Annotated in this window: 117 protein-coding genes, 1 tRNA gene and 2 pseudogenes (1 of these 120 running past the window's edge); 45 read left to right on the forward strand and 75 right to left on the reverse strand. The window is 50.9% G+C overall.

Translation table 11 applies throughout. The features are described 5' to 3' along the window. The 11 genes and pseudogenes from BWM17_RS05640 to BWM17_RS05690 form a co-directional block, all read left to right on the forward strand. Window positions 1-430, forward strand: a pseudogene (locus BWM17_RS05640) (hypothetical protein); the annotation flags it as partial. A gap of 114 nt (window positions 431-544) precedes the next feature. Then, window positions 545-1,798 (forward strand): Ig-like domain-containing protein, encoded by a 1,254-nt coding sequence (locus BWM17_RS05645; RefSeq protein ID WP_309492970.1) that lies wholly within the window; start codon window positions 545-547, stop codon window positions 1,796-1,798. A gap of 124 nt (window positions 1,799-1,922) precedes the next feature. Next, window positions 1,923-2,498 carry a hypothetical protein gene (locus BWM17_RS05650; RefSeq protein WP_309492971.1) on the forward strand — a complete coding sequence of 192 codons (576 nt, stop codon included), beginning with the start codon at window positions 1,923-1,925 and terminating at the stop codon, window positions 2,496-2,498. Window positions 2,499-2,538: 40 nt separating this feature from the next. Beyond that, the gene (locus BWM17_RS05655) at window positions 2,539-3,120 is read left to right on the forward strand and encodes a hypothetical protein (RefSeq protein WP_309492972.1); all 582 of its coding nucleotides are present in this window, start codon (window positions 2,539-2,541) and stop codon (window positions 3,118-3,120) included. Window positions 3,121-3,312: 192 nt separating this feature from the next. Next, window positions 3,313-4,026, forward strand: coding sequence for a Snf7 family protein (locus tag BWM17_RS05660; RefSeq protein ID WP_309492973.1), 714 nt, complete (start codon window positions 3,313-3,315; stop codon window positions 4,024-4,026). Between the two features lie 68 nt (window positions 4,027-4,094). Then, window positions 4,095-4,979, forward strand: a complete 885-nt coding sequence (locus BWM17_RS05665) for a hypothetical protein (RefSeq protein ID WP_309492974.1) — start codon at window positions 4,095-4,097, stop codon at window positions 4,977-4,979. A gap of 29 nt (window positions 4,980-5,008) precedes the next feature. Beyond that, window positions 5,009-6,145: an AAA family ATPase gene (locus tag BWM17_RS05670; RefSeq protein ID WP_309492975.1), complete on the forward strand. Its 1,137-nt coding sequence runs from the start codon at window positions 5,009-5,011 to the stop codon at window positions 6,143-6,145. Between the two features lie 156 nt (window positions 6,146-6,301). Continuing rightward, window positions 6,302-7,891 (forward strand): NAD(P)/FAD-dependent oxidoreductase, encoded by a 1,590-nt coding sequence (locus BWM17_RS05675; RefSeq protein WP_309492976.1) that lies wholly within the window; start codon window positions 6,302-6,304, stop codon window positions 7,889-7,891. 30 nt (window positions 7,892-7,921) lie between these two features. Then, the gene (locus BWM17_RS05680; protein WP_309492977.1) at window positions 7,922-8,350 is read left to right on the forward strand and encodes a CoxG family protein; all 429 of its coding nucleotides are present in this window, start codon (window positions 7,922-7,924) and stop codon (window positions 8,348-8,350) included. 158 nt (window positions 8,351-8,508) lie between these two features. Continuing rightward, window positions 8,509-10,257, forward strand: a complete 1,749-nt coding sequence (locus BWM17_RS05685; protein ID WP_309492978.1) for a chloride channel protein — start codon at window positions 8,509-8,511, stop codon at window positions 10,255-10,257. A 156-nt stretch (window positions 10,258-10,413) separates the two neighbouring features. Further along, the gene (locus BWM17_RS05690; RefSeq protein ID WP_309492979.1) at window positions 10,414-11,538 is read left to right on the forward strand and encodes a M20 family metallopeptidase; all 1,125 of its coding nucleotides are present in this window, start codon (window positions 10,414-10,416) and stop codon (window positions 11,536-11,538) included. On the opposite strand, the gene BWM17_RS05695 is transcribed toward BWM17_RS05690, so the two are convergent. Beyond that, window positions 11,528-12,121: a phosphatase PAP2 family protein gene (locus BWM17_RS05695; RefSeq protein WP_309493733.1), complete on the reverse strand. Its 594-nt coding sequence runs from the start codon at window positions 12,119-12,121 to the stop codon at window positions 11,528-11,530. The two genes, BWM17_RS05690 and BWM17_RS05695, sit on opposite strands and share 11 nt — an antisense overlap. Window positions 12,122-12,173: 52 nt before the next feature. On the opposite strand from BWM17_RS05695, the gene cofD reads away from it, so the two are divergent. Next, window positions 12,174-13,139 (forward strand): 2-phospho-L-lactate transferase, encoded by a 966-nt coding sequence (gene cofD, locus BWM17_RS05700; RefSeq protein WP_309492980.1) that lies wholly within the window; start codon window positions 12,174-12,176, stop codon window positions 13,137-13,139. Here the strand turns inward: cofD and BWM17_RS05705 are convergent. From BWM17_RS05705 to BWM17_RS05715, 3 genes are read right to left on the reverse strand one after another with little or no spacing between them, the layout of a single operon-like run. Further along, window positions 13,136-14,014: a RimK family alpha-L-glutamate ligase gene (locus BWM17_RS05705; protein WP_309492981.1), complete on the reverse strand. Its 879-nt coding sequence runs from the start codon at window positions 14,012-14,014 to the stop codon at window positions 13,136-13,138. The genes cofD and BWM17_RS05705 overlap by 4 nt on opposite strands. Window positions 14,015-14,041: 27 nt before the next feature. Beyond that, window positions 14,042-14,752, reverse strand: coding sequence for a 2-phospho-L-lactate guanylyltransferase (gene cofC, locus BWM17_RS05710; RefSeq protein WP_309493734.1), 711 nt, complete (start codon window positions 14,750-14,752; stop codon window positions 14,042-14,044). Further along, entirely contained in the window at window positions 14,701-16,200 is a 1,500-nt protein-coding gene (locus tag BWM17_RS05715; RefSeq protein ID WP_309492982.1) for a DUF7411 family protein, read from the reverse strand. Before BWM17_RS05715 ends, cofC begins: the two co-directional genes overlap by 52 nt. 114 nt (window positions 16,201-16,314) lie before the next feature. Between BWM17_RS05715 and BWM17_RS05720 the strand changes: the two genes are divergently transcribed. Next, window positions 16,315-17,244 (forward strand): branched-chain amino acid transaminase, encoded by a 930-nt coding sequence (locus BWM17_RS05720; protein ID WP_309492983.1) that lies wholly within the window; start codon window positions 16,315-16,317, stop codon window positions 17,242-17,244. Between the two features lie 30 nt (window positions 17,245-17,274). Here the strand turns inward: BWM17_RS05720 and BWM17_RS05725 are convergent, their stop codons facing one another. The 6 genes from BWM17_RS05725 to BWM17_RS05750 form a co-directional block, all read right to left on the reverse strand. Then, window positions 17,275-19,110 (reverse strand): threonine--tRNA ligase, encoded by a 1,836-nt coding sequence (locus tag BWM17_RS05725; protein ID WP_309492984.1) that lies wholly within the window; start codon window positions 19,108-19,110, stop codon window positions 17,275-17,277. A gap of 122 nt (window positions 19,111-19,232) precedes the next feature. Next, the gene (locus BWM17_RS05730; protein WP_309492985.1) at window positions 19,233-19,448 is read right to left on the reverse strand and encodes a hypothetical protein; all 216 of its coding nucleotides are present in this window, start codon (window positions 19,446-19,448) and stop codon (window positions 19,233-19,235) included. 100 nt (window positions 19,449-19,548) lie between these two features. Continuing rightward, window positions 19,549-20,895: a signal recognition particle protein Srp54 gene (locus BWM17_RS05735; protein WP_309492986.1), complete on the reverse strand. Its 1,347-nt coding sequence runs from the start codon at window positions 20,893-20,895 to the stop codon at window positions 19,549-19,551. A gap of 82 nt (window positions 20,896-20,977) precedes the next feature. Then, window positions 20,978-21,907 (reverse strand): deoxyhypusine synthase, encoded by a 930-nt coding sequence (locus BWM17_RS05740; RefSeq protein ID WP_309492987.1) that lies wholly within the window; start codon window positions 21,905-21,907, stop codon window positions 20,978-20,980. 42 nt (window positions 21,908-21,949) lie between these two features. Then, window positions 21,950-22,345, reverse strand: a complete 396-nt coding sequence (locus BWM17_RS05745) for a translation initiation factor IF-5A (protein WP_309492988.1) — start codon at window positions 22,343-22,345, stop codon at window positions 21,950-21,952. Window positions 22,346-22,403: 58 nt separating this feature from the next. Then, a complete protein-coding gene (locus BWM17_RS05750; RefSeq protein WP_309492989.1) occupies window positions 22,404-23,252 on the reverse strand; it encodes an NAD(+)/NADH kinase in 849 nt (282 codons plus the stop codon). Between the two features lie 84 nt (window positions 23,253-23,336). On the opposite strand from BWM17_RS05750, the gene BWM17_RS05755 reads away from it, so the two are divergent. Further along, the gene (locus BWM17_RS05755) at window positions 23,337-23,882 is read left to right on the forward strand and encodes a hypothetical protein (protein WP_309492990.1); all 546 of its coding nucleotides are present in this window, start codon (window positions 23,337-23,339) and stop codon (window positions 23,880-23,882) included. Window positions 23,883-24,024: 142 nt separating this feature from the next. Here BWM17_RS05755 and BWM17_RS05760 read toward each other — a convergent pair whose 3' ends face one another. Continuing rightward, window positions 24,025-24,615, reverse strand: coding sequence for an archaemetzincin family Zn-dependent metalloprotease (locus BWM17_RS05760; protein WP_309492991.1), 591 nt, complete (start codon window positions 24,613-24,615; stop codon window positions 24,025-24,027). A 233-nt stretch (window positions 24,616-24,848) separates the two neighbouring features. Between BWM17_RS05760 and BWM17_RS05765 the strand changes: the two are divergent. Beyond that, window positions 24,849-25,417, forward strand: a pseudogene (locus BWM17_RS05765) (phosphatidylserine decarboxylase). Here BWM17_RS05765 and BWM17_RS05770 read toward each other — a convergent pair. Then, window positions 25,407-26,063, reverse strand: coding sequence for an HAD family phosphatase (locus tag BWM17_RS05770; protein WP_309492993.1), 657 nt, complete (start codon window positions 26,061-26,063; stop codon window positions 25,407-25,409). The pseudogene BWM17_RS05765 and the gene BWM17_RS05770 sit on opposite strands and share 11 nt — an antisense overlap. Window positions 26,064-26,280: 217 nt before the next feature. Here BWM17_RS05770 and BWM17_RS05775 point away from each other — a divergent pair, with 217 nt between their 5' ends. Beyond that, window positions 26,281-27,648 carry a V4R domain-containing protein gene (locus tag BWM17_RS05775; RefSeq protein WP_309492994.1) on the forward strand — a complete coding sequence of 456 codons (1,368 nt, stop codon included), beginning with the start codon at window positions 26,281-26,283 and terminating at the stop codon, window positions 27,646-27,648. A gap of 16 nt (window positions 27,649-27,664) precedes the next feature. Here the strand turns inward: BWM17_RS05775 and BWM17_RS05780 are convergent, their stop codons facing one another. From BWM17_RS05780 to BWM17_RS05825, 10 genes are all read right to left on the reverse strand, one after another. Further along, window positions 27,665-28,903, reverse strand: coding sequence for a hypothetical protein (locus BWM17_RS05780; RefSeq protein WP_309492995.1), 1,239 nt, complete (start codon window positions 28,901-28,903; stop codon window positions 27,665-27,667). Between the two features lie 249 nt (window positions 28,904-29,152). Continuing rightward, window positions 29,153-29,668, reverse strand: a complete 516-nt coding sequence (locus BWM17_RS05785; protein WP_309492996.1) for a hypothetical protein — start codon at window positions 29,666-29,668, stop codon at window positions 29,153-29,155. 192 nt (window positions 29,669-29,860) lie between these two features. Further along, window positions 29,861-30,622, reverse strand: coding sequence for an RAD55 family ATPase (locus BWM17_RS05790; RefSeq protein WP_309492997.1), 762 nt, complete (start codon window positions 30,620-30,622; stop codon window positions 29,861-29,863). Between the two features lie 102 nt (window positions 30,623-30,724). After that, window positions 30,725-31,639: an NAD-dependent epimerase/dehydratase family protein gene (locus tag BWM17_RS05795; RefSeq protein WP_309492998.1), complete on the reverse strand. Its 915-nt coding sequence runs from the start codon at window positions 31,637-31,639 to the stop codon at window positions 30,725-30,727. After that, on the reverse strand, window positions 31,626-32,654 hold the full coding sequence (locus BWM17_RS05800; protein WP_309492999.1) for a DUF354 domain-containing protein: 1,029 nt from the start codon (window positions 32,652-32,654) through the stop codon (window positions 31,626-31,628). The genes BWM17_RS05795 and BWM17_RS05800 overlap by 14 nt, the downstream gene beginning before the upstream one ends. A 42-nt stretch (window positions 32,655-32,696) precedes the next feature. Further along, complete coding sequence (locus BWM17_RS05805) at window positions 32,697-33,590, reverse strand: NAD-dependent epimerase/dehydratase family protein (protein ID WP_309493000.1); 894 nt, start codon at window positions 33,588-33,590, stop codon at window positions 32,697-32,699. A gap of 318 nt (window positions 33,591-33,908) precedes the next feature. Then, a complete protein-coding gene (locus BWM17_RS05810) occupies window positions 33,909-34,181 on the reverse strand; it encodes a glycosyltransferase (protein WP_309493001.1) in 273 nt (90 codons plus the stop codon). A gap of 162 nt (window positions 34,182-34,343) precedes the next feature. Then, window positions 34,344-34,589: a hypothetical protein gene (locus BWM17_RS05815; RefSeq protein ID WP_309493002.1), complete on the reverse strand. Its 246-nt coding sequence runs from the start codon at window positions 34,587-34,589 to the stop codon at window positions 34,344-34,346. An 18-nt stretch (window positions 34,590-34,607) separates the two neighbouring features. Beyond that, window positions 34,608-34,742 (reverse strand): hypothetical protein, encoded by a 135-nt coding sequence (locus BWM17_RS05820; protein ID WP_309493003.1) that lies wholly within the window; start codon window positions 34,740-34,742, stop codon window positions 34,608-34,610. Window positions 34,743-34,984: 242 nt separating this feature from the next. Then, window positions 34,985-35,326 (reverse strand): methyltransferase domain-containing protein, encoded by a 342-nt coding sequence (locus BWM17_RS05825; protein WP_309493004.1) that lies wholly within the window; start codon window positions 35,324-35,326, stop codon window positions 34,985-34,987. Window positions 35,327-35,558: 232 nt separating this feature from the next. Here BWM17_RS05825 and BWM17_RS05830 point away from each other — a divergent pair, with 232 nt between their 5' ends. Continuing rightward, entirely contained in the window at window positions 35,559-36,677 is a 1,119-nt protein-coding gene (locus BWM17_RS05830) for a glycosyltransferase family 4 protein (protein ID WP_309493005.1), read from the forward strand. Between the two features lie 19 nt (window positions 36,678-36,696). Next, window positions 36,697-37,539 carry a glycosyltransferase family 2 protein gene (locus BWM17_RS05835; RefSeq protein WP_309493006.1) on the forward strand — a complete coding sequence of 281 codons (843 nt, stop codon included), beginning with the start codon at window positions 36,697-36,699 and terminating at the stop codon, window positions 37,537-37,539. A 28-nt stretch (window positions 37,540-37,567) separates the two neighbouring features. Here the strand turns inward: BWM17_RS05835 and BWM17_RS05840 are convergent, their stop codons facing one another. Further along, entirely contained in the window at window positions 37,568-38,287 is a 720-nt protein-coding gene (locus BWM17_RS05840; RefSeq protein WP_309493007.1) for a class I SAM-dependent methyltransferase, read from the reverse strand. Window positions 38,288-38,535: 248 nt separating this feature from the next. On the opposite strand from BWM17_RS05840, the gene BWM17_RS05845 reads away from it, so the two are divergent. After that, window positions 38,536-39,630, forward strand: coding sequence for a glycosyltransferase family 4 protein (locus BWM17_RS05845; protein WP_309493008.1), 1,095 nt, complete (start codon window positions 38,536-38,538; stop codon window positions 39,628-39,630). A 16-nt stretch (window positions 39,631-39,646) separates the two neighbouring features. Here BWM17_RS05845 and BWM17_RS05850 read toward each other — a convergent pair whose 3' ends face one another. After that, the gene (locus tag BWM17_RS05850; protein ID WP_309493009.1) at window positions 39,647-40,015 is read right to left on the reverse strand and encodes a hypothetical protein; all 369 of its coding nucleotides are present in this window, start codon (window positions 40,013-40,015) and stop codon (window positions 39,647-39,649) included. A gap of 415 nt (window positions 40,016-40,430) precedes the next feature. On the opposite strand from BWM17_RS05850, the gene BWM17_RS05855 reads away from it, so the two are divergent. Genes BWM17_RS05855 through BWM17_RS05875 form a run of 5 tightly spaced genes read left to right on the forward strand, consistent with a single transcriptional unit; the run spans window position 40,431 to window position 44,940 of the window. Beyond that, window positions 40,431-41,159, forward strand: coding sequence for an RAD55 family ATPase (locus BWM17_RS05855; protein WP_309493010.1), 729 nt, complete (start codon window positions 40,431-40,433; stop codon window positions 41,157-41,159). A gap of 48 nt (window positions 41,160-41,207) precedes the next feature. Next, on the forward strand, window positions 41,208-41,504 hold the full coding sequence (locus tag BWM17_RS05860; RefSeq protein ID WP_309493011.1) for a hypothetical protein: 297 nt from the start codon (window positions 41,208-41,210) through the stop codon (window positions 41,502-41,504). Next, window positions 41,501-43,060, forward strand: a complete 1,560-nt coding sequence (locus tag BWM17_RS05865) for a type II/IV secretion system ATPase subunit (RefSeq protein WP_309493735.1) — start codon at window positions 41,501-41,503, stop codon at window positions 43,058-43,060. Before BWM17_RS05860 ends, BWM17_RS05865 begins: the two co-directional genes overlap by 4 nt. Then, window positions 43,057-44,025: a type II secretion system F family protein gene (locus tag BWM17_RS05870; protein ID WP_309493012.1), complete on the forward strand. Its 969-nt coding sequence runs from the start codon at window positions 43,057-43,059 to the stop codon at window positions 44,023-44,025. Before BWM17_RS05865 ends, BWM17_RS05870 begins: the two co-directional genes overlap by 4 nt. A 6-nt stretch (window positions 44,026-44,031) precedes the next feature. Next, on the forward strand, window positions 44,032-44,940 hold the full coding sequence (locus BWM17_RS05875) for a type II secretion system F family protein (RefSeq protein WP_309493013.1): 909 nt from the start codon (window positions 44,032-44,034) through the stop codon (window positions 44,938-44,940). A gap of 148 nt (window positions 44,941-45,088) precedes the next feature. On the opposite strand, the gene BWM17_RS05880 is transcribed toward BWM17_RS05875, so the two are convergent. From BWM17_RS05880 to BWM17_RS05900, 5 genes are all read right to left on the reverse strand, one after another. Further along, window positions 45,089-46,714, reverse strand: coding sequence for a hypothetical protein (locus tag BWM17_RS05880; protein ID WP_309493014.1), 1,626 nt, complete (start codon window positions 46,712-46,714; stop codon window positions 45,089-45,091). 58 nt (window positions 46,715-46,772) lie between these two features. Beyond that, the gene (locus BWM17_RS05885; protein WP_309493015.1) at window positions 46,773-47,225 is read right to left on the reverse strand and encodes a hypothetical protein; all 453 of its coding nucleotides are present in this window, start codon (window positions 47,223-47,225) and stop codon (window positions 46,773-46,775) included. A 27-nt stretch (window positions 47,226-47,252) separates the two neighbouring features. After that, the gene (locus BWM17_RS05890) at window positions 47,253-47,729 is read right to left on the reverse strand and encodes a hypothetical protein (protein ID WP_309493016.1); all 477 of its coding nucleotides are present in this window, start codon (window positions 47,727-47,729) and stop codon (window positions 47,253-47,255) included. 43 nt (window positions 47,730-47,772) lie between these two features. Then, entirely contained in the window at window positions 47,773-49,443 is a 1,671-nt protein-coding gene (locus BWM17_RS05895) for a vWA domain-containing protein (RefSeq protein ID WP_309493017.1), read from the reverse strand. A 65-nt stretch (window positions 49,444-49,508) separates the two neighbouring features. Further along, on the reverse strand, window positions 49,509-50,648 hold the full coding sequence (locus BWM17_RS05900) for a MoxR family ATPase (protein ID WP_309493018.1): 1,140 nt from the start codon (window positions 50,646-50,648) through the stop codon (window positions 49,509-49,511). A 460-nt stretch (window positions 50,649-51,108) separates the two neighbouring features. Between BWM17_RS05900 and BWM17_RS05905 the strand changes: the two genes are divergently transcribed. From BWM17_RS05905 to BWM17_RS05920, 4 genes are all read left to right on the forward strand, one after another. After that, window positions 51,109-51,747 carry an archaellin/type IV pilin N-terminal domain-containing protein gene (locus BWM17_RS05905; protein WP_309493019.1) on the forward strand — a complete coding sequence of 213 codons (639 nt, stop codon included), beginning with the start codon at window positions 51,109-51,111 and terminating at the stop codon, window positions 51,745-51,747. A 42-nt stretch (window positions 51,748-51,789) separates the two neighbouring features. Beyond that, a complete protein-coding gene (locus BWM17_RS05910) occupies window positions 51,790-52,407 on the forward strand; it encodes an archaellin/type IV pilin N-terminal domain-containing protein (protein WP_309493020.1) in 618 nt (205 codons plus the stop codon). 259 nt (window positions 52,408-52,666) lie between these two features. After that, window positions 52,667-52,879 (forward strand): AbrB/MazE/SpoVT family DNA-binding domain-containing protein, encoded by a 213-nt coding sequence (locus tag BWM17_RS05915; RefSeq protein WP_309493736.1) that lies wholly within the window; start codon window positions 52,667-52,669, stop codon window positions 52,877-52,879. Further along, on the forward strand, window positions 52,876-53,286 hold the full coding sequence (locus BWM17_RS05920) for a type II toxin-antitoxin system VapC family toxin (RefSeq protein WP_309493021.1): 411 nt from the start codon (window positions 52,876-52,878) through the stop codon (window positions 53,284-53,286). Before BWM17_RS05915 ends, BWM17_RS05920 begins: the two co-directional genes overlap by 4 nt. Before the next feature lie 17 nt (window positions 53,287-53,303). Here BWM17_RS05920 and BWM17_RS05925 read toward each other — a convergent pair whose 3' ends face one another. Next, on the reverse strand, window positions 53,304-54,275 hold the full coding sequence (locus tag BWM17_RS05925; protein WP_309493022.1) for a hypothetical protein: 972 nt from the start codon (window positions 54,273-54,275) through the stop codon (window positions 53,304-53,306). Window positions 54,276-54,475: 200 nt separating this feature from the next. On the opposite strand from BWM17_RS05925, the gene BWM17_RS05930 reads away from it, so the two are divergent. Beyond that, window positions 54,476-55,255 carry an A24 family peptidase gene (locus tag BWM17_RS05930; protein WP_309493023.1) on the forward strand — a complete coding sequence of 260 codons (780 nt, stop codon included), beginning with the start codon at window positions 54,476-54,478 and terminating at the stop codon, window positions 55,253-55,255. Window positions 55,256-55,421: 166 nt separating this feature from the next. After that, window positions 55,422-55,623, forward strand: a tRNA-OTHER gene (locus tag BWM17_RS05935). 16 nt (window positions 55,624-55,639) lie between these two features. On the opposite strand, the gene BWM17_RS05940 is transcribed toward BWM17_RS05935, so the two are convergent. From BWM17_RS05940 to BWM17_RS05950, 3 genes are all read right to left on the reverse strand, one after another. Beyond that, window positions 55,640-56,062, reverse strand: a complete 423-nt coding sequence (locus BWM17_RS05940) for a hypothetical protein (protein WP_309493024.1) — start codon at window positions 56,060-56,062, stop codon at window positions 55,640-55,642. A 175-nt stretch (window positions 56,063-56,237) separates the two neighbouring features. Continuing rightward, entirely contained in the window at window positions 56,238-56,795 is a 558-nt protein-coding gene (locus tag BWM17_RS05945) for a hypothetical protein (RefSeq protein ID WP_309493025.1), read from the reverse strand. Window positions 56,796-56,798: 3 nt separating this feature from the next. Next, window positions 56,799-57,251 (reverse strand): hypothetical protein, encoded by a 453-nt coding sequence (locus BWM17_RS05950; protein WP_309493026.1) that lies wholly within the window; start codon window positions 57,249-57,251, stop codon window positions 56,799-56,801. Window positions 57,252-57,410: 159 nt separating this feature from the next. Here BWM17_RS05950 and BWM17_RS05955 point away from each other — a divergent pair, with 159 nt between their 5' ends. Then, entirely contained in the window at window positions 57,411-57,809 is a 399-nt protein-coding gene (locus BWM17_RS05955) for a ferritin family protein (protein ID WP_309493737.1), read from the forward strand. Window positions 57,810-57,887: 78 nt separating this feature from the next. Next, window positions 57,888-58,103, forward strand: coding sequence for a hypothetical protein (locus BWM17_RS05960; protein WP_309493027.1), 216 nt, complete (start codon window positions 57,888-57,890; stop codon window positions 58,101-58,103). Window positions 58,104-58,180: 77 nt separating this feature from the next. Here the strand turns inward: BWM17_RS05960 and BWM17_RS05965 are convergent, their stop codons facing one another. After that, entirely contained in the window at window positions 58,181-58,531 is a 351-nt protein-coding gene (locus BWM17_RS05965; RefSeq protein WP_309493028.1) for an OB-fold nucleic acid binding domain-containing protein, read from the reverse strand. Between the two features lie 64 nt (window positions 58,532-58,595). On the opposite strand from BWM17_RS05965, the gene BWM17_RS05970 reads away from it, so the two are divergent. Both BWM17_RS05970 and BWM17_RS05975 read left to right on the forward strand, forming a co-directional pair. Beyond that, window positions 58,596-59,150, forward strand: coding sequence for a TIGR00725 family protein (locus BWM17_RS05970; protein WP_309493029.1), 555 nt, complete (start codon window positions 58,596-58,598; stop codon window positions 59,148-59,150). A gap of 71 nt (window positions 59,151-59,221) precedes the next feature. Beyond that, window positions 59,222-60,106 (forward strand): hypothetical protein, encoded by an 885-nt coding sequence (locus BWM17_RS05975; RefSeq protein ID WP_309493030.1) that lies wholly within the window; start codon window positions 59,222-59,224, stop codon window positions 60,104-60,106. On the opposite strand, the gene BWM17_RS05980 is transcribed toward BWM17_RS05975, so the two are convergent. From BWM17_RS05980 to BWM17_RS06050, 15 genes are all read right to left on the reverse strand, one after another. Beyond that, window positions 60,103-61,596 (reverse strand): NADH-quinone oxidoreductase subunit M, encoded by a 1,494-nt coding sequence (locus BWM17_RS05980; protein ID WP_309493031.1) that lies wholly within the window; start codon window positions 61,594-61,596, stop codon window positions 60,103-60,105. The two genes, BWM17_RS05975 and BWM17_RS05980, sit on opposite strands and share 4 nt — an antisense overlap. Before the next feature lie 6 nt (window positions 61,597-61,602). Beyond that, window positions 61,603-63,669 carry an NADH-quinone oxidoreductase subunit L gene (locus BWM17_RS05985; protein WP_309493032.1) on the reverse strand — a complete coding sequence of 689 codons (2,067 nt, stop codon included), beginning with the start codon at window positions 63,667-63,669 and terminating at the stop codon, window positions 61,603-61,605. A 9-nt stretch (window positions 63,670-63,678) separates the two neighbouring features. Continuing rightward, the gene (locus BWM17_RS05990) at window positions 63,679-65,211 is read right to left on the reverse strand and encodes a complex I subunit 5 family protein (protein WP_309493738.1); all 1,533 of its coding nucleotides are present in this window, start codon (window positions 65,209-65,211) and stop codon (window positions 63,679-63,681) included. A 2-nt stretch (window positions 65,212-65,213) separates the two neighbouring features. Continuing rightward, window positions 65,214-65,573, reverse strand: coding sequence for a cation:proton antiporter subunit C (locus tag BWM17_RS05995; RefSeq protein WP_309493033.1), 360 nt, complete (start codon window positions 65,571-65,573; stop codon window positions 65,214-65,216). Window positions 65,574-65,577: 4 nt separating this feature from the next. Continuing rightward, window positions 65,578-66,003: an MnhB domain-containing protein gene (locus BWM17_RS06000; RefSeq protein WP_309493739.1), complete on the reverse strand. Its 426-nt coding sequence runs from the start codon at window positions 66,001-66,003 to the stop codon at window positions 65,578-65,580. After that, window positions 65,987-66,277: a hydrogen gas-evolving membrane-bound hydrogenase subunit E gene (gene mbhE, locus BWM17_RS06005; RefSeq protein ID WP_309493034.1), complete on the reverse strand. Its 291-nt coding sequence runs from the start codon at window positions 66,275-66,277 to the stop codon at window positions 65,987-65,989. Before mbhE ends, BWM17_RS06000 begins: the two co-directional genes overlap by 17 nt. Window positions 66,278-66,279: 2 nt before the next feature. Beyond that, entirely contained in the window at window positions 66,280-66,534 is a 255-nt protein-coding gene (locus BWM17_RS06010) for a hydrogenase subunit MbhD domain-containing protein (RefSeq protein WP_309493035.1), read from the reverse strand. Then, window positions 66,527-66,832, reverse strand: a complete 306-nt coding sequence (mnhG, locus tag BWM17_RS06015) for a monovalent cation/H(+) antiporter subunit G (protein WP_309493036.1) — start codon at window positions 66,830-66,832, stop codon at window positions 66,527-66,529. The genes BWM17_RS06010 and mnhG overlap by 8 nt, the downstream gene beginning before the upstream one ends. A gap of 35 nt (window positions 66,833-66,867) precedes the next feature. Then, window positions 66,868-67,143: a cation:proton antiporter gene (locus BWM17_RS06020; RefSeq protein ID WP_309493740.1), complete on the reverse strand. Its 276-nt coding sequence runs from the start codon at window positions 67,141-67,143 to the stop codon at window positions 66,868-66,870. Next, window positions 67,143-67,679 carry a Na+/H+ antiporter subunit E gene (locus BWM17_RS06025; RefSeq protein WP_309493037.1) on the reverse strand — a complete coding sequence of 179 codons (537 nt, stop codon included), beginning with the start codon at window positions 67,677-67,679 and terminating at the stop codon, window positions 67,143-67,145. Before BWM17_RS06025 ends, BWM17_RS06020 begins: the two co-directional genes overlap by 1 nt. 206 nt (window positions 67,680-67,885) lie before the next feature. After that, on the reverse strand, window positions 67,886-69,688 hold the full coding sequence (gene mch, locus BWM17_RS06030; RefSeq protein ID WP_309493741.1) for a methenyltetrahydromethanopterin cyclohydrolase: 1,803 nt from the start codon (window positions 69,686-69,688) through the stop codon (window positions 67,886-67,888). Window positions 69,689-69,697: 9 nt separating this feature from the next. Then, window positions 69,698-71,380 carry a formylmethanofuran dehydrogenase subunit A gene (locus tag BWM17_RS06035; protein WP_309493038.1) on the reverse strand — a complete coding sequence of 561 codons (1,683 nt, stop codon included), beginning with the start codon at window positions 71,378-71,380 and terminating at the stop codon, window positions 69,698-69,700. Beyond that, on the reverse strand, window positions 71,381-72,682 hold the full coding sequence (locus tag BWM17_RS06040) for a formylmethanofuran dehydrogenase subunit B (RefSeq protein ID WP_309493039.1): 1,302 nt from the start codon (window positions 72,680-72,682) through the stop codon (window positions 71,381-71,383). Next, on the reverse strand, window positions 72,676-73,071 hold the full coding sequence (locus BWM17_RS06045; protein ID WP_309493040.1) for a molybdopterin dinucleotide binding domain-containing protein: 396 nt from the start codon (window positions 73,069-73,071) through the stop codon (window positions 72,676-72,678). The genes BWM17_RS06040 and BWM17_RS06045 overlap by 7 nt, the downstream gene beginning before the upstream one ends. A gap of 62 nt (window positions 73,072-73,133) precedes the next feature. Then, a complete protein-coding gene (locus tag BWM17_RS06050; RefSeq protein WP_309493041.1) occupies window positions 73,134-73,970 on the reverse strand; it encodes a F420-dependent methylenetetrahydromethanopterin dehydrogenase in 837 nt (278 codons plus the stop codon). 196 nt (window positions 73,971-74,166) lie between these two features. Here BWM17_RS06050 and fhcD point away from each other — a divergent pair, with 196 nt between their 5' ends. Then, on the forward strand, window positions 74,167-75,072 hold the full coding sequence (fhcD, locus tag BWM17_RS06055) for a formylmethanofuran--tetrahydromethanopterin N-formyltransferase (protein WP_309493042.1): 906 nt from the start codon (window positions 74,167-74,169) through the stop codon (window positions 75,070-75,072). Between the two features lie 112 nt (window positions 75,073-75,184). Here fhcD and BWM17_RS06060 read toward each other — a convergent pair whose 3' ends face one another. The 10 genes from BWM17_RS06060 to BWM17_RS06105 all read right to left on the reverse strand — a co-directional run bounded on the left by BWM17_RS06060 (window position 75,185) and on the right by BWM17_RS06105 (window position 84,718). Continuing rightward, window positions 75,185-75,919 (reverse strand): hypothetical protein, encoded by a 735-nt coding sequence (locus tag BWM17_RS06060; RefSeq protein ID WP_309493043.1) that lies wholly within the window; start codon window positions 75,917-75,919, stop codon window positions 75,185-75,187. 186 nt (window positions 75,920-76,105) lie between these two features. Next, window positions 76,106-76,891: an AAA family ATPase gene (locus tag BWM17_RS06065; protein WP_309493044.1), complete on the reverse strand. Its 786-nt coding sequence runs from the start codon at window positions 76,889-76,891 to the stop codon at window positions 76,106-76,108. Between the two features lie 2 nt (window positions 76,892-76,893). Further along, the gene (locus BWM17_RS06070) at window positions 76,894-77,676 is read right to left on the reverse strand and encodes an AAA family ATPase (protein WP_309493045.1); all 783 of its coding nucleotides are present in this window, start codon (window positions 77,674-77,676) and stop codon (window positions 76,894-76,896) included. Continuing rightward, entirely contained in the window at window positions 77,673-78,017 is a 345-nt protein-coding gene (locus tag BWM17_RS06075) for a CooT family nickel-binding protein (RefSeq protein WP_309493046.1), read from the reverse strand. Before BWM17_RS06075 ends, BWM17_RS06070 begins: the two co-directional genes overlap by 4 nt. A gap of 2 nt (window positions 78,018-78,019) precedes the next feature. Beyond that, window positions 78,020-79,846, reverse strand: a complete 1,827-nt coding sequence (locus BWM17_RS06080; RefSeq protein WP_309493742.1) for an aldehyde ferredoxin oxidoreductase family protein — start codon at window positions 79,844-79,846, stop codon at window positions 78,020-78,022. A gap of 12 nt (window positions 79,847-79,858) precedes the next feature. Continuing rightward, on the reverse strand, window positions 79,859-80,281 hold the full coding sequence (locus BWM17_RS06085) for a 4Fe-4S dicluster domain-containing protein (RefSeq protein ID WP_309493047.1): 423 nt from the start codon (window positions 80,279-80,281) through the stop codon (window positions 79,859-79,861). 23 nt (window positions 80,282-80,304) lie between these two features. Further along, entirely contained in the window at window positions 80,305-81,759 is a 1,455-nt protein-coding gene (gene acsC / locus BWM17_RS06090; protein ID WP_309493048.1) for an acetyl-CoA decarbonylase/synthase complex subunit gamma, read from the reverse strand. A gap of 7 nt (window positions 81,760-81,766) precedes the next feature. Then, window positions 81,767-82,966, reverse strand: coding sequence for a CO dehydrogenase/acetyl-CoA synthase subunit delta (gene cdhD / locus BWM17_RS06095; RefSeq protein ID WP_309493049.1), 1,200 nt, complete (start codon window positions 82,964-82,966; stop codon window positions 81,767-81,769). Between the two features lies 1 nt (window position 82,967). Further along, on the reverse strand, window positions 82,968-84,365 hold the full coding sequence (gene cdhC, locus BWM17_RS06100; RefSeq protein WP_309493050.1) for a CO dehydrogenase/CO-methylating acetyl-CoA synthase complex subunit beta: 1,398 nt from the start codon (window positions 84,363-84,365) through the stop codon (window positions 82,968-82,970). A gap of 11 nt (window positions 84,366-84,376) precedes the next feature. Next, complete coding sequence (locus BWM17_RS06105) at window positions 84,377-84,718, reverse strand: winged helix-turn-helix domain-containing protein (protein WP_309493051.1); 342 nt, start codon at window positions 84,716-84,718, stop codon at window positions 84,377-84,379. Between the two features lie 222 nt (window positions 84,719-84,940). On the opposite strand from BWM17_RS06105, the gene BWM17_RS06110 reads away from it, so the two are divergent. Next, on the forward strand, window positions 84,941-86,143 hold the full coding sequence (locus BWM17_RS06110; protein WP_309493052.1) for a homocitrate synthase family protein: 1,203 nt from the start codon (window positions 84,941-84,943) through the stop codon (window positions 86,141-86,143). Window positions 86,144-86,147: 4 nt separating this feature from the next. Here BWM17_RS06110 and BWM17_RS06115 read toward each other — a convergent pair whose 3' ends face one another. The 5 genes from BWM17_RS06115 to BWM17_RS06135 form a co-directional block, all read right to left on the reverse strand. Then, on the reverse strand, window positions 86,148-86,630 hold the full coding sequence (locus BWM17_RS06115; RefSeq protein ID WP_309493053.1) for a molybdenum cofactor biosynthesis protein MoaE: 483 nt from the start codon (window positions 86,628-86,630) through the stop codon (window positions 86,148-86,150). 170 nt (window positions 86,631-86,800) lie between these two features. Continuing rightward, the gene (locus tag BWM17_RS06120; RefSeq protein ID WP_309493054.1) at window positions 86,801-87,130 is read right to left on the reverse strand and encodes an MTH1187 family thiamine-binding protein; all 330 of its coding nucleotides are present in this window, start codon (window positions 87,128-87,130) and stop codon (window positions 86,801-86,803) included. 110 nt (window positions 87,131-87,240) lie between these two features. Next, complete coding sequence (locus BWM17_RS06125) at window positions 87,241-88,437, reverse strand: RsmB/NOP family class I SAM-dependent RNA methyltransferase (protein WP_309493055.1); 1,197 nt, start codon at window positions 88,435-88,437, stop codon at window positions 87,241-87,243. A 59-nt stretch (window positions 88,438-88,496) separates the two neighbouring features. After that, complete coding sequence (locus tag BWM17_RS06130; protein ID WP_309493056.1) at window positions 88,497-89,129, reverse strand: orotate phosphoribosyltransferase-like protein; 633 nt, start codon at window positions 89,127-89,129, stop codon at window positions 88,497-88,499. 134 nt (window positions 89,130-89,263) lie between these two features. After that, complete coding sequence (locus BWM17_RS06135) at window positions 89,264-89,683, reverse strand: hypothetical protein (protein ID WP_309493057.1); 420 nt, start codon at window positions 89,681-89,683, stop codon at window positions 89,264-89,266. Window positions 89,684-89,817: 134 nt separating this feature from the next. Between BWM17_RS06135 and dinB the strand changes: the two genes are divergently transcribed. Further along, window positions 89,818-90,906: a DNA polymerase IV gene (gene dinB, locus BWM17_RS06140; protein ID WP_309493058.1), complete on the forward strand. Its 1,089-nt coding sequence runs from the start codon at window positions 89,818-89,820 to the stop codon at window positions 90,904-90,906. Between the two features lie 61 nt (window positions 90,907-90,967). Here the strand turns inward: dinB and BWM17_RS06145 are convergent, their stop codons facing one another. The 3 genes from BWM17_RS06145 to BWM17_RS06155 all read right to left on the reverse strand — a co-directional run bounded on the left by BWM17_RS06145 (window position 90,968) and on the right by BWM17_RS06155 (window position 94,708). Beyond that, window positions 90,968-92,017, reverse strand: coding sequence for a zinc-dependent alcohol dehydrogenase (locus BWM17_RS06145; RefSeq protein ID WP_309493059.1), 1,050 nt, complete (start codon window positions 92,015-92,017; stop codon window positions 90,968-90,970). Between the two features lie 27 nt (window positions 92,018-92,044). Further along, entirely contained in the window at window positions 92,045-93,283 is a 1,239-nt protein-coding gene (locus BWM17_RS06150; protein ID WP_309493060.1) for a threonine synthase, read from the reverse strand. A 159-nt stretch (window positions 93,284-93,442) separates the two neighbouring features. Continuing rightward, complete coding sequence (locus BWM17_RS06155) at window positions 93,443-94,708, reverse strand: aspartate aminotransferase family protein (RefSeq protein WP_309493061.1); 1,266 nt, start codon at window positions 94,706-94,708, stop codon at window positions 93,443-93,445. 134 nt (window positions 94,709-94,842) lie between these two features. On the opposite strand from BWM17_RS06155, the gene BWM17_RS06160 reads away from it, so the two are divergent. The 5 genes from BWM17_RS06160 to BWM17_RS06180 all read left to right on the forward strand — a co-directional run bounded on the left by BWM17_RS06160 (window position 94,843) and on the right by BWM17_RS06180 (window position 101,636). Continuing rightward, complete coding sequence (locus tag BWM17_RS06160; RefSeq protein WP_309493062.1) at window positions 94,843-96,099, forward strand: ArgE/DapE family deacylase; 1,257 nt, start codon at window positions 94,843-94,845, stop codon at window positions 96,097-96,099. 175 nt (window positions 96,100-96,274) lie between these two features. After that, window positions 96,275-97,594 (forward strand): DUF362 domain-containing protein, encoded by a 1,320-nt coding sequence (locus BWM17_RS06165; protein WP_309493063.1) that lies wholly within the window; start codon window positions 96,275-96,277, stop codon window positions 97,592-97,594. Window positions 97,595-98,000: 406 nt separating this feature from the next. Further along, complete coding sequence (locus BWM17_RS06170; protein ID WP_309493064.1) at window positions 98,001-98,870, forward strand: xanthine dehydrogenase family protein subunit M; 870 nt, start codon at window positions 98,001-98,003, stop codon at window positions 98,868-98,870. A 19-nt stretch (window positions 98,871-98,889) separates the two neighbouring features. Next, window positions 98,890-99,363, forward strand: coding sequence for a (2Fe-2S)-binding protein (locus tag BWM17_RS06175; RefSeq protein ID WP_309493065.1), 474 nt, complete (start codon window positions 98,890-98,892; stop codon window positions 99,361-99,363). Then, window positions 99,360-101,636: a xanthine dehydrogenase family protein molybdopterin-binding subunit gene (locus BWM17_RS06180; protein WP_309493066.1), complete on the forward strand. Its 2,277-nt coding sequence runs from the start codon at window positions 99,360-99,362 to the stop codon at window positions 101,634-101,636. Before BWM17_RS06175 ends, BWM17_RS06180 begins: the two co-directional genes overlap by 4 nt. Before the next feature lie 120 nt (window positions 101,637-101,756). Here BWM17_RS06180 and BWM17_RS06185 read toward each other — a convergent pair whose 3' ends face one another. The 4 genes from BWM17_RS06185 to BWM17_RS06200 all read right to left on the reverse strand — a co-directional run bounded on the left by BWM17_RS06185 (window position 101,757) and on the right by BWM17_RS06200 (window position 105,912). After that, window positions 101,757-102,488 (reverse strand): ABC transporter permease, encoded by a 732-nt coding sequence (locus BWM17_RS06185; protein ID WP_309493067.1) that lies wholly within the window; start codon window positions 102,486-102,488, stop codon window positions 101,757-101,759. An 87-nt stretch (window positions 102,489-102,575) separates the two neighbouring features. After that, window positions 102,576-103,247, reverse strand: a complete 672-nt coding sequence (locus tag BWM17_RS06190; RefSeq protein WP_309493068.1) for an ABC transporter permease — start codon at window positions 103,245-103,247, stop codon at window positions 102,576-102,578. Between the two features lie 197 nt (window positions 103,248-103,444). Next, a complete protein-coding gene (locus BWM17_RS06195) occupies window positions 103,445-104,506 on the reverse strand; it encodes an ABC transporter ATP-binding protein (RefSeq protein ID WP_309493743.1) in 1,062 nt (353 codons plus the stop codon). 263 nt (window positions 104,507-104,769) lie between these two features. Beyond that, window positions 104,770-105,912: an ABC transporter substrate-binding protein gene (locus BWM17_RS06200; protein WP_309493069.1), complete on the reverse strand. Its 1,143-nt coding sequence runs from the start codon at window positions 105,910-105,912 to the stop codon at window positions 104,770-104,772. 152 nt (window positions 105,913-106,064) lie between these two features. On the opposite strand from BWM17_RS06200, the gene BWM17_RS06205 reads away from it, so the two are divergent. From BWM17_RS06205 to BWM17_RS06215, 3 genes are read left to right on the forward strand one after another with little or no spacing between them, the layout of a single operon-like run. Further along, on the forward strand, window positions 106,065-106,712 hold the full coding sequence (locus BWM17_RS06205; protein ID WP_309493070.1) for a corrinoid protein: 648 nt from the start codon (window positions 106,065-106,067) through the stop codon (window positions 106,710-106,712). 14 nt (window positions 106,713-106,726) lie between these two features. Continuing rightward, complete coding sequence (locus tag BWM17_RS06210) at window positions 106,727-108,115, forward strand: monomethylamine:corrinoid methyltransferase (protein WP_309493071.1); 1,389 nt, start codon at window positions 106,727-106,729, stop codon at window positions 108,113-108,115. Continuing rightward, window positions 108,063-109,538 carry a monomethylamine:corrinoid methyltransferase gene (locus tag BWM17_RS06215; protein ID WP_309493072.1) on the forward strand — a complete coding sequence of 492 codons (1,476 nt, stop codon included), beginning with the start codon at window positions 108,063-108,065 and terminating at the stop codon, window positions 109,536-109,538. The genes BWM17_RS06210 and BWM17_RS06215 overlap by 53 nt, the downstream gene beginning before the upstream one ends. Window positions 109,539-109,743: 205 nt before the next feature. Here the strand turns inward: BWM17_RS06215 and BWM17_RS06220 are convergent, their stop codons facing one another. The 4 genes from BWM17_RS06220 to BWM17_RS06235 all read right to left on the reverse strand — a co-directional run. Beyond that, window positions 109,744-110,241, reverse strand: a complete 498-nt coding sequence (locus BWM17_RS06220; protein ID WP_309493073.1) for a 4Fe-4S dicluster domain-containing protein — start codon at window positions 110,239-110,241, stop codon at window positions 109,744-109,746. Beyond that, on the reverse strand, window positions 110,242-112,080 hold the full coding sequence (locus BWM17_RS06225; protein WP_309493074.1) for an aldehyde ferredoxin oxidoreductase family protein: 1,839 nt from the start codon (window positions 112,078-112,080) through the stop codon (window positions 110,242-110,244). A gap of 297 nt (window positions 112,081-112,377) precedes the next feature. Further along, a complete protein-coding gene (locus tag BWM17_RS06230) occupies window positions 112,378-115,248 on the reverse strand; it encodes a DEAD/DEAH box helicase (protein ID WP_309493075.1) in 2,871 nt (956 codons plus the stop codon). 32 nt (window positions 115,249-115,280) lie between these two features. Next, window positions 115,281-115,343: the end of a nitroreductase/quinone reductase family protein gene (locus BWM17_RS06235; protein ID WP_309493076.1), read on the reverse strand. It continues 315 nt past the right edge of the window; 63 of the gene's 378 nt are visible here — the last part of the coding sequence; its start codon lies off the right edge, out of view — the gene reads right to left on this strand; its stop codon occupies window positions 115,281-115,283.

Raw genomic sequence — 115,343 nt, forward strand, 5'->3', positions numbered from 1 at the left:
TTTCTCCGCCCAAGACCCCACAGGCACCTGGACGGTGAAAGCCTACGAAGGCGGCATAACCGCGGAGACTACCTTCCAACTGGTCTCCGAGATAACGCCCCCGGTAGAAGATAGAGTCGCCGAACTCGAAGCCCAAATCGCCGACCTCACCAGCCAACTGGAAGCCCTCCAAGCCGAACTCGCCGCCATCGAACTCCAACCAGGCCCTGAAGGTCCCCAAGGCCCTCCAGGCCCTGAAGGTCCCCAAGGCCCTCCAGGCCCAGCCGGCCCAGCCGGTCCAGCCGGCCCTGAAGGCCCACCGGGCCCACCGGGTCCTGCCGGCCCAGCCGGTCCAGCAGCACCCATGGGGCTGACCTACGGAGCCATCATCATCGCCATCATAGCCATAGCCCTCAGCGCCGCCAGCCTAGCCAGAAAACCCAAAGCCTAAACCCAAACCCAAAACCCCCCTTTTTATTTTTTTCAACACTTCCTCGGTTAAGGTAATATAACCTAGCAGATAGTATAGTGGATCACATACAAGCTCACCTAGGTGAAATGATTGTTGAATAAAACCCTAGAAAAAACCCCCTCCCTTCACACCCTCTTGGCCGCCGGTATCCTAGCGGTTGTGCTCATCGTCGCCGCAGCAGTTTTGCCTTTGGCTTTCGCCGCCCCCACGGTTGCCACGGATAAGGACACCTACGAGCCGGGGGACAGCCTTTCGGTGAGCGGTACAGCTGCGGCCAACGCTTTGGTGTCTCTTCAGCTGTTCGACCCCGACGGGGTTCGGGTGGCCATAGCCCAAGCGGAGGCCGACGCCGCCGGCGCCTACTCCGCCGCCAACATCTACACTTTCTCCGCCCAAGACCCCACAGGCACCTGGACGGTGAAAGCCTACGAAGGCGGCGCCTTCGCCACCGCCACCTTTACCCTCCGAGGAGTGGTGGACACCACGCCTCCAAGCCTAACCCTCAACTTCACGCCCCTCAAGGCCGTCTACGGCAAAGCTGACACCTTCACCATCACCCTCACCGCCGACGAACCCCTCCAATCCGCCGTCATCCACGTCAACCAGCAGGGAGCTCCCCTAGTCATCGACGGAAAATGGGCTGCCTCCGTGGAAGCCGCGGCCTCCCCAGAAGACCCCGCCCGCTGGAGCGGAAGCTACACCATCATGGAAGGCTACGACGGCCCGGCTCAAGTCCACGCCGTAGGCATAGACCTAGCCGGAAACAAGGGTGAAGCCACCGCCACCTTCCAAGTCGACACCGTCGCCCCCCAGCTGACCGTCACCGCGCCCTCCGCCACCACCGAGGCCACCGTCACCGTCACCGGAACCGTCGACGACCCGGATATCACCGAGATAACCCTAACCTACGACGCTGCGGTTAAAACAGTCAGCGTGAGCGAGGGCTCCTGGAGCGCCACCATCACCCTCCCAGCCGCGGGAAGCTACACCGTCCAAGCCACAGCCGTTGACGCTGCGGGCAACGTGGGCTCATCCCCCGCTGTCTCCATTGTCTACACTCCGCCCCCACCCCTAGAAGCCGAGGACATCATCGGCCCCATCCGCGCCGACATCTCCGATGTGAAAGGCGGCATCTCGGATGTGAAAGGCGGCATCTCAGAGGTTAAGGGCAGCATCTCCGAAGTCAGAGGCAGCATCTCCGAGCTGAGGGATGAAACCCGAGCCCTCAGCACAGCTGTCTCCAGTCTCACCGTCTACGTCATGGTCGCCGTTGTGCTCTCCCTCGTCGCCGCAGTCGCCGCCATCATCTCCGTGGTAACCATCGCCCGCAAGGTCGTGCTCAAATAAGGAGGAAAGACATTCCCAGCCCTAAATTCCTACATCAAGACTGTGAACAACCCTTTTTTTCAGACCACCGCTTCCAGCGGAAACCTTTTAGCCTTCCCCTTCAGATAACTAAACTCAGATAGGTTTGAACAGGAAACTTCTAGCAGCCCGCGAAGACTTGGTTAAAAAGATAGCTCAGATAGCCAAAAGAAAAAACCTAACTCTCTTCGCCTTCATCAACGAAACCTTGGAGCAGCTGCTGAAATCCGAAGAGAAAGGCGTCCCCCTGCCGCAGATAGTGGAAGAATACTTCATCCTCAAGACGGCGAAGGAAGCCGGCTTCAACCTAACGCCGGAAAGTCTTTTCCATGGGCTTCTGGAAAAAGTCTTCCAGAAGGACGATCGAGCCCTCCGCGAGGCTTGGAGGGACATGGGAGGTTGGTTTGGGAAATACTTCAAAACCCTTTACTCCAATCAAGACTCTCTAAAGCTCATCGAGAAAGTCATGAGGACCATTCTGTGGGAGGCCTCGGATTTCTCCCTCACGAAGGACGGTGAGGAAGTTTACCTCCGATGCATAGGCTCCCGGTGTCCCGCCTCCCACACTCTGCTCCTCTCCGCTCTCCTATCCGGCTTCATGGAAGCCTTCGACTACACGCCAGTTCGGAAGGACTTGGCCCGGGGGATAATATCCTTGACCTTCGTGAAAAGGAGGGAGTAAAACCACGACTGCGCCTAAAAAAGACAAAAAATTCATAGCTGTGAGAAGCGACCTCCTTCACAAGGTTATCGAAATATCCAACCGTCGAGGCACAACTGTCTACGGCTTCGTTAACGAAATCTTCGAACAGGCTATCAAGGCTGATGAGCTTAACGCCACTCCAACCCAAGTGGTGGAATACTACAGCCTCATGGAGACCATGAAAAAGGCCGGCGCGGTGATCATCACCCTCGACATCCTAAACCATTGTATTGAGAAGCTTTCCCGCATAGACAAAGACCTGAGCAAGAAATGGTACACATCGGGTTTATGGTATGGAAAATACCTCTCAGCCAAATTTCAAGACCCCTTGGAAACCTTGAAAAAAATATTGACCACCTGCTTCTGGGAGATCACGGAGGTGGAGCTGATCCAGAAAGACGAGGAAAACCTCACCCTGCGAGTGTTAGCTCCCAACCACACGGAGGTTCACACAGAGCTACTCCTGAGATTCGTCGAAGGAATTGTGAACTCCCTAGACTACAAGGTTCAAAGGGAAGAACACTGGAAAGGCATCATCCTCTTAGACCTTCAGAAAAGAATCATGCCCGCGGACATGGAATTAGAGATCGAAACCATATAACCCCTGCCGACGCCGGGGAATCCGCCCTTCAAAGGCCAACTTTATATATTCAGAGTCACGGAAAACGCTGATCGAAATGTACTTAAACTTCAAACCTCGCCGCAAAATAGACAGGAGTTGAGTTTTTCTTGTAAAAGCCCCTCTTCAACACGGCTTTTTTTAAGCATTTCATTTCTACAAGGTTAATACTTTTTGGAGTTACCCTATTTAAGGTACTACGCTGGATTGAGTGCTCTATCTAAAGGTGAGCCGGGAAAAATGTTCAAAAATTGGAGTAAACCAGAAGGCGGGTCGGTGTTCCGGCGGTTTGAAGAAAAGATTCACAAGGGTCCACCGCTCAAGGAAAAAATAGCGCAAACCATTTTCAGGCTTAAACTTCAGCAAAGAAAACTGGAAGAAGCCGCATCCAAGCTTCAGCGCCATGACCGTGAATTGTTCGAAAAATGCGTTGCCGCCGAGCTGGCCAAGGATGATGCCAGAGCCGCCATCTACGCCAACGAATGCGCCGAAGTGAGAAAAATGGCGAAGATAATCCTCCTCAGCCAGTTAGCCTTAGAGCAGGTAAGCCTGAGGCTGGAAACTGTCGAGGAATTTGGAGACGTCCTAACCCAGATGGCCCCGGTGAGCGATGTGGTCCACAGCCTCAAAGGACGTTTAGCTGGAGTGATCCCCGAGGTCTCCTACGAACTCGGCTCCATCGGCGAGATGCTCAACGGGATGATGGTTGAGGCTGGAGCTGCCTCCAACGTTTCATGGACACCTGAAGCAGCTGGAGAAGAGTCAAAAGCCATCCTCAACCAAGCGTCTCTTGTGGCTGAAGAGAGGATGAAGGAGAAATTCCCCGACCTCCCCGCCGTCGCTACTGCTCAACGTGAAGCCACAGAAGGAGAAAAGCCCCTCCGTTAAGGTGTTCGACTTCCCGCAAGCAGAAATGGGTGAACCGTAGAAGAGTGAAGATGAGGGATTCTCTCTAAATGTCCTTCCTTCGAAAGGTCCTCCCTTCCCTAAAGGCGGCGAAAGAAATGCACTTCACTAGAACACCTCTTAAAGAGAAGATCGCCCAAGCAGTCTACAGGCTGGAAACTCAGCTGAGCCGCTTAGAGCAGACCTCGGCGAAGCTTCAGCAAAGAGACCGGGAAATGTTCGAGAGATGCATAGGCGCCAAGGCCAACAACGACACAGCCCACGCGGTGATCTACGCCAATGAATGTGTGGAAATCAGAAACATGGCTAAAATCGTTCTAAGCAGCCAGCTGGCCCTCGAGAAGGTTATCCTCAGACTTCAAACCATCGAGGAAGTAGGCGACGTCATGGTTCACATGGCCCCGGTGCTGAGCATCGTAAAGGAAACCCGGGGAAACCTGAAGGGAGTGATCCCCGAGGTCTCCCAAGAGCTTGATGAAATCAACATCTTCCTCAACAACACCTTCTTAGAGGTGGGGACCACCCCGGAGCACATGGCCAATTTAGAGGCTTCCTCCTCCGAAGCCAAGAAAGTCCTTGAAGAAGCAGCAACCATAGCCGAGCGGAAGGTGAAAGAAGAATACCCCAAGCTCCCCGAACCTCCCCTCACAGCCCCAGAACCCCCAAGCCCTGAAGCTGAAGCCCTAACCGTCGGAGGTTCTCCGGAGCCAGCACCCTTCGAGGAAGAGAAACCGGTGGAGGCAGCTGAGCCTCCTACCCCCATCCAGGAAGTTCCCTTCGAACAGTTGAAAGAGCAAGTGTACGACTTCATAAGAGAATGCGGTGGAGAATTGAATCTAAGCCAGTGCGCTCAGGCTCTCAACGCTGACATGGAATCTGTTCAGAAAGCCCTGGCTAAACTTGAGGAAGAGGGCCGAATTCGAGTTCAAACCTAGGCTGAAGCCTAGCGGGGGAACTGTTAGCGATGAGCGCCCTCGAAGAACTGGAGCGCTACGCGGTTAAACATGCGTCTGAAGCCGTGCGGATGGACAGCCAAGGCGCCCGGGGAATGGCTGCCTCCGAGTATCAGCATGCCGTAGAAATTCTCCTTAAACTCTGCTCCCTCTACCCTAACGTTCCCCAGAACAGAATTTACATGAGCCGCATAGAAGCCTACAGGAAGAGGATCAAGGAGCTTCAAAAAGAGGGAGGGCAAGAGGAAAAAGCTGCGGAAGCCACAGCGGCAACCGGCCGCGTCGACTGTAAACTGAAGGAGAAACCTCGAGTTAAATGGGAGGACATTGCAAACCTAGAAAACGCCAAAAGAGCAATCCTCGAGGCTGTGGTCTACCCTGTTAAGAGGCCGGATTTGTTTCCCCTAGGCTGGCCTAAAGGCATCCTGCTCTTCGGGCCTCCTGGCTGCGGTAAAACCCTCATAGCCGCTGCCACGGCCAACGAAATCGACGCCAACTTTTACTGTGTGGACGCAGCGGCGATAATGTCCAAGTGGCTGGGGGAGTCGGAGAGAAACGTGGCTAAAATTTTTGAGGAAGCCAGAAGTTCATCCGCAAAGGGGAAGCCTTCTATCATTTTCGTCGACGAGATAGACTCCCTCATGGCCTACCGTTCAGAGGAAGTAGGCGGAGAGGCTAGGGCGCGAAACCAGTTCCTCAAAGAAATGGACGGAATCCTCGACAAAAACCGAAACCTCTACGTCTACGTTTTCGGAGCCACCAACAAGCCTTGGGCTTTAGACGAGCCTTTTGTGAGGCGTTTCCAGAAGAGGATTTTCGTCCCCCTCCCAGACCATCATGCCCGCTTGGAAATGATCAAAATCTACGCTAGGGAGCTAAACCTAGCCCCGGAAGTTGACGTGGAGGACTTGGCTAAAAGAATGGATGGCTTCAGCGGAAGCGACATCCGAGATCTCCTCCAATCAGCTCAGATAAAAGTGGTCAGAGAGTTCTTCGAAAACAACGGCTCCGCCTCCAACCCCCAAGCCAAGCCCAGAGCCATAACTTGGCATGATCTCCAAGAGGTTCTCTCAGAGCGAAAAACCAGCGTATCCCAAAACCTCCTCAAAGCCTACAGAGAATGGGACTCCGCTTTCAAAGCCCTCTAGCCGGTTTTGCCGAGCCTTTCTTTCTAACTTTTTCAGCCGGAAAGCTTAAGTCACACGTTTCAGGTAGAGGGCTATTTGCATGAAGATAAGCGGAAAAACTAAATACGTATTGCCCCTCTTTTGAATAATCAAATAAAGGAGGAGTGTAGCTAAAAAATGTCTGAAGGGCATGCGGACATCATCGTCATCGGAGCTGGACACAACGGGCTGATAGTGGCAGGTTATCTTCTGAAGGCCGGTTTCAGCGTCCTTGTAGTTGAGAAAAATCCTTGGATCGGCGGCGCGACCAGCTGCCGGGAGGTCAACGGGTTCAAACTAGACTGGGCTTCCACCAACCACATCGACATTCAACCCAACCCTCTGCTGGTGGACGATGAGTTGCAGCTGAAGGCCAAATACGGGTTGAAGTACATCATCCCCGAAGTTCAGATGGCTGGGCCCTATCCAGATGGGACAAGCATGATCATCTACAGGGATGTGGAGAAAACCGTCAAACAGGTGGCGAAGCTCTCCAAAAAGGACGCTCAAGCCTACCGCAGGTTCGCCCAGTGGGGTATCCAGTGTTTAGAAACCATCCTGCCCGGCATGTACAATCCTCCCCCCACCTTGGGAGCTATCGTTTCAGAGCTGGAGCAAAGCCCTGACGGGCAAGAGCTGCTGAGGGCTATGATGATGAGCTTCGGAGACATCGTTGACGAATGGTTTGAAGACGACCGGGTGAAGGCTTTGCTTCTCCACTACGCTTCCGAGCTGCTGCTTCCCCCGTGGGAAAACGGAACAGGCTCAGTTCTCTTCATCATGATCCCTATCATGCACGTGTACGGGATGGGCTGCCCTGTAGGCGGCTCAGGCGCCCTGGCTGAAGCCTTGGGCAGATGCGTGGAGGCTTATGGAGGGAAAATCCTGACCAACAGCCCTGTTGAAAAAGTGATCGTGGAAAACGGGGAAGCCCGAGGTGTAATCTTGGAAAACGGCCGGCGGCTTCGAGCCGAGAAAGCGGTGGTGGCATGTCTTCACCCTAAGCCCCTGTTCCTCAACATGGTGGGTGAGGAGCATCTCGAACCCGGCTTCGTCCGGAGGGTTAAACGGGTTAAGCAGTCTGCCTTCTCAGGCATCAACACCACCTACATGCTGAACGAGGCTCCCCGCTTCAAGGTTGAAGAAGTCAACGAAGGAGCCAACTGGGAAATATCCTGGTCCCTAGAAGATATGATGGAACTCTTCCAAGACGTAGTCTTCCGGAGGGTGCCCCCCGAGAAACCATGCCCCAACGTGGTCTGCTGGTCGAAGCTGGACCCCTCCCGGGCTCCTCCAGGGAAGCATTCCCTCTACGCCATCAGCTACGCGCCCTACAACCTCAGAGACGGAGGGCCCTCCCAGTGGAAGGAAATAAAGGAGGAAGTAGCGGACAGCGTACTGGAATCCATAAGGGAGCATACCACCAACATGGGCTCCGGAAACATCCTCGGAAGACTCATAACAACTCCTGTGGACGTGGAGGAAGTCATCTCCAGCAACAACCTTCTCCACGGAGACCTCACAGGCGTGCGGGCGACGCTAGAACAGACCTTCATGTTCCGACCTCTCATCAGCCTAGGGAACTACCGGACGCCTGTGGGGAAACTCTACCTAACTGGTGAGTGCACCCATCCCGGCGCTGGTGTGGCCGGCGGAGGCAGAGCTACCGCTCAAGTTATCCTGCAGGATTTCGGAATAAAATTTGACGATGTCCTGCGAAAGTCTTAGCCTCGTAACCTAGAAGGTGCACTGTGCCCTATGCCGGAGGCTGAAGCGACCTTCACCATCAAGGCGCCGCTGGACCGGGTTTGGAGTTTTCTAGTGGACCCTAGGAGGTTAGGGTCCTGTTTCCCAGATGTTCAGGAGGTCAGGGTTTTGGATGAAAAGACGGCTGAATGGGTGCTGAAGGTGAAGCTTGGGTTCATCCGAAAGACCATCAAAATGAAGTCTACAGTCACGGACTTTGTCCCCCAGAAACGTGTGACGTTTCAGGGCGTTGCTGAGGAAGCGGAGCTCTCTGGGACTATGAACCTCGAGTCCGGCCCCGGGGAGGTAAAGATACATTATAAAATACTCATGGAAGGCAGAGGGCCTCTCGCCCCTCTGATGAACGACTTGATAAGGAGGAGGATAAGCAAACAAAGCCAAGAATTCATAGAAATTCTCCAAAAAAAGCTGGAAGTCTAGTTTTCTTCAAGTTTAAAGCAGGAAATAAGGCTGGGACCAAAAAAATTTTAACCTTAAAATCCTTTTTTAGAACGACTTCTGAAAAGTGCACATTAGAGGCTCAGAAGATAGGCGTAAAGATCTAAAAAGGTAGTTGCCAGCAGAGGGCGACGGGGAACATGATCGGCCGGTTGAGAGAGAGGTTCCATATACCCGCCCACGTAGAAAGGCTTGGAGTCCTAGACGTCCTCGGCATCGTAGCCGGCTTGGCAGGCGGATTGGGAGCGGTTTTTTTCCGATACATGATAGGGTTCACCCACTGGGCGTTCTTCGACCTTCTGCTTCCTCTCATCTCCTTCAGGGTGAACGGCTTTAACCTTGGAATAATTCTTCTTCCCGCCATCGGAGGCCTGATAGTCGGGCCGATTGTTTTCACGTTCGCATCCGAAACTAAAGGCCACGGAGTGCCAGAGGTGATGGAGGCCATCCACCTCAGAGGTGGGAGAATAAGAAAGAGGGTGGCCGCTGTGAAGATAATCGCCTCCTCCATCACCATCGGCTCCGGGGGCAGCGCAGGCAGAGAAGGCCCCATAGCCCAGATTGGCGCCGCCCTCGGCTCCTTTCTGGGGCACTTCTTCCATCTGAAGGAGAGCGATGTTAAGCTCCTCGTCATCTGCGGCCTTTCAGCGGGCATCGCAGGCACTTTTAACGCACCCTTAGGCGGGGCGTTATTCGGTATGGAGGTTCTCTACCGTGAATTCCGCCCTTTGGACGCTGTGCCCATAATTCTAGCCTCGGTTGTTGGAGCGGCTGTCGCAAGCATATTCTTTGGCTTAAACCCGGCTTTCCAAATTCCGCCTCTCCCCTTCACGAATCCGGCGGAGTTATTCTTCTACTTTCTGCTGGGACTGTTCTTCGGGCTGATGGCGGTGCTTTGGGTTAAGATTTTCTACGCCGTGGAAGACCTTTTCAACAGCCTTAAGCTTCAGCCAAGGCTTAAACTCGCCGTCGGCGGGCTTCTAACCGGAGGCATTGGAATGTTGTTCCCCACCTACGGAATAATGGGCGTGGGATATGAAGGCATAGACTTGGCGCTTGTAGGGACTTTCCCCTTGGTCTTACTGCTGGTGCTGGGGTTCTTGAAACTTTTCGCAACCTCCTTCACCATCGGCTCAGGGGGCAGCGGAGGCATCTTCGCTCCGTCGCTGTTTATTGGCGCCATGTTAGGCGGCTTCCTAGGCCTTGTGTTTCACGGCATCTCCCCGGAGATCATCCAATACCCTTACGCTTTCTCCCTCGCAGGAATGGGCGCTCTTTTCGCCGGCGCAGCCCGAGCGCCTTTAACCTGCATGATCATGATTCCTGAAATGACGAACGACTGGAGTTTACTTCCCCCACTCATGCTTTCCACCGTCACCAGCTTCCTCATCTCCTCCTTCCTTCTCCGAGGCTCCTCCATCTACACTCTCAAACTGGAGAGAAGAGGAGTGCGGCTGAGGGAAAGAAGGAGGATAGACACTTTGGACCTGATAAAGGTAGGGGAAGTCATGGAAACCAAACTAGTCACTGTTCCCCCTGACATTACAGTTTCCCAGTTTATGGAGGTCCTCAGAAAACACCGCCACATGGGCTACCCAGTGGTGGACAAAGGCCGGCTGATCGGAATGATGACCTTCGACGACGTCTTGAAGATACCCCGCGACATGAGGGACAAAGTAACTGTGCTGCAGGCGGCAAACCAGAAGCTGGCGGTTACATACCCGGATGAAACCGTGCACAGAGCTCTGGACAAAATGTATGAGCGAGGGGTCGATAGGCTGGCTGTTGTGGACAGAGAGCATCCGGAAAAACTGCTGGGCATTATAACTGACCGCGACGTCATCCACGCCCATCACATCGTAACCGAGAGAAGTTCTGAACTCGAGTAAGCCTCCAGCTCAAGCATAACCAGCTTATTTAGGACGGATAGGTCTAAACCAGCAAACAACAGGCTAAAAAAGAAGGATATATCCTACCCTTTACTGGGCAATCAGCTTATTAAGTCTCTTTCTTCACTATCTTTTGAATTTTCTCCAGGTGAAAGCATGGCTAAGTTTCTGTGCAGCAGAAAACACTTAATCGAAAACCTGTTAAACCTAGTCCGCATACCCAGCCTCTCCGGCTCAGAGGAGGCAATAGCCTCCGAGGTTTCAAGACAGTTGGAAGCCTTGGGGCTCACCCCCAAAACAGACTCCCACTTCAACGTCCAAGCCGAGATGGGCTCAGGGAAGACCTTGCTGCTCAACGCCCACCTGGACACAGTTCCCCCCGGGAAGGGATGGAGCTTCAACCCCTACAAAGGGAAGCTGGTGGGTGGAAGGATCTACGGTTTGGGCGCATCCGACAACAAGTCAGGCGCAGCCGCCATGCTAGAGATCGCTCGAGTTCTATCTCGGAAAGACTTGGAAGGGAAAGTTGTTTTCCTCTTCACATCACAGGAAGAGTCAGGAGATACTCGCGCAAGAAAGGAGGTCATGAAGAGGCTGAAAGCTGATGCAGGCGTATGCCTTGACACCTGCCTTCGGCAGCCCCAGGGAGCCGCGGAAATCGTGGTAGGGTGCAGAAGCATCCAGAACTTCACCCTCCAAGTCTTGGGTAAGGCCTACCATTCCTCAGAGCCGTCGTTGGGGGTCAACGCCATCTACAGGGCGGTGGACTTTATCGAAGCCTTCCAGAAGCTACGGTATCCCTCCATCAAAAAGCCCGCGGAGGCCTCCTCGGTGGCCAGTGTCACCACCATGAACACCGACGGCTGGCCTACTCGAATTCCGGACCTATGTGAGCTCACCGTCAACTACCGAGGCCTACCCGGGGAGGAGATGGAGAAAATACAGGCTAAAATCCGCCGCCTAGCCGAAAAAACCTTGGAAAAAGACTTCCGTCTAAAGCTCAGACACCGGAGGAAAGGCTACTTGCTCTCCCTCCGAGAACCCATCTACAAGGCTGCGGAAAAAGCCTTGGCCGAAATGGGCCTTAGAAGCACACCTGTCGTTTCCAAAGGCTGGATTGACGCCGCGGACTTCTACAACAGGGCCGCAGTCCCCATCATAGGCTTAGGCACCACCACCCACGGACAAGCCCACGTGAAGGATGAATATGAAGAAGTAGAAAACCTCCACCAAGGCGCTGAGGCAGTCCTGAGGACGGTTCTAACCTACTTTAAAACCTGACACCCCTTCCACGGAAAAAGCCCTCGAGGCGGAGGGCTGCAAGCCCTGAAAGCCACCCTAAAAAGGCTCCAGCCACCACGTCAGTGGGCCAGTGGTAGCCTAGATACACCCGGCTGAAGCCGGCGATGAAGGCGGCAGACCATAGGAGAATCTTCCCCCGGAGAAATCTTCTGCCAAGGACGGTGGCGGCTGAGAAAGCCCTGGCTGTGTGGCCGCTGGGGAAGCTGGAGGCAGCCTCCCCCACCAACTCTCCGGAGGCGGTGGCGCTTGGGGCGAAAGGCCTCGGCCGGAAGAAGGCCAGCTTGAAGGCGGCTACCGTGGCGATGGAGATGGCTAGGCCTAGAGCTAGGAGGTAGGCTTCCCTTCTCCTCCCGGCGGCGAAAAGAGCGGTGGCCACCGAAGCCCAGAGGATGATGGAGCCCAGAATGGTCAGCTCCCTAAATATCTCGTAGGCCAGAGGGGAGGACAGGTAAAGGCTGATAGCCAGAAAAACCCAGCGGTCAACGGAAGAAACAACACCGGCCAGCGGAAGCGCCTCCTGAAGGTTGGAATAGTTTAAGGGCCTTAAAGTCCTTAAAGCTATAAGCTATAATAAAACTTCCAGCCGCCTCGGTGGAAAAGGAGTTGAACCTGAATTGCGCCGGAAACCCGGAAGCCTGACGGTTCTGGCCGGTGGAACAGGCTCAGCTAAGCTGATCCGAGGCTTGGCGGAGGTCATTCCCCAAGAAAACCTCACCGTCATAGTCAACGTGGGAGACAACATCCGCCTCTACGGCCTCATCGTCTGCCCAGACCTCGACACGGTGATGTACAACCTGGCAGGTGTCGCCGACGAGAAGAGAGGCTGGGGCATCGCCGGGGACAGCTTCAACGCCCAAAAAATGCTAGCCTGTTACGGTTTGGAGACATGGTTCAACTTGGGAGACAGAGACCTAGCCACCCACATTCACCGCACAGCCCTCTTAGCCGGAGGCCTGAAGCTTTCTGAGGCCACTCGGCTTCTGGCCGAGGCCTTAGGGGTTAAAGCCCGCATTCTCCCCGCCTCCGACGACTGGATTGAGACCGTGGTCCACACCTCAGAAGGATGGATGCATTTTCAGGAATTCTGGGTTAAGCGGAAGGCGGAGCCCAAAGTTTTGAAGGTGGAATACCAAGGCGTGGAGGACTCTAAGCCAGCGGATGGGGTGGTGGAAGCTATCTCGGAGGCGGAAGCCGTCATCCTCAGCCCGGCTAACCCCATCACCAGCATCCAACCCATCTTGGATATTCCCGGCGTCAGAAAAGCCTTAGGGGAGACAGAAGCCTCGGTCCTAGCTGTGTCGCCCATCGTGGGGGGAAGCCCTGTCAGCGGCCCCGCTGGGAGGCTGATGGCCGGGTTAGGTCTTAAGGTTTCCGCCTATACGGTGGCTGAACGGTATAGGGACTTCTTAGATGTCTTCCTCATCGACCGCCGGGATGAGGCGTTGAAGAACGCCATAGAAAGCTTGAAGATAAAATGCATCCCCACCGACATCATCATGGCCAGCCGGCGGGATGAGAGGACGCTGGCTGAATTCATCATAAAAACCCTGCGCGCAGAAGGCGCCTCTACATCTGCTTAACGCTTGGCCTTGGCCAAAACCAAGTCCGCTATCTCCCCGGCAATGTCCACCCCGCTGGAAGTCTGCAGCCCCCGGAAGCCGGGTTGACTGTTAACTTCGTGGACGACCAGGCCTTCATTTTCTTTCTCCATGAGGTCCACTCCCGCTACTTCGCAGCCCACAGCCTTAGCTGCCCTCACAGCCAAGTCTTCCACTTCCCCCTCAGGCTTGAAGGGAACCGGCTGCCCTCCGCGGCTGACGTTGGTCTTCCATTCCGAGGAAACCCGGTACATGGCTGCGGGAACCCTGTCCCCCACCACCAGGCAACGGATGTCCCGGCTGCCGTGCTCCACGAACTCCTGCTGGTAGAGGACGAAGTGGTTGTAGGCCAGATGCCTGAAGATTCTCCCCGCCACCTCCCCATCGGATGTTCTGGTGATCCCCAGCCCCCTGGAGCCGAAGATGGGCTTCACAACCACCTGGCTGCCCAGTTGGGGGAAAGTCTTGAAGGCTTCCCGGGGGCTCTCGGTCACCACCGTTCGAGGAACTCGAAGCCCTGCGTCTTCCAGCAGGGTTAGGGTGTAATACTTGTCCGCCGCCCTTTCGATGGCGAGGGCGGGGTTGACGACGGGGACCCCCAGCCTCTCCAGCCTGTGAAGCATGTCCACCCTGAAGATGACCTCATCCAAGGACCCAGGCCCTATGGGCCTGACCAGCAAGGCTCCCAGCTGTGAAAGGTCGCAGCCTCCGGCTTCTAAGAAGGGTTTAAACCCAACCCTCGCCACCACCTCGGAGAGGTTGAAGGCCAAGGTTTCCACATTCCTAGCTTGGAAGGCTTCCAGTATTTTACGGGAGCACCATGATTCCCTGTTCTTGGTCGCGACGCCTATGCGCATGAGGTTTACCTCTCCCAGATTTTTAGTTTAACCCAGACTTAAGGATATACCGCTCTTACCTCGCTGGGCTAAGAAGCGGTGGGTCTGCGTGCTGCCGGCTGTTTGGAGAAAGAAGCCCAAATCCTGAGGCTCATCCAAGTCCAACATGATGCGCCATGAAAGGTAGACCCCCACCTTGATTCCTTTCCCCAAAGCCTCTCGGAGATGAGCGCGGAAGCTGTCATGCTCGTAGAAGGTTGGTATGATGCCGGGGGGATTCAGTAAAAGGGCGTTGGTGCCGTCCAGCCGAAGGGACGGTGAAAGAACAACCGACGGCTGTCTTATCCCCATGTTCACGATTCTTTCCAAGTCCTCAGAAGATAGGAGGGGAATGTCCGAAGGCAAGATCAGCATGGCTGAGGTTCCCCCCTCCGAGCAGAACTTCCGCGCCTTGGAAACAGCTCGGTTGACACCGCCCTCCGCCCTCTCTTTCAGAACAGCGGCGCCCAGTCTCCGGGAAAATTTCAAGATTTTTTCGTCAGGGCTGACTACGAGAACCTTCTGGATGGTTGGGGTCCCTTCCGCAGCCTCCACCACGTCAGCCAGCATGTGCAGGCTCAACTGTCTTCGCTCCTCCGAGCTAAGCGTAGGGCTAAGCCTGCTTTTGATGTTGGCCATTTTCTTAACAGGGATTACGGCGACGACCTTCAGTTGCTCCCGCCTCTGTCTTCTTCCGCTTTTCCAAAGGCCCGGCTGTATACTCTCTGGAAGACTTCCGCCAAATACGACTTAACCGTTTCCCCCTTCTCTCGGGCCAGAAGCTTCAGAATCCTCTGGCTGCCTGAACCATACTGCACAGCTTTCTTGGGCATCTTAACGATGAAGGACGGCGCTCCCATCTTCTCAGCCACCCTTCGGAGAACCTGCTTCCTCAGCCTGTCCTCTCCACTGGAAACCTTCAATCGGGGGTGAATCCTCCCAGCTTCCCCGACCACCCGCAGGTCCGCCGCGGGAAAATGGATTCTTACACCTCCCGCCGCGGTTGCCATGTTATCCCGCTCTAGGCTTCCGGCCAAGCCTTGAACATCCTGCCACAAAGCCTTCTCCAACCCTTCAAATCCCTTCTCCTGAAGAATTTTCAGGTACCGGTGGTATCCTCCGAAGAGTTCGTCGCAGCCTTGACCTGAAAAGACGTTTTTCAATTCCTCCTCCTCTGCAGCTTGAGATGAGAAATAGAGGGGAAGAGTCACTGCCACATCCATCGGCCCGCAGCGTTCGATGGAGTAGACCAGTCTCTCCAGCTGGGCTTCAACATCCTTCCGGTCGAAGGGTGTAATCTTGAGCTTCAGACCCAGTCTCCCCGCGGCCTCCTCTGCGCTTTCCACGTCTCTGCTTCCCTCCAAGCCTGAGACGAGGAGGGTGACCTCCAACCCCAGCCTCCTCAGGGCTAGGGCGATGAGGGAGCTGTCCAAGCCTCCGGAGTAAAACACCCCCACCTTCCTTAAGCCTTCAGCCCTCAGCCTGCAGGCTTCGAGAAGCCGACGGTGAACCCTCTCCGCTGCTTCCTCCATCTCCGTCACCTCCGCTCTCTTTTCCGGAAGCTTGCAGGCTTCGAATACTCTTAACCCCGAGGAGGAGGCTTCGCCTACAAAGCCGGAGGGAAGGGCCTTGGTTTCCCCTATTCCAACTTTCCAAAGGGCTTTTCCCTCAGAGGCGAAGCCTACCAGATGCCGGTTGACTCCGAAGTAAAGGGGCTCCGCCCCCACGGGGTCTCTGCCGAAGGCTATCCTCCCCTCCGAGGCCACGGCTAGGATGTAGCTACCGTAAAGTCGCCTCATCACCCTCCCCAAAGCTTCTCCCAAGCTGCCATCCCATCCCCTCTGAAAGGCTTCCGAAACCTCGCTCCATGAATGCCCCTTTGGGGAAGGTGGAGGGGGGAACCCTTCGACGGCGAAGAGGCTGCCAGCCCCAGCCAGAAGAAGCCTCCTACCCGGCTTGGAGAAGCGAGGCTCTAAGCCGTCTACACCGTCGGTTTCCATGAGGTTTCCGCCTATCGCCCAAGAGGTTTCATGGGCTTCGACGCCGTCCAGCCGTTTCGAAAGGTGGATCACTCTCCCCCCAAAGGACAGCCAAACTCGGCTGGGTCCTCGGTGGGCCAAGGTTTTCAGCATCTCCACTATTAGGCTGTAAACATTTTCACCCTTCAAGCTTAAGAGACCTACCAAAGACCCCAAGGGACGGCCTCCCAGCGTCTTTCTGGAGTTGAAGCTTTAAATCTCTACCTAAAATATTGGTATAAAGCCCGCAGGCGGTGTCCCCGATTGCCCTTGGAGAAGACACGGTACATCTGGATGAACGGGAAGCTGGTCCCCTGGGATGAAGCCAAAATCCACATCCTCACCCACGCCCTCCACTACGGCAGCGGCGTTTTCGAAGGGGTGAGATGCTACCTTACACCTCAAGGCCCGGCGGTCTTCCGGCTGGAGGAGCATCTGCAGCGGCTTTTCAACTCAGCGGAAACCTACCACATGAAGATACCCTACACCCTCCAGGAGCTGGCCGGGGCGGTGAAGGAGCTGATAAAAGCCAACGGCCTCCGGGAATGCTACATCAGGCCCATAGCCTACCGAGGATACGGGGAAATGGGCCTAAGCCCCCTGACCAGCCCCGTGGAAGTAGCCATAGCCGCCTGGCCATGGGGAGTCTACCTTGGCGAGGAAGGCTTGAAAAACGGAGTTAGAGCCACCGTTTCCTCCTACAGGAGAATCGCCTCCGACGCCCTCCCCTTGAAAGCTAAGGCCACAGGCCAATATCTGAACTCTATCCTAGCGAAGGTGGAGGCCCTGAACCGAGGCTACCATGAAGCCATCATGCTGGACTCCCGGGGCTTCGTCGCCGAAGGCCCAGGTGAGAACATTTTCATCGTCAAGCACGGCCGCCTGCAGACTCCTCCCGAGGAGGCAGGCATCCTCCTCGGCATAACCCGGGACAGCGTGATGAGGATAGCGGAAAACCTCCACTACACAGTGGAGGAGAAGGACATCACCCAGCAGATGCTGCGGGAGGCGGATGAGGCCTTCTTCACAGGAACCGCCGCGGAGGTTACTCCCATCAGGGAGGTGGACAGGCAGCCCATAGGAACAGGGAAACCCGGCCCCATCACCGTGAGGCTTCAGAGGGAATTCAAGGAAATCGTCCAAGGGAAAAACCCTGAGTACCGCTGTTGGCTGAGCTTCGTAGAAGAAACCTAAACCCATAAAGCTTGCGTAGAGCCGAAAAGGCTAATAGACCGGTCTCACACTCAGCCTTTTCGGCACTGGTAAGGGCCGCCAAGGGTAGCCCTTTACCTTCTCCTTAATTTCAGCCGCCAGCTCTTCTAGGCTCATTTTCTTCAGCGGCTTTTCTCCCCTGGCTCTGACGCTGAAGATCCTGCTTGCAGCCTCTTCTTCCCCCACCACCAGCGTGTAGGGAACCCACGCCGTTTCAGCTTTCCTCACCTTCCTAGGCAAGGTTTCATCTCCATCGTCCAAATCCGCTCTGATGTTTTCTCTCTCCAGCCACTCCACAACCTCCATGGAGAGGTCGAGGTACGTTCTAGACACTGGTATGACCCTCACCTGGGTTGGAGACAACCACAAGGGCAGCTGCGGAGGCTTCCCCGCGGTCTGAGCCTTGACGGCGGAGTCGAAGACGGCGTAAAGGTATCTTTCCACACTGCCGAGAAGTGCGGAGTGAATGATGACGGGGTAAACCTTCGCCCCCTCCTCGTTTACGTAGGTTATTCCGAATCTCTGAGCGTTCCCCACGTCAATCTGGAAGGTGGCGATCTCCCGGGGCCTTCCCAGCTCGTCTATTATATTGTATTCCACGTTCAGAACCCAGTAGTATTTTCCGGGGACAAAACAGAGGAGTACGGGTTTTCCTTCCACGGACAGCAGTTCTCTGAAAAAATCTCTGTTTCCCTCAAAAAACTCCTCCGTTACATTATATAATGATACGTAATCCAGCCCCAGCTTCTCCACCTCTTCGTAGATTCTACGGTGAATCTTCAAGGCGTATTCTTGAGCCTCTCTCATATCCCGGCAGAAGACATGGAGGTCCGGCATGTGGAGTTTCCTAAGCCTAAAACAGAGGAGCAGTTCCCCCTCCTGCTCCAGCCTGTAGCTGTCCGCCAGCTCATAGGCGCCCATGGGCAGGTCCTTGTAGCTGATGGTCCAGTTGCGGATCATGGCAAACTGCTGATGGCAGGCAGCATACCTCAACAAGAGGTCTCTTCCCCCGGACTTCAGCTGGTAGAGCCTCCCACCGAAGAGCTGAGCGTGCTCCCTCACCGGGGGCACCGAAAGGTCGAACATGTTGGTGCCCCTTACCTTATAGACGGGGATGCCTAGGGAGCATGAAACCCGGTCCGCGTAGTCGGAGACCATCTCGAAGAGAAAAGTAGCCTCAGGGCCGAAGCGCATGTGGCCTAGGTCAGAGAAGGACTCCCAGTCCAGCCCAAATTTTTTGCAGTAGCTCAGATAGCGGGGTTCACCTCCTCCGGCAAGCTCCTTTTTCAACGCCTCCTTCTCCACCAAGGCCTTGAAGTTTTCCTCTCCGGGCTTGAAGCCGTAGTCTTCTGGGGCGTAGAGTTCCATGCTGGGTGTCAGCACTTTGTAAATGTACTCAGCCTCAGGCCTTTCCTCCTCAGCTTCTTCGGGCGAGATGGTCCTTGAAAGCTCGGAGAGGGGATGGCCTTTGCATTTCAATTCAAAGCTTTTGTACCATCCGAAGGGAGCTCGTTTTACCGGGTAGCCGGCTTCCTGCAGCTTGGACTCCAGCCTTCTCAGAAGCTCAGCAGCGGCCTTCGGTGAAGCTAGGTCTTGGGCCAGATGGGCATAAGGGTAAACCACAACTAGGTTTACCTTCAGCCTTCGAGCCTGTTCTCGGATGGATTCAGCTGTCTTATCTACAACTTGCTCAGGATTTTTTTCGTCTCCCTTCTCCACCGAGCAGAAAGCTATCAGCGCCTCCCCCACGGAGAGAGCCTCTCGGCCTTCCGCCTTTTCAGGCTCTTTAAGAGCCTTGCCTCTCACTTCATACTGGAAACGGTCCGCGTGGATGAGCAGAACTCTCACAGCTTTGACGCTCCTCAGGCAGACGCCTTCAAGGTTTTCTCGGAGTTTAAAACAACACTCCAGTCTCTGATTCTCAGAGAACGGCCCCTATATAGGATTTGTGGTAGGATAGCCCTCCAGCCCTATGCTTTATACCTCCATCTTTCTATTCTTTTATTCTCCCTTCTCCTTTTCTTCAGCTCCTTGTAGTGGTCCCTGCAAAGGTACGCCCTCCTAGTCTCCCGGGTGCTCAAACCTGCAGCTTGAACCTCTGCCTGAGAAACAGACCTGACAGCCTGATTTCCACACCCCGGCACACTGCACTTAACACCTGAAGCTGTCTTTCCCACTTCCTTCATCTCCGAAGATTCTATGTCATCACGGCAGGGGTTTATATTTTTCACGGGAAACGCCAGATAAGCGCCTTCCCGAAGAATCGAAGGGAGTCCTCCCAGTTCTTTAAGATTGGAGGTTCCTAAACATTCTTTTTTGAAACATCTTGAGAGGCCCGTATCTCCTTCTCAAGGTCTTGGCCATTTTCCTCATCAGCTCAAACTGCTGAACCAGCTCCTTAACCTCTTTTTCACTCCTCCCAGACCCCCGAGCCACCCGCCTAATCCTAGAGGCGCTGAGGATTCTCGGATTCTCTCTCTCCTCGGGGGTCATGGACTGGATTGCAGCCTTCCATGCTTTCATCTTCTCTTCGCTGAGTTCAGCCATGGAGTCTGTTATCTCCAAGCCTAAACCCGGCAGCATTTTGAGGAGTTTCCCCAAAGGCCCCAGCTTCCTAAGGCTTTCAATCTGCCCGTAGATCTCCGTCAGGGTGAACTTCCCCGATAGAAAAGCCTTGGCCTTTTCATCCGGAATGGCTATCTGGGCTTCCTTAACCTTCTCGAGGAGGCCTCGGATGTCTCCCATCCCCAGAAGGCGGCCCACAAACCTAGCTGGCTCAAAGAGTTCGATGTCCTCCGTTTTCTCCCCTGTGCCCAAGAAGACTATGGGGGCGCCGGTAGCCGCTACGGCTGAAAGGGCGCCTCCTCCTCGCGCGGAACCGTCCAGTTTGACCACCATGATGGAGCCTACCTTTGTGGCCTCATGAAAGGCTTGAGCCTGAACCCTCGCCTGTTGGCCTATGGTTCCGTCGATGACCAACATGATCTGGTCAGGTTTTACGGCTTCAGCTATGCTCTTCATCTCCTCGATGAGGCTTTTCTCATCCTTATGTCTCCCAGCCGTATCCACGAGAATAGCCTCGTAGCCTTCCCGGCGGAAATTTTCCACTCCCCGGAGGGCGATGCTGACAGGGTCTCTTCCATCCTCCTCTCCGTAGACGGGAATACCGGCGGCAGCGGCCAGCTGCTTAAGCTGAGCTAAAGCCCCCGGCCTGTAGGTGTCAGCGCAGACGAGGGCGGACTTTATTCCTCTCTTCTTCAGGAAACGGGCGATTTTGACGGCGCTGGTAGTCTTGCCGGAGCCTTGGATTCCCACCAGCATGAGCACGTTGGTTTTTCCCGCTTCTACTGGAATGCGAGAAGGTTTCTCCCCCAGAAACCGGGTTAGCTCATCGTAGAGCACCTTGACCACATGTTCCTTTCTGGAAATTCCTGGAGGGAGCTCCTCTTGGAGGGCGCGGTCTTCAATCCGGCGGGATATTTCGAAAACCAGTTCCACGTTCACATCGGACTGGAGGAGGGCTCTCTGAAGGTCTCGAACCAGCTCCTTAACCGCCTTCTCATCCACTATGGAAAGTCTGAGAAGCTTCTTCACAGAATCTTGCAGAGTAGCGCTCAGCCGCTCTAAGACCATAGCTCAGCTCAACCAGCACCGTAGAGAAGGATGCGTCTAAGATGAAATTGAGCATTCTTCTGTATTATTCTTTCCCTCCTACCTAGGGAAGCTTAGACAGAGCGTAGGCGACCAGCAGAGGAAAGACGATAGTGAAATCCGCGGTTACCGTGACTAGGCTGCCCTCAGGTTTAGCCTTCCTCCATGATATGGCCTCCTCCAAGGTGGCTCCTGAAAGGCTTCCCGTTTCAGGCCTGTCCATGGTGATCTGCAAAGCCGCATCAACTCCCCCCTTTAACATGCTGGCTCCTAGGACGTAGTGCTTGGGCATGCCTCCTCCTAAGATCACGGCTCCAATTTTCTTGGAGTTGAAGACAAGCTCCGCCATCCGGTCCATGTCCTTCGCCAAATCCACCGTCAAGCCCTTAGACCGCCCGTAGGTCCAAAGATGTAAACCCAGCATGGAGTCGTAAATACCCGGGGAAAAAACCGGGACCCCGGTTTGGGAGGCAGCGGCGAGGAGTGAATCCCCGTCAACCAACAGCCGGCCTAAGCCCTCCAAGATTTCGTAGACCCCTAACTTTCTCTCAGTCTTTTCCTGCAACAGACGGTCTAGAAGCCGGTAGGATTCCTTCTCCAAGGCTTGAAAGGCTTGCTGCTCCACGTACACGTCACCGATCCTTCCTATTCCCTCCTCCCCCAGCTTCACATCGTCGGCTGCAAGATTTCCTTTGACATGTCTGAACCCTAAGGCCTCCACGAGGTCGTGGGTGATGTTGGCGCCGTTGCTAACCACGGCGTCCACCGCCCTCCTCTTGATGAGCTCGGCCACCACGCTTCTCAAGCCGCCGGGAACCACAGGCCCGGCGAGGCTTAGGAAAACCGTATAATCAGGGTCCTTCAGCAGGTCTGCCAGCACCTCAGCCGCCTTAGCAACTCTCCCAGCCCCCAAAACTCCGCTGGAGCGCATGGCCTCCACCAGCTGGGAGACTTGAATGTTGGCAACTATCTTCATCTGCTGAACAAAGTCCATGGAGCGGCTGTCCTCCCAGCTTGGGTTTTCCCTCGGGGAAGCCTAACTTTTCACTCTGGTGATTTTAATCCTGTTCATGATCTTCCAATATTCAACTTCTGCTCCCACAGTCAGGCTGCTTCGAAGCTCCTCTTCCGCTGGTAGAGCGGTTTCGAAAACCTCGTAGGTTTCAAGGTCCATGAGCTGAAAACTTTCAGAGCCAACGGAGATAACCTGGCCGCTTCTCTTGTCGATGAGGGGCACCTCCGCCCTAGCGTCCACCGGGCTTACGATGCTTCTTTTAACGTTGTCGAAGAGTCCCACGGCCACGATTCTTGCTTTGGCTGAACCGTGTTTGCCGGGTTTTGATTTTTCGAAGCTTATAACTCTGCAGGGTTCATTGTCTATGATCATATACTGCCCAGGCTTGATAGAGCCTACATCCACAGGCTTGCTCATCGCTCATCTACCCTAGTTCATTTAAGGTTAATAGGCGGGGAGTAATTAAGCTTAAGCTTTAATCCACAGAAGAAATTCTCAGCCTCCGCTTCAACCTTTCATAGAAATTCTGACTTGTCCTAAGGAAGACTATGCTCTCCTCAGCCTTCCTAACTTTAACTTCCCCAACCCGGCCTATTTTCTTCCTTATCTGGCCGTCGATGAGGACAATGAGCTCAGCCGGAGACTCCGGCTTCACCGTAACCTCCACATCAGAAGGCACTACGTGGGGTATGAAGTTCCTTGATAAGGGGCATATGGGGGCGACGACAAAGGCATCAAGCCTAGGGTCTACCACGTTAGCTCCAGCGCTCAATGCGTAAGCGGATGACCCCCGAGATGTCGCCACCAAGATGGCGTCCACCCTATCGTGGGCGATGAGCACTCCGTCGATGAAGACAGCTACATCCACCATCTGCTGAGAAGCCTCTGTTCCGATGTGAACCTCGTTGAGGGCGTTGGGAAGCTCGAGGTTCGTCGTCAACATAAAGCAGCTGTCTTGGATAAATCGTCCCTCCAGAATCTCTTGCAAGATGGATATGGCCTTCGAAGGACTCGCTTCCCCGAAGAACCCCACTCTCCCCATATTCACCGTAAAGAGCGGCATCCTGCAACATAACCCGTGAACCGCCCTCAGAACAGTTCCATCCCCGCCTATGACCACCGCCATGTCGCCTTCCATCCGGCGGAGAGGGATGCCTTCGACTCCCAGCAGGGAGGCCAGCTCCGCCTCGAAGACAGGTTTTAATCCCTTTTCCCGGAGGAAATCCGCTATTCGAACAGCAAGCTCTAGGGACTCTTTTAGGTCAGGTCTCGCTATGATGGCGATGTTTTTAAACATCCACCCCACCCAGCCGATTCTCCTCAACTCCTAAAAGGGAGACTTGCCTAAAAATAATCATCTTCAAGCTTTAACTGTTTAGGAGAACCGGGAATAAAGGAAGGGAAAAGCTTGAACAGGAAAGCCTCTTTCCAGAGAAAGAGCGGTCCCTTAGTTTTAGACGCTTCCGCCTTTATCATGGGTCTATATTCGGCCTCCTCCAACAAGGGGGCAGTTACAACTCCCGAAGTCATGAGCGAGCTGAAAAATTGGCTCCGATCGTCTTCTTCAATCCTAAGCCTTGAAAGACTGAGGGTTTCTTCCCCTGCGAAAAAATTCCTCGACGAGGTCCGCCAAGCCTCCAAGGAGACAGGGGATTTCCTTAAACTTTCTAAGACCGATTCCAGTATCCTTGCTCTTGCTCTCCAGTTGAAATCTCAAGGGCTCAAGCCTCTTCTCGTAAGCGAAGATTATGCTGTTCAAAACGTAGCCCACCATCTGGGTTTGGAATACGCGCCTCTTGCAGAGGGGATAAAATCTCAAATCCAGTGGCTAACCTATTGCCCCGCCTGCAAAAAAAGGTTTAAAGCCGACTTCCTAGGGAAAACCTGTCCCATCTGCGGAGCTGAGGTCAAGCGAAAGGCTGCGAAAAAATTCCCCATCAAAAGGAAAAACTAAGAAGCAGGAGGAACCTATTCTTCCCGGCCTCACGACGCCTAATTCCATAGACTTCTCTGCTTCGGCATTTATTCAATCACCTTTTCTTCCAAGTTCAGTTAATCTGCTTCTATTCATCCAGTTGGATGATATGGCCGTTAACCTACCCCGGCGGAGTGTTATAGGCGGTGAGAAACCTTAAGCGGCTCATGTTTTCCCGCAGTTGTCTCTCGCAAACTGGGCAGAAGATAGGTTTCTTTCTGTCTGTCATTTGGATGCTGTTGGAGAAAAACATCACGCACGTGGGATCGCTACAGTGGGTTAAACCTAAGGTATGCCCCAGCTCGTGGGTAGCTTCTTTTTTAACCCTAGAAAGGAATAGAGATCCGTCCTCCGCCTTCCCATAAAATTCAGGTCTAAGTCTATGGGTTGAAATGATGGCCAGCCTGCCCGGGCATTGGGCTTCTCCAAAGATAAAGTTAAGGCCGGGAACGTAGAGGTCGACGGGCACCACGGCCAATATTCGGTGAGCATTCAGATTTTCTGCCACTTTCCCAACTTGGGCTAGCAGCCGGGAAGAATGGTACTGGCCTCTCGCCCTATTGTAGCTTTTCTCCAAAAGGCTGGGGTCGCCGTGGCTGATTGAACATCGAGAACCAAAGAAAACTTGACATAGGTGTTCTTCAACCTCCTCTAAAATGCGGGAGATAGTCGCTTCAAAGAGGAGGATGTGAATATGCAGATTAACAGCCAAGATGCCCACACCGACGTAGCTTATAAAGGGTTTAAACTTCTTCCACTGGAAACCTTAAAACCTATTAAAGGCTGAATGTTAGATAAAGTCTCCGAAAGGAATAGGGCTGGGAGGCCTAACATCGCTTTCGCTGGGTGAAGTTCAGCCGCATGTCGACGCTCTGGGTTATCGGCCTTATATTAGCCTTGGTTATCGCCCTGTTTCTGGTTAATTTTTACAGGGATCCGGAAAGGATGCCTCCTGCGGACGAGGGAGTAATCGTAGCCCCTGCGGACGGGAGGATTGTCTATGTGAGAGAGATTGAACGAGGGGAAATTCTGTGGACTCAGAAAGGTGGAAGGAGGATTCCCCTGAAAGAGATATTGTGGGATGAAGACCTTCAGATGTCTTCAGGATACATTTTAGGCATATACATGTCTCCTTTCAATGTTCATGTAAACAGAGCGCCCATCGCTGGAAGGGTTGTTAAAGTCTCCAAAAGAGAGGGAAAGCTTCTCCGCATAGGCCGAGAAGAGTTTGAGTTTCGAAATAGGAGAAACATTCTAGTTCTAGAGCATGAAACAGGCTTCAGGGTGGTAGTCGTTCAAATTGCAGCCTTCATCGTGGGGAGAATAGACTGCTATGTGGGTGAGGGCGAAACCGTTAACCTCGGCCAGAGAATAGGCAAGTTAAATTTGGCTCCCATGTAGACCTTGTCGTTCCCCAAGTCTTAAACCTGAAGCTCGCTGTCAAACCAGGGGATAAAGTAAAGGCTGGAGAGGCGATCATTGCGAGGCTCAGTTTAAAGCCGTCTAAAGGATAAAATCTAGGATCCGCTCCAAGTCATCTGAGCGAATTACCACATCCGCTGCTTCTCCCAGCTCTCTGTCTTTGGGGTTAAAAGCTATCTTCAACCCCGCCCCCTCAAACATGCTTAGGTCATATTTTGTGTCTCCTACCACCACGAATTTTGACAGCGGCATTCCAAGCTCTAAGGCCAGCTCTCTGACTATCTTATTTTTTCCGCCCAGCTCAACTCTGTTAAACTGGTTTCCTGTGATGCGGCCCTCGGCGTCTACTTCAAGAGTGTTGGCGTAGATGCGGTCTATCTTCAGGTCTCTGCCTACTCTGTAGGCCAGGATGTCCAGCCCGTAGGACACGAGGGCCAAGGTTAATCCCGCCTGACGGAGTTGAGTCGTGGTTTTTTTGGCGTTTTTGGTCAGGGTGTAGGTTTTGAGGGTTTCATCTATCTCCCTGATGTAGGGTAGTTTCCCGTCTTTCTCCCACAGTTTTATCTCCCTCTTTACCAGCTCTTCGAAACTCAGCCTGCCTTGAGCGTATTCTTCAATAAATTTTTGCGTCTTTTCCCAGTCTACGTGGAAGTGGCGGTGGAGGATCTCCCAGCATTGCTCCTTTATCAGGGTTCCATCCATATCGAAAACGACGGCCTTGTATGCTTTGAAACTCATATTGAAGATATTTTTACCTTTGAGGAGAAAATAAACTTTATATGACTATCGGTTTCGTTTTATTTTTTTTGGTTAAGTCAATATCTTTAAATATTTGTAATATTTAAGAATATTATGTAGTTTAAAAATATATAAATAAATTTAAAGGTGAATTAAAATATTTTTTAAAACAGGTCATGAAGTCTTTGACACCATATCCGCCCTCGGCAAAGGCTCCATGATCTTCGTCCTCGATGAGGGACACTACGAGTCGCTTTTTTTCCTCACCCACCTTCTCTCCAGGTTCGCGGAGACAAAACCCGTCTATCTCCTCACCCACCAGCCGGTTTTCAGCGATTTTAAAGCAATCAACATAGGCGGCGTGAAGGCGCTTTCAGAACTCAGCATTCGTATAGCGGAGATAAGAAACGAGGTCGGTGAGGGGGTGATAATTCATCACTATCTACCCTACATCCTCATCAACTACGAGGAAACCGTGATTCTAAAGCTCTTGGAGCATCTCGCCTCCCAAGTTCAGGGAAGGCCTCTCCTAGAATTCTTAACCCTTCCCAAGGGGACTTTTCCCACCTTCGAAAAGAAGGCGCAGACACTGCTTCATGGCACAATTATCCTGAGCTATGGGCAAGTCGACGGAAGCTATACACATAAATTTTCAATTTTGAAGGCTTGTAAACCTGAGTTCTACGCCAAGGAGTTCCCCTACGTAGTGAGAGGCAACCGTCTGCTCATCAAGTTTGAAGATGAATTCACCGACAAGCTCCCCGCATCCTTGGAGGAAAAAACTCGAGCGAAAAGGGTCTATCTGGAAAACAACATCAAAAACCTCAAAATAATCATGCGTAAAGATGCTATAGAAAAACTGAACCCTGTGGATTATTTTCTCTTAACCCAAACTCACAACATGCGGCTTACTGACGTGAAGCTGCTCTTTTACGACAGGTTCGACGAAATTCTGGATAAGCTATCCAGATGGGCTGTTCTAGGCGCCGTTGGCTTTGAAAGAGTTGCGGAACATAAAGAAGATGTTGAAACCATAGGCGGCATAAAAAAAATCTCTAAACTGGCCTTAAAGCTTCCCTGCTCACTTTCTTCAAGACTGTTAGGCAGGAAGCCGCGTAAAGTTCCTCTTGAAGCTCTTTTGGGGCTTAGAAAGAGTATCGAAATAGTCCTTAACAACTATTTCCCAAACAGCAGGGAGCCCGCGGAGGTCTTTCAAGCTACTGAGCGGCTGATCCACGAACTTGCAGCCAGGGTTACCACCATTGAAAGGCTTGAAAAATACGGGGAAACACCTTGGGTTAAACTTGAGTTTAACTACCTACCCAAAGTAACCGCTTTAACTCTACACATAGGATTCGGGCTTAAAAGCAAAACCATGAAGAAAACTGATTCCAGCTTTGAAGTTATAGTTGGCGACTGCTTCGAATGCGAAGGAGCTGTTGGCGAAAAACCTTTATGCAACATGATTACCGGGACCCTGATAGGAGCCCTCTGCCAAGTCGCCAAAGAGCCGGTATTCGTTGATGAAATAAAATGCAAGGCTTTAGGAGACCGGGAATGCGTTTTCTTGGTTAGGAAAGCTTGATTTCCCTAGCCTGAGGTTAATTTATCACAAACTTACCATAGGACCAAAGATAATCGGGGATATCGGAGCGAAAATTCTCAAACTTGTCAAAAGACTGGAAAACTAAGCGTAGGCTTCGTAGATCTTTCTTTTCTTCCACTTGCTTCCTCAGAAGAAACATCCTCAGAACTCTCGCACAATAGACGAGAGCTTCCACGTCGATATCTTGATTCAGGTTTTCAGCCTCCCGCATCTGTTCAACAGCACTCAGAAAAACCAGGTTACCTAAGTGAATGGCGTCGTCCAAAACTCCCCGTTCCTCCAAGGTCTTTATAACTTTGGCTGCTTTTCCCTGAAGCTCGGAGAGGGAAACCTTACCCGTTTCCAGCCCAAGCATCATGGCTGAATTGACGATGGAGTCCCTTAAGTCGTCTTTCAGATCGGTTACATCATCCCAGATGATCAACGCCCGGAACAGTAGGTCTATGCCCCGGTTGATGCACTCCAGAGACTTCAGCGTAGCGCCGTCCAATCCGCCGGTTGATGCCTCATAAAAACATAGGTCCACATCCACCCAAAGGGTCCCGGAAGCTTTGGCGGTTATCTTCTTTAAATAGTCTTTAAAGTTTAACCCCGAGAGACTGTAGAGGTTGCTCTTCTGGTAGAAAGACCTGATCTGCGCGTCTATGAACTCTTTAACATCTGCAACAAAAATCTTAAAGGTCTTCAAGTCTTCAAGCGGAGATGGCAGCCTATGATAGGCCCACCTCGTTATGGCGTAAGCCGAGTTTTCAGCTCGAGCCAGCCAAAGTTTTCTTCCCTCAATGCTCTCTAAGAAGAAGATAGGCCTGGTTAAGGCTTCTTCATATTTCTGCTGAGATGCTTCAGCTTGTTCAAAATCATGGAACTGATCGTTGATGTTGTCCAACAGTTTTATCCCGGTCATCATGGCTGTTTTCGAAAAAATTGAGGAATCCACAACATCGTTCCCTGCGACTCTGTGAAGGATAGGATACGAACTTATAGCCGCCAGAAAACTGGCATAGGCGAGATACTTATCTTTCAGAAGCTTTCTATCCTTCAAATCGTCGAAACTCAACACTAAAGGGCCGTCTAATTCCGCAGTCAATTTTGCTTCCAGTTCTTTTTTCACTCGACTGATGCTTTTGTAAACCTTAAAGAAACCGATAGAAGGAAATTTTCGCGCCATGGAGGTGAGAATAATCAAGCCGCCGAGATGGTAGAGAGGATTTAACCCCTCTTTGAAAATTTTCACTAATAAATCACCCCATAGCAGGGGTATTCCAACTTTATTGCTGTAAATAACTTAAATTTGGGTCTTTTATTTAACTTTTGTTATTATTTTTAAATAATAAGCCGTTTTTAAATTTCTTTATTAAAAAAATATTCAAATATGGCTTTTATTTGAAAATAAATCAAATATAACTTAAATTATATTAAAAATAAAAACAGATGCCGTTATACAAAAAACAGTCGAATGTAGGAAAAAATCCGCTGCCATTAGTCAGTCTTTCAAAATCCGGAACACTTGCACATCAATTTTCATTTGAATGGGTTCAAGTTTAACGTTCAAAACACTTTCTACGTAACTTTTCATCAAACTGGAAGGTAGAGCTGGAGAAACAATCTGAATGTAGTCCCTGTCCGTAGCCGAAAATTGTCCCCAGCCAAAGTTGGACATAATCTCCAAAGCGGAATCCCAGTCTTTGGTAGTGTCGGTTTGAAACTGAAACAAAGCGAAAGACTTGATGACTTCCCCCATTTCCCTACCTAGGTCCCTGTGGTCTTCCTGCTCCACCCGCTCTATCAACAGGTCTAGGGCTTTTTTTGGGAGGAAAACAATTCTAACAGGTCCTATGTCAAAAAGACCCTTTTGCCATCGGTCTAAAGTGTATTGTCTCCCGAATTTAACGCACATCTCAACGAATTCTTTTAAAGACCGAACTCGCCCCTCTCGCATCAGTCTTTCGATGTACTCTACGTCTTCCTCTTCTAATTCAACTGATGTGACCCTGCTCATGAATAAATGCTCCTATTCAAAGTTAATATATAATAATATTTTTATTTAATTAATGTATTGTTGCGCATCTTTTATATAAATTTATAATTAAAAAATTATGTTAAACTTAAGGAGCCTATCTCCCTTTTCCCGGAAACACTCCCTTCCCCCAAAAAATAACGGGACTGCCCGATGCTCGCTGTCTCCTCCACATTAAGGAGTGATAAACAGTTTCTCCTTCGGGAAGACAGTGATCCCTCGCTGGTCTATTTTATACGGGTGCGGCTGGATGTCGTGGGAAACTCCCCGCATTTTTTCCACATGAATGCTTTTAGCCGTCACATCCTCTCTCCGAATGTTCTGCATGACAATAACTCCGTCGGATAAATATTCCTCAAAGATAAACTCCCGCTCTAGCAAGTTGGCTTTCACCTCAGAAATGATGAGGGCGGTGACGCCTAATTCCGTGAAAGTTTTAAAAATAAGCATGGTAGCCAGCCGCCTCTTAACCAATTCTGGCTCTTGGAAGGTTAACGCGGAAAGGGAGTCAAGGACTACTCTTTTGGCGCCGACGTCTCTGCAACTGTTTCGAATAACCTCCAACAAGCTTGAAATTTTGAAGGCAGGCATGCTCAGAAATTTCACCGCAGCTTCAATTTCTCTTTGAGGCATGTAATTAATAATAGAGTAATCCACTATCTTCAACATTCCATCCTTCTCATGCTTTTCAAAGTTTAGATCAAGCTTTGAAAGTTCCCTCTTCAGGGATGAAACATCCTCTTCCAACGTAATGTAAAGGCCTTTCTCGTTGAACATGGATATCCCGTTGCAGAGATACTGAGCGCTGAGAATAGTCTTCCCAGTTCCAGGGCCGCCGATGACAAGAATGTTCCGGCCCTGAGGGAGACCCCCTCCCAAAATCTCATCTAACCCTTCAATCCCTGTGGGAATAATGTCCTTCGGATGTGAAGTCATGAAAACCCCTTCTTCTCCTCCCAGCCTAATTATTCTTCCCCAAACGAGGTTAATATCTCTTTTCGCTCCAAGCTGGAAACCCGAATAATTAACGCCAAATGTTTAAGGCTGGTTTTTCTTCTCGTCTTCCAACATGTCCATCAAGCCTTCCCATAGGCTGTACCTAGCTCGGAACCCTAGATCCTTCTCCGCTCGCCTGACATCATAGACAAAATTTTGAGCGTCAAAGCTTCTAGGCGGCTTTACAACCGGCTTCAAGTTCGAGTTTAGAGCCTTCAAGCATAGGTTGCAAACTTTTCTGATGGAAAGAGCCCTACCTGTGCCTATGTTGTATATTTTATTAAGCTTCTGAGCTTCTAAGGCCAGTATGTTTGCGCGGGCAACATCCTTCACGTAGATGAAGTCGCATTTTTGACTGCCTCCATATATTTCTGGGGGCTCCCCCTTTTTGATTCTCTGAAGAAATTTCCCTATGGCACCCCCCTCTTTATGCCTCCCATATATGTAGCCGTAGCGGAGGATTATGTAGGGAAGCTTTTTGCCGCTATTCCTAACCCACTGCTCAGCTTGAAGCTTAGTCCATCCGTAATCACTATCAACGCTCGGCCCCAGTTTTTCTCTTTCGCTGATGGGAACCCGCGCGTTTTGTCTATAAACATTCCCTGTTGAACCATAGACCAAACGCTCAGCTTTCTTTGCTATACACGCGTCTACAACATTTATGGTTCCCTCCACATTCATCCTTAGAGCGTATCTTCTGTTTGCGCCAGCTGCATCAAACGTGGATATGGCAGCCAAGTGAAGTACCTTGTCCCCCGGACGGATAAGCTTAAAAAGCCTTGGGTCTAGTATGTCGAATTTCTTCAAGGTAAAGTTCGGGTGGGAATCGAATTTTTCAAGTCTGTCGCCAGATAGGTCTATTCCCAAAACCCTATAGCCTTCTGCCAAAAGGGCCTCTACCGTATGGATGCCAACGAAACCGTTCGCTCCAGTTACAACTATTCTACTTTTTTCCAAGAGCCGATAACCTGTGCACTTGCTCTATAATATGTGGAACAGGGTCCTCCAAAGCGTTCAGCCGTTCTCCTACCTCTACCCTTTCACCCATGATCCGGCAGACCAATTTGTACGCTTCTTTAACGTTCGGCAAATAATACAGCGGAAAACCTTTTTTACTCAGATATTTACCAATGAGGTCGAAAAAATGGAGGCTGATGGCAGGGGTACCCTGCAAAGCTGCTTCCTTAGCTATCGTTCCTCCGCTGCATATGACTGCCCCAACAAGGCGGACGAGCAGAGGTACGTTTAAAACATTCTTCGGAACCATGATGTTTCCCGCCCCTTTTAACTCAGCTTTTTTTCCAGTGTAACGTGGAAGGAAAATCACCTGATAATCTTCAGCCAACATGCTTAGGAGTTCTTTGATTTTCTCGCGGTAGACTCGAACGTACGACGCATCGCTTTCAATGTCCCTTAAAACCACTGAGTAGCGTAGTTCCTTCTCCGACATGTCAATCCCTAAAGGTACATCCTCGGCAATCCGCCTCTTAATGTAGGAGACTTCCTCCGTGCCATTATATTGAATTATCTTAGAAGGCGCTATGCCAAATTTTTCCCATAATTTTTTTTCGATGGAATTGGGTGTTACCAAAGAATCGAGAAGCGGAACTGTAAGCCTCAAAACCGACAAGTTTATTATAGTATCATTTGCATGCACCATGGGAATTCCGAAACCGAAAGCCACCCGCGTCGCCTCCACGGATCCATGAGCATACAAAACATCCGGCCTGCCATGGCTTTCAATAAATCCAGCCAACGTTTTTTCCCGCTCTACCCCAAACATGAATTTTTCCCTCACGGAATAACCGTATCTCCCGAACGGAGTATGCGAGATTTTAAGCATATCTAAAACTTGGCACGTTGCCAAGCCTCTCCGAGATGTCACGTATACTTCTTCAAATTTACAGTCTAACAGCAACGCTTTTAGCAGCCATGCATCCTTAGGATGAACAACATCCACCCATAATTTCATGGACGCCACTTCAAATCCGGTTGTGCCTTGATGAAAAGAACGCTAAAATAGGCTTCTGCGAAGGGCCTCCTCAATGTTAACTGAGGGTCTATAGTTGAAATATTTCTCAGCTTTAGTAATTGAAGGATAAGAGTTGACGGGTATTTCATTAGGCCTCGGAGGAGCCAACTTTATCTTCGACTTACTGCCTGAAATCTGGATCAGTTTTTCCACAACCCATTTTAACTTGACAGGCTGCCCGCTTCCTATGTGAAACAGTTCGCCGAACGTTGAGGAGGGATTCATCAAGACGCTGCGTATGGCTTCGCAGAGGTTTCCTACGTAGTTGAAATCCATCACCTGCTCACCGTAACAGTAGAGGGTGATGGGCTCCTCTTTCTTCACTTTGGCTGCTAAAAGGTTCAGAATGGTGCCTCTCAACCCTTCTCCTATCAAATCCCAGCACCGAAAGATTGTTGCCTTCAACCCTTTTTTAGCCATGTAATGGAATATCATGTATTCAGACAAAACCTTAGAGTACGCATAGCCGCTTTGGGGATTGTACTGCCAGTTATCTTCGCTGATGGGTAAAAATTTAGATGAACTGCCGAGAACAGCAGCGCTGGACATGAAAATCACCCTTGCATTATAATTAACACAACAATCAATCACGTTCAAGGTTCCAAACGAGTTGGTGTGAAAGTATGGATACGGCTTCTCATTACTTTCTTTGGAATTGCAAAGAGCTGCCAGATGAACCACCACGTCCGGCTGAAAGGATTCAAATACTGATTTAACATCTTCTAGAACTGTAACGTCGCATACAAAGTTAGTAGAATTCGTTCTTTTAACGTCTATGCCTGCGACATCCACTTGGGAAGTCTTCAAATAGTTGAATAAGTGGCGGCCCACAAACCCCGCGCTGCCCGTTATCAAAACTTTCGTTTTCTCCTTCATATTCATTGCTCCATTATTTCGCAGAGTCGGACGGCCACTGAGATCTTCGTCTAAAGGGTAGCAAGCCTCTATTTATATAATATCCTTATGTTTTCATAAGCTTTAGGCGGGAAAAATTTTTAAGCCTATCTGAATTCCCACGCTTACAACTCTATGACCCTTCTCCGTAGGGCCTTAATCGTCTGCTTAATGTGAAAGAAGTCTCTTTGCTAATTGAAGAAACACTTAACTATTTGTTGATAATCTCTTGGTAGAATTTAAGATACATGCCAGTAGCTCTATCCCAAGTTAGGTTCCTTTCGATGTATCCTCTTCCCTCTAAGGCTTTTTTCTCGCATTTTCATAATTTTTAAAAATCCAACAAGCTTTTTCAGCAAACGCCTCTGCTTTGTAGGGAACATAGTAAGCATACTTACCTACAGATTCCCTTATGGCTGGTATATCTGTGGCTATCACCGGTGTCCCGCATGCCAATGCTTCAGCTGAAGCCAGAGAGAACCCCTCAGCATAGGGCGGGCTTGGAACTAAAATAACATGGCATTTGTTGTAGAAATAGCATAATTGATTATCATCTAAGACCTTATCGTTCAACAAGATAACGCATTCCGGTAATAATTCAGCATTTTTGGGATAAGACTAATTTTGTAGGATGCTTTTCTTCCCACATAGCCGATAGTCGGTTTTTTCGGTTTCTTTATTCCAAGCGGTTTAAATTTACTGCAATCAACCCCGTTAGGGACAACTCTAGCCTTGTCAGTCATCTTCGGCATCACAACTCCCAGGGCCTCTATAATAGCCTTTGTCGGGGTTGTTATTCCTATAGCTTTTTTTTACAGCTAATTTTTGAAGATATCCTCTGAAGTGATACATTCGCATAGGAGCGATGTCATGGAGGGTTAGGATGTAATTCTTTCTAGCGATGATCGGCGGCATTGCTGCCCTAAAATTAGCCGCGTGAATGACATCATAGTCTTTAAGTTTCATTGATGCTCTTACCATCCAAAGAAAAGTTCCAGTCTATGGTTTTCCGTTATGGACGACTTCAACGTTAACATGTTTTCTCAGCCTTTCCACTATCTCTATACTAAATCTGTTAACGCCTCCTATCGGTTTTTCAGGCGTATAATGGAGAGTTAACCACAGGACTTTCATGGCTTTCGTCTAACTACTTTAAACTTTCTTTTAATGGTATATAGGTTATAAACCCTCCAAATATATAATTGCTTCAATCTCATTGCTGAGGGATGCCACCTTATTGACGATTCCCATCAGCTTCCTTAACTTATCTTTACGTTTTCCACTATAAATATCGTGGTTTTGTCCTTATTTTCAATTGAAACTCTTCCTTTCGCAGAAGCTTGTATAATGAAAAAGGAGTATACCTTTTTCTATGCCTATGGTATTGTTTCTCCCCCGGCATCATAAAGCGGATTAGAAACAGTTTTGCGTCCCGCTAGTCTCGGCAAAAGAAAATAGTAAGGTATGGCTATTAAATTAGGGACGACTATTGTTATTATGGTTATATATCTTCTAGAAATTCTTGTAAGCTCTCTCAACAAGGTATGAGGTTTATCACTATGTTCAAAAGTATGGAATAGGTAAACTTGTTCAAAACATTTTTCTTGAAATGGTAAATAATGCATGTCTGCCCCCACATCTGGATTGACGATAGGATCTATATCAACGCCAATATCCTTCCGCTTATTCCTGCCGCAGCCTACATCGAGAGTTACCATGCCTTTAATCTCCTGTTTACCAACTCAAATTAAGATGAGGAAACATTCAATGTGGTTTTACAAAGCTAAAAATTAATTCGTTGTTTATTAATGAGATCTCCTAAAAAGGTTGGGCATATTGAAGGCAAAGAGATGACTAAATTATATATTAAATTAATAGTATATTAATCGAGTAATGAAAAACTTAAGAGCCAAACCGTCTTGAATTGACGAATCTACAAGGTAATAAAATTTGAGGGTTCTTCTACTGGGTCGATATACGGCTTGGGACAATAGGGCTTTTGGTGGCGACATTCACGCCCAGAAATTGGCGGATAATTTAGGGGCCTTAGGATGTAAGGTCGATTTCTGTAATGCCTCAAACTTCTCTGGCAGAGAAAGCATCAACTTCTTAAAGGTTGAATATTGCCGATTTAGGAATACACCATATTATCCATTGTTAAAACTTGATAACGTGGTTGAATACGATGTGGTTCACGGCTTCTCCACCACCGGCTACATTTTTAGAATTATTAATAAATTTCGTTCTTCCTCGTCTTTGAGCCGTCCTTTGATGGTTCAATCTCAGCTTGTTTCAAGATTGGCTGCTTTAGGAGTCAAACATCCAGCTGAACTCTTACTCAGGCTCAAGCCCTTTAGGTTTTTAGCTTGGCGGATGGAGAGAGATGCATGCAGGCATGCCGACGTGGTTGTAGTGACCTCTCAGGCCGTGAAGGAATGTATCGTCAAAGAATTCGATTTGCCTAACAGTAAGGTTCAGGTAATTCCAAGAGGGGTAGACGTGGAGCACTTTAAGCCTACACGGCTTCCTGAAGATAAGGTTATTCTGACGGTGTGCAGACTTGAAATAGAAAAAGGAATCCAACATCTCATCGAATCGGTTAAGTATCTTCATAAATCCCATAAAGATATCAGTCTTCATATCGTAGGAAGCGGAAAGGATGAGCGTCGGTTGAAAGAAATGGCTAAAGGTTGTTCCTATGTGCGGTTTTTAGGTAAAGTTCCTCATCAAGACATGCCTAAAATTTACGCAAGTTGCAGAGTTTTCGTATTGCCCTCTCTCTTTGAACCATTCGGTGCAGTGTTGCTGGAGGCTATGGCCTCTGCTAGGCCGGTGATAGCTGTCAATACAGGTGGACCTAGAGATATCGTGACCCCGGACTGCGGTGTACTGGTCAATTTTGGTGATGTAGATCAATTAGCGGCCGCTGTTGACAATCTTCTCCACGACAGGAAGAAGGCGGAGAGAATGGGGCTTATGGGAAGAGATAGAGTTCAAAAAGAATACACTTGGGAAAAAGAGGCGGAAAAATATTTGAGACTGTATCGAGGAGAAACAGCCAAGCTCTAAACTGTTGGAGGCGATGCAATTGAAGTTTGACATAGTGATGTGGGCGAAAAATGGTGCATGGTCCTTGCCTCGGGTATTCAGCCGCATTAATGAAGTTATACCTCTCAGCTCTGTTAACCAGCGGATATACGTTGATGATCACAGCATAGATGATAGCGTGGAAATAGCCAAGTCATTCGGTTGGAGTGTCTACAAAAACGAAGGTGCCGGTCTCAGTGACGGCGCCAACACAGCCCTAAAACATGTTGAAACTCCTTACTTCATATCGTTTGAACGAGACATAGTTCTAGCTGAAGATTGGTGGGAGAAAATACCGCCTCAAGTTCTAGGTAAGCATAAAGTCCTTGCTGCACAAGGGATACGTCTCCCAGATCATCCTATTCTGAGAAAGCTCCAAGAATATCGGACGGAGAGGATGATTAAAACTGGACGTTCCACCCAATCTCTAGATAACACCATGTTCAACACCACCCTTCTCCGTGGTCTAGGCGGTTTCCCTAAGATAAAAAAGGCAGCAGCCGGCGTCGATAGCATTCTGGTTCAGAAAGCTTTAAGAGCGGGCTATGAATGGAAAACCGACTTCAGCGTCATGTCTCTACATTTGAGAAAGGGGGTATGCCAAGAGCTTCGGCATTATTACAGATATGGCGTTTACTCTAACATAGTAAAAAAATATGATAAGTCAATTAATATGCTGCGTTTTCTCAAAATGTTATTTTTCTCGCCCATTAGGGGATTTGATATTGCTGTAAAGAAACGGTGCATCTGGCTTTGGCCCCTGTATCTCACAATCAGACTCTACGCCTTTTTGGGTTATCTCCACGGATATTTTTCTCTTTCACATGAAGAGAACGATGTTTGACCGATGTCATGTTCATAAAGCAATTTTACTAAGCCGTCCGTCGACAGACTAGTACAGAATTTGATATGTCTTCACATATTTTTCTTTTCAAGATTTTACTATAAAATGTTCTGGCAAAAGGAAAATCCACGCGTAGGACCTTAATGGAGAAGAAACTTTCAATCACGCTAAAGCCATTCTCCTCCATCAAACTGAGGATTTCTTTGGGCGAAAATGACCTTAGATGCTTTTTATCCGCGATGAAGGCTACCCTGATCCTTCTCAAGACAAAGAATTTACGTCTAATTTTACTCCAAAATTCACTTTTATAGGGTACCGGGACGGTCAAGACCAGTAACCCATCCGGCTTCAATACCCTTTTCATCTCGCTCAGAATCGCCGAAGGGTTTATCACGTGCTCCAAAACCTGCGAGCAAAGAATCAGGTTGACGCTAGAATTTTTTAAAGGGAGGGTCTCACCTACCCCATGGATGTAATCTGTTTTATCGTTTTTTCCCGCTTTTCTCAGAAGCGGGAGAGAAATGTCGAGACCGATGAGGAAGTTAAAAAGGTCTCTAAATAATTTCAAATAACAACCTTCAGCGCATCCCACATCCAGTAAGATATCTCCCTCAGCGAACTTATGGACAACCTCTAACACTTTTTCTCTTCTTCTGAGATGTCCCTCTGCCTCGTAGAGTTTATTTTGCCCTTCCATACTTTGATATTCTTTGTAATATTTTCTCGGAATAATGCCCTTAGTAACCATATTCTATGCGCCTAATTTCATATTCAGGTAGCTGTCCACGTCAATACAACTGCTTGTCGATGATAAAAAGTCTCCTCTCAGTTTTTAGAAAATAATCTCTGTAGCCATTATAGCTTAGGATTTTAATAATCCATAGCATTATATAGGTTGAATTAAGGCTGAGGGCTTAAAGGGGAAGCTATAAGGGGTAGAGGTCCCGCGCTTTGAAGATTTGTATTTTCTCCCCTCAATCTCGTTTAGCCTCGCAGATGAAGGAATTCGCCATAAGATTTGTTAGCATGAATCATGAGGTACACGCAATTATAGCTTCCTCTTCCTATGGGCGAAAACATAGAAGGCGTGAAATTGATGGAAGCGGCATTGTCTATCATGTTATGCCGGTTATACCCGTCTCTAAGTTGTTATATCCTTCCTATGTAATTTTAGCTACGATAAGAGGATTACTCGTGAGAAATAGTGTTACTATCTCTCATGAGGTCTACACAGGTTTGATAGGGGTAATCCTTCGTTTCTTAACCGGCAGAAAGTCTGTCCTCTATGTGGTTGACGCTCAGACAGACCTGAAAATAGAGCGGGGTATGTGGCGTAATTCGCTGCTCCTAAAGCTTGGTAGGTGGCTGGAGCGTTTCGTAGTCAGTCACTCAGACGTATCCATAGCCATTGATCAGTCTTTGATCCCCTACCTAAAACAACTAGGCGCAAAAAGGGTTGAAGTTGTTACCTACGGGATTAAACTGGACCTGTTCAATAAATGTGATGGCAAAGAAATCGTGAAGAAACACTGTCTCCCCGAGGGGAAGGTTGTAGGTTATGTCGGCGGAATGGAGCCCCATCATGGAGTACAATATCTGGTCGAAGCTATTCCTTATGTTATAAAAGAAATACCTGACGTCAAATTCCTTATAGTAGGTAACGGTCTTCTGAGGCCTTGGCTAGAAGAAAAGGCGGGAAAACATGGTGTCTTTCCAGGGCATGTACCATACCATGAGGTACCAAAATATCTTGCCGCCTCAGATATTCTCGTGGTCCCCGCAGCACCTCGCTCCAAATACGTGTCTGTGTTGACCACCAAGATTTTTGACTACCTTGGCTCTGGCAAGGCTATCATTGCAACAGATGTGGGCGGAATTAAACAGACCTTAGGCGATGTTACTTTAGTTGTGCCACCAAGAGACCCTAAAGCATTGGCAAATGCCATTCTACATCTGATAAAAGACAGAGAATCACGCCGGAAGATGGGTTTGGAGGCGAAGAAAATCATCAACATCAGATTCAACTATGATAAACTTGCAAAAAGATTCGTCAAAATCTTGGAAGATGCAGGCAGGGATTGTGAGTCATGAACCTTCTTCACTTAATTTAGTCGCTTTCCGCCCATTTTTTCATTAGCTTAATGGCTTCAGCATTTTTTCCATCCGCCAACAAAATGATGGCCTTTGCCAGGTCGCGGTAGTAGGGATTCGCTTTAGCCATAATTGTGTGGTTTATGGGGACTGCGCCTCGTTTAACATCTGTCCACCCGATGATGGTGGCAAGAGGGATGTAAATTACAAAAAAAACTATCATAAAAACAATCAAATGTGAAAAGAGTTTTTGGAGGGTTGGAATATATTCTATTAGAAGGCGGTACTGTATCACAATAAAGTTTAGAAAGGTGATGGCGAAGATCAGGTAAACGCTGTGCCCCCTCCTAAAATAAGTCCAATATCTTAGTAGCCTTCTTCTCAATCCTTAACTCCTCCCTGTTTTTGTCAGTAAAGTTATTGTTGTTCTTGAGCACTTTTAATCAGCCTTAAAGAGAGGATATAAACTTTTTGAAAAGTAGGTTCAGCCTTCTTCTTGAATTTTCTGTCCTATTTGAACTTATTAGTTTAAAAATCTAGGCTTCAGCTGACTTATTTTGCGGACCTTTTCGGATCTTTCTCTAACATTTTTCCATATTTCTCCAAAGTCAAGTCTCTGCTTTTCTATTCGAAATTTCTTTAAGTACTTATGCATGTGTTATAAGTGAACTTATAACTGCGAAACAAATAAACCATTAATTTGGGATGTGCCGTGTTTTTATGGGAGAGGGAAAATATCTTTAAAAGTTGCTGTTTAGGCGTGATGGTGTTCAAGTCATAGAAGAGGCAGATTTACGCGTATGGCTGAACTCATAAAGACGGGTGTGGAGGGTTTAGACGATGTCCTCGGGGGAGGTCTACCAGATAAGAGCCTAGTCCTCGTCCTCGGCGAGACTGGCTCTCATTATGATACCTTCGTTCGTCAGATTTTCTACAACCACGTTCTTGAGGGAGGGAAGGTCGCCTATTACATTGTTGAAACTTCCAGCTCCGATGTCTTAGAGGATATGTCCGTCTACAATTGGGACCTTACCGAGTTTATGGAGAAAGGATCGTGGGTCTTTGTCAACGCACTCTCTCCAGACTTACAGGAGCTTTCAGAGCTATCTCCCAGTAAAACCCCTGAAGTTAAGCTTCTCCTGAGTCAGACCTTAACAACACTGAAAAGGGATTTTTTAGCTAGGGTTAAGGAAGGAAGGTGGACAGCGTTGCATATCTCCCATCTCATCTTACGCTACGACTTCAGAGATGTGATGGATACGGTGCTGTACATGCGGATGGTGGTCCGTCACCATTCAGGCTTACATTTTATACTGCTGCCTAGGGGGGTTCATGAGGAGCAGAAGATTCAGGCTCTCAAACATTTAGCGGATGGAGTATTCGAATTCGGTATGCAGGAAAGAGGCAGAGAATATGAAGGAGTGTTTACCATCACTAAGTTGAGGAAAGTTCTCCATAAAACGAAAACTCACTCCTTTATGATTTCAAACAGGGGACTCTACATTGAGAGAGCGGAGCGGATAGTCTAGTCCTATTTGACATTGCAAAGATATCTCTTTAATGCGAAGGCGAATTTTTTGAAGCCCTTTTTTATACATCACAGGAGAAAAAAGCTGACTTACTCGGCGTCGAAAGGACATTTTGATGGAGAAAAGGTTAAGTACTGTGGAAGAGACTTGAGAACTCAAAGAAAGGGAATAATCCTTTCCATTCAAATTGAAAACAGCTTTAATCCTTTAGGCGCCCAAGACAAAGAGGCGTCTGTTAAGGTTCCGGCGATGGGTGGAAACATAGATCCTGGGAGCTGTCTTCAGATGGATGTTCAAGCATGGGTTGGCAACTCTGGTTTTCAAGAGGGGGTTGCTTGGTTGTGAAACTGATAGGGCGGGGTAAACCGAAGTCTGAAACCGGAAAGACGGGAGCTAAACCGGAGATTCTCACACCAAAACTTCCAGAGAAAATTATAGACATTCATCCTGTGCTACCCCCGTATGCTCATGTGGCAATTACCCGTGATGAGATGGGACGGCATCGGTATGTTGTCATAGAGCCAGTCCTCAACGAGTCTGAGTCCCGGATCATGGAGAGATTGAGAGAAATACTTGTTGAGGAATTGGAAGTTGCCACAGAAGAGCTGGGCAGTCACGAGAGAAGGGAAGCCTTCCTCAAAGAAAAAATTCAAAGTATTATTAAAAGGTACAAGATTAAACTCAGCCCGGAAGCCGTGGATAAACTCACCTACTATTTAATTCGAGATTTCGTTTATCTCAGCAAGATCGAGCCTCTCATGCGGGATCACATGATAGAAGACATTTCTTGCGATGGACCCAAGATTCCCATCTACGTATGGCATAGAGAATACGAGTCCATGCCAACCAACGTGGTCTTTGAGTCGGCTGAAGAGCTTGACAGGTTTGTTGTGAGATTATCCTACTTGGCCGGACGTCATATTTCCGTCGCTCAACCTATTGTTGACGGTTCGCTGCCGGATGGTAGCAGGCTTAATGCAACCTTCGGCTCGGAGGTTACAAAAAAAGGAAGCAGTTTCACCATCCGCAAGTTCAGAGCAGACCCGTTGACCATCACGGATCTCATCGCCTTCAACACCATCTCCGCGGAAATCGGAGCCTATTTCTGGTTTCTAGTCGAGAACAAGGCCTCTATTTTAGTCTCTGGAGGTGTGGCTTCCGGTAAGACGACGTTCCTCAACTGCCTTGCCATGTTCATCCGACCGGAGCTTAAGATAGTCACCATTGAAGACACAGCGGAGCTTAACATTCCCCAAGAAAACCTAATTCAGGCTCTTACCCGTTCAGGTTTCGGTCCTGCGGGGGAGACGGCTGAGATCAGCCTCTTCGACCTGTTGAAGAATGCGATGAGGCAAAGACCCGACTACATCATAGTAGGGGAGATCCGTGGAGAGGAAGCTTACACGCTTTTCCAAGCCGTGACCACCGGCCATGGGGGTTTAAGTAGCATACATGGAGATTCCGTTCAATCCGTCATTTACCGTTTAGAATCTGAGCCTATGAAGATTCCGAGGAATTTCATCGCCAGCTTGAATGCTGTAACAATTTTAGGCAAGGTTCAAGTTGGTGAACGGTCTGTCAGACGTATGTTAAACTGCACTGAGTTGGTGGGCATAGACCCTTCAACCAAGCATCTTCTAACCAACCTAATCTACGAGTGGAAACCAGACGATGACTCCTTTGCCTTCGAAGGAAGAAGCAACTTTATCAGTAAAGTCATGGCCGCCAAAAACATGACGGAAGCTGATATTAGGGAGGATCTGAAAATGAGAACCCAAATCCTCAAATGGATGGTGGCCAGCAACATCAGACGCTATATAGATGTAGCTCAAGTTATCAGGCAGTTCTACGTCGACCCTCAACGTCTTTATGCAAAAGCCAGATACGGTCTTGAGGCATGAGTCCTTCTAGGAAAGAAGGCAAGTCTGAAAAGGTTAAGCAAGTCAAAGGCAAAGGTGGAATGTCCGCGGGAGTTTTGGAGAAACCTTGGTATGCTTCTTACGGTTTTTTGGCATCAAAGATCGATCCTCTGCTCCCCCACCTTAAAGGGTTGAGGAGTAAGTTCATCAAAGCCGGTCTTCCGGTGGATTTCAGGGCCTATGTGAGTTTTCTCATTTTCGCAACCATCATGTCTTTTGCGGTAACCTTGGGGATTACTTTGAGCATAAATATTTTCTTCCTTAAAACCCAAATAATCTATTTTCTCGGTGTTTCGTTTCCTTTTCTATCGCTCCCTCTCATAATAGCCGGCTTCTCGGCGGCGACAACGTTTCTTTCGATCTATCTCTACCCCAGCTTTGTGGTGGGTGTTGAGAAGAGAAAGATTGAGAATTCTCTCCTCTACGCTGTAAGCTACATGTCCATCTTAGCCACAGCCGGCTTGTCGCCTGAAAGGATCTTTAGAGCTCTCGCAGCCAAACCTGAAATTCGGGGAATCTGCACCCAAGCCAGGTTGATCATCAGAGACGTAGACATTTTTGGGGTTGATTTTCTTTCAGCTTTGCACAGTGCCATTGAGCGCGCCCCCTCCAAGCTGTACGCGGATGTTCTTGAAGGGTTTGTAGCCCTCATTTATTCAGGAGGAGATCTGTCTGAGTATCTGAGGACTAGGACGGATGAGCTGACAAAGCGCCAAGCTGACATCATCCGCATGTTCGTTGGGAGGCTTGGGATGCTGGCCGAGTCCGCTGTAGCTATCATAGCTGTCTTTCCTCTGATATTCATCGTCAGCTTCAGCACAGCTTCCCTTCTCCCAGGGGGGTTTCTAACTCAGCCGATCTTTGTATACAGTGTGGTTTACTTGATGCTGCCCTTTATCTCTATTCTGTTCTTAGCGATTCTGAGAACGGGAGCTCCTCAGGTGTAATCTGTCGTGATCGAGAAAAGGGATATAAAAATCGGCTGGGCAGTCTCCTGCGGCGTAGGGTTCGCCATAATCTTTCTTGCTTTGCTGGGCCCCTATTTCTTCGGGCTTCCGGAATTTTTAGGTCTCTTCAAACTGCTGGGAATACCGTATTTTCTTCCGTCATATCTCGGTGTTCTGTGGGTAGATAAACTCATGGTTATCTCCGTAGTCATAATGATTCTCCCTCCAGGGGTTCTCCACCATCTCCATTGGCGGTGGAAGAAGGCGGTGGACAGAAATGTGCCTAACTTTCTCAGGGATATAGCGAACGCTCAATATACAGGGATGACCTTCATTCGAGCTCTGGAATATACGGCGAAAAGAGACTACGGCCCCCTTTCTGAGCATCTCAGGTGGGCTTTGGCTAAGATATCTTGGGGCGTACCCTATGAGGAGGCTCTGCAAGCTATGGCTGAGCGTTTGGACACGCCTCTGGTGCGGAGGGCTGTGATGCTCATCATCGAATCCGGGCGTACCGGGGGAGATATCTTAGAGATCATGGAGTCGATAGCGAAGCACATTCGAAACGTTGAAGACTTGGAGAGGGAGCGGTTGACCAGCATGAGGCCTAACATCTACATAATCTACCTCGGCTTCGCAGTCATGCTGCTGACCGTGGTGTTAGTTTACACCACTTTCATCCTCCGGCTGCTCACTGGGGAGCTGGCGGGAAGCATCGGGGCCATACGGGCTCAGGAGTCCCCTCTCACCCCGTTGGAATACCTTAGGATATACTTCCATACAGCAGTGGTAGTGGCTTTTTTCGGAGGCCTCATGGCCGGGCAGATGGGGGAGGGCGGCTTAACCAACGGGTTGAAGCACTCTGTCATCATGTTGATCGCAACTCTCCTCACTTTCACTTTCTTCATGGCTTAAGGCAAGCTTGAAGAATAGTGGGAAGAATTAAACACTCAATAAGCTTTTTCACGTGATCATCCAATAACCGAGTTCTGAATTTTTAATTCTCTACATAAAAGAGAAACATTAAGGAAGAGAGCTTGTTTTTCAGTATTTGTCTATAAATTTAAACGACATCTACATCGCCGAAATCTAGGATTCTGACAAAGAGGGCGCCGTTGGAATCGTATCCTTCTAAATGAACTATCAATCTATAGGTGCCACTAGGGGGATATGACCCCTGATCCCCTGTTCTGCTTGGAATGGTTGTTGGAGCGCTAAATTTGAGGTAAAGAGAATCTCCGGGAGCTATTATTCTGGAATCTTGATCACTGTTTATGGGTGTAGTGAGGGTTGGGTCGCTGGTTTCAGCCCAGTCTGTTATAATGCCTGCATATGTTGTATTGTCCTGCGTGCTGCGTAATATAATTCGCGAGAGATGATTCACCACAATGGACGCATTGCTAGGATTCGAAATTCTGACTAAAATGGGTTCTCCAGACTCAACATCTATGGACGTTGGAAAGAGCGGATCCGGGATAGGGGTTTGAAGATGACTATCCCTTGATGAGGAATCGAAATAAATGGTGAGGTCTCTTCCGCTCTGGTAGATGATGGACAGTCTGAGCCTCTCCTGAGTACTCATATTCACCTCAGGCTCTGTTGTGGTGTACGTCCAAAGCGTTATAGCCTCTGAACGTGGAAACCCAACCGTAAAATCGTCTATGGTAGTAACGACAGTTGATCCGTTTTGAGAAACCACTTCGTAGATTATTCTAACCGTCGTAGCCGGCCCGGAACCCGGACGCTTATAGTAAATCGACAGGTTCCAATCGCCGGCCGGAATTGTCCTCGTGTTGGTGTCGTTGACCGTATAGAATTTTATATCAGGATTAACAACAGACACAGCTGTACCTGTAGGTAGCAAGGGATCCATTATTCGGCCGTCCAGAACACTCTGATCATGAAAATACAGCCGGCCTTCGGTGTCCACTGCCGCTGAGCCGGCTGTTTCGACGTTTAAGGCTGCTTCGCTCTGTTCGGCAAAAGCCACTATTCCAACTTCGGTTGTAGCTGTTACGAAGTTTCCCTGAGGAGCCCCTACGAAAGATGCGTTGAATGTTATGGTTGTGCTTTCTCCTGGAGCTTGAAACTTATACCTGAAGACCGCGGTGCTGTCCTTAGGCAGAAGGCTGATGCTTGCCGGCGTAGGTCCCTCCAAAAGCGTGGCCCCGTCTGTGAACGATAAAGTTGGTTGCAGGTTGTATACGAAATTGGCAGATGTGTCATTGTTGGTGTAGATTAAAACCACATTTATCTGCTCGTCGGTAGGAACAAAACCAGGGGCCACAATACCGAGATGCATCTTCACTTCAGGAACTAAATTGTAGCTTGCAATATTCCCTCTTTCCGTTACAACACGTATCGCGTAGTCCTTCCCAAAGGTCAAAGTGACCTTGGTGGTGTTGCTGAGGGATTCTCCTGGCTCTAGGTAGAGCGGTGGATTTGTGAAATTGTAGCTATAGTGCATATTATCCGTTTGGTTGATTATCCACAACCTTATGGGGTGGACGGTTACCGTCCCTCGGTTAGTCATGTTGATGACGAGTTTTCCTTCCTCATTCAGGTAAGCGCTGGTTATTACAAGTTTTTCATGAAGTCTGTTTATGTCAAATTCACTTGCAGCCTGCACAGCCGAATGGTATTCGTTAATCTTGTAGGTGAAATAGTATATGGTGCTGACGGAAGCCATTAAAAGTACGAGAAAGAAAATTATACCTAAGACGGTTGCCTGACCTTTTCGTCTCATTTTACACTTTCCATGTACTTCGGTGAACATTCCCCAGCTCACTGAACACCTCAACTACGTAAACCCCCCCTTCGGTCCACCCCTCAGGGAAAGGGCTGTCTACGGCGATACTCACCCATTGGTCTATCCCGATGGTTACCTCCTCAAATGGAGATATATCCGTCCCATTGAAAGAGATAGCTATTATCGTAACAGGGACCCCCCCAACGTTGCCCACTGAAACAATAGCATTCGTGGAGGAGTTAAACCAAACATCATCCACCACGAATCTTTCCCGGATTTTCACCTTACTTACGTCGGTGAAAGTTCCAATGGAAACTTGGCTTTCAACGAGCATCGACAGCCCAGCCTGAACAATGATGATTCCCACTGTTGCCACCACACCTATCATGAGGATTACAGTGACAACAGTGCCAGCCGCTTTCCTCTCACGGACCCAACCCTTCCAAGGCATGGAGCCATCTATCCTTGTTCGAGGCTTTCAAAGCTTTCGACGTTTTTCCACACTTGCTAGGCTTTCCTTGATGGCTTGGAGGGCTTCCAGATGTTTCTCATGAAGCTTTCTGCGTCTCGATATCTCTTCCCTCAATATAGGCATGACAACGTTGAAGAGGCGTATGGTTGCCTCCGGGTGGTATTCCCTCAAATCTTGGAAAGAGATCTCCCCCTCTTCTTCTCCTTCCTTTTTACCTTTTCTCTTAATCACCACTATACCTGAATGGTCTAGTACGGCTGATTCGATTTCTTTTCCCTTAATCTTTGGCAGTTCACCATAAGCTGAGGGCGGAATCTCGACCTTGTCCAGTTCGGCATTAGACATGACAACCCGTAGCAAGTCAATGATGTCCGATTTTAATTTATAGATCATCTGCTTGGTCGTGTGGACTTGTTCAATGTCCTCCACCACCGTCTTCATGTGGCCTAGAAGCGCCTCAAATTCAGCTTCATACGTAGCCATAGAGTCTACCTTCTAAACCTGTGTGAATTATCTTCCTCCTAAGTTACTTATTAAAATATTCGTTAAGAGCGCCTTCAACCAACGATTCTCCAAGGCTGACTTCATGCACGGTGGCAAAAGAGGCGATGGCACGGCCGCTTTCGTGCAGATATTCAACCTTGTCCCCTACGAGGAAAAGGTAGATCTTCCCGTATCTGGCTAGGATTTCTAGTAGTCCTTGAGCGGTCTCGCCGTCCCACACTCCTCCATCGGTGAAGATGTAGGTGCTCTGGTAGCCTCTCTCCTCAGCGGATCTGATGGCCGTCACCAAAGCTGGAGTGATGTTGGTGTAACCCTGAGGCTCAAGGCTGATGACCAAGTCTTCTATGGTATCGTAGTCCTTGGAGTGCATCTTCACGAGATCGAAGTTCACACCCGTGCTGAAAGGTATGAATGTAATGCTATCGGAGCCAAATCGGCAGGCTTCAACCAGGCAGAAGACAGCCTCCCTTATGCTGTCTATCTTGTTGTCTATCGCCGTCGACCCGGAAACGTCCATGAGAATGCAAATGTCGGCGAATTCTCTCCGCTGCCACCACTCCCAGCGTTTCATGGCGAAGATTCCGGGAATGAACATGCCGTAAACCCTGTAGGTGTCTGGTATGGACAGTGCTTTGATGTGGTCGCCGATCCTCCAAGCTCCCATGGGCGGCGGTGTATAGTGCTTTCTAAACCCTCGAAGCTCATGGGCTACTTCGATGAACACGTTACTGAGGTAGAGCTTTGTCGTCATCCTGAGAAGATGGGATTTTTCCCTTCCAGTGAGTTTGATGTATCTTCCCTTCATCGAGTCGAGAACCTCTTGGAAATGTCTTGTATATTTTATCCTATCCTCCACCGTCGCCTTTACGCCTTCCTTCTCCAGTTCATGAATGTATTCAGAGACCAGCCTCTCTATCAACTCCGCAGTGTCTAAAACCATTCTACTGGGTTGGAGGATTGATTTTCGCAGATAGCCGATTTGGCTCTTGATGTAGTCGTCGAATTTCTTTCTTTCTTCCTCAAACTCCAGCGACGAACTCAAGCAGAGGTGTACGTCTTCCCAGAAGGATCTAAGCTTAGTGGGCGTTGCGCCCATGGACAGCAGCGACCGTAGCAGTTTTTCCATCTCATCCGAGGATATTGCGAAGGAGGGGGTGGATTCTGAAATGGAGCCGTAGACCAAAAATTCTCGGGGAGCTTCCTTCGGCTGGGAAAGCATCTCCTTCGGTAGCAAGTCCAGCAGAAGCCTGAGGCGGGTTGCGGGATCAAGGGGTCTTTCAAACACTACCTCTCTAACCTCTGCTGCTATGCCGCCGATTTTATAGCTACCCCCCATGAGAGACTTGGAGGCCTTGAAAAAAAGCTCTGCCAAAGGGTTTTTGGAAGCCTTTAAGCCTTCAAGCCTGTATCTGAAAAACTTCGAATAGAGAGCGGGTTCCTCCGCCAACAAAGTTTTATCAGCCAAAGCATTGGAAAAGAGGCCTACTAGGGTTCTCTGATTTTGCACGCCGGAGTCCCAAGCTAGGTAGATCCAGCTCATGAGTCTTTCCAAAGTTCCAGGATAGGATGCTCTCAGTTCAACCTCTGAAAGCAACCAGCCTTGGAGGATGTCTTCCGGATGTTGAAGGTCTTTTTTGAGGACGGTGATAGTGTCCCAGGGGGTAGGGTCTGGAATTTCCTCAGCTATATTCAAGCGTAAGCGAACGTTTTTCTTAAGAGTTATGCGTTTAAAAAAACCCTCCAGTTCATGGTCGGGCTTTATGGCAGTCTAACCTCCCAGCCTTTTTCCCCGGATTCAACCCACTCGTAGAGGTCGGCGACGGCGAGGCATTTCGTTTTCAATTCAGCCAGCTTTTCTTTTGCAGCTTCATCCCCCTTCATCGCCGGCTCCAAGAGGCTTAAGGCTTCATTCCAGAGGTTTTCCTTAAGAGCTACAGCCTCTTTCACCCTGTGAAGCACCCATTCAGCTTCGTTGGCGTACTTGGTGAAGACGCTTTGCTTCAGCTCAAGGCGGTGGGGCAGCGTATACTGCATAGCCCAGAGGACGTCGTCGAAGGAAATGGTGTCCCTGCCCTCGATCCAAGCATGAGCCTTAGAAAGCCTGATGGACGAATCTATCCACCGATGGGCTATGGGCCGGTCCATTTCGGAGCATATTTCCCCCATGTAGGGGCAGCCTCCGCAGGACATCCTGTATCGGGCGGAGGTTATGGACCTGTCGGTTTTTATACACTTTCTCAGCAGGGCGGCTACCAGTGTGGTTTTGAGGAAAACTTCGTTGGGTACGCCTACCTTTTCCACGTCCCGCCATATTTCCGTCATCTGCTCCGTCGTCAAAACGGGTTCAGCTAAGGTTCTGAGGTCATCTACATGTCGCTTATGGTACTTGGTGAGTAGAAGTTTGTGGGTTTCTTTAACTCCGAGAAGCTTTACATTGAGGAAGAAATCTATTCTGTCCATCAAGGCTCTGACCAGGCCTACGGTGCCGATGTCGTGAGGATTCATGTCCAAAAAGCAGATGTAGTCGGGGCTGCGGGCGTGAACGTCAGCGAAGATGACACTTTTCTCGGAGAGCAGTTCGAGGAGGGAGTTTTGACACTGGGTGTTGAGGCGTTGGATTTCGTTGATGAACTTGAAGGGGGCGGTGACGAGGCTTCGGGGTGTCACAGCCCCGATTTTGGACTGGATGAACTTCTGGATGTCCAAGGCCCAGAGGATGTCGAAGGTTGTCAGTTCTTGGTGGCATCGGACGATGCCTAGGTCTCCGCCGTAGAACATCTTGGCTGCGATTTCGATGAAGGTTGTCTTTCCGGTGCCGTAGCCTCCGGACAGCAGGGTTTTGGCGTCCCTGCAGATGAGGCAGCAGGCGAGGAAGTTTCTAGAGTCTTCATCCGTCATGAAGAGGGAGAAGATGCTTTCAATCCCCTTCAGATACCTGTCTCGGTGGATGAAGGCGGGTTTAGGTGAGGGTTTAACCTCTTCGACGGCTGCCAGTTTGGTTTCCAGTTTTTACAAACCTCTTTTTAAATTTACGGTGGCTAATTTTCTTTTTATTTGGCGGAATTCTTAAGGATATCGGTTTATGCTCTTGCTGTTGTTTGTCTTCAGCGGGCTGGTATTTTTGTGGGGTATAGTAAAGCATATTAATATGTTCATGTACATAATTATAATAAATCCCAACGGACGGCCTGTAAAATGACCTTTCATGTGTATAACGGGTTTTCTGTTTTCCAATCTATTTTCACAAGTATGTCTATAAATTCTGCTCGAAGCTGGAAAGACAGGCTGAGCCGAGGCAATAAAGAGGCGAAAATAATATATTAACCAACGAGGGATATTAAAAGGAGAGGAATATCGCATGAGAGGACATTTTTCAAACAAAACGCTGAAGAAATGGCTTAAACAGAAAAAAGCGGTATCCCCCATCATCGCTACCCTGCTGATGATCGTCATATCCGTGGTGGCTGGTGTCATGATCTACGGTTGGATCTCCGGTTTCATATCTACGGGTGTTCCCTCCGTACCCACAGCATACATAGTCACAATCTCCTCGGTTACTGTTTCTGATGTTGATACTTCTTCAGCTACTACGCATAATTCGACGGTTCTTAAAGTAAAGATCAGCAATCCTGGGGCGAAGGATGTTTCTGTCACTGCTGCTAACTTCATCGTAACCAATTCTTCCGGCTATGTCTACGACTACAATGGCACGGGCGGCAGCTTGCATGTGCTGGTGTACCAGGTGAGTAGCTCTTCTATAACTGCCACAGCTCAGAACCTAACTACTCAAGTAGGTCTTACCGGTGCAGCGAACACTGTTACATTGACCGGTGGAACCACGACGACCCTATATATCGAGCTTCTAGGACATGAGTCTGGGGCGGATACTGGGGCCTTGGACAAAGGAGACACCTACATCCTCAACACCCAAGACGCAACAACCTACGACGGCATATCGGTTACCTCAGCCGAATACACCTTCAAAGCCAACAAATAAATTGAAAACATCAATAACTCTACGGCTGGAGATCAGGTAAGATTGAAATGGCCTAAGTGTCTCAGAAATAGAAAGGCTGTATCTCCGATTATCGGCGTCTTACTGATGATTGTCATCGCAGTCGTTGCCGGTGTCATGATCTATAGCTGGGTCACTGGTTTCATATCTACAGGCATCCCCTCCCCGCCCAAAGCATACACCATTAGTATCGACATGGTTACTGTTTCTGATGTTGATACTTCTTCAGCTACTACGCATAATTCGACGGTTCTTAAAGTAAAGATCAGCAATCCTGGGGCGAAGGATGTTTCTGTCACTGCTGCTAACTTCATCGTAACCAATTCTTCCGGCTATGTCTACGACTACAATGGCACGGGCGGCAGCTTGCATGTGCTGGTGTACCAGGTGAGTAGCTCTTCTATAACTGCCACAGCTCAGAACCTAACTACTCAAGTAGGTCTTACCGGTGCAGCGAACACTGTTACATTGACCGGTGGAACCACGACGACCCTATATATCGAGCTTCTAGGACATGAGTCTGGGGCGGATACTGGGGCCTTGGACAAAGGAGACACCTACATCCTCAACACCCAAGACGCAACAACCTACGACGGCATATCGGTTACCTCAGCCGAATACACCTTCAGGGCTAACAAATAAGCAACTTAAATTTTTTACATCTCTTCGGTTATTTTGTTAATTTTTTCTTTACAGTAGCTTTCAGTTTGGTTTCGGCTTCACTGTTTTCGGTCTCTGACTGTCAGCTGGAAGGTTTTTGGGATTAAGGCTTGGGAGTGCTATGAGGACGCTGGAAATCCAGCCGAGGTCCTAGACCTTGGCAGATAGGGTGAGAATCGGATGGTTTCAGCAAAGGTTATATCCCACTCTAATTATCCCACTTATAGGTGGGATTTTGGAAGTGGAACTTAAAGACAAAGGAAGAGTCACCATCCCGTCGGAGATAAGGAAAGCCTTGGCCTTGGAGGAGGGAGATCGTCTTTTCATCGAGCTTGGTGAAGGCGTGATCAAGCTAAGGCCCAAGAAAATCGTCACCGCCGAAGAGATAAAGGGTATAGCCAAAATCAAGAAGGTGAAGCTTGAGGAGGTTGAACTTTCTCTAGCGGGTGAATGACGGTGAGGTTCATCGACTCCAACATCTTCATCTACCATCTAGCAGGTGATGAACGGTATGGCGAAACCGCCAGTAGGATTGTCTATAGAATAAGTAAAGGGGAAAAGGCAGCGGCATCCACCCTAATTTTTTCACAGGTCTTGGCATATCTCCGATGGAAGAACAGAGCTTCCATCATCCCCAAATTCATAGACTTTCTGAGGTCCTTACCGACGATTCAAAAGGTTGAAACCAATTTCGACGACCTTATCTTAGCTCGGAAGCTACAGGAAAAAGCCGGGGTGGACTGGAAAGCATGGGACGACCTAATCGTAGCCGCCCAAATGTTAAGAATGGGGGTGACGGAGATATATTCCAACGACAAGGACTTCGACGCCATCCCCAACGTAAAAAGAATATTCTTCTAGAAAGCTAAGCATCCAGTTTAGGCTTTTTGCAGTATTGTCTTCAGCTTTGTCACAGCTTCTTCGCTGTCTCCCGCCTCTATGACCGTGATCTTGTACATGGCTGCCAGCTGGGAGGCAGTATGACTCAGTCGGGGTAGCGCTATGAGGACGCTGGAAATCCGGCCGAGGTCGTAGACCTTGGCGAACATGGTGATGATGGGTTGCTCGCCCACGGTTTCTTTCTCTTGAACGATTTCGACAACGAGTTTTTCGTTTTCTCCCCTGACAGCTAGGATGTCGAATCTGTGGTCTACCCCCGAACTGCCTTTAACGATCCCCGGACTCTCCACCTTGTAGTTGGAGGATTCGAGGAAAGAGCGGACAGAGGAAATAACCCCCACAACTTTCCTCACCTCCGCTGTTCCTCCCAAAGTGTAGGAGTAGCATTCTTTCAGCTCCGCATCCCTTATCGTAAACTGGCGTCCGCAGCTCCTACACTGATGAGGGGAGTAGGGTTCATCGAATTTTCTTTTACACGCGTGGCAAACAAACCATATGCCCACCTTTCTTGAATCCTTGCCCGCGGGGTCTAAGGGCGTTTTACATTTAGGGCATACGAGTTTCCCCTCCGTCCGATAACGGTCCTCGGTGTCGATGTGGCCGCATTTGAAGTGTTCCAGCAAAATCTTCTTCTCTATGTCGTAGGACTTGCAGCGGGGGCAAAGGGCTAGGGTTCCCACGTTGGGCGAATGGCAGTGGGGACAAGTGGGGTGCTTGCCAAAAAGCTTCCTGGCCAAAAGCCCTTCTGCGGTTAGCTTCTCTAGAAGGCTTGAAACTTCCTCGGAGTCCCCTAGGACTTCCTCCACTTCTGGATACCTACACCCTTTAACAGGGTCGAAGACAGGCCTCAGTTCAGGGTATTTTCCGGAAAGCAGCTCCACCAAAAGCTTTCTAGGGTCCTCTGGAAGTTTAGCCTTTTCTTCAGGGGTGATCTTGCTACCGGCTGACAACCTTAGGGCGCCTTTACGTTAATTATCTAGTCAATACGGCTTATATTTGGTTATCCCGCAGGAGGGCTGGGATGCACTGTCTAACCTCTCATTTCAGCTATTTAAATCTCAAGTTCTTATCCCCAAACAGCTGGAGAATCCGGTGGAAACCAGAAAACCTTAATCCTTCCGTGTTGAAGAATCGGTGAAGGCTGAGCCTGATGGCCTCCGAGCAGCTGGACTACGCAGCCGTCATCTTGGTTTTAACTTTCTTAGCCTACTCCGCTTGGAGCGACTGGCGGACTAGGGAGGTGACCAACCGCGTTTGGATGATCCTCGCCCCTTCTGGGGTTGCTCTCACCCTTCTCCGAATTCTGCCTACGCACAATTGGACGCTCTACTTAGGATGGGGCCTCATCATGGGGGTTATGACCCTCATTTCCTTCACACTCTTCTACCTAGGCCTCTGGGGCGGCGCTGACTCCAAAGCCTTCCTCAGCCTAGGCCTCATCCTCCCATGGCCGCCTCGTGCTCCAGACCCTTGGCTGGGAATTCGGCTGCCGGTTTTCCCTCTCACCGTTTTAAACAACACCATCCTCCTTTCCACTTCCGCTGTCTTCTACATCTTGGCGAGGAATATAGCTTGGAAGGCGTTTCACCACCAAAGCCTCTTCCAAGGCTTCGCCCATGAGTCTCGGTGGAAAAAGCTTCTAGCCCTCCTAGTCAGTTACAAGGTTAAAAAAGAGAAGCTTCAAGGAAAGCGTTTCCTCTCCCTTGCCGAAGAATCCGAAGCCGAGGAAAGCGGAGGGACTCCGCCTCCGAAGCGAAGCTTCAAATTCCAAATAAAAGAAGCCCCTCCCATTGAAAGATGGGAAGAGCTGCCGGAAGAAGTCTGGGTTACGCCTCAACCGCCCCTGATGGTGTTTATATTCCTCGGCACAGCCGCCGCCCTCTGGCTGGGAGACCTCCTTCTCTGGCTTATAGCTCAATTCTTCCCCTAATCCATCCACTCTTGACCAAGAGCTCCCAGCCCAAGGAAAAAAGGGTGGGAAATCTGCCGCCGTTTCACACCTTTCTTTTTTGCGCCGCGCTTCTCTGCGAAGTTTGCTTAGGCCTCAAGGGTGGATAAAAAATTTATTTGAAGGAAACCCTATCCTCTAATTAGGTGGGACCGTAGTCTAGCCAGGCAGGACGACTGCGCTGCAAGCTTCCCCAAAAGGCTTCAACGCAGTCAAGGGCTCCAGCTCAGTTCAAAAGTTCACCGACCGCCCCGAGGGCTGAATGAGGAGGAGCTGGAGCGGGGAGAAACCCGTAGACGGCTGAAGCAAGCCGGTGGAAGTCGTCGGTTCAAATCCGGCCGGTCCCACCATTTTTTTCTAGGCTGGCTAGTAGTAGTAGAGGTTTGCGAAGGCGTCGTAGGCGTAGTCTTCCCCGCAACCGTTTCCGTAGCCCACGTTGACGTAGACAGGCTGGCCTTTTTTGATGTAGAAGTAGTCTCCCGGGGGAAGGAAGATGGTTTGGGTTAGGTCGTTGGGGCCGGTGCAGTAGGTGTAAACGTCTCTTTGCATGTAGAAGAGGAAATCCTTCTTCATGTTGACGAAGTAAGGCTCAAACCTGCCTATCTTCTTCCTAGTTATGGAGATGTAGAGTTCGAAGTCCCCTTGCGCTTCCTTGACGCATAGGAGGCCCATGAAGGCTCCGATAATGTGAATATCTCGGTTAGGCCTCCAAGTTTCCAGTATGTAGGTTTTAGCCGTCCGCTTCTTGGCCACGTCGATGGTGTGAAAACATTTCGTCCGTATGTTCACCAACCAACCCCTCTACAGCTTTAACCGTATTTGTAACATTTCAATAGATTTTTCAAGACTATTTAATTCCTTCCTCATCACGGCGTTGAAGAATGCGCCAACAAGCCTAGAAAGCCATCTGCAGCTTCAGCTCTCCCATCTGAAAATCGTCTGAACTCCTACAAAAATGCAACACTCATTCCACCGTCCATCTTCTGCTGAGCATGTTTTCAACTTCTTCGCTGTCTCCAAGGTGATCAGGCTCTGACGCCCAGTGGAAAAGGAAGACCCCGGTTAAATTGTAGCCTCTGAGAACATCCAAACCGGCTTCATATCCTTCCGCCCTGATAGTTGCGTTAGGCCAAGCTCCTTGCCATACATCCATACCTAGGGTTGCGACGAATCTGCATTCGACGCCGTATTTTTCTGCCAAGTAATCTATTATCTCTGCGCGCTCTTTCACGTCCTCCCTGTAATCTTCAAGACTTCTAATGTCCCATGGGCTGTCTTCGTACTTCTTCCAAGGAAAAACAGTCATGCTGATGCAGTCGTATCCTTCAAATGCGCCGTGGCTGTCTAAAACCTCCCACATTCCAACATATGGATGTTCAGCGATAGCGACCCTGCCGCTGTAGACCTCCCGAATCTTCGGCAATATTTCTCTGTACCATTCTCCGGCTTCATCCCCACTTAGGATAAGGCTCATCTCAATCCCCGGAGCGAACATCTCCACGTTGTTTTCTTCAGCAAACACCGCTCATCTTAAAACAACATCCGTCCAGTTTTTCTCATCCAGCTTCCATTCTTTTGTGATCCAGTAGTCTCTTGACTCAACATAAGGTACGAGGAAGACTCCGAGCTCAAAATCGTGGGCTGTTGCAATGGCTTCTCTCAAATATGTTGCGGCTTCGTTGTAGTCTCCTATTACACCTCCGTCCTCGGTGCCATTGTAGAACGCTCTGATGTAAAGATAGTTGGCTCCAACGTTTTTTGCCTTTAGAACCAGTCTGAGGTTGCTTTCCGGACTGTATATTTCCTCGTAAATGCCCGGATGATAATAATAGGAAACAGTTCTCCAAGTTAAACCTTGAATCTCAAATTCTCTCCTACTCTCTGGAAAACTGTACTCTCCTTTTTGTTGAACATACCCACTAGCTAGAAGGATCCCGGCTACCAACCCGATGACCAGCACGATCAGTATCTTTCTCAACTTCCCACGACATAATACTGGTGATGCTCATTTTAAATAAACGCTCGGTAAATTCGTGCGCCGAGTTGCATTTTGTTGAAGTCGTTTAATGGGTAATTTAATAAGCTCTTTTCACCTAACTTATTGCCGCACAGGGAATAGGTAGGTGAACCAACGTTGGTGAGAAAAAACAGTTTCAAGTCAAAGCTTGAACATTCCATTTCTCTTGAAAGCGACTTGGCTGAGTATTACCTTCAAAAATCCCTGAAGGCTGAAAACCCGGTACTGAAGCTGGTGTTCCGGCAGCTGGCGTTGGACACCATGGAGCACAGCGACATTCTGGAAACCGTCAGAGACATGCTCTCCGGCAGGATTCCCAAAAGCAAGGAGCGTATGAGAACAAAGGAGCTGGAAGAACATTCGAAGATCGAGAAAGAGTTGATGCTCTTCTACAAGGAGGCGGAAAGAAAAGCCGGAGAAAAGGAAGTCAAACTGCTGTTTCAGAAACTAGTGTCAGATGAAGACCGACACCATAATATGCTGGAGACCCTGATTAAAACCCTTCGGCATCGAAAATAGCCTGAGCTAATGTTGACTGAGGGTGCGTTTTGAACGAAATCCATATAATGGATGTTTTTTATTATAATTAGGAGTCTTATGGAAGATAAATGCCCAGGTTCCGCCTTCGTCAAGATCGAAACAACCCAATGCCCCAAATGCGGTGAAGAAGTGGAACTGTTCAGCGACGAATACAAGACTAAGTGTCCTAACTGCGGGGAGACCGTCTTCCGAGACCTAGCTTCCTGCATCGACTGGTGCCCCTACTCCCAAAAATGCTTAGAGGACCGGCAGAAATACCAAAGTAAAAGCTAAAACTACTTCCAGCTTCGTAGCAGCCATTTTGCCAGCGAGCCGGTTTTTTAAGAAAAACGAACTCAGCTAACCTTCTATCAGACTTGGATCCTGCGTGTGGAGAGGTTGTTCTGCACGTTGACCGACGGAATCTCCGCGCCGCTTCTGCTCAGCTTCCCGTATCTCCCCACGTTAAGCCTCAGAGAGCTTTTGAAGACGGAGATGTAACCGTTTTCTATCCGGAGGACATCGCCGCTCTTCACCTGGTCGATGACCTCGTCCCAAAGGGTTAGAATGATGCAGCCTGACTCATCGCCCACCAGAACGTCGGCTACCCGGTGCTGGGAGCCGTCGGCTCTGAAGGTGACCACCCTCTCCTCCAACTTCTCCACGACCTTTAAGTCTATGTTCACCCTCTGGGATCCCACGCGGAGTTCATGAACTTTCAATTTTTTCAGCCTTGATGAAATCCGTTGCCGAATATTTTATTTTAGCGGTGAAAACATATAAAGCTTGACGGCGGTCATACCGGCTTCCGGTGGAGTTGTGATGGGAGAAAAACCTCAAGTTTTAGTCATCGGCTACGCCGATGACCACTGCCCTGACAGCGCCCGCAAGCTGGCCTATGAGGTAGGCTGCGAAATCGCTCGGAGGGGCGGTATTCTGATAACAGGCGGCTTAAAAGGCGTCATGGAAGCTGCCAGCCGTGGGGCGAAGGAAAACGGGGGTTTGGTGGTGGGCATCATTCCCCAAGAAGACAAGGCCTACGCCAACCCCTACTGCGATGTAGTGGTGTGCACAGGTATGGGTTGGGCTCGGGATTTCATCACCGCCTACACTGCCGACGCCGTCATCATTGTGGGAGGCGGGGCTGGAACCCTCATCGAAGCCATAGCCGCCTACTTTAAGCTCAAGCCCATTGTTGCCCTCCGGGGCAGCGGAGGCACTGCGGACAAATATGCGGGAGGATACCTCGACGACAGGAAGGCAGTGAAGGTTTGGGGAGAAAACACTCCGGGAAAGGCAGTGGACCGAGCTTTCCAGCTTCTGAAAGGGGAACACCGTTAAACATGGTTCTGTCGGTTAAAGAATTTTCAGGTAAAAACTTGCTACCCAGCTTGTAAGGCTGTTCTATCAAGATGAGGTTCACTTTCCATTACGGCTTGCTCGTCCTAGTGGCTGTTGTGCTAGCTTTTCCTCTTCAAAGTTTAGCTTGGACGCTTAAACCTCTGATCCCCGGCTTCCTCTTCGTTCTCATGCTCTTTGCCAGCGCCGGTTTTGACCCTGAAGAGCTGCGGAGGGTGGCTGAATTCAAGCGGCAGGTGGGAGCATGCTTGCTGGTCAACTACGGTCTTCTCACAGGATTTCTGGTGGCCGCTGCCTTCCTTTTCTTCGGAGAAATCAGAAACGGAAACCTGGTCATAGCGGCCATGCCTCCCGCCATAGCCGTGGTTGCCTTGGTCTCCCTCACCGATAAGGAAAACCTGCCTATGGCCTTGGTCTCAGAGATTTTGACTTACGTGGCTGCCCTCGGTTTGGCTCCCTTGATTCTGCTGTCTTTCGCCACGAAGGTTTTCAACCCTCTTTTCCTCCTTCAGATTCTCTTCTTCTTCATCCTCTTACCCTTGTTCGCTTCCCAGCTTTTGAGAAAGGTCGAGTTTCTGGTGAAGGAGAAGGAGCTTCTGTCCACCTCCGCCTTTTCCCTCATAACCTTCACGGTGGTAGGCATAAACGTGAGTTTTCTTCTGGAAGGGAAGCCTTCCATGTTGGCTCTCCTAACCTTGATTCACGCTGTGAAAACCTTCGGCTTAGGCTTCCTCCTTCTAAAGCTCACCGGAAACAGAACCTACGCCTTCTTTGCAAGCTTCAAGAACATGGGCGCTGCGGCAGCCGTCAGCCTGCTTCTCTTCAGCGACCTCGCCAGCCTCCCCGTGGCCGTAGGCATCATCCTAGAAAGCTTCCTCATAGCCTACTCCCTATCCTACTGGAAGCCGGGAAAACCTAGCGGCGGGGTAAGAGGCTAAGGGACTAGGGCTTCCATCACACGGCTGAGAAGCTGGTTTAAAAACTGAGGATAAACTCCCGTCGCCACCGTCAAGACGGTTAACACCATCAGGGGAACTATGAAAAGGTTTGACGCCTCCTTCACCCGGCTTAGGCGGCTGGGAAGCTGTCTGAAGAGAACCCTCCGCACCGTCCACAGGGAATAGCTCAGTGTCAGGGCTGTGGCCATCACCGCGGCCACGGCTAAGACAACCCTCACAGCTCCCCCCTCAACAACTCCGTGGAGGAAGAAGCCGAGAAAGATCATCCACTCGCTCTGAAAGCCGTTGAGGGGCGGAACGCCGGAGAGGCTTAGGAAGCCTACCACCATGGCCACGGCTGTGTAGGGCATTTTGGAGGCTAAACCCCCCAGCTGCCTGATGCTTCTCGTCCCAGCCTGCCGCGTGAGGACTCCGGAGATCATGAAGAGAGCCGCCTTACTGGTCGCATGGCTGAAGTAGAGGAAGATGGCGCCCACCAGCCCTAGGGCTGAGGAGGACGCAAGGCCGAAAAGCAGGTAGCCCATCTGGCTGATGCTGGAGTAGGCCAGAAGCCTTTTGATGTCGTCTTGAGCCAAGGCCATGAGCGCTCCGTAGACCATGGTCACCAAGGCCATGGCCGCCAGCCCCGGGCTGAACTCTAGGATGGTCTGGGGGAAGGCGGTGAAGACAATTCGGAGAATGGCGTAGCCGCCTATGCCGCTTGTGGTCGCGGAGAGGAGGGCGGTGATGGGCGTCGGCGCCTCGACGTAGGTGTCCGGAAGCCACGCGTGGAAGGGGAAGATGGCAAGCTTCACCATCAGCCCCACCAAGAGAGCTGCGACGATAAGCCTCGCCGCCGTGGAGCCCACAGGCTGCCCCTGGGCGGAGGCTTCCTCGATAGCGAACAGGCTGAAGCTTCCGTAGGCGGCCCCGGTGGCCAATATGCCTAGGAGGAACAGGAGGGCTCCCATGTGGGTGTAGATGAAATACCGGAAGGCTACGCGTTCTCTGTCTCCGGTTCCCCAGCCGTGGACTAGAGCCCAGGAAGGCAGAAGCATCAGCTCGAAGAAGAGGTAGAATTCGATGAGGTCTGAAGCTAGGACGCTGCCGAGCATTCCCGCGGTGTAGAGCAGATACAGCCCATAGTAGAGGGGCATGTTCTGTTCCCCGTCCATGTAGCGGATGGAGTAGGGGGCTACGATGCTGGCCAGCAGGGCTATGGTTAAAGCCATGGTAACCCCCAATCCGTCGGCGTGGAAGCCGAAGGTCAACCCCAGCGAAGGGGCCCAAGGGACTTGAAACACGTAAGCCTCCACCGTGCCGGTGAAGATGCGGGTAGCCAAGGTTAGAAGGAGGGCGGAAATGTAGGCTGTCACGGCGAAAGCCGCCCACCCGGCTTGTTTACCCATGCGCTTGGGCAGCAGGGCTAGAAGAGGTGAGACCAGCAGAGGCAGAAACACCGACTGGATGAGAAGCTGTTCAGGGCCCATGGCTGTTCACCCTCCTAAGCCAAGCCAGACTAGGAGAACTATCAGAAGCGTCAGGCCTCCCATCAAGCCTACCGCGTAGTCGTTGAAGACTCCTGTGTGGGTTTTTCTGAGGCGGCTGTAGAGGGTGGTAACCCCTGAGGCCACGAGGCTGCTGAACCTGAGTAAACCGTGGAACTCCAGAACCCTGTGGGCTCGGTCGCTGAGCTTGAGGGCGGGGTCTACAAAAACCCGGTAGTAGGCTTGGTTTATGTACCATCTTCTGAGAAGGAAGACCTGAAGAGCCTTAAGTTCAGGCCGCCTTTCCACCCAAGCTTTCACGTTCCACCTCCCCGCTACGTAGGCGTAGTAGGCAGGGATACCGCCCAAAGCCAGCATGAGGGTGGAGGTCAAGAGAACCAGCCACTCCCCCAGCGGAGAATGAGCCTCCATGGCTTCACCTCCCTCTAAGTGGGCGAGGGTTGAGAGAGAGGGGGAGAACATGGAAAGGAAACCCTCCAGCAGTAGGGGTGCAAGGGCTCCGATGGCCACGGTTATCAGGGCCAAGGCTAGGTATGGAATCCACATGAGGGGCGGAGCTTCATGGACATGGTGGCCCAGCTTTTCAGCCTTCTGAAGATGGGCGCTCTTGCCTCCGAGGAAAACCAAGCCTACGACCCTTAGGCTGTAGAAGAAGGTTAACCCCACCGTCAGGGCTGCCAGAGTGTAGAGGAAGGGAGCTTGGGCGCTGGCTTGGAAGGCCTCCACCACAGACTTGAGGATTCCCTCCTTGCTCCAGAAGCCGCTGAGGGGAGGAACCCCGGCGAGGGCTAGGGCTCCGATGAACATGCTCAGGAAGGAGAAGGGCATAAGCCTCCTAAGCCCACCCATGTCGTCCATGAACCGGGACTCGCAGGCATGGGAGACGGAGCCGGAGGAAAGGAAGAGGGTGGCCTTAAACAGGGCGTGGCTGACTAGGTGGAAAAGAGCCGCAGCGAAGGCGGCTACCAAGGCGTCCCCTGTCAGGAATCCTGCTATGCCCAAGGCCAGCATCATGTAGCCTATCTGGCTGACGGTGGAGTAGGCCCATACCTTCTTGATCTCCCGGGAAACCACCGCTTGGGTTGCGGCTACAAAGGCGGTCAGAGCCCCTGCCCAAGCTACCGCTTGGAAGAAGACGATGAGGCTGGGCAGACCGGAGTGCATGGCTGAAAAGAATATGGGGAAAACCCTCGCCACCAAGTAAACTCCAGCCTTAACCATGGTGGCCGCGTGGATGAGGGCGCTGACCGAAGCCGGCCCGGCCATGGCGTCGGGAAGCCACTCCATGAGGGGAAGCTGCGCCGACTTACCCAAGGGCCCGCCGAGGAGAAAAAGGGCCGCAGGGATCAGCAGCCCCATTTCAGCCAGGCTTCGAGCCCACGCTAGGTTTCCTTGAAGCTCGAGGAAGCTGAAGGTTCCAGCCTGAGAGTAGATGAGGAAGATGGCGACTAGGAGGAAGATGTCTCCCACCTTGGTGGTGAGGAAGGCCTTCATGCCGCAGTGGGAGGGCGGATACTCCTCCGCTCCTTCACCGACCCACCTGGTTTTCCTGTCCTCAGGGCTGTCCCTGTGCCAGAACCCTATGAGGGCGTAGCTGCACAGGCCTACGCCCTCCCAGCCGATGAAGAGGAGGAGAAGGTTATCGGCTAGGACGAGGAGGACCATGTTGCCGATGAAGAGGTTCATGAAAAACCAGTACCTTGTAAGCGCCGGGTCCCCCCGCATGTAGCCGAGGCTGTAGACCATGATGAGGAGGCCTATCCAAGCTGCCACGTTGGCCATGAGGACGCTTAAGGGGTCCACCAGCATCCCTGCTTTAACCTGAACTCCCGCCACCCTGATCCACTCCACTGAAAGAGGGTAAAAGCCGGCGGAAGCCTCACCCTTCAACACTTGAGGATACCCGAGGAACATCAGAAAGGCCATGAAGGCTCCTAGGCCGGAGAAACCCACGGCGGCGTAGTCCCTGACCCGGGGGTGAATCCTAGCCAAGGCCGGGGTGAGAAGGGCTCCTAGGATGGGGAAGACCCAGCTAAGCCAAGGCGTATACTCCAACATTCAGCTCTAACCTCCCAACACCTGCTCAACGTAGTTGCCCGGATGTAAAGCCGCCTGCACAGCCGGCTCCACGAAGTTCAAGCCAAGCTGGGGGAACACTCCGAAAACAACAGCCGCCACCATCAGAGCGAGCATGGGAACCAGCATCAGAGGGCCGGCTTCCCGAAGGTTTTCATGCTCCCGCCTAAGCTGGCCTAGGAAGACGCTGCGGAAGGCGTTCACTATGTAGGCTACGGCGATAACGCTCATAACGGCTCCTAGGAGCACGTAGAAGATGAAAAGCGGCTGCCCTGTTTCAATGGCCGCCTTGAAGATGATCCACTTGCTGACAAAGCCGTTGAGGGGGGGAACCCCGGCTATTCCAAAGCCTCCGACGGCGAAGGCGCCCATGGTGAGGGGCATCTTCCTCCCCAGCCCGCCGAGCTTGGACATGTCCCTAACTCCAGTTTGGTGGACGATGACCCCTGCGGCCAAGAAGAGAAGAGACTTCAAAACCGCGTGGTTGAGGAGATGGTACAGGCCCCCGGTGAGGCCTAGAAGGCTTCCGATCCCCACGCCGAAAAGGATGTAGCCGATGTTCATCACGCTGGAGAAGGCGAGCAGGCGTTTGATGTCGGTTTGGGCTAAAGCCATAAACCCTGAGAAAACCATGGTTACCACGCCTAGGGTGGAGAGGAAAATCAACAGCGCTTCTCCCGGCTGAACATGGTAGGCGGTGAACAGAACCCTGACCATGGCGTAGAGGCCGACCTTGATGTAGACTCCCGAAAGAATGGCGCTGATGGGGCTGGGAGCCGCGGGGTGAGCGTCGGGAAGCCAGGTGTGCATGGGGACAACGGCTGCCTTAACTCCGAAGCCCCAGATGAGAAGCGCCACGGCCAAGGGAGCCACTAAGGCGTTTCCCTCCAAGGTTCCAGGGAGAAACCTTTCCCCCGCGAGCCTCTGAGCTATGTCCGCCATGTTGAGGGTTCCTAGGGCGCCGTAGAGGAGGGCGATGCCGAGGAGAACCATGGAGGTAGCCGTAGCCCCCATGATGCAGTATTTTATGCCGGCTTCAAGGCCTTCGTGGTCGAGGTTGAAGGCTACGAGGGCGTAGGTGGCGACGCTGGACAGCTCCAAGAAGACGAAGAGGTTGAAAAGGTCCCCGGTTAGGGTTATTCCCATCATGCCGCTTAGGATCAGCATGAGAAGCGCGTAGTAGTAGGTCTGCCCTCCCTCATGTTTCATGTATTCGATGGAGTAGAGAGCCGCCAGCATGGTGATCCCGGCTACCACCGCGGCTACAAACCCGTTGAGGGAATCCACAGCTAAAACGATGCCGAAGGGCGGCCTCCACCCAGCCATCTGGTGGGTGACAACTTGCCCGTCCATCACCGCGAAAAGGAGGGAGACCGTTAAGCTGAAGGTCACAGCCGTGGTTGCGAAGGCTGACCAAGCCTGAAGCCTAACTGGGACGAAGGAGCCCACGGCGACGAGGATAAATCCCGCAGCCAACGGGAGGATGATGGAGAACACTGGAAGCCATTCTAGGGGGATCACCGTCAACCGTGAAGCCTCCTAATTTTTCTCATGTCTAAGGTTCCGAAACGCTGGTAGATTTTCACAGCCAAGGCCAATGCGAAGGCGGCGATGCTCATGTTGATGACGATGGCGGTTAAGACCAGAGCTTGAGGCAGAGGGTCTACCGCCGCGGCTGTGAAGGCTGAGAAGTGTTCGATGCGTTCTTCGGTGAGGACGGGAGATATACCCCCAGCCCTGTAGCCTAGGCTGATGAAGAAGAGGTTCACTCCGTCGGCTAGGACGCCCATTCCCAAGATTATTTTGATGAGGTTTCTTTTTCGGAGGATGCAGTACAAGCCAAGCAGAATGATTACCATGGACACAGCGTAGGGAAAGTTCACCTCATCACTTCCTCGCGAAGCAGTAGAACACTATCAGAAACGCGGCGGCTACGTGGATGGCTTCCCCGATGTCGTAGAGCAGGAGGTTCCCTGAGCTGAAAAACTCGCTGGGAACCCCGAACAGGTAGACAGCCTCGTTTCTGAAGGGCCAGGAGAAAAACCAGAAGCCGAAGGTCAGCCCCAAAAGGCCCACCAGCAGAATCATCGCCGCGCCCAAGCCTCTGAGGCTGTCTCCAAACCGGAAACCAAGCTTGCCCTCCATGAAGTCTAAGCCGAAGGCTAGGAGGAGAAGGAGGAAGGTGCTGCCCAGCATGACGCCGCCTTGGAAGCCTCCTCCCGGCGTGAGATGCCCGTGGAGGGCTACGGAGACCCCTACCAGCAGCATGGCCGGGGCGATAAGCCTGACCACGGTTTTAACGATGATGCTCATTCCTCTCACTTTTTACCATCCTCCTAAAGAGGGTGACAACCCCCAGCACAGCCGCGAAGAGCACAGCTGTCTCCCCTAGAGTGTCGTAGCCTCGGTACTCCCAGATGATAGCCTGCACGCTGTTCCAGGCTTTGACCTCCTCAAGACTCCGCTCCACATAATACTGACCCACCGGAAAGGGATGCGCGCCGAAGGGGGGAAGATAGAAGGCTGCGATCAGGATCAGAGTGAAGCTCACCGCTGCCAGAAAAGAAAACTCCACAAGCCTCCTCAAACCTACTCCTCCTCCATTCTCGAAGTCCTCATCAGCACAGCCACGAAAAGAGCGGTGAGAATGCCGGCTCCGATGGTAACCTGGGTTAGGGCGATGTCCGGGGCTTTCAGCATGAAGAACAGGAAAGCCAGCAGAATGCTTTGAACAGCCGCCACGACAACCGCGTAAAGCAAGTCTTTGAGCTCGATGAAAACCAGTATGAGGAAAACCATGACGATGAGGAGAAAGTTGAAGACTACGCCCGGCGGCTCAAACATCTTTCTCCCCCTCCTTCAGCATGTCGCACACCGACCTAGGCCAGAGGGGCACCCTGCTTTTATGGGCGGCTCTCAGAATCGCATGGGACCCAACCGGGGAAGTGAAAAAAATAACCGCGGCGATGATGAGGACTTTCAGGCTGGAGATGGGGTTTGAGGCTCCGAGGAAGAGGGCGAGGCCGAAGACGGTTACCACGGCTCCCCCGATCACGCTCACCGTGGCCGCGTGCATCCGAGTGTAGGCGTCGGGAAGCCTGAGAAGCCCCAGGGCTCCTACGAAGGAGGCGAAGATCCCCAAGGAGATTATTCCGCATCCCAGGGCTTGAAGCCAGGTCAGTCTCCCAGCCCCCTTTTTTCAAGGTACTTGGAAATCGCCAGCGTCCCGATGAAGGAAAGGAAGACGAGGAGAAGAGCCACGTCGAGCATGATGGCTTCCTCGTGGTAGACGCCCAGCAAAACCATGAGGGCCACAATCATGCTTACAGCCGTGTCCCCGGCTAAGACCCGGTCGGGGGCGGTGGGGCCTCGGAGAACCCTGTAGAAGACGAGGCAGAGGCTTACCACCAGGCCGAACAGAGCTGCCAGCAGGAAGGTTTGAAAGGCGTCCATCAACTGAAAAACCTCTTGGTGTATTCCTCGAATTTTGAGCTGATTTCCCTCCGGCAGACTTGGGGGTCGAGGCTTAGGACGTCGATCCAGTGGACGTAGTAGCATTTCTCCGCCTCGTCCACCTCCACCGTCACTGTTCCCGGAGTATTGGTGATGGAGTTTGCCACGCAGACTATCCCGCAGTCAGACTGGGTGGTGTAGGGAACCTTAACTATTCCCGGCCGAATGGGTAGGCTGGGGCTGAGTATCCGCTTGATGACGCTGAAGTGCGCCTTCACCTCCGCGTAAAACCAGTAGTAGACAAAGTAGACAACGGCCCAAAACCACTTGGCAGGGTCAACCTTATCGCGGACGCCGCCGGAAACCATCAGGCGGGAGGTGAAAAAAGCCACCAGCAAGCTGGAGAGGGCGCCTACCAGCAGCTCATCCGCAGCGAACACGCCCACCAAGGCGCACCACAATCCGAAGAGGACGATGAAGACGAGGAAAAGACGGGTTAAGCCTTGGAGTCTCCCAGCCCCATAGGTTCCCTTCAACAGTCACCCCAGCCACGCGGCGAATTTGGACTTTAATAGCTAGTTCAAGGTAAATTAAAATTTGCCCTTATAACTCTGATGGACTAAAGAGTTCGACCGGTTTGTTGTCATAAAAATTTATATTATTATCTGTCATTCGCTGATGGGAACTTCCCTAAAAGAATAAACCCGGAAAAATCACGCTGAAGTTTTTTATAAAAAAAAGTTTAGGGTGTTTTTAGGAGAGCGAGGGAGCGTTTGAGGATGGGGGCGCTGATCTTGCCGGCCGTGAAGGTGTTTCCTGTCTTCACGTTGTGGAGGGTGATCTTGGCGGGCGCGAAGAGGCCGGGGTCTATCTTGTAGAAGTCGCCTCCCGCCTCCTTGAAAGTCTCATAGAAGGGTTTCCCGTAGTCCCTGGAAGCGATGGAGGGAGCCTCGTCGATGATGTTGATGATTTCGTCGTCGGTTTTGCAGGCTACCTCATAGTAGACGTCGCCGCCGTAGAGGATCATGTCGTTGGTGATGCCCATGGCCACCTCGCTCTTGGGGTGCACGGGGGCTATGGGAGCTGAGCCTTTCCCCTTTAGGATTTTGTTGGGGTTGAAGCCCAGTTCGGTGAGTTTGTGGATGCCTGTCTCCACCACCCTCCCGGCTATCTGAACTGAGCCCACGAGGCTGGAGGTGGAGGCTATGAGCACGTACAAGCCCTCCAAGGGGACGTTGCAAGTTTCAGCCATCAGCTTCAACGCTGACTCCGTGGGAAGGCTGTCGGCTTCCAGCAGGATCACAGCAACCTTGGCTTCATCCTTGTAACAGAGCTTCTGGTAGAGCTTTTTAGGCTGGAGGGAAAGCGCCCTCGCCGGGCCGGAGCCCATGGCGAAATAGTCCTCCGTCTTGATGGCCCATCCTGCAAACTGAGCCCCCAGCGTGGCTACGGCCGGGTGGCCTGTGGTCGTCTCGTAGAGAGTCGGCAGCTCCAAGTCTTCACCGTATTTCTCCCTGCCGATGGATATCTCAGCCAAGTTGCCTAGGCAAATGAGGGTCACGATCTTCCCCGCTTCTTCGCTGCCTTTGGCTTTAAGGCCTACGTCCACCACCACGGCTCCTGAACTGTGCTTGGTAACTTGGACTCCCAGCCTCTCCGCTTCGTTGATGAGCTTCTCCACCAAGGGAACGGTCAGCTGGTTGACGCTGACTCCTTCGGGGAAGACTTCCCCTTCAGGGTTGAGGCGGCGGTTTCGACATCGTGAAACGAAGAGCTTCCCGCTGCCTCCTTCGAGGCTGTCCCCGGTGTAGACGTAGAAGGACGCGGGAATCTTCTCAGCTCCCACCTTGGCTTTGTCCTTTATCTCCGTGTAGGTGAAGCTGGGAAGAATCTCAGCGACCTCTCCCTGAACGATGATGCGCCCTCCTTTCATGGCAGCGCCGACGCGGGGGCCGCAGTTTCCCTTGACGAGGATAACTCCGTCCTGCATCCTGTGGCCTAAAAACTGGCCTGCATTCCCATCCACGGAGATGACTCCGCCTCTCATCCAGAGACCCGCATGGGTGCCGGTGTTGCCGTGGACGATGATGGAGCCGTTGAGCATGCCTTCTTGAACCCCTCGGTAGGGGGCTGCCAAGTAGTCGCCGGTGTTACCGAAGACTTCAATCTGGCCGCCGGCCATCATGGAGCCAGTCCAAGAGGCAGCGTTGCCCTTCACCGTTATGGAGCCGCCGGCCATCTCCTCCCCCAGATAGAAGCCGACGTTTCCCTCCACCACAAGCTTGCCGCCGTCCATTCCCTTCCCCACATACCTGAACTTGGAAAGGTCCCCTTTCAGGGTGACATCGCATTGGCTGGAGTCGGCGGCAGGCTCACCTTGGACTTTCACATCGAAGAACTCTCCCAGCTTAGCCGACCGTCCGCCTTCTAGGAGAGGAAGCTCCTCAATTTCTCCGCTGGATTTTCCGGCGAAGGCTTTCGGCGACAAGGCCTCCGCGAACACGGGAACTTTTGGGGCTTTTTTCAGTTGAAGTTTGATCTCCACCAAAACTTTTCACCCCGCCTTCAAAACCTGCGGTCGAGCTAGGGCGTCCTCAGGGATGATGAAGTTGTCGAACTCCACGGTGTAGTATTCCCTGAATTTGGCTTTCAAATTCGCCGCGGCCAGCCGGAGGACATCTTCCTCGATGTCAGGCTTAACCCAGAAAGTCTTCCCCCGAGGCGCAGTCTTGATCTCGCCTTTCTCCACCACCACTTGGCCCTCTTTCACAACCCAGACCGCGTTTCCGAAGGCCTTCCTCACTTTCTTGTAGTCTTTGGACGGGTCCACCTCCCGGGGGTTAAGAGGATAGACGGCGACGTCGGCGTCAGCTCCCACACCTAGATGGCCTTTGTTTTTAAGGCCCAGCGACCGGGCTGTTCCCGCCCGGGTTACGACGGCTATCTCCGAGAAGCTGTACTCCCTGTCCAAGGAGCTGAGGTTAGACCTCTTCCTAGCCATCCGGGGGATTTTGGAGAGAACCCTCTCCCTAGCCTTCCGGCTCATCAGCCAAGCTATTACCTTCGGATAGGCTGTGAAGGGCCCTGCGTTGGGGTGGTCGGTGGTCAGGAATACCCTCCAAGGGTCTCGGACGGCCAAGGCCAGCTCCAAGCCCACGGTCCACTGGATGGCGTTGACGTAGTTGGACCTCTTGTAGAAGTAGGGGACAACCCCTGCGCTAGTCTCCACCTCCACATCGGAGTTAGTCCACTTGTTGCCGGTGAGCTGGTAGAGCTGGAACTGGAAGGGTCCATCCGCAGTCATGGTGGTGGCGTTTCCGAAGACAAGCTGACCTAGGTCGATGCTGACATGGCCGTGTCTGTTGACGTAGTTGGCTATCTCCACGCCTTCGGAGCTCATGGAAAGCCAGTCTCGGCCTCCGTAGCCTTCAAACTGCACGTGGGTGAGGTGGATGACAGGCTTCTCCCCGGCTAGGTCCCTCACGCAATCCATGGTCTCGATGGTGGTCTCGTAGTTGCCGGGGCGGCCTAGGTTGTTGGGATGAAGGTGAATAGGGTGAGGAAGGTTCAGCATCTTACTGATCTTACAGAGGCTTCGAACTATCTCCCTAGGTGTAATGCCGAAATTTGGAACTTCCTCATCCAACCCCAGTACGTTTCCACCCCAGTTCCAAGCCTCCAGCCCTCCGGGGTTGACGATTTTTATGGCATAGCCCTTGACAGCTTCCAGCATCCAAGCCACGTAGCCGGCTGCCTCCTCGATTCTCCCCGCCTTCAAATACTCCAGCAAGATGACGTCGTTGCCGAAGAGGGGGAAGCAAGCCTTATCCAAGATGGGTATATCGTCCAGCTCATCGTGGGTATGCCTTGCCTTCAACATGGGGGTAGCCGGCTCGAACACCGTGGTGTAGCCCATCTTGGCATAACGGTAGCCGGTGGTGAAGACCGAGGGCACGGTGCTCCCCACCCCAGACCGGGTGGTAGGCGTCTTAGCCTCCGGGTCCCTGAAGTGGTCCTCAGGCCTCATCAGCCGCCCCGCGTTCACCTTAGACCCAGCGATGTGGGAGTGAAGGTCCACTCCCCCAGGCATGACCATAAGGTTGGAGGCGTCGATAACCCGGGCTCCGCTGCTCACCGACTCCACCACTTTGCCGTCCCTGATGGCTATGTCCATCTTCTGGCCGTCGATCCCGTTGAGGGGGTCGAAGACGATGCCGTTTTTGATCAGAAGCTCCACTCAAGCCACCTCCTTGAGGCTTCTAACCTTGTGAAGTATATTTTCCAACACCTCCACATCTGGAAGGCAGTTGGGCGGAGGCTCCACGAATTTTCTGGTCTTCAAAGCCACTCCATCCATCCGGTAGACTGTTCCTCCATATTCGATGCCGTTGAAGGCCGCGGGAATCCGCACATCCGCCAAAAGGCTTGTGGCCGTGAGGGTTGGGTCCACCACGGCGACGGGTATGTTGGCTAGGTTTTTCACAGCTGCCCAAGGCATGTGGGAAGCAGGGTCGGAGGCCACCACCAGCGCCGCGTCTACTTCCCCCCGAACCAGCAGGTCGGCGGCGGAGGTTTCTCCCGGGTTAAACCGGGGATAGCCGTGGCTGAAATCCACGGCGAAAGGATAGCCCGTCTGCCATAAGGCAACCTTGTTGGCTCCTGTGACGTTGTAGTGGCCTCGCATGGGCAGCATGAGGAATTTGGTTTTGAGGTTGAGGTCCCTCACCAAGGAGATGGCGGCGGCGATGTTTTCGTTTTTTGCACTGGACTGGGTTAGGCCGAGGCCGAAGAAAAGCATCCCAAACTCGCAGCTCACCATCATTTCAGCCAGCTCCTCGATTTTTTCCACCGGAACCCCGGCCACGGCTTCCGTTTCAAACTCCATGTCCCTCACAGCCATCCTCAGGGCTGAGAGCAACTCGTAGTCCTTTCCGGGGTCAATCTGAAGGAACAGGTCCGCGGTCTTGGAGGTAACGGTCTTCCGTACGTCCACCACCACGATTTTCCGGTCTTTTCTCTGGCTTCTGAAAAGACCCTTGGTGAAGGCGGTATAACGGGTTGTATGCCTGATGTGGGCTTGGGAGGGATTGCAGCCCCAGTAGATGATGAGGTCCGCCCTATGCCTAGCCTTTCCCAAGGTGCCTGTGGGCTCCCCCACGTCCTGTATGGCCTCCAAGCCGACTCCATGGCAGACGGTAGCAGTGTTGTCGAGGACCCCTCCCACCTCCTCTGTCAATTCTATGCCGACCTTGATGGCCTCGCAGCTGGTGTTACTCCACCCGTAGAGAAGCGGATACTTGGCCTCAGCCAGGATTCTAGCAGCCTTGTCCAAAGCTTCCTCAAGGCCGACTTTCCGAAAGCCTCCGTCCGCCCTCATGAGGGGATCCGGGTTTCGTTCTTCTTGAGAATGTAGAAATTTCTCGGTGGCTAGGGCGCAGGCGTATTTTACGCCTGTGATTTTGTTGTCCTCCACGGAAACTTCCAGGTCGTCGCAGACGCAGCCGCAAAAACTGCATAAGACATTCTTAACCACTACCATTTTTCATTTCCCCCTCTAGCTTCAGCCATGAGTTCCTCCAGGTCAGGAACCTTCTCCCCCGGAGCAGGTTCAACTTCAACCTCCAGACCCTTATAGCTGGGAGTGCCTGTCCCTCCGGTTTCCGGCCCGACGAGGCGGTTGGCCCAAGGGCCCACGGGAATGAAAACCAAACCCGGGCGGGGTTCCCTAGATTTAGCCGCCTTAACGGTTATGCTCCCGTAGGGTGACGTAACCTTCACGGTCTGCCCCGGCTCGATCTTGAGGGCGGCCATGTCGCTTTCATCCATCTCGCACACGGCCACGCTGTCCTTGTACTTGGCGGAGAGTTTTCCATGTTCCTTCCCCTGAGCTTGAGCTATGGAGGTCCCGGTTATCAAAACTGCTTTCAACTCTCTTCCACCTTTTCTGTTATTCTTCTTGCAGGAATTTAAGTTTCCGTTTAAACCCCCCATCAAAGCTTTTGAGGCTTCTCCATGAGCTTCCGCTTGGCCATGAGGCTTCCGTCCTTGTGGTGCGGCTTCCTCAGGAGAACATCAGGGGCCTTCTCGATCTCCCTCGCCTCGTCAGCCATCTTGGAGGCCGCCCTAACCATTTCGTGGGCCGCTGCCACCAAGGGAATGTAGCGTTCTCTTTCCTGAACCACAAAGCAGCCTTCCACATCTAACTCCGCCACCTTCCTCAGCATCTCGTAGGCGGCTAGGGCTTTCACTTTGGCGTAGGGGTTCTGAAACTCCGCTGCCTCCACGGCCTTTTCCTTGTTCACCACTATCTTGGGGAGCTCCGGCTTCTCTCCCTTCTTCACAGCCTCCACCACCCTATCCAGCTCAGTGTACAGGAGGTGGAAGCTGCCGGTTATGGCCAGAACCTTGATGATGTCAGCGTTGAACACCGCCATCTCCACGGGATCGAGGAACTCCCTCCTAGCCCCAATCATGGCGTCCCCCTCCACGATGATGTAGCCGAAGCCTTTCTCCCCCAGTTCTTTGGCTATCTTCTTGGATGGACCGTCGGAGACCACGATGGTAGGCACCCCGGCTCCAGCCATCTTCTCCCGAACCTTGGCGGGACCCGGCAGGGCAGCGTTGGGGCTGGCCACCACCACGAAGGCAGGTTTGAAGCTTAAGATGCTGTCAGCCACTTCCCCCGCTTGCTCCGGCCCCAGTTTGGCTCCGGAGCTTACCACTCTCACGTCTATGTCTTCCCTGTCAGCTCTTTCGTCCAGAAGCATTTCGAGAAGAGGGGCGGATGCGATGTTTCCTAATTTGACGAATCCGATCTTCACAACCACAACCATCACCTTTAGGGAAAAAATAAGGCGAAAAGCCTCTTTAAACTTTCCATTACCTTCCGGTTATCCGATTTAAGTAAAATTTCATCATAAAAATACCAATCTCCCGTAAATAAGCGAGCACAAGGGCTCTGTGGAAAATCTTTTAAACTTTCCGCGGCTAAAAAAGAGAATAAACAAAAAGAGAGGAGGAGCGATGTCCAAACAAGTGGAAATTGAAGACACCTTCGCCGAAGCTTTCCCCATGTGGGTGAGCAGGTTTCTGATAACGGCGGAAAACGAGAAATGGGCCTTAACCTCCGCTAGGGCAGCCACAGGCTTCGCCGTCTCCATAATCATGTCCCCTGCTGAAGCTGGGGTTGAAAAGACGGTGAGCGGGGATGAGACCCCTGACGGAAGACCTGGGGCTATCGTTCATATCTACCACAGCAGCGGCCACGGCCTCAAAGACCAGTTGCTGAGGAGGATCGGCCAATGCGTCTTAACTTGTCCCACCACCGCTGCCTTTGACGCCTTAGGCAGCCAAGCGGTGAAGAGGCTGAAGATAGGAGCCAGCATCCGATACTTTGGAGACGGCTTCCAGAAAAAGGACACCGTGAAGGACCGAACGGTCTGGCGGATCCCCGTCATGGAGGGAGAATTCCTCATCGAAAGCCGGTTTGGAGTGAAACTGGGTGTAGCCGGAGGCAACTTCCTTGTGCTGGCGGAAAACGCCAAAGCCGGACTTGAGGCAGCTGAAAGGGCGGTGGAAGCCGTGGTGGGTAAAGTGGACGGAGTGGTCATGAGCTTCCCAGGCGGCGTCTGCCGGTCGGGCTCTAAGGTCGGCTCCATGAAGTATAAGCTTCCAGCCTCCACCAACCACCTCTACTGCCCTGTCCTCCGGGATGTGGTCTCCGACACGCTGATCCCTGAAGGCGTCAAATGCGTCTACGAGCTCATCTTCAACGGCATCAACTTGGCTTCAGTCAAGGAAGCTATGAAGAAAGGTATCGAAGCCTCCGCAGCCGTTCCAGGGGTGGTGAAGATTTCAGCCGCTAACTTCGGCGGCAAACTTGGCCCCTACAAGATATACCTGAAAAAACTGGGATTATCCCTTCCGTGAGGCTGAGGATGTAGGGTGACAAAATAATTAACCCTACACCTAAAACAAAGCGTGTATATCAAACGGGCTGGAGGATGTTGCTGCAGTCTAGACTTCTGTTGGCATCTATCCTTCAGCGGCTTCTGAATTTCTGAAGCCTTTCCAGCAGCTCTTTGTCGCCTTCGTAGTCTCCAGCGCAAGTTGCGATGATGCCGTCCACAACCCCCTCAAGCTTCGCTGCGAATTCTTCAGCGCGGTCCATGGTGGCGGTGACAGGCCACCCGATCATTTTAACCATCTCCGCATTTTTGGGAGTCCCCACCAAGAAGTAGGAGTAGATAGGCTTGTTCAAGCGTTTGCACTCTTCAGCTATGACCTTCAACTGGTCGAAGGATTTATCGTCAAGCCTCATGAAGAAGACAAAGTCCCAGTCTCCCCTCACACGGGCGAGGGTACTCTCCATGCTGGCGGCCAGCCGTGCACTGAGCAAACAGCCCAGCTTCAGGTTTTTGAGACGCACCGTCTTCTTGAGGAAATCCCGAGCCTCCTCCGAGTTTTTCAACATCTTGATGGGTTCACCGTATTTTGGAATATCGCCCATGGTAAGCACCAAGCCGTCCAGGGGCACAGCGTCCGCCGCCAGGGCTAAACCGCCCACCTCAACAGGGCCCTTATAGTGCAGGATGAAGATGGGTATGACTATCTTTTCCGGGTATCTGGTCTTGAGCAGGCAGCTTATGGCGGTGCCGCTGGGCGCAGGCATTCCTGCAGCGCTGTCGGTGACGTTCCAACCGTCAACTAGGTTCTTGGTTTCTTCGGCAAGTTTCAAAAACTTACGGGTTGGAACAAACTCGTGCAGTATTTTCAAGGATAATACCTCAATTTAAACAAAACCATTCAGTATTAAAATTTTTCCCAAACAGCGACGGAATGCGAAATGTAACATATATGTCATATGTGTTATACTTTTTCAGCCGAGCTACTTCGGCCTACATAAAGGCCCGTTGGCTTAAAATTTCTCCGCCAGCCGGCCCCTTATCCAAGTCCGCCAGAATTATGGGTTGAGCTTTTTCAAGCTTTCTTCAAGGTTTTTTATGGCCTCGACAGCAGGGCACGAGGGTGAATAGTCGAGAGGAGCCTTTCCCACCCTGTCCGCCTCAGCCAATTTCAAGTCATAGGGGATCATTTCCAGCAAAGGAATGCCGCATGCGGAGAGGGTTTGGCGGATGAAATCCTCCTCCTCTTTGCTCCTTAACTTGTTCCCCACGCCATAGAGTTTGGGTATCCCCAAGTCTTGGGCCAAGTGTTCTATCCGTTTGGCTGTTTCCACCGCTTGGCCTCCCGGCTCCACCACCACCAAGAGCGCTTCCACCCCGCGGACGGTGCCTCTGCCCAAGTGCTCCAAGCCGGCTTCCATGTCCATGACCACCGCTTCTCCCCTTTCGAGAAGCAGGTTTCTAAGAAGAGCGCGGAGGAGAGCGTTAGCCGGGCACATGCAGCCTGTGCCTCCCAGCTTAACCGTTCCCATGACCAGAAGCTGAACTCCGTCAGGGGCTGGGACGCCGAACTTTTCCGCTAGGTCGCTGACTTTGGGGTTAAGCTTGTAGACGCCTGTGCTCGCGTCGAAGGCCGTCCTCTCCCGGATGAGTTCCGAGTTTTCGGACAGAGGCACGATCTTAGCGGCTGCCTCCGCTGGGAGCCCTAGAGTGTAGGCCAGGTTCATAGCCGGGTCGGCGTCCACGGCTAACACCCTATAGCCCTCCCTCGCCAGCAGTCGGCTTAGGGTTCCGGCCACTGTGGTCTTGCCGACTCCTCCCTTACCGGCCACGGCTACCTTCATGGTTAGCTCCTTTCCAGCATGGGTTTCTGAAGTTTCAGCAGCCTCCCGGCTACCTCTTCAACAAACCGGTAGGTGGTGGAGGCTTCAGGCAGCTTGAATATGGGTGCCCCTTCCAAGTCCAACCGTTGGATCTGAGGGTCTGGGGGTATCATTCCCAAACTGGGTAGACCTATAGTTTTGGCTTCCTCCTCCAACTGGCCGCTGAACTCGGGGGGTATCCTGTTTCCGAGGATAAAGAGGCTGCGGAAGCGGAGGTCCAGCTCTCCCACCAGCTCTTTGATTCTTTCCACCGTCGTCAGGCCTCTCTTGGTCGCGTCGGTGAGGATGAGGAGGACGTCTAGGTCTCGGGTGGTTCTGCGGCTGAAATGCTCTAGTCCCGCCTCGCAGTCCACCACCATGAAGGCGTATCTGCCTTCCAGGGAATCCAAAAGTCTTCGGAGGATGGTGTTGACGTAGCAGTAGCAGCCCGGCCCCTCGGGTCTGCCCATGGTAAGCAGGTCGAAGCCCTCCGCCTCGACGATGGAGGACAGAATCATGTAGTTGAGGTATTCATCCTTAGTCTGCTCTGGAGGAAGCCGGTCTTTCTCCCTCAGAAGGTCTTCCCTGATGTCGCCCACCGTCTTCGACGGGCGGACTCCTAGAAACTCTCCCAAGTTGGAATTCGGGTCAGCGTCCACGGCTAAGACCAGTTTCCCTGTTTTCTCCCACAGAATCCTCGTCAGTAGGGCTGCTATGGTGGTTTTGCCTGTTCCTCCTTTGCCTGAAACCGCCACGGAGAAGGTCAACCTGCCTTATCCCCTGCTTTCACCCTCAGGGAGCGTATCAGCTCCTCGCCCTTGGCCTTAACCTTCCCCCACGCGGATTCCAGCTCCTCCAAGCTCGCCTGACAGGTTTCCCACCGGCTGTAGGAGTCGATGAAACCCAGCAGCTCTTGGAAGAGGGGCGAAGGAGTCAGCTTCATAACTTCCCCGCCCACGTCCACCTCGCTGATGAAGACTCCCCCCACCTTCTTCCAGTTCCCTATGACGTCGCGGAGAACAGTTCCCCCCTCTTCCATACAGGCGTAGAGTATGTCCTCAGCGATTCTTTCTTCACGGTTTTTCAGGTAGACTTTAAATTCGCACATGGTTAGGTTTCCTCTCCTCTGGATTTTTTAGGCGCCAAGAGGTCCATGAGCATTTTTTCCTCAGGCACCAGTTTCAAACCTTCCCTCCGCCTGAGCTTGACGTAGTGGGAGAGAATCTCTTCCACCTGGGAAGGTTCAAGTTTCCCCAGCGATGTTTCCCCCTCAAAAAACCTCCCGGGAACATCCTTGAAAGAAGGCCTGAAGCCCTCTTGGAGTTTAAACTTGTAGAGGTTGTGGAAAATCTTCCTGCCTAAAGCCTTAAGCTCCTCGACGGTCGTTTCCACCCCCTCCGCCTTCAGAGCCTTGACCACAGCTTCCTCGGTGTAAACTCTCCTAGAAAAGTAGCAGGCTCCGAGGGAGTAGAGGACGTAGAGCCAGTTTTCCTCAGCCACCAGCCGCTCCGCCATCTCCCTAGGAGTCAGGGGCTTTTTCAAAGCCCTCTGGTCCACGGAGTAGCCTGCGTTGCTGAGATGGGAATGCCGAGCTCCCACAAGGCCTCCCACGATAAAGGCGGGGCCGGTCATGTAGCCTGCCGGCCCGTTTTTCCCCAGGTTCATGGCGAAGTCCAGTCCCCCGTACTTCTCAGCCGCCGCCTTCACTCCTTGAGCCAGCTTGGCGTAGAAGGGATTTCTGGTTTCCACGATGTTTTCCAGCATCCGAGCGTAGCTTTCCCAGTCCCCCCACCGGGGGACAACGCCTAAACTGTCTTCCCTGCTCACCAAGCCTTTCTCATAGGCTTCAGTAGCCCAAGCGAGGACGTTTCCCGCTATCATGGCGTCTAGGGCGTGATATTCGCAGAGGAAAATGAGGCGAAGCAGCCCCTCAGGGTCGCTGATCTCCAAATTGGAGCCCAAGGCATACATGGGCTCGTAGTTATAGGGCACCTGAAACTCTTCCGTGAAGATTTCCCGCCTAGCCTTCTCATGCTCAGGGGCGAAGGGCACCGCCAGCCGGGCTACATGGATGCAGGCGACGGGACATCCGGGGCAGGAGATTTTTCTCCTCAGAAAGGCCTCCGCGTAAACGTCTCCGGAAATTTTCTCCACACCCTCAAACCGGGGCTTCTGAAAGTTTCTGGTGGGCAAGGCGCCCATCTCGTTCAGGACGAGGAGGTTTTCCGGGGTTCCTAAGTTGTGGTATTTAGCCATCACCTCGCCTTCCACTATCTTCCGGTGGAACTCCTCGTAGAGGGCTTTGGCCTCATCCGCCTTTTTCAGAGGCCGCTCTCTGGTTCCGGTGACCTGCAAAGCTTTAAGCTTCTTACTTCCCAGCACAGCCCCCAAGCCCAGTCTGCCAAAGTGATGGTAGCGGTCTACCAGAGCCCCTGCGTAGTAGACGAGGTTTTCTCCCGCCCGGCCGATGGACACTACGCTTCTCATCCCCTCAGGGGAGCCTCTCAAAGTTTTTTCCACCTGAAAAGTGGAAACCCCCCAAAGGGATGAAGCCTGCTCCAGCTTCACCTCCTCATCCGAGATCCTGAGGACCGAGGGCTTCTCGGCGGCTCCCTTGACCACCACAGCCCCATAGCCGGCTAGGGTGAGAGCTGTGGCCAGATGGCCGCCGGCGTGGCTTTCGCCTAGGTTGCCTGTCAAGGGTGATTTGAAGAAGGCGAAGGCCTTGACCATGCAGGGGAAAACAGCCGTCAAAGCCCCGACGGTAAAGATTACAGGAGCCTCGGGGGAGAAGGGGTCAACGCGAGGTGGGCATTCTTCTAAAAGTAGTTTAGAACCTACACCCGGGCCTCCCAAGTATTTTTTGAACAGCTCCCCGCCTTCCACCACCTTGGTGCTTTGCTCCGTCAAGTCGATGTAGAGAATTCTTTCGCGCATTTTCCTCACAGGTCACTCTTTCATTTCTTCGTATTTGAAGACGTTGTGGGGGCAGAACTTGGCGCAGTCTCCGCATCGGTCGCAGACAATGGGGGAAGGTATCTTAGCCTTGAAGTCTATGGCCAAGGCCCCAAGCTTACAGGCGTGAACGCAGTCGTAGGTTTTACATCCCTCACATTTGGCAGGGGTCAGCGATATGCCTCCCTCGGGAAGAGCGCTGAGGGCCTCCTGCGGACAGGCTTTGACGCATTCAGGGTCTTTGCAAAACCGGCATGCTATCACATGGTAGGGGTTCTCTAGGCTTCCAGTTTCTCGAACGAAGACTGCTGTGCGGTTGACATCCACGGCATTGTAAAGATGCCTGGAGCAGGCGTAGACGCAGTTGTAGCAGCCGATGCACCTGTTGGGGTGGAGGACTTCTATGTGAAAACGCATCCCGATTACCATGTATCAGATTTTCAGGTTTTTCGACCCTCTGGAGGCCGGGCCTCAGGAACTTGCCAGCTTTTCGACAGGAAATCCTTGATCTGGGATGAATCCTGAGGGCCTACCATAACCTCCCAGTGAGTGTCATCTTCCACATCTCCCCTCAGCCTAGCCGCTTTTCCAGGGAGGATCAGCTTCCTATGCTCCACTTTCTTTTCGATACCTGAAGATTCAACCACCTGTTTTACACGGGCGGAAGTGAACTGGCCGCCGGCCACGGAAACCTCCACAGCCAAGCCTTCTGTGTCGATCACCAGCACGTAGCCTGAAATCCCCGCCGACTCCAAGTCGCCCAACACCGTGTAGGCAGTCAGGGCGAAGTTGGTGGTCACGAACACGGGGGACAGTCTATCAGGTTTACCCACCTCCCTTAAACCCGGCTCTATGGCCACAGGCTTCCGAGGGTCAGTGTAGATGTTCTGCCTCAGGGAGACGAGAGGGAGAAGGGTCCAAGGCTCCAAGGCGTGGAGGATGAGGATGTCTGAAAACCTGACGAGGAAGAGCGACGCCATGTAGGCTTCTTTAAAGGCAAGAGCCTGAGGATCCCCAGGGTTCTCCCCAGCCATCCAAACGGTGAGGGGCGCTGCCAAGAGGGGGTAGCCCAGCTCTTCGTCTTCCTGCTCGATGGCAGCCCGCCGGATCATGGTGAAGTTGTTGAAGGTCTCCCCGAGAAGATGCCCTTCGGTGTAGGTTCCGGGGTCTAAGACCAGCTCTCTCAGCCCCATGGCTTGGAGGGTTCGGCTTAGGGATTTGAGAAGCGGGAGATTGTTGGGGGCGAAAACAGCCAAAGGCAGCTTATATTGAAGAGCTAAGGTGGCGACTTCCCTCCAGTTATCCTTGGTAGCCGCGTAGAGAAGCGGCCTCCGGTCGAAGACTCCCTTCTGCTCCACCGCCAGCCTCAAAGCTTCAGGGTTGAAGGAGCATAGAATCATGGGGAGGCTGCAGTTTTTAGCCGCCAAAGCCACGGCCTGAGCGAACCTTTCAGGGTTGTCGGAAGCGCAGCGGATGGCCACCATATCCAACCTAAGAGGCATTCCCATCCGTGTGACTTGGTATTCCTCCACCTTTCTGCACCGTTCCACTATCTCAGAGTCTTCCAACTTATCGCTGACATCGACGGCTAAGGCGGTGGGGTTGTGGTAGGTTAACTCATGCCTATACATCACTTCCTTCCCGCCCACTTTGACAGCTCTGTCCCCGACGCCTATGACAACCTCCCGAACCGGCGGGGCGAGGAGCTTGACCAACTGCTGGTGTTGCTTCCCGTACTTGGAAGCCTCCTCGATGAGGGGTTTACACTCCTCCACCGCCGCCTTCCTGTCCAGTAGCTTGGCGGCGAAGGACATGCAGCTTACTTCACCGCACTTGCCGCAGTTGGTTTGGGGAAGCAGCTTATAGACCGTGAGCATGGTAACCTTTTCCGGCATGGCTCCATCACCCTAAGGCTGTGATCCAGTTTTCGATATTCTGCTCAGCCTTCCTTTCTCCCCAAAAACATTCCACCAGCTGCTTCATCACCAGAAGGGCAGCGGGGTGGCTCATCAAGAAGATGTCGCAGCCGGCTGAGAGAAGAGTGGTGGCTGTGACGACCTCCCACAGAGGTCCTCGAACCTCTCTAGGACCCCAGTCTTCGATTTTAAGCCAAGCTTCCCGGGCTCCCCAAGCGTTGGACACAGGGCCTACCAGCGGCATCTGAAGCTCTGGGTCGCCTTTGAGAGCCGCCTGCCTCATCCGCTCCATGAAGCTGAAGGTGTACTCCAGACCGTAGCCTAGGGCCGCCGTGGTAGGGTCCATGACGATCTGCTCGGGGGTGAGGCCTTCGTCCAGCAGAAGCCTGTTGAGCTTTTTCTGGTTGTTGATGTCCATGGAGGTAAAAGAGAGCACCACGTGGCCGTGTTTCTTCACAGCCTCCGCCACCCTTTTGTAGTCGATGTCCAGCATGGCTCCGTTGATGATGCAGCGTTCCCCATGGGCTGCTTCCGCAGCCGCCTCCAAGACCAAAGGGTCCTTCTGCTTGTTTCCCGACCCCCCAATCATGAGGGGGACGTCAACGGCCTGCAAGACTTCTTCGACCACCTTGGTTGCTTCTCGAGGGGAGGCATCCTTCAACCCCGGGTCTGTGCTGACCAAGTTCAAGTCCACCATATCAGCGCCGAACTCTTCCACGCATTTTTTAGCCCATTCCCCAGGGTCGTCCATTACATCTTCGTAATGTTGCCTAACCGGCTTGGCGAGGGTGAGAGGCATGTCGAAGATGTCGATAGCGAAAACAGGCCGGTGGGGGTTTAGCCCCTCGAAGCCGTAGAGAGGAGGATATTTTTCACCTCCTACTTTCAGCACTTTCCCTCGGCTGCCCCCCTCAGCTTTCGTGGCGCCCAGTTGAACCTCCACTACTTGGCCTTGATACTGGTGAATTGGGGGAGTGAAGGAAGCTTCCATAAGCTGCGTGACGGCTTCAGGTTTGGGAGCAGCAGCTTCGACGGGGGGACGTACAGCCGCTGTGAGGGTGGGCTGAAATATTAGGGTTAGCTCTTCAGCAGTTATTTCCACTCCTTCTATTTCAATTTCTCCCAGCTTCTCCAGTAGCTCATGAAGTTTCCGTCCGAGAATCTGAACCTCGGAGTCTTCGCCCATTTTACTTCTTTTCCTCCCGCTTGATTATCACTTTCTCAGCGATGATCTTGGCGTTTTTCAAGATAATCCTAAACCCTCCTCCTGTGGGGGAAACAGCGGTGAGGTAAGCCTCAGAGGGAAGAGGCACCGTTTCCATGGGCGCCGCTTCTAAGCCAGCCTCCACCTCCACCTCGGCAGCCGGCTTTTCCGGGGCCTTCCACCGTTGAACCACCGGATGGTCGACTTTTTGGAGGAAAACCTTTAACTCTTCTATGTTGCCGGCTTCCTTCTCTGTGGCTATTCGGCTCCGCAGGTCTTCGGGGATGGCGTCTAAAATTCTTTCCTTAATCTGCGAAGGCAGCCATACCACCCGCTCCCAGCCTCCGTCGGCCTTGAGAAACTTTTTAGACCTGAGGTACTCGATGGCGATTCCTAGGAAACCTTCGTTCTGAACCCCGCCGCTGGTATGCCCTGCCAGCGTGGAGAAGCTGAGGCCGTTGACCGCGGAGCCTTTGAACTCTCTGTGAACCACTCCGATACCGTCGACCTCCGGAATGTAGAAGGCGATGGCCTCGAAGCAGCCGCATGAAGTGTGGGGGTGATGGAAAAGGGTGTGAAGCCAAACGTCTTGGATGGCTCCCAAAGACCTTTCGTTCACCGTCTTAGTAACTCCCTCGTAGGCGCCTTTCACCGGGTCAAGGCATTGCCCCTTGGGAACTGGAAAGTTGGGGCCTTTCGGGTCTATTCGGTAGGCTGCTCGGGCGTCAAACCAGCTTATGGAGCCGCAGCCGCCCATCCTGTTGGGGGTTATGATGCAGACGTGGGAGGGAGCGAAGGACTGGCACATGAGGCAGCCGTAAAACTCGTCCACATCCTCCTCCATCATCCCCCGGGCTTTGGCGTCTCTGGCCGCGTAGGTGTCCAAGGCTTTTGGGTAGAATTCCTCCACCTTCTCCGGGTCTGTGAAGAAGGTGACCTGAATCTTTTCGATGATGGGGAAGGTTTTCTTGAAAAGCATAATAAGCGCCCGCCCGATCCAGTTGAGGGAGTTCAGTCCCTTGGCGTAGGCCTTCTTGCTGATGCGGATCCATATGTCCGACCTCTGGTTAAGGTGCATCACACCCTCAATGTAGTTGAGAAAATAGTGGGTTCGACGCTCGAGAACACCTTCCAGATCCTTTTCCACCTTCTCCCCCGCTACCTCTATGAGGATTCCCAGCCTGTAGCTTCGCCCCTCCTCTAATTGGGGAAGGTCTGGTCCTACGATGGTTATTTTTCCATCTTCCACTTGGCCGGGAGGCTGGACTAGGGCTACTTCAAATTTTTTATCCACATTTAAGCCCCCGAACTCCAGCCGCATTTCCGGTTTCCGAATTCTTTCCCCTTCATGGATCTCGCTTATTTCTACAGGGAACTCCATTCGGCTTCACCTCAAGTTTTTTCTTCCCACCCCTTCAATCGGCTTTCTTTATACCTCCTAATCTGACGCAGTAACTCGCTTTTCAAGTTTTGCAGGACTGTTCGACCTAAGGGGGTCAGAACGTAGACTTGGTGAATGTAGGATTTCACTATCAATTTCCCTTCCGCCAAGGTGTTCAAGTTGTCGCTGAGCACTTTGGGGTTGTCTTTCATTTTCTTCAAAAGTTCGGTGAAGGTAGCGGAGTTTTTTTGAAGATGAAACAGGATTCGCAGTCTTTTTGGGTTGGCTAAAGTTTTAAATAACCCAGCTAACTCCTCGCACTCTTTGGACTCCTCTTGGACGAGCTGTTCCAACATTTTCGCCTTTTATTAAAGGTAATTACCCCTCTGTAATAAGTGAAGGAGGGCTGAAAAGAAAACACATGTTTACTATTTAAGACTTTTGTAGGATGAAAGGAATACCTAAAATTAAGTATGTAAAGAAACAACCCTAAAAACGTACAGAAATGAAAAATTTAAATATGATTAGTAAAAAACTGCATTATATATCTGCATAAAACCGCGGTGGAAACTACGGTGGACACAGAAATGGACCCGGAGGAAGATTGTTTCCTTAGTCCATATACCAGAGAGCCGAACCTAAACGGCCAAATCCAAATCTGCGACACAACCCTAAGGGACGGCCATCAGACACCCGGGGTAGTCTTCACCGTCGAAGAAAAGGTGGAGATAGCCAAGCTTCTGGATGAAATAGGCATTCACCAAATAGAGGCAGGTGTACCGGTCAGCTCCCCCCGGGAAGAGGAAGCCCTCCGACGGATAGTCAAGGAGGTAAAACATGCCAGCGTCATGGGGTGGTGTCGAGCTGTCCCTAGGGATGTGGACTCCGTGGTCCGCTGCGGCGCTGACGCCGTAACTGTCTCCATGGCCACCTCAGACCTCCACCTGAAACATAAACTGAAAATCTCAAGGCAAGAGGCCATAGAACGGATGAAGCAAAGCGTCCTCAAAGCGAAATCCGCCGGCCTTTACGTTTCGGTGACGGCGGAAGACGGCACCCGTACGTCCTACGAGGCTCTGCTTCAATTCACCCAAGCCGCCAAGGAGGCGGGAGCCGACCGTCTGAGGCTGGCTGACACTGTGGGGGCCATGCATCCCACCGCTGTTTCATCCTTGGTCAGGAGGCTTTTGAAGGACGGAGGCCTGCCCATTGAGATCCACGCTCACAACGACTTAGGGCTGGCGGTGGCCAATTCCTTCGCAGCAGTCGAAGGGGGGGCCTCGTGGATTAGTACCACCGTCAACGGTTTAGGGGAAAGAGCCGGTAATGCCGCTTTAGAGCCTGTGGTGGTGGGGCTGAAGTTCCTCTATCGGAAGGATTTGGGATTAAACCTCAAACGGCTGCCGGAGCTTTCCAGCCTCGTGGAGAAGGCTTCAGGGATACCTGTGGGGCATTTCGCCCCCATCGTAGGAGCCAACATGTTCAACCACTCCAGCGGCATCCATGTTCACGGGCTGATAAGCCATCCTCGCACCTACCAGCTGGTGGTTCCGGAGGATGTGGGGCGGGAGATGAACATCACCATCGACAAATACAGCGGTAAGGCAGCTGTCCAAGCCAAACTGGAACGGCTGGGAATAAGCTTCCCTGAAAAACTGGTAGACCAGCTGCGGGAGAGGCTGGTGGAAAAATCCTATCAACTCAAAAGAGGTTTAACGGACAGGGAGTTTGAGGACACTCTTCAAGAATTCACCGGAGACATCCGCCTTCAGAGGTAGCAGGTCAGCTTCTGCCCCGAAGGCGGAAGCCTGCCTCTGAAACCCAGTAGGCGGTTCCGTTTTCCAGTATTTCCTTCTTGTAGATGGGTACCTCCGCCTTCATTCTGTCGACGGTTGCTTGAAGGGTTGGGAAGACATCCTCCCGAGAGCTCCCAGCCACCAGCACGTAGACGATGTCCTCCCCAAGGTTGAGGTCGTCCACCACGTGGTGAATCTGAACCTCGATGACGCTGGGCTTGGCGAGGGTTTCTTTTCGAATTTTCTCCATGGCCGCAGGGGCTTCATCCTCATAGGCTTCGTAGCTTAGGCTTCTGACAGGTTTGCCTTCGGAGGAAAACCCGCGGACGATGCCTATGAAAATTCCTATGGCTCCTACCTCGTGAAAACGAGGGTTCTCCCTCAGTTTCTCCAGCATTTTTTCCACTGAAATCTCCCCCTTCTTATGGATGCCGACCCAGCCCAAAGTTTCCACCTCGGTTAACAGCAAAAAAGCCGCTGGAGGTAGGTAAACTTTTCCTAAAGCAACCGTGCATATGTGGATTCTGCTTTTTCTCTTGTAAAAGCAATCTGGCTATGTCCGTCGGCTTCCCTATCGATGATGCCTTCATTCTCCTCCCTGATCCCGTGGAAGAGTGTTTCTCACGCAGGGTTCTAGAGCTATTTCTGCATGTAGCTTTTTATGGCTTCAACCTTGTCTTCCATGGTTCGAGGTTTATCTCTCCGGTCGTCGATTCTCAGCGTTGACTCCATCCTTTGGACTCCCATCTTGGAGACCGCCTCATGAGCCGCCTTAACCGCCTCCAATATGACTTCCAGCTTCTCCGCCTCAAGGATGGTGCCCATGGCAGTTACCTGACAGCGGACGCCTTCCACTTTGTTCATGGCGTTGACAGCCTCTCCGATGTACCTCCCCAAACTGGTCGTTCCCAGCCCGATGGGTGTGATGCTGAAATCGGCTATGACGGAAATTTTCTTGGAAACAGCCAAACCCGTTCACCGACCATCTAGGGTCAACGAAGGCTTAAATCCTTTTTGCAGGTTAACTCCCTTCACCAAAAACTCCGAGAGACAGGAAAACAGCAGGGACACCGACCTGTTTAAAACTCAGGGCACGGCTCTCCCAGCTTTCTGAAGCGGGCTATAAAATAGCCTGAGCCGTGAAGATGAGGGTGAAACCTCTGCATGAACGCTGCCTCTGGGAAAAGGGATACTTGGCCTCGGCAGCCCAGATGGCAGGGCTGAGGCTCAGGCCTCAAGCCGCAGTGGTCCATGGCATATCTGGCCACTTTCTCACATTCCAGCAGCGTCACGGTGCAGACGCTGTAGACAAGCACCCCGCCGGGTTTAAGCATCTTGGAGGCTGCTTTCAGAAACTGTTTCTGATATTCAGCCAAAGCTTGAAGGTCCTCCTCAGTTTTGCCGTCGTAAAGCTTGGGCGTAACTCCCAAGGCGCTGCAAGGAGGGTCGACGAGGCAGCGGTCAGCCTTGAGCTCGGGGAGTTCCAAATCCAAAAACCGAGAGTCCTTTACCATCAATTTCACCCCTCTGCATCCTAGCCTGTTCAAGTTTTCCTTGGTGGCGGAAATTTTCCTAGCGTTTCTGTCCACCCCTAGGATCTCTCCAAGACCTTCCATCAACTGGTAGATGTGAGAAAGCTTTCCCCCCGGCGCGCAGTTAAAGTCCACCACTGTCTCCCCGGGTTTTGGATCTAGAACTCTAACTGTAACCATGGCGGGCAGCGACTGAGGGTAGATGAGGCCCTCTTTAAACTCCTCCGTCTCCCTGAGGCTGGGAACAGTGTAAACCGGATGAGTAAGCTTAACAGCCAAACCTCTCCGGAGAGTCAGCACCTCTGTCTCCCCCATGGCGGCCACGCCTCCGCCTACCAAGTTGCCGTTGACGTCTACGATGGAAACCTCCTCCCCTTTCTTCAGCCCTCTGCAGCTCACGATGCCGGGTGCATACACGCTGGCTCCGGTTAAGACAGATTCCGCGGTGAACTTGTCCACAACCACCTTGAGAAGTCGAGGATCCACCGGGAAAGGTCCCTCCGCAGGAAGCCAAATCGCCTCCGCCACCGAAGGATGCTGGAAGGCTTGGATGCCTTTCCCCCTCAGCCTTTTCACAACGCCTTCAGGGGTCTCCTTTAAAGTGTTAACCCTGAGATAGTACCGTTCAGCCGGTCTAGCCATGGCTGAGAGAACTTGCTCAACTTGGCTTCCGTAAACCTCTTGAAGCTGTCTGAGGATGTCGGGGGAAAGAAAAGCCCTGAGAGGGTTTGAAAACGGCTTCATCATCGAAAAGAATGATCCCTTCGAGGAAAAAGGGTCTTCAGGAGCCCGGAGAAGGGCTGTTATTTTTTAAGGGGCGTCATGTTGAAGAGAGCCTTGACAGGCACCCCGGATATTTCGCCGCCCCCCCTCTTATCCACCACCGTTACCACGCCCACAGGCTCCGCGTTGATCTCCCGCAGGTAGTCTAAGACTTCCTTGACGATCAATCCTCGACTAATGACGTCGGAAACCACAAGGACTTTGCATCCTTCAACCGGGGAGAAGTTGAGGGACAGAATACCTCCCGCTGGCAGAGGTTCACCGCCCCCCTCAGGCCGGGAAAACCGCACCAATGAGAAGGGCTTTCCCAAGTCGTCGGCAACGACCAAGCCTAGGGGACCTCCCGGAAGATCCATGCCCACGACCACGTCGAAGTCGTCGAACTCCCTGTTTTCAAGAGCTTCCTTCACCATGTCGGCTAGAGCCCATCCTATCAGGCTCAGTCTTCGAGTACTTCGGCCGACGGCGGACCAGTCTACGCTGTAATCAAAGGGGACAGGAGTTTTTTTCCTCTCTTTTTCTCGGAGGGAAAGCCAAAGGACGGTGTCTATTTGAAGGTTTAATTCGTTGGCTATCTCGCTGATCGACAGTCCTTTGGCTTTGAGCTCCTTGGTTCTCTCTACGAGTTTCTCAAGCGCTGAGGTTTTGGTCAATCAATTCACCTCATCCAAGTTTGAGACTTCGTTCTCTCCTTTACGGTAAATAAGACCTCCTCCAAGACTTATAAGCTAAACTGGTAAGTCTCCCATAACCGACGGGCGAGATGGTAGGAGACTTCGGCCCTCTGTTAAGAGTTGACATACTTGTATTTGCCGTTTTCCTTAATCCTTTTTATGCCCAACTCGGGATGCCGCAGTATCGCCTTCTGGATCATGTCCTGCTTATGATACCAGCCTTTAACCCTTAGCAAGTCTTCTATCTCCCCCAAAGTTTTAGGTTCGTTAAAGACCCCCTCCTCCTTCAAAACCGGGAGCCTCGCCAGCAGTTCCTTGGTTTCCCCCGTTCTCTTTGCCATCCTTTCCCCCGCTCTTTTTTCGTCTTTGGCTGTTCTCTGTTTCTCCACTTGGCTGCTGACCGCTATCTTCGGGAAATCTTCCAGCAGGCTGGAAAGCTTGTATTGCTCCACCAGACCTTTCACAGCTTCTTCCGTTCCCTTGATCTCCAACTCGTTTTCCCCGATCTTTATCCTCAGGCTTGTTTCACTCATTTTGGAAACCTTTTCCAGACGGCTTTCCTTTAAGCCAAAGGTAAGAAGCGCAGTGATATAAAAAGCAGAGAGAACGATGAAAATATTGACTTTCCTCAAAAGTTAGAGCTATATCGGACGGAAACGTTTTCCTGTTGAAGTCTCTCATGGGGAGAGTCATCTTCCACGTCGACATGGATTCCTTCTTCGCATCCGTGGAGAAGCGGAAAAACCCTGCCTTAGAAGGCCTACCGGTCATCATCGGAGCTGACCCTAAAGGGGGAAAAGGAAGAGGCGTAGTCTCAACATGCTCCTACGAGGCGAGGAAGTTCGGAGTTCACTCAGCTCAGCCCATTTCCAAGGCATACAAGCTTTGCCCTCACGCGGTTTTTCTTCCCGTCAACATGGAACTCTACCAGAAAGTCTCCGAAAGGGTCATGGCCCTTCTGAGGAGTTTCTCCGATAGGTTCGAACAAGTCAGCATCGACGAAGCCTTTCTGGACGTTTCAGAGAAAGTAAAACAGTACACCAGCCCCCAGCAGCTGGCTGAGAGGATCAAAGACGAAATCCGTCGAAAGGAGGGGCTGAGCTGCTCCATAGGGGTGGCGCCCAACAAATCCGCGGCGAAAATAGCCTCCAGCCTCCGGAAGCCCGACGGCTTGACGGTGGTAAACCCTGAAAAGGTGAAAGAATTCCTCAACCCCCTCCCAGCATCAAAAATCAGCGGGGTTGGGAGAAAGATGCAGGAGCGTCTCGCTTCGCTGGGGATTAAAACCATCGGGCAGCTTGCCCGGCAACCCTTAGACAAGCTGACTGAGCATTTCGGCCGATGGGGGCTCCGCCTCTGGGAGGTGGCCAACGGGCTTGAAGAGGATGAGGTTGAAGACTCTTACCCCATAAAATCCCTCGGCACCGAACACACTTTCGAAGAGGATGTGGGTGACTGGGCGGTGGTGGAAGACTGTCTGAACTCCCTAGTCGAGAAAGTGCACCGCCGAGTTTTGGAGGAAGGCTTTCTCTTCAGGACTGTAGGCGTCAAAATCCGCTTCGAAGATTTCGAAACCTTCACCCGGTCTAAAAGCCGCCAGATACCCACCAACCAGAAGGAGGTCCTCCACGAATACGCGGAGTTGCTTCTTAAGGAATTTAAAGACGACTCGAGGAAGCTGCGCCTCATAGGCGTGAAGGTATCCAACCTCCAAAAGGTAGGTAAAACACGTAACCTCCTAGAGTGGTCACGTTGAAACGCTGAGGAACCGGAGCTAAAGGGGTTGCTCCAAAGGACTGAAGATTTTTCCTGTCAGTTTATGATAGGTTGACAATCACCTTAATCGGATTCTCTTTTCTATTTTTTTCAGGATTGCTGAATATTTCAAACGCCTCGTTTATGTTTTCGAGCGCAATTTCATGGGTTACGAAGTCTAGCAGATTCACGTTACGAGTTTTCACAAGTTCAAGAGCTCTTCTTATGTGGTTCGTCGACCCTGGGTTTAGAACTCCGATAATAGTTCTTTCTAAGGATGTTACGTAGCTGAGGTTTATTTCCACCGGTTTACTTACAATCGCTACTTGAACATATCTCCCAGAAGGTTTGATAGACTCGAGTGTTGATGTCACAGTGGCTGGAACTCCAGCAGTTTCTAATCCCACGTCCACGCCAGCTCCCTCGGTCAAATTCATAACCTCCTTTACCACGTTTACTTCTCCCTTGGCATTAATTACATGGTCTGCTCCGAATTTTCTAGCCAATTCCAAGGGTTTTTCCCTTATGTCCACACCTATCACTTTGGAAGCTCCGGCTAGTTTTGACGCGATAAGCGCTGATAATCCTATAGGGCCTAGGCCTGACACCAGCACGGTGAAACCTAAGCTTACTCCACCTCTTTCAGCAGCATAAAACCCTGTAAGAAACATGTCGGGGACCAATACCGCCTGCTTAGGATCCATGTTTTCAGGGATTTTCACCAGAACTCTCTCGGCATGGGGAACCCTCATGAATTGAGCAAAGGCCCCATCATAATTCAAGCCGAAGAGTATGCGACGCTCACATAGTTGCTGTTTTCCAGCTGTGCAGTATTTGCAGACGCCGCATGAAGCCACATAAGAGCCGATGACATTGTCCCCCACTTTAAACATCCTTACGCCCTGACCTACTTGGAAAACTTTGCCTGCGTACTCATGTCCAAGGATCAGAGGCGTCTTGGCCGGTATGTGGCCGAGGTAAGCATGCAGATCGGTTCCGCATACAGCGCAATGCTTGACTCTGACTATAACTTCTCCAAGAGATGGAGGGCCAGGAGTGGGAGTCTCCTCAACTCTGAGGTCATTTGGATTGTGAAGGACTGCTGCTTTCAAGGCACAGATTAATGGAATCTGAGATGTTTATATATTTTTTCTAAGCGCCTTCATGGACGGAGCTATGGTCTTCGGTTTTTTTACCATTTTCGAGTAGGTTTCCACCGTTTTGAGGCCGCTGCCGGTCAGCATGCAGAGGACTCTATCATTCTTATCTATTAATCCCTCATCCAACATTTTTTTGGTACCGGCAACTGACGCCGCGGAAGAAGGCTCCACGAAGAGGCCCTCTATTTTAGCTATCCACGACGCAGCTTCAACGATCTGCTGGTCTTTAATGGTTTCAGATAAACCGCCTGTTTCTCTCAGAGCTTTCAAAACAAGCTTCCCTTTTAGTGGATATCCGATCATCAAACCTTCAGCTATGGTTTTAGGCTTTCTAACATACCTTATTTCATTCCGACCTTTTTTGTAAGCTTTTGCAATGGGTGCGCATCCTTCAGGCTGAATGCATACGAGTCTAGGAATCTTTGAAATCCAACCTATCTGAGCAACTTCACTGAAGCCTTTTCTGCAGCCTAGCAACCCGCTGCCTGTCCCTACGGGGTGAACCACCCATTCAGGTGGGTCGTTGTTGAATTGCTCGCAGATTTCATGTCCGATGGTTTTCATTCCTTCTGTCACGTAGGGATTCGTTTGGAAACCGCAATAATACCATCCGAACTTCTGACAGGCTTCCCTAGCGATATCGTAAGAATCTTTCCTAGTCCCCTTTACTCGGAAGACGGATGCTCCATTCATCATGGCTTGGATAATTTTGCCGAGGCTGGCGTAGGAGGGTGTGAAAATGTAACATTCTAATCCCGCCTTCGCTGCATAGGCTGCGACGGATGTTGCAGCGTTACCTGAGGAATCTATCGCCAAGGTGGCGGCTCTAAGCTCGCTAGCCCTTGAAACCATCAGGGCTGAGCCGCGGTCCTTAAAAGAGCCGGTAGGAAACATGTAATCCAGTTTGAAAAAAAGGTTTTTGATGCCTATCTTTTCGCTTAATTTTTTCGCCTTATAAATAGGGGTCAGTGTCTCCCCCAAACTTACCTTGCGACTAACATCGATAGGGAGAAACTCGGCGTAACGCCACATAGTCTTCGGTCTTCTGAGTATGTCGGCGATCTTCACTCTGTTTTTTATGGACTCGTAGTCTAACATGACATCAAGCAGTCCACCGCACTTAGAGCAAAAATACGTGGTTTCTCTAAGGTCATGAACAGCGTCGCAATTCAAACACCTCAACGACACTGCATAATTCTGCCGGCATCCACCTGTCACTTTCAGAAATCCCTCAACATATTTTTTGTCCAGAGAATTTATACTCTTTCACGGAGACCTTAACTCTAAAATTTGACCTTTTACCGAATGGCTTTTGTTTGCTTTTGAAGCATCTTTATCTACCGAATCCGGAAAAGGCTTTTAAGAAAGCTGGTTCTCTCAGCTTAAAGCCTTCAGCGAATCGTCAAGTCTCTCCAATACGGTTTTTATCTGTTCCTCCGTTATGCAGAGGGGCGGCTGCAACCTTATGACGTTACCGTAGACTCCGCCTACGTTCACCAGTACGCCTTTTTTCGCCATGTTTACTCTGATATTATTCGCCTCCTCTTTTGCAGGCTCCTTGGTTTTCTGGTCTCTAACAAGCTCGACTCCGAGCATCAAACCTCTTCCTCGCACATCCCCGATCAACGGATATTTTTCTGCAAGTTCTCCGAGTCCTTCCATAAAGACTCTTCCTCGTTGAGCACTCTTCTCCACCAATTTTTCTTCGAGCAAAACGTTGATGTTTTCCAGCGCTCCGGCACATACGATAGCGTTGCCGCCGTATGTTCCACAGTGGTCAACAGAAACGAAGACTTCAGCTACTTCGTCAGTTACTATGGTTGCTGCGATGGGTAAGCCGCTTGCAATGCCCTTGGCAACAGCCATTATGTCCGGCTCTACGTTGAAGAGTTCCACAGCGAACATTTTACCCGTTCTACCGAAACCGGTTTGTATTTCGTCGGCGATATAAAGGGCGCCATGTTCCTTGAAAATCTTCACTACCACTGAAAGGTATTCATCGGGCGGAACGATGATTCCCCCCTCCCCGAATATTGGCTCAGAAATGAAGGCGGCGACATCGCCTGTGGTTTCGTACTTAATCAAGTTTTCCACGTAACTTGCGCATTGGAGACCACATTCAGGGTATGTCAGCCTGTAAAAGCAACGATAACAGTAGGGAGCTGGAGCGTGGATCACGCCCGGATGCACGTAGGTGCTGAGGCCTTGCTTGTACTTATTTTGGCCTGTCAGAGCCATGGCGTAGGATGTTCTCCCATGAAAAGACCCCGTTAACGCAACAATTTCAGCGCCGCCTCTTCCACGTTTTTTGAAGGCGTATTTTTTGGCGAGCTTCACAGCGTTCTCAACAGCCTCAGCTCCCGAGCTGACGAACATGGTTCTATTTAAGTTTCCCGGAGTTATCTGCGCCAGTTTCTCGGCCAGCAGAGATGTAGGTATCAAATAATAGTCCCAGGAGACATGCCATATTTTGGCTACCTGCTCCTGTATGCTCTTAACGATACGAGGATGACAGTATCCAACGTTTGTAACTGAATATCCGCCATGGCAGTCGATGTACTCTTTACCGTTGACGTCGGTCAGCACCGCGTTCTTTCCTTTCTCAAAAACTATAGGATGTCTTCCCGTCGTATCTCCAGGCAAAATATACCTTGTTTGTTTCTTAATAATCTCCTCACTAGACATGGTATCATCCTATTGAAATATGGTAGACTGATACGTTATTAAAATATTTTTATACAGATTTCGTACTAAAAAATGGCGGGTGGCTGGATGAGATGGAGGTCAAAAAAAAGATTCTTCAACATATTGATCAACATAAAAACGAAATCGTGGAGTTTCTGCGAAGTCTGATAAGAATACCCAGCGTAACCGGCTCGGAGAAAGAAATTTCAAATTTTATCGCAAAAAAACTTGATTCTCTCGGTCTTGAAGTTGATGTTTGGGAGCCGAACTTAAACGAGCTGAAGAAACATCCAGGATACGTATCGGTGGAGATGGACTATAAAGACCGGCCTAACGTGGTAGGCGTATGGAAGGGTGCCGGCGGAGGAAAATCTCTGCTTTTCAACGGGCATCTGGATGTGATTAACGCTGATCCCAGCGTATGGAAACATAACCCTTGGGGCGGAGAGATCGAAAATGGCCAACTGTATGGTAGAGGAGCGTCTGACATGAAAAGTGGATTAGCCGCCATGACAATGGCCTTAGCCTGCATAATCGAAGTAGGAATCAGACTCAAAGGCGATGTAATCTTGGAATATGTGGTAGACGAAGAGTTCACTGGCCACGGAACATTAGACTGTATCTTGAGAAACTATAAGGCGGATGCGGGAGTAAGCTGCGAGGCAAGCGACCTTGAAGTTCAGCCAGCAGCCACGGGCAGTATGTGGTTTGAAATAAAGGTCGACGGCAAATCAGCTTCCATGTCGAGGATATGGGAGGCGGTAAGCGCCATCGAAAAGGGTCATGTGGTCCACAAGGCAATTCAAGATTATCAAACTGTCAGATTCGAGAAACGTCATCCCTTATATCCGGATCCAAAGGGTGCTCTTGCCTGTTTTGCAGGCATTTTTCAAGCTGGGTCTTATCCTAGTTCTCCTCCTGATACTTGTACAATAAAAGGGAGGATGGGGGTTCTGCCTAACGAGGATCCCGCCGATGTTAAACGGGAATTCATAGAATACATTGAAAATGCCGCGAAAAAGGATCCTTGGCTCAGGGAACATTTACCTAGGGTGGAGTTTACAGGTTATTATGCTGAGCCAGCGGAAATTCCAGCAGATCATCCCATCTGTACCACTGTAATTAGCTCTTTCGAGGAAGCGACCATGAAAAAGCCTGTTGTACGCGGTCATGAAGGCGCAGCTGACACTCGATTCCTGATAAAGTATGGTGCAACGCCTACTGTCATTTTTGGTCCTGGAACCATAACGCAGATGCATGCCACAGACGAGTGGGTGAGAATAGAGGATTTGATAACCTCGGTAAAAGTTCTAGCTTTAACGATTCTCAACTGGTGTGGTTGGGAGTAAAGCGGTATACGCTCAATTAATCTTACATAGAGCTGAGTGCTGTAGCAATTTCTGAGACAATCATAAGCTGACTGATTTTTCATAAATTTTCTATCAACAGCCTTTTTGATTTTTTTTAGTTATCAAGGAGTTAGTGAACAATAAATTTAATTAATGGAATCCCTTAATTTTTATCATGAGTCGCGTAGCCATTTCGAAACTCGTTTCACCTGTCGATGAAAGCAAAATATTTGATGCCGTCAAGTCAGTACTCGACAAGCTTGGAGGCATAGAGAAGTTCGTCAGTCCAGGGGAAATGGTTTTAATAAAACCGAATTTTGTAAGTCCCAGACCACCACCGGTCACAACTGACATCCGCGTTATTAAAGCATTGGCCCTTCAGATAAAAGAAACTGGAGCTAAGCCCATAATCGGCGAGGGATCCTCAGCTATGACTCATTGGTGGCGCGAAGGAATGACTACAGAGGATGTCATGGACCTCTTGGGCGTTTCAGACATGGCCAAAGAGATAGGGGTTGAACTCATACCTTTCGATAGAAAAGGTGTATTCAAAAGCCGAATGACGCTGATACCCGACGCTGTTTTGATGAAAAAGGCGGAGATAGCTGAATTGGCGTTGGAAGCTGATAAAATAATACCTTTGCCGGTTTTAAAAACAAGCATGGAAGGCGGGGGTATAACCTGTTGCATAAAAGTTTTGCATGCACTTACCAATGCTCAGAGTGACAGGCTGCGTTGGCATCGTTCAGACCTATGGCAAAAGCTGATTGATCTCTTCAGACTTGTAAAGCCGAAAATACCTTTCTGCTTGGTCGACGGCCTTGTAGGCATGGAGGGCGATGGGCCGATCCACGGTACGCCCGTGAACATGAATTTGATTCTGGCAGGCGATGACCCTGTATCCACAGATGCCATAGCTGCTAAGATTATAGGTTTTGAATATCCCCATCGAGAGATAGGACCGATAGCGTTGGCGCATTCTCAAGGATTAGGAATGGGGGATCCTTCTCAAATCGAGGTGATGGGAGAGAAAGTCGATGAGGTTAAAAAGAGGTTTCTGATGGCTTCATGCGAAATAATCACTCCCCCCTTTGAAAACGTTCTAGTCTACGAAGGTGCAACTTGCAGGGGGTGTAAAGCTTGGATAAAATTCTTGTTATACATGTTGAGAGACACAGGGATCTTCGAAGACTTGAAGAGGCTGGATAAAAAACTCTTCTTCTTTACAGGGCTTGAACCGCCCTTCCCAACAGATTTGGAGGAACTTCGAGAACTTTCTAAAAAAGGAGTGATACTGGTGTACGGTGACTGTTCAACGAATACCACAAAACATTCTTACTGGGTTCTGAAGCAAGGAGAATTGAAAGGGAAAATTATCCTCATACCGGGTTGCCCGCCTTTTGATAGCGCCCAGCAAGCAACACAAATCAGGGACGCATTAGGTCTGGAAACCACGGAAAAGGAAGAGGAAGCCTTCAAATACGTTCCAACATGAAGTTTCCAAAATACGTCGAAAACAAAATCTTTATTAAAATTTAGAAAAATTCTCATTGGTGGGAAAAAGGGATTCGCATCGATGGCTAACAGCACCATGAGATGCGCCGGATGCGGCAGAGAAATAGCTAAGGGGCAGGAGTTTATCATACGCGGTAAAGCATACTGTTTAAACTGCCGATTTCCCATCGGAGGGTAAACCTCTGTATCGTCTTTACTTTTATACTAAGCTCACCATTAATTTTCTCTTTTAAGCTGAATATTACCTAACGATCTTGCGGCCATCCACCTTATTTGTGGATAACCGGGGAAGTTAACGTCGGAGTGGAATGGGGGATCCGAGGCCAGCTTGAAGACTTGTTTACGAACCGTAAAACTTAAATTCCCTGTGTAGTGATCGCATCCCTATGAGGAAGTTTTTTAGACCTAGAGAGTATTTTAAACCCGAAACCCTCGAGGAGGCTTTGAATTTACTTGCTAAATATGGGGAATCGGCGAGACCTATTGCAGGCGGCACCGATCTGCTGGTTAAGAAGCCGCCTGAAGTTGAGTATTTAATAGACATCGCTTCCTTGCCCTTGGATTACATCAAAAACGATGGGGAATACCTGAAGATCGGCTCTTTGTCCACCTTCCACAGCATAGAGACTTCCAGTCTGTTTAAGGAAGGCGCGTATCGGATATTGGCGGAATCGGCTCATGATTTTGGCCAAGCCACCGTTAAGAATATGGCGACCATCGGGGGTAACGTGTGCAGCGCTGTTCCTTCCGCGGATTTTCCCCCGGTTTTGATGGTCTTAGACGCTAAAGCTAAGATAGTCAGTCTGGCTGGGGAGAGGATTGTTTCCATGGAAGAATTTTTTGCGGGCGTAAGGAAAACCGTTCTGAGGAGCGACGAGTTGCTTGTAGAGTTTCAGATACCTAAACCTCCGCCCCATACAGGAGCGGCATTCTACAAGCTGGGAAGGACCAGCGTGGACATCGCCCTTGTGAACGCGGCCGCACGAATAACCTTAAGGTCGGACGGTGTCTGCGAAGATGCGAGGATAGCTCTAGGCGCAGTCGCTCCTACCCCTATCAGAGCCAAGGGGGCAGAAAAATTACTTCGGAAAAAGGAGATAGACGAGGCTCTTGTGGAAGAAGCAAGTCAAACAGCGTCCGAAGAGACGAAGCCTATAAGTGATGTTCGTTCCTCAGCCGAGTATAGAAAGGAGATGAGTAAGGTTTTGGTAAAGAGGGTATTACAAAAATCCCTGAAAAGGGCGAAGGGAGAGTGAAGAAAGATTGGGGGATTCTTTGATCAAATTAAATGTGAACGGGGAAATCCACGAGGTGAGGGTAAAGCCGTATTGGACGCTGCTCCGCGTTCTCAGAAACGAGCTGGGTCTAACTGGGGCAAAGCTGGGCTGTGGCAGAGGGGAATGTGGCGCTTGCACTGTCCTCATGGATGGGAAGCCGATTCTTTCCTGTTTGACACTGGCGGCTAGGGCTGAAGGTAAGAAAATAGTCACCATCGAAGGATTGGCGGAAGGACTCAAACTACATCCTTTACAGGAGGCTTTTATTAAAAACGGCGCAATCCAATGTGGTTTTTGCACATCTGGAATGATACTTTCCGCCAAAGCCTTGTTAGACCGGAATCTCAACCCAACCGAAGAAGAGGTAAGAGAAGCCCTTTCAGGTAACCTCTGCAGGTGTACCGGCTATGTTAAGCCGGTTAAAGCAGTACTGGAAGCCGCTGAAATAATGAGGAAAGGTGGAAGTAGGTGAGCGAGAAAGAGCTGTCAGTAGTCGGAAAACCTCTCCCAAAGATAGATGCCTATGAGAAAGCTGTTGGAAAAGCGAGATATACAGTAGACCTAAACCTACCAGGAATGCTTCACGCTAAAATCCTGAGAAGTCCCTACGCTCATGCGAGGATCTTAAAAATAGACACAAGTAAAGCTGAGAGACTGCCGGGCGTGAAAGCCGTTCTTTCTCACAAGGAGGCTCGCATAATTTTGGGGGATGAAGCTGTCTTAGACGATAAAGTACGGTATGTGGGTGATAAGGTAGCCGCTGTAGCGGCCACAAGCGAGGAGGCAGCGGAAGAGGCATTGGAGTTGATAGAGGTGAAATATGAAGTTTTACCAGCGGTCTTCGACCCTGAGGAAGCTATGAAGCCGGAGGCGCCCATAATTCACCCAGATGTGCCTTTGGTAAAGGGCAAAGGCAACCTGAGGGATCCTGTATTTGACTATGGTGTAGGTGACGTGGAAAAAGGGTTCAAAGAGGCTGATTACGTATTTGAGAACAGGTACACGACTCAGCGGCAAGCTCACTGTTGCCTTGAACCAGACGTGGGTATAGCCAGCTGGGATCCCAGCGGAAAGTTAACATACTGGACATCGGTGCAAGGCGCGTTCATTGTGCGCGGCATCCTAGCCAGAGGTCTAAACATGCCTGAGAACATGATCAGAGTTATTGTGCCTCCTGTCGGTGGAGGTTTTGGAGCTAAATACGGCCGTTTGGAGGATGTTCTTTGCGCTTTGCTAGCTAAGAAGACTGGCAGACCCGTGAAGCTGGAGTGCAGCAGAGAAGAAGAATTCGTCACCACCCGAGTACGTTCCTACAGTGTCTTCTGGACTAAAACAGGCGTAAAAAAAGACGGCACTTTCACCGCGAGATATGTGAGAGCCATCATAGACATGGGAGCTTACGCCTACGGCATCTACATGGCGCAGAGAGCCGGAGCTTGGCTGATAACTCCCTACAGCTGTCCTAACTGCAGATATGAAGGCTACGCTGTCTACACCAACACGCCCAGCTCTGGGGCGTTTCGAGGATTTAGCAGTGTGCCTATTCACTTCGCTTTGGAATCGGAAATAAACAGAATCGCTGAAGAGCTGGGGATAGATCCTCTTGAATTTCGGATGAAAAACCGTAGAAAAACAGGCGAGATAAACCCTTATAACAACGTCCCAATTGACGCAAAAGGTTTTGATGAATGTATGGTGAAGGGAGCTGAGCGCATAGGGTGGCGGAGAAAACGTGGGAGAAGGGAGAAGGTTGAAGGCGTAAAGAGGAGAGGCGTGGGGATGGCCATCTCGGTTCATTTCGCCCCTGCTCTCCACCCTGATATGCTAGTTCCCGGGGTCGCTGAGATAAACGTTAACGCTGATGGTACAATTCACTTGTTGATAGGAGTAACGGATATAGGTCAAGGAATAAACACAACCTGCGCTCAAATTGCAGCTGAAGAGCTGGGAGTCCGCTTAGAAGATGTAACTGTCTCAAACATAGACACAGATGTCAATCCTTGGGGCTGGCTGGTGGCTGCTAGCTCCACTCTGATGCAGACAGGAGGAGCGGTGAGGGCTGCTGCTGCGAAGGTCAAAAAACAATTGTTCGAGCATGCCGCTAAAATGTTGGAAGTACCCCCTGAAGAGCTTGAGGCCAAGGATCGGAGAATCTATGTCAAAAAGGAGTCTGAAAGGGGGATAGAAATCTCAGATGTGATCAGGCAGGCGGGTGCTCCCTCCATTTCTCCCTATTTCGTCGACGCCAAGGCAGCTTATACTTTTGGCGCAAAGGCCACCTATACCGTGCCTATGTACATTCCTCCTTGGGGCGCCCAGTTTGCCGAAATAGAGGTGGACACTGAAACCGGCCAAGTGAAGGTATTGAGGTTGGTGGCTGCTCATGACGTTGGCAAGGCAATAAACGTCAGCATCGTAGAAGGGCAGATCGAAGGCTCTCTGCAAAACAGCATAGGTTATGCCCTGACCGAAGAACTTATGCTGGATAAAACTACAGGACAGGTGTTAAATCCTGACTTCTTAGATTACAAGATCCTTCATACTACTGATATGCCTAAAATCGATGTAATCCTTGTTGAAACAAACAGTCCCGCCGGGGTCTTTGGAGCTAAGGGAGTCGGTGAGATGGGCCATATTCCCACAGCCGCTGCTATCGCCGACGCTGTATACGATGCAGTGGGCGTGCGGATCAAGGAGCTTCCGCTAACCCCTGAAAAAATCCTTAAGGCATTGAGAGAAAGATAGATCTGCCAACGTTTATCATCTATCATCTTTAGCAGCGAAGTTTCCCTCGCAGAGTTCAGCAAGAAGCTGATATACAGCGGTTATGATCGAATTTGCCGCGCCTTCCCTTTTCAAGAGCTGTTAACGAGTTCTTTTTTCGAGAAGCCCTATGAAGACGCTTAAACCGATGGTTTTGCTTATGATGAAAATCAGGATAGTGTAGATGAGAATCAAAAAGATCGAAGCAGCTGCGAAGGTTGGGTCAACTTGCTCTCTCATGAAGGTTAAAAGCACCACTGGCAGAATTAACGCATCGCTACGGGAGAGAAACACTGAAGCGGTTACCTCGTCTAGAGAGATCACAAAGGCAAAGACTGAAGCTGCTATGATGCCGGGCTTTATCATGGGGAGAGTAATTCTTCTGAACGCCCGTAGACCGCTCGAACCTAGGACTTTTGCCGATTCCTCTAAGGTTATGTCAAACCCGCTTAGAGTGGCTGCGATTGCGCGGATAGAAAAGGGTATTGTCAAAATCACGTGAGCTATGGTTAGGTTGAAGAAGCTTATGTAGATTCCCAGGATTCCTCTGAGAAGAAAAAGTAACGCCGACCCTGTGACAACAGCGGGAACTATTAATGGCATAAAGAATAACATATTCAAAAAATCTTTCCCTCTGAAATTATAACGAACCATACCGTAGGAGGTTAAAAGCCCTGTTACCACGGATATCGAAACTACCACAGCAGCCAAAATAAGGCTGACTCTGAAGGCGTTGATGAAAACCTCTTCCTGGATAAATTTATTGACCCATTTCAGGGAAAAGCCTGGAGGAGGAAATGTGGGCGTGGTCTCCGGGCTGAAAACGATTCCCACCGTCAAAGGCAGAGGAATGAGAAGGAAGACGACGCTGAATGCTAATACGATTTTAACTAAAATTTTGTGAAGTTCCATCTTTTCTTCTCACCTGCCGCCTACGGTCAATCTCGCTGGCATTTTTTTGCTTGTGAAATAGTTAACTCCGTACCATATTGCCAGAGTATAGGTGAGAAGAACGAAAGCCATGGCAGCGCCCAGTGGATAATTAAGAGTGAACATGAATCTCTCGTATATGAAATTGGCTATGAGTGTCACTACCCCGCCGCCTACTATCATGGGAGTGACAAAAGAAGCCACGTTCCACGCGAAAAGAGCTGAGAACACTCCGATGACTCCTGGAAGACTGAGAGGCAGAGTGACCCTGATAAAAGTTCTCACAGGGTCTGATCCCAAGGTTTTTGCAGCGTCTTCTAGCGTGGGGTCGATGTTTTGAAGGGGTCCTATCAGGAAAAGAACAGCGAATACAGCACCCCATTGGCCTAAAGCTATAGTCACAGCGGCTTCATTGTACAGCAGTATGACTCTCGACATTCCTAAAAGGCTGAAAAGGTTGTTGATGGTTCCATAATATCCGAGGAGGACTATCCAAGAATAAAGGCGAATGAGGAACGATATAAGAAATGAAATGGTCACCGCTACGATGACGAAGCTTCTAGTTTTGGAAGGTTTTGCTCTGACGATCCAAAAGCTTAAGGGATACCCTAAACCTAGGGCGATGAGTGTCGCTAGGAGAGCTACTCTCAACGTAACTATCATGACCCTTTGGTAAGCGGGTTCAGTGAATATCAGTATATAATTTTCTAGAGTAAACGCTTTCTCTATTTGTAAACCTACTAAATGCCTATAAAAACTGAGTTCTCCCATCATAGCTAAGGATACTATGAAAAAACCCATTATAATAAATACGGGGAAGAAAACCATGAATTTTAGTTTTTGAAAACTGAATATCGCCTTCAACCTTCCAGTATTAGAGAATCTTCGCATTGCCATTCAACGACCACCGTTTCACCTGGAGGAAAGAACTCTTCTTCAATGCTGACCGCTGAAATCGGAGTGTCCTTCACATCTATACAATAGGTTTTGAACATTCCCTTGAAAGATGCGCTCTGAACACTGCCTATGAAACTGTTCTTTTCTTTGACTTCCCCTTTACACCTGATCTTAATTCTTTCCGGCCTTACAACCACTGTGACCTTATCGTTTTCTTTAAGCTTTGAACCTGAATTTAACATGGAATGTAGAATGAGACCTTTCTCCGTTCGGACGCACACGTAGGGCGCTTGTATTTTTGTCACTCTCCCTTCAAAAAGATTCGCCTCACCGATGAAATCAGCTACAAAGCTGGATTTCGGCAACTTATAAATCTCATGCGGATTTCCAACCTGCACTATCTTGCCTTTTCTCATCACTGCGATGACGTCGGACATGGTAAGGGCTTCCCCTTGGTCGTGGGTGACATAAACAGCGGTTACGCCTATCTGGTTGATGATCCTTTTTATCTCCAACTGCATGGCTAAACGCAGCTTCAGATCGAGGTTGCTGAGGGGTTCATCAAGTAGTATTATTTTAGGTTCAACAACCAAAGCTCTTGCCAACGCTACCCGCTGCTGTTCTCCCCCGCTCAGTTGGTAGGGGTACCTCTGTTCATAGCCGGGAAGCTTTACTATTTCTAAAATTCGTGCAACTTTGTCTCTAATTTTGTCTTTGCTCAGCTTTCGTTCCTCTAATCCGTAAGCTATGTTCTTGAAGACGGTCATATGGGGGAAAAGCGCGTAATTCTGAAATACCATGCTGAGGTTTCTTTTGTAGGGAGGAAGGTTGTCGACCCGGCGGCCGTCCATGTAAATACTGCCACTATCCTGCTTGGTTAAGCCAGCTATTATCCTAAGCAACGTCGTCTTTCCACAGCCGCTAGGCCCCAAGAGGGTGAGAAACTGTTTTTCTTTCAAGCTGACGGAAACGTCGTCGAGCACTTTAACTCCATCATAATATTTGACGATACCTTGGACACGCATTGCCTCCAATTTCTGCTCTCCTTTTTATAAATTCTTGAAAGCAAATTAAAAAGCTTACTGCTATTTGACGGTGTGAAATGATCAAATTTGACACAAATACATCTACCTAAACGAATTACGATGAATTTTGTATGCTTTTTCTTAACGAAAATTCAAAAACCGGCTGCTCTTTTTCATTTAAAGCTTCTTTACGGAAAACCATTAAAAACTACAGAATGGAAAAAATGGGCAGGAATAAATATCATAAAAAAAGGGGGAGAGATTTAACCTTTCACTCCTAGAAGTGGACGGATTTCTTCGTCAAACCGTGCAGTCCACTCTTCCATTTTCTCCCGCGCCACCAGCGGATCGTATGCATACGCGTATTTTTCAATCTCTTCCTTGGTCAAGGCGTAGGGATACGCAGCGGCCTCTGCATTTATGTTTGTTGGGAACTGGCCTAGTCGTGCAGCTGATTCTTCGTTTATCTCTCGGTCCAAAGCTAGGTTCACGTATTTGAAGGCCCATTCTTTTCTGGGACTGTTTGTCACGTGCAGAGTCCATTCTCCTAAGTGAACTGGATGCTTCTCGGAGGCGGCGGCGAATGCCACGGCAACCCCTCTCTCCAGTAATGGTAGGAGGCTGTCGTTTGTTGAACCTAGGTGCACGTTGATTTCTCCCCTTTCGATAGAACTGATGATGTCCCCTACTGTTGGGGTGATGAGCGTGATGTTCGGCGCTATCTTTTTCAGCAATTCCCATCCGGGCTCTGGATTATATTCGTCTCCACCCATAGCATAAGCCAGCCGCAGCAAGGTTACTCCGCCATAATAGCCAATGGGAACTATTCCTATCCTGTATTGAGGGTCAGCAAGGTCTTCCATGGACACCGGCTCGTCAACTAGATCGGTACGATATAGTGTTCGTACGTGAGACATGAAATTGGCTACACCGTAGATTTTACCATTGTATACCGTCATGTATTCGTCGGGGATTTCTTCCAAATTCGGCATTTCCTCCACCGGGAAGGGGGCTATGATGTTGTCTATAGCGGCTTCCAAACCTGCGACATGGGTAGCACCCCAGACATCGTTGAAATAGTTAGGTAGGTCAGCTCTGATCTTGGCCAGCCCCTCTGTGGAATAAGCCTCTACCTCATACCTTACAGGAATACCGAATTCTGCTTCGAACATTTCGTTAATATATTCAAACGCTGCCCTGGATTTGGGGTCTCCCCAAGCTAAGAGTGTTATAAAGTCCGGCTTCGGTACTGGCGTAGGCGTGGGTGTAGGCGTCGGTGTTGGAGCCGGGGCTGGGGGCCTTGTGGCCTGCCAGGCGGCGTAGCCGCCCACACCAGCCACCACCACAGCCACAACCGCAGCAACACCGTATTTTAGGGCGCTTCTACGAGATTCGGAAGATGTCAAGAACTTTCACCGGTTTAGTCTATTACCAGATATCTTATATATAAAAGTTTCGAGAAAAAATAGATGGAAATATTAATCAGCATCCCCATTAGAAAATCTTATATAGATAATGAAATGAAAATTATATCCCCTCATAATTTGGGGGATTTCCTTTGTCCAAAGAAGAAGTTTTGGAAAAGCTACGCAGAAGTTTTCTCAGCTACGATGAGGAAGCCACTCGAAAGGCTGCGGCGGAGGCTCTCGCTGCGGGAGTAGACCCCTTGGAGGCTGTAAGCGTCCTTACAGAGACTATCAGAGAGCTAGGTGAGAAATTTTCTAAGATGGAAATCTTTCTCCCCGACTTGATGCTGGCGGCAGATGCCATGAGAGCTGGATTAACCGTGTTGAAGCCGGAGTTGATGAAAAGAAAGGCGGAGACCAGAACTCTAGGTAAGATTCTAATAGGTGTGGTGAAGGGGGACATCCACGACATCGGTAAAACCATTCTGGTCACGATGCTAGAGGCCGAGGGTTTCGAAGTGATCGACTTGGGAAAAGATGTTCCCATAAGAAAATTTGTGGAAGAAGCTCAAACTCACAACCCTGACATCATTGCCGCTTCCGCTTTGATGACGACGACGAGGCCTGAGCAAAGAGGACTTATTGAATATCTTAAACATCTGGGCTTCAGGGACAAATATAAGGTTATGGTGGGAGGCGGTGCGGTGACAAGTCAGTATGCCGAAGAGATAGGCGCTGATGGATACGGTGAAAACGCCCCTGAAGCTGTGGAAGTTGCAAAAAAACTGATTTCTAAGTGAAGGGGAGTTCAGTTTTGTCGAGGTCTAGGGTGTGGGAGCTTTGGCGGAGGGCTGAGACGGGTCCTCTCTGCCCGGAGCGGGAGTTTGACCTGAAGAGGTTTTATCCGGCTGTGAAGAGGCTGGTGAAGGAGTACGACATAACATACGACCCTGAAACCGTCATCCCCACCGACAACACCCTCATCGACGACGTTTTCAAGGCGGGGATCGATCTACTGACCGAAGTGGGGGTGCTTTGCCCGGATACCGAGAAGATTATTCAGTTGGAGGAGCGGGAGGTCAAAGAATCCTTAGCTACCCTCTCCGGTGAAATGACGGTAGGGGAAGGAAAGGACGCCTGCCTTCTGAAACATAGAAAGATGGAAGACCATGAGCCTGCACGCGTCTTCGCAGGGCCTTCAGGAAATCCCATATCCGAGGAGATGGCTATCCCCATATACCAGTCTTGCGCTCAAGAACCAACCGTCGACCTGCTTATGTACGGTACACCTACCACAATTGCGGGTATGGTGTCAAAGGACGGTTCGCCCATGGAGATGTACGCGGAGGTCGCCAATGTACGCTGGCTGAGGGAGGCTGCCAGAAGAGCAGGAAGACCGGGTATGTTCATTATCGGTTCTGGAGCAGTAGGTGTGGCACCCGCAATACTGGCCAGCTTGGTAGAGAACGGCTATAGGAAAACCGACGGAATACAGCTCGCAGGACTACCGCAGTTAAAAATACCTTACTTTGAACTTTGCAAGGCTGAATTCTGCATCGAGTACGGGTGCAGAGGCTGGGTTACCTCCCCAGCTTACATAGGGGGGTTACCGGGCGGACCTGAAGCGGCTGCCGTCACAGAGGTAGCTGAGTGCATAGCTGCCAATCTTGTGTTTCGCACACCTTGGGTCTGTGTGGACATTCACGACCTTCTGTATCCGCCCGGCACGTCGAGGAGGGATGTAATGAGCATGGTGAACTTGGTTACAGCTGCTCTTGCAAAGCATACCAAGTTGATTGTCTCCACCCTCTGCGACCGCGTTTATGCAGGATGTTGCACGGACATGGCTTTCTATGAATTTGCAGTGGCAGCCCTTGGAGCTGCTGTTGCTGGAGGAGACCCTATGAGTGGATGTTGCAGAGAAGGCAGGTACACCGACTACGTAACCGGTATGGAGGGAAGATGCACAGGTGAGATTGCTAAATCGGTTACAGGAATGAGGAGGGTGGATGCAAACGACATAGCGAAGGCCATCTTAGCCAAGTATGAAGACCGCCTTCCACCGAAAGGGAAACCACCCATTGGGAAGGAGTTTCGAGAATGTTACAATCCGAAAACGGTTACACCTAACAAAGAATATGTAGAACTTTATGGGAAAATTAAGAAAGAACTGGAAGATATGGGGATTAGCTACAAATTTTAGGTTTGTGACGCTGAGGGTAGGTGTGGAGTTGTCGAGGTCTAGGGTGTGGGAGCTTTGGCGGAGGGCTGAGACGGGTCCTCTCTGCCCGGAGCGGGAGTTTGACCTGAAGAGGTTTTATCCGGCTGTGAAGAGGCTGGTGAAGGAGTACGACATAACATACGACCCTGAAACCGTCATCCCCACCGACAACACCCTCATCGACGACGCCTTCAAAGCCGCCATCGACCTACTACTGGAAGTAGGTGTCCTTTGCACGGACACAGAAAAAATAATCAAGCTTGAAGAAGGAGAGATCAAGGAAGCTCTTGCCACTTTCCCAAAGGAGATCACCGTCGGCGAAGGCAAGGATGCTGTTACTCTAACTCATAGGAAGATCGAAGACGATAAGCCTCCTAGGATCATGGGAGGACCCAACGGTAGCCCTATATCCGAGGAGATGGCGATTCCCATCTATCAAAGCTACATCCAAGAACCTATGCTCGACATACTTTTTTATGGGACGCCGACGACGGTGGAGGGTATGGAGGTGAAAGCCGGCTCCCCCGTGGAGTTGTACGCTGAAATAGCCAATGTCTACTGGATGAAAGAAGCTGCGAGGAGAGCTGGAAGACCCGGCATATGCACTCTTGGAGCCGCGGGGGCGACTGCGGCTCCCCAGATACTGGCCAGCTTAGTGGAGGGTGGTTACAAAAAAACCGACGCTATGCAACTCAGTCCTCCTCCTCAATTGAAGGCTCCTTACTTCATGCTCTGTGAAGCAGCCCATTGCATTGAATATGGGTGCAGAGGCGTAGTCATCCCCAGTTCCATCATAGGCGGCCTAGCTGGAGGGCCTGAGGGCGCCGCCATAACCAACATTGCTGAATGCATAGCCTTCGCCATACTTTTCAACACTCCTTGGGTGCATCCCTTCATGCCTGAGGCACTCCATGCCCCTGGATGCTCCGCTTATCCTCCGGAAATGGCTATGGAACTTCTGTCAATAGCCGCTTTAGTCAAACATGCGAATCTCATAATTACCAGTGGTGCGAACTCTAGGACCTTCTCAGGACTTTGCACTGATACGACCTTCTATGAGATTGCAGCACCCGCTATAGGCAAAACAGTGATAGGCGCCAACCTCCATGCAGGTTCAGCGAGGAAAGGCTACTACACCGATTACATGGCAGGCATATCAGCTCGGTGCACCGGAGAAGTAGGGTGGGCCGCTGTGGGGCTGAAACGGGAGGATGCCAACGAGATGGTTAAAACAATTATGGCAAAATACGAAGATATACTGCCACCCAAAGGAACGCCGCCCGTTGGAAAGAAATTTCAAGAGTGCTACGACGTCCAAACTGTCACACCGACAAAGGAACATGAAGACTTATATAAGAAAGTGAAAAAAGAGCTTGAAAACATAGGGTTAGCCTTTAAATATTGATTTCTTAATCCTTAAACGGGGTCTGTTTAAAAGATAGACTGAAAAGCTGAAGCTTGATTTGTGGAAATAGCTTTTTCATTCTCATGAGTCTTGCAGGAGACGCTTTAATCTGTCCCTAAATATGCTATATCGCCCCAAAAAAATGACGGCTACTCCCTTTCCAGCATTAGTTTCTTTGAGTAGCCTATAACTGCTTTGGTTGAAATCAGCGTAATCTTGGTTTTTTAACGTTGTTCACCAGAAGTTTAATCAGTTCTTTTTCTTGGGATCTAGCTGAAAGGGCCTCTAGGTTTGTGAGTTCCAATGCTTCTTTGGGGCAAGCCTTAATGCAGGCAGGATCTCCACCGCAGAGGTCGCAGACAACTACAACTTTTCTATCAGGATGTAAGGTTAACGCTCCGATGTCGCAAGCGTCGATGCATAGGCCGCAGCCTGTGCACTTTTCATCGTCAACGATTATTATACCTGTCGAAGGATCTTTGGTTAAAGCTTCCAGGGGGCAGCTTTCGACGCAAGGCGGGTTTTCACATAGTTTACATGCTAAAGCCATATTGCCGACAGCTTCAGCTTCAACAATACGAACTGTCTTTATCCGACTCAGCAGAGGGTTGAACTTTCCCTCCTTCACAGCTGAGCATATCAGTTCGCAGATACGGCAGCCTGTACATTTCTCAGGACTCGCTACTACATAGCTACGTTCCATCTAGTTCCCTCCATACGTCACCATATCAAGCCCTAATTTGGCGAGTTTTTCCTTCGGAGGTATACCCTCCGCACTCCAGCCGCGAGCTTTAAAGTAGGCTTCCAAAAGGAGGCTTCGCTCCTCCTCGGTAAATCTGATCCCCTTCAACGGACCGTTACCTATGGGTTCTTTGAAGATTCGAGCGGGATAGGTTTCATCTTTCAGGGTCCACCCTTCTCTGATGTTGTAACTTTTTTCAAGTGTGTAGATTCTTTCCCCGGCTAAGCTCAGTTCTTCAACACTCAGAAATAACCCGGTTGCCAACCGGTAGAGTTCAGCTATCTGCTCATAGCCTGTAATCACTTTTCTCGTAAACTTGCAGAGGATCAAGGAATCGATGACAGCCCAAAGGTTTTCCCTGTCAGCCACTAACCTGCCATAGGCTGGATCCGCCTTAGTCCCTTCGACCTTACCTGCCAAGTCAAAGTCGTAGGCGCTGGCGGTCATATGGTGGCCGCCGCGAGTTGAGGTCATAAATGCAAGAGCACAAACCTTCAGACCTCTTACCTCGTAGTCTGGTAACTCCAATCCCTTACTGTGCATGGCGAAATGCTGGGAGTCCTTCCCAAGCTTTTCAGAGGCTCTTTTCACACCTTCAGCCAAGAGGTCTCCTATGCCCTTGCGGTAGGCTATCTTTCTGATAATTTCCAAAACGGCCTCCCCGTTTCCGAATTTGAGCTCAAGACCGCCTGTGTCTTCCCGGGTCAGCAAGCCTTTTTGGTAACATTCCATAGCCCAGCCTATGGTAACTCCGACGCTTATGGTATCAACACCGTATCGGTCAGAAAACTCTGTAGCCTTGACCATCAACTGATAGTTACCTACTCCTGTGGAGAGGCCTAACCCGTAGAGGCTTTCCTGCTCGACGCTGGCTGTAGTCCCTTTATAAGGTCCGTTCTTCAGAACGGTTACGGGATCGCAGGCTATGGGGCAACCTTGACATGCTATCATCTTCGGGTGATAACGTTCTTTCGTGGTTTCTCCGGTAAACTCTTCATGAAGCACATGGTCGCTGGACTGCTGCCAGTTTCTCGTCGGCGAGATGCCCATTTCGCTAAGGGAAATCATTCCTCCGGGAGTGCCGTATAGCCTGTAGTATTTCGTGGCATCACCTTGGCAATCCTTGTAGAGTCTATTGCAATACTCAACCAATTCATCTATTTTCGCCACCTCTAAAGACTTGGAGCCGCGAACTGCCAGGGCTTTGAGTTTTTTAGACCCCATCACAGCACCCATCCCTGTTCTGCCTGCTTGTCTACTCTTGTCGCTGGTTATACAGGCATATCTGACTAGGTTTTCCCCCGCGGGGCCTATTGCCGCAACGCTGATGTCCCTGTCGCCTATTGTCTCCTTTATCATGTCTTCCGTTTCCCATGAATCCCTCCCCCATAGGTCCTTCGCATCTTTAAACTGCACCGAGTCGTCGTCGATGAAGAGGTAGGTTGGCTGGGCGGCCTTTCCGGTTATCACCACAGCGTCATATCCAGCCCATTTGAGCGTCGGACCCCAAGAGCCTGAACATACGCTTTCCCCCATGAGAAAGGTGAGGGGAGACTTGGCGTGAACTATATACTTGCCTGCGGAAGGAATGCAGGTTCCAGCAAAGGGTCCTGTGGCAAAGATTAAAACATTGGCTGGGTCGAAGGGTTCCACCCTAGGCGGAGCGTTTTTGCACAGATAGTATATGCCGAAACCGTTTCCGCCTATGTATTTCCTGCAAAATTCTTCCTGCAGTGTTTCCGATTCGATTCTCTGACGGGTTAGGTCAACATGTAAGACCTTGTTTCTATAGCTGTACACAGCGACCCCTCCCTTATTAGAGATAATAACAAATTATAGTAGTGTTTAGATTTTTGCCATTTAAGGCTTTAGGGTTTCTGCTAGTGTCTCTGATAGGTTCAGCATCAACTCACGCCTACCCCACCGCTACCAACTTACCTTCACTTCAAGCTGAGAAGGCGATGGCTCGCTTAGTCTAGAATCCGCAGTCCCCTCCTTCCTGCGCACCCTAAACCGCCCTAGTTCTGAGGCTCAAACTGCCAAGCCAAGCCCCAAAAGCAGGACAATACCTCCCCAGCATAGAAAATAAAGAAATTTTTAGAATGAGGCTTCAGTGTCCCAAAACATCCTCGTTCGGAGGTAGGTTCTCTCCGCCTTCAGGATGGCTGCGTAGAATTTCTCCTCCGAGTCATGAGGCTTGCTTAGGATTCTCACCGCGGTAGCGGGGCCTATTCCCCGGGCTGAGAGAGCTATCACCGCCTCTTTACCGTAGGTTTGAACTAGGCTGGCGTTTTTCCAAGCGGTATGCCAAAGTTTTTCTTCCTCGCCGCTGAGCTTTTTCCCCTGCAGTTTCTTCTTCACGGTCTTCAAGGTTTCGCTGTCCTTGGGGTTGAGCACCGCGATGAGGGTTGAGTTGCAGCGGGGGCATCGAATGGTGGAAGGTAGGCTGGAGACCCGACGGTGGGCTTCCCAGTCTCCCTTGAAGACGCAGAGCAGTTTAACGGTCTTGGAGCCCAGCCGCTCTTTGAGCATTGGTATGATCTCCCCCTTCTCCACCGCCGGCCTCAGGAGGTCATGGGGGGCTATCTTGTCGAGGAGGGGAAGCGCCAAGGGGGAAGGTTCAGGGCGGTGGAGCGCTGTTTCCACTTCCACTTCTCCACTCCTGATCTTCGCCAAGACTCTCTGAACAGTTTCCAAGTCGATGTCTTCGAGGAAGATTTCCCGAAAGGTCTCCTTGTAAACTGGGGTCCCCCGCAGTGCTTTCCGAAGGGCTTGCGCCTGTCTTTGGCGGAACTCCGCTTTCTTGGAGATAACTCCGAACCTCTTGGCGTTGTTCCAAAGCCTCCACTGGAAGAGGGATGTCTGGTCTAGGATGGTCTCCAAGATTTCAGAGGCCTCCTCTGGACGGAGGCTTCTCAACTCCTCCTCCACCAAAGAAGGGTCCAAAGCATGGGGGGTGATGAAAGCCATCCGGTAAGGGTCTGACTGCACAGCGACGTCGATTCCCAGTTTAGCCGTGAGGAGGCCTGCCAGAACCCTGCTTAAACCCCGGTTAGCCCTATCACCGAAGCACCCGTGGATGAGAGTGTAATTTTCAAAAGCTTCCACCACCACCCTCCGGTCGTGGGGGAGGGGGAATTCCTCCTCCACGTGCCTCTGGATAGCCGTAGCCACCTTGACCTTGGAGGCCTCGTCTAGAGGGTACCCGGAAAGCGGCTCAAGGGGATCTCCGCCGTCAAGAACCTTGGCACCTATCTCTCTTCGCAGCCTTCCCACCTCCAAAGCTACGGTGTAAGGGACAGGGATGACTTCTCCTTCCCAGGCAGGGATGGCTGCTGGGCTGGCTTCTACAGCTTCCACCTCCACCACCCGCCTCTCCTCGTCGACGTGGAGAACCTGCCACGCGGAGCCGTGGAGAATGAACTGGTTTCCGGGTTTTCCATGTTTGGCTACGAAGTCTTGGTCTAAGCTTCCTATTTTCCTCCTCGCCGCGTAGTCTACCACCGTAAACCGGGATACCTCGGGGATCATGGAAAGGTTTTCAAAATAATACTGGTGGGAGGAAGGCGGCTTCACCCTGAGTCTGTCCCCGTGCACGCTCAGCTTCCTCTCCTCCTTCAGCTGGTTTACAGTTTCCATGAAGGCTTCCGGAGGTAGCTGCCTGTAAGGGTAAGCCTTCCGGACGGTGGAATAGGCTTCTTCTAGGGTTAGGGAGCCCTGATCTAGGGCGAGACCCACCAGCTGATGGGCTAGGACGTCTAGGGCCTCCCGGTGGAGCAGAGGCCTCTCCAACTCTTCAGCCAAAGCCTGTTTTAAGATGACGGCGGATTCGAGGATGTCGTCGGGCCAAGCGGCCAGAACACATCCCTTAGGCCTCCCGGCTACAGCGTGGCCGCTTCGCCCTATTCGTTGAACAAGCTTCACCACTTGCTTCGGAGACTGGTACTGGACCACCATGTCCACGGTTCCGATGTCTATCCCCAGCTCTAGGGAGGAGGTGCAGACAACCACCTTCAGCGCCCCCTGTTTCATCCGACGCTCCGTCTCCACCCTGACTTCCCGAGATAGTGAACCATGGTGGATGCCCAAGGGAAGCTTGGGGGCTAAAGCCTTCAGCTTGGACCCCAAAGACTCAGCATGCTCCCGGGTGTTGGTGAAGACCAAAAGGGAGCGATAAGCTTGGGCGAGTTGAAGGATCCTCCTAAGCCTGGCCACCGTGCCCGCGGAGATGAGCAGCTCAGCGGCAGCCGCCGAGTCCGCCTGGGTTAGGGACGGACTTTCCACCCAAGCCTCCACATCCCTGAAGGCCTCTGCCTTGAGGATTCGAACCTCTCGCCCCTCTCCTACGAGAAACCGGGCAACCGTTTCAGGCTCCCCGATGGTTGCGGAGAGGCCGATTCTTTGAAAGTCCCGCTGGGTTAGGCTTGAAAGACGTTCGAGGGCGAGGGAAAGCTGGACGCCTCGCTTGTCGTCGGCCATTTCGTGGATTTCGTCTACCACAACCCATCTCACCGCGGAGAGATGCCGTCTCATCTTCCGCCCGACTAGGATGGCTTGAAGGGTTTCCGGGGTGGTGATCAGCATGTGAGGAGGTTTCTCAGCCTGAAGCTTTCTAGCCGCCTCCGGGGTGTCTCCATGCCTCAGGCCGATTTTTATCCCCAAGACATCTCCCACTTCTGGGAGTCTTCGGAAAAGGTCCCGGTTGAGGGAGCGGAGTGGAGTCACGTAGAGGGCGGCGATGCCTCGAAGCTGCGTTTCCTGCCTTAGGCGGTGGAGGCTTTCGAAGATGGGCAGCACGGCCGCCTCGGTTTTACCCATCCCCGTGGGGGCGATGAGGAGGACGTTCTCACCTTGGAGGATAGGCTGGAAAGCCAGCTGCTGGATGAGGGTAGGTTTCTCTATTCCCAGCTTTTCCAAGGCCTTGAGGAGAGGCTGGGAAAGCTGCTGAAAGAAATTCACCCTAGACATCCGCCCCTAGGATGGCATGGAGCCAACGAGGTTTAACCAGCGGTTGCTTTCAACTCTAAGAACACTTCACCCTTCCATCTGCGAAGGCTTCTCAG

Origin of the sequence: Candidatus Hecatella orcuttiae (assembly GCF_002009985.1) — an archaeon.
Lineage (GTDB): Archaea > Thermoproteota > Bathyarchaeia > Hecatellales > Hecatellaceae > Hecatella > Hecatella orcuttiae.

Bases quoted from the DNA above. Each gene is read 5' to 3' on its own strand.
- BWM17_RS05885 (WP_309493015.1), bottom strand. From the start codon at position 47,225: ATGCCTTGGAAGGGTTGGGTCCGTGAGAGGAAAGCGGCTGGCACTGTT.
- BWM17_RS05735 (WP_309492986.1), bottom strand. From the start codon at position 20,895: ATGGTCTTAGAGCGGCTGAGCGCTACTCTGCAAGATTCTGTGAAGAAG.
- BWM17_RS05845 (WP_309493008.1), top strand. From the start codon at position 38,536: ATGAAGGAATTCGCCATAAGATTTGTTAGCATGAATCATGAGGTACAC.
- BWM17_RS05870 (WP_309493012.1), top strand. From the start codon at position 43,057: ATGAGTCCTTCTAGGAAAGAAGGCAAGTCTGAAAAGGTTAAGCAAGTC.
- BWM17_RS06160 (WP_309493062.1), top strand. From the start codon at position 94,843: ATGGAGGTCAAAAAAAAGATTCTTCAACATATTGATCAACATAAAAAC.
- BWM17_RS06040 (WP_309493039.1), bottom strand. From the start codon at position 72,682: ATGGTAGTGGTTAAGAATGTCTTATGCAGTTTTTGCGGCTGCGTCTGC.
- BWM17_RS05855 (WP_309493010.1), top strand. From the start codon at position 40,431: ATGGCTGAACTCATAAAGACGGGTGTGGAGGGTTTAGACGATGTCCTC.
- BWM17_RS06135 (WP_309493057.1), bottom strand. From the start codon at position 89,683: ATGAGTGAAACAAGCCTGAGGATAAAGATCGGGGAAAACGAGTTGGAG.
- BWM17_RS05805 (WP_309493000.1), bottom strand. From the start codon at position 33,590: ATGAAGGAGAAAACGAAAGTTTTGATAACGGGCAGCGCGGGGTTTGTG.
- BWM17_RS05690 (WP_309492979.1), top strand. From the start codon at position 10,414: ATGGCTAAGTTTCTGTGCAGCAGAAAACACTTAATCGAAAACCTGTTA.
- BWM17_RS06125 (WP_309493055.1), bottom strand. From the start codon at position 88,437: ATGAAGCCGTTTTCAAACCCTCTCAGGGCTTTTCTTTCCCCCGACATC.
- BWM17_RS05770 (WP_309492993.1), bottom strand. From the start codon at position 26,063: ATGAGTTTCAAAGCATACAAGGCCGTCGTTTTCGATATGGATGGAACC.
- BWM17_RS06075 (WP_309493046.1), bottom strand. From the start codon at position 78,017: ATGTGCGAATTTAAAGTCTACCTGAAAAACCGTGAAGAAAGAATCGCT.
- cdhC (WP_309493050.1), bottom strand. From the start codon at position 84,365: ATGGAGTTCCCTGTAGAAATAAGCGAGATCCATGAAGGGGAAAGAATT.
- cdhD (WP_309493049.1), bottom strand. From the start codon at position 82,966: ATGGGCGAAGACTCCGAGGTTCAGATTCTCGGACGGAAACTTCATGAG.
- BWM17_RS05775 (WP_309492994.1), top strand. From the start codon at position 26,281: ATGATCTTCGTCCTCGATGAGGGACACTACGAGTCGCTTTTTTTCCTC.
- BWM17_RS06165 (WP_309493063.1), top strand. From the start codon at position 96,275: ATGAGTCGCGTAGCCATTTCGAAACTCGTTTCACCTGTCGATGAAAGC.
- BWM17_RS05890 (WP_309493016.1), bottom strand. From the start codon at position 47,729: ATGGCTACGTATGAAGCTGAATTTGAGGCGCTTCTAGGCCACATGAAG.
- BWM17_RS05980 (WP_309493031.1), bottom strand. From the start codon at position 61,596: ATGGGCCCTGAACAGCTTCTCATCCAGTCGGTGTTTCTGCCTCTGCTG.
- BWM17_RS06010 (WP_309493035.1), bottom strand. From the start codon at position 66,534: ATGTTTGAGCCGCCGGGCGTAGTCTTCAACTTTCTCCTCATCGTCATG.
- BWM17_RS05665 (WP_309492974.1), top strand. From the start codon at position 4,095: ATGTCCTTCCTTCGAAAGGTCCTCCCTTCCCTAAAGGCGGCGAAAGAA.
- BWM17_RS05675 (WP_309492976.1), top strand. From the start codon at position 6,302: ATGTCTGAAGGGCATGCGGACATCATCGTCATCGGAGCTGGACACAAC.
- acsC (WP_309493048.1), bottom strand. From the start codon at position 81,759: ATGCCGGAAAAGGTTACCATGCTCACGGTCTATAAGCTGCTTCCCCAA.
- BWM17_RS05930 (WP_309493023.1), top strand. From the start codon at position 54,476: ATGGCCTCCGAGCAGCTGGACTACGCAGCCGTCATCTTGGTTTTAACT.
- BWM17_RS05740 (WP_309492987.1), bottom strand. From the start codon at position 21,907: ATGGACTTTGTTCAGCAGATGAAGATAGTTGCCAACATTCAAGTCTCC.
- BWM17_RS06215 (WP_309493072.1), top strand. From the start codon at position 108,063: ATGGGAAAATTAAGAAAGAACTGGAAGATATGGGGATTAGCTACAAAT.
- fhcD (WP_309493042.1), top strand. From the start codon at position 74,167: ATGTCCAAACAAGTGGAAATTGAAGACACCTTCGCCGAAGCTTTCCCC.
- BWM17_RS06085 (WP_309493047.1), bottom strand. From the start codon at position 80,281: ATGCGTTTTCACATAGAAGTCCTCCACCCCAACAGGTGCATCGGCTGC.
- BWM17_RS06220 (WP_309493073.1), bottom strand. From the start codon at position 110,241: ATGGAACGTAGCTATGTAGTAGCGAGTCCTGAGAAATGTACAGGCTGC.
- BWM17_RS05790 (WP_309492997.1), bottom strand. From the start codon at position 30,622: ATGACTTCACATCCGAAGGACATTATTCCCACAGGGATTGAAGGGTTA.
- BWM17_RS05800 (WP_309492999.1), bottom strand. From the start codon at position 32,654: ATGAAATTATGGGTGGATGTTGTTCATCCTAAGGATGCATGGCTGCTA.
- BWM17_RS05785 (WP_309492996.1), bottom strand. From the start codon at position 29,668: ATGAGCAGGGTCACATCAGTTGAATTAGAAGAGGAAGACGTAGAGTAC.
- BWM17_RS06000 (WP_309493739.1), bottom strand. From the start codon at position 66,003: ATGAGCATCATCGTTAAAACCGTGGTCAGGCTTATCGCCCCGGCCATG.
- BWM17_RS05880 (WP_309493014.1), bottom strand. From the start codon at position 46,714: ATGGCTTCCGTCAGCACCATATACTATTTCACCTACAAGATTAACGAA.
- BWM17_RS05905 (WP_309493019.1), top strand. From the start codon at position 51,109: ATGAGAGGACATTTTTCAAACAAAACGCTGAAGAAATGGCTTAAACAG.
- BWM17_RS05670 (WP_309492975.1), top strand. From the start codon at position 5,009: ATGAGCGCCCTCGAAGAACTGGAGCGCTACGCGGTTAAACATGCGTCT.
- BWM17_RS06190 (WP_309493068.1), bottom strand. From the start codon at position 103,247: ATGATAGTTACGTTGAGAGTAGCTCTCCTAGCGACACTCATCGCCCTA.
- BWM17_RS05920 (WP_309493021.1), top strand. From the start codon at position 52,876: ATGACGGTGAGGTTCATCGACTCCAACATCTTCATCTACCATCTAGCA.
- BWM17_RS05680 (WP_309492977.1), top strand. From the start codon at position 7,922: ATGCCGGAGGCTGAAGCGACCTTCACCATCAAGGCGCCGCTGGACCGG.
- BWM17_RS05705 (WP_309492981.1), bottom strand. From the start codon at position 14,014: ATGCGCATAGGCGTCGCGACCAAGAACAGGGAATCATGGTGCTCCCGT.
- BWM17_RS06230 (WP_309493075.1), bottom strand. From the start codon at position 115,248: ATGTCTAGGGTGAATTTCTTTCAGCAGCTTTCCCAGCCTCTCCTCAAG.
- BWM17_RS06020 (WP_309493740.1), bottom strand. From the start codon at position 67,143: ATGGACGCCTTTCAAACCTTCCTGCTGGCAGCTCTGTTCGGCCTGGTG.
- BWM17_RS05745 (WP_309492988.1), bottom strand. From the start codon at position 22,345: ATGAGCAAGCCTGTGGATGTAGGCTCTATCAAGCCTGGGCAGTATATG.
- BWM17_RS05825 (WP_309493004.1), bottom strand. From the start codon at position 35,326: ATGGTAACTCTCGATGTAGGCTGCGGCAGGAATAAGCGGAAGGATATT.
- BWM17_RS06065 (WP_309493044.1), bottom strand. From the start codon at position 76,891: ATGAAGGTAGCCGTGGCCGGTAAGGGAGGAGTCGGCAAGACCACAGTG.
- BWM17_RS05840 (WP_309493007.1), bottom strand. From the start codon at position 38,287: ATGGTTACTAAGGGCATTATTCCGAGAAAATATTACAAAGAATATCAA.
- BWM17_RS05815 (WP_309493002.1), bottom strand. From the start codon at position 34,589: ATGGTAAGAGCATCAATGAAACTTAAAGACTATGATGTCATTCACGCG.
- BWM17_RS06170 (WP_309493064.1), top strand. From the start codon at position 98,001: ATGAGGAAGTTTTTTAGACCTAGAGAGTATTTTAAACCCGAAACCCTC.
- BWM17_RS06080 (WP_309493742.1), bottom strand. From the start codon at position 79,846: ATGCGCGAAAGAATTCTCTACATCGACTTGACGGAGCAAAGCACCAAG.
- BWM17_RS05975 (WP_309493030.1), top strand. From the start codon at position 59,222: ATGAGGTTCACTTTCCATTACGGCTTGCTCGTCCTAGTGGCTGTTGTG.
- BWM17_RS05820 (WP_309493003.1), bottom strand. From the start codon at position 34,742: ATGAAAGTCCTGTGGTTAACTCTCCATTATACGCCTGAAAAACCGATA.
- BWM17_RS05685 (WP_309492978.1), top strand. From the start codon at position 8,509: ATGATCGGCCGGTTGAGAGAGAGGTTCCATATACCCGCCCACGTAGAA.
- BWM17_RS05960 (WP_309493027.1), top strand. From the start codon at position 57,888: ATGGAAGATAAATGCCCAGGTTCCGCCTTCGTCAAGATCGAAACAACC.
- BWM17_RS05900 (WP_309493018.1), bottom strand. From the start codon at position 50,648: ATGACGGATGAAGACTCTAGAAACTTCCTCGCCTGCTGCCTCATCTGC.
- BWM17_RS06195 (WP_309493743.1), bottom strand. From the start codon at position 104,506: ATGCGTGTCCAAGGTATCGTCAAATATTATGATGGAGTTAAAGTGCTC.
- BWM17_RS05730 (WP_309492985.1), bottom strand. From the start codon at position 19,448: ATGAAGGAAGTGGGAAAGACAGCTTCAGGTGTTAAGTGCAGTGTGCCG.